This is a genomic window from Kocuria nitroreducens (assembly GCF_042879195.1).
GTDB classification, from domain to species: domain Bacteria; phylum Actinomycetota; class Actinomycetes; order Actinomycetales; family Micrococcaceae; genus Kocuria; species Kocuria nitroreducens.
Genome location: NZ_JBHZTC010000001.1, coordinates 56,507 through 169,863, shown reverse-complemented (window position 1 = coordinate 169,863; position 113,357 = coordinate 56,507). Strand labels below are relative to the sequence as shown.

The window sequence follows — 113,357 nt, the reverse complement described above, 5'->3', positions numbered from 1 at the left end:
CGTGGTGCTCCTCATGTGCCTGACGCGCCCGGCGGGGGTCCCCTTCGCCGCGGCCCTCGGGATCACCTGGCTCGTGCGTTCGGTGCGCCGGCACCGGGCCGGGGAGCTGCGCCGTGCGGTGGACGCCGCCGACGGGCTGCTCGCCCTCGCGGTCTTCTCCTGCGGCGCCGCCCTCGCCTGGCCGGCGGTCGCGTGGGCCGTCACGGGCGAGCCGACCGCGTACACGGACACCGAGACGGCGTGGCGGGGCGGTGGTGGGCTGGAACCCGTCGTGCCGTGGTTCGACGCCGCCGCCGGGCTGTTCGGGCCCGTGCTGGGGCCGGCGGCGCCCGTGCCGCTGGTCGCGGGGGGGACGGTGCTGCTGCGCGCCCGCGTGGTGCGGGACCGGTTGGATCTGCTCACACGAGTGTGGCTGGCGAGCTACGCCGTCTACCTGCTCCTCTTCCTCCATCCCCAGAGCAGCACCTTCCGGCTGCTGCTGCCGCTGTTCCCGCTCGCCCTGCCGCTGGCCGCGGTCTCGGACGCGCGCGCCTACCGGGTGGCCTGCGTGGTGTTCGGCGCGGTGCTCCAGCTCGTCTGGGTCGGCTGGCTGTGGCACTGGAAGCAGCTGCCCGGGGGCGGGGACTACCCGCCCTGACCCCGCGCCGGCCACGCCGACGTGTCCCCCGGGCGCCCGGGTGGTCCGGGTCCACGGCGGCGGCTCGGATAGGATGGGCTTCACACCAATCGAGGAAGAGGAGTTCCCACATGGCGGCCATGAAGCCGAGAACCGGTGACGGACCGATGGAGGTCACCAAGGAGGGGCGCAGCCTCATCATGCGGGTGCCGCTCGAGGGCGGCGGACGGCTGGTGGTCGAGCTGAAGCCGGCCGAGGCCGTGGAGCTCAAGGAGTGCCTGGCCGGCGTCACCGAGTGACCCCCGGCGCGGACGACGAGGGGCCTGGCACCACGAGGTGCCGGGCCCCTCGCCGTGCGCGGGACCCGCCTCCGGCGCCGGAGGGCGGCGGACCCCGCGCGGGAGGCGGCCGCTCAGCGGCGGACGGCCAGCAGCAGGCCCGAGCCGGTCGTCAGCAGGGCGGTGCTGAAGCGCTCGTCCTCCCGGAACAGCCGGTGCACGGCCCGCATGGTCCGGGTGTTCTCCTCGCGGTTGGCCGGCTGCGCCACCTTGTCCTGGGACAGGGCGTCGTTGACCACGAGCAGCCCGCCCGGGCGCAGCAGCCGGACCGCCTCCTCCGCGTAGTCGAGGGTTCCCTCGGCGTCGGCGTCGAGGAACACGAGGTCGTAGGCGCCGGCGCTCAGCCGGGGCATCACGAGGGACGCGCGGCCGGGGATGGTGCGGGTCCGGCTCGTCGGGATCCCGGCCTCGCGGAACGTGTCGCGGGCGGCCCGCAGCGCCCGGATGTCGGTGTCGATCGTCGTCAGCACGGACGTGCCGGGCAGCCCGCGCAGCAGGGCGAGACCGGACACCCCGGCGCCCGTGCCCACCTCGACCACCGTCCCGGGCCGCGCCGCCGCGGCGAGCACGGTCAGGGCGGCGGCCGTCCCCGGGGTCACCGGGGGGATGCGCAGGGCCAGGGAGCGCTCCCGGGCGCGGTAGGCGAGCTCGTCCTCGGCGGCGAACGCCTCGGCGTACGACCAGCTCGTCGTCTTGTCCGCGCCCATGGTCCGCCCTTCGTCGCTGTAGTGGATGCGCGCCATCCTACCGGCTGGGCTCCTGCGCCCGGCCACCGTCCAGTCGGCATCCAGCTTGCCGGTCGATCATGAAGACGTTCACCACGTCTTCCATGGACCCGTTCATGGAGCCGGCCGCGGCGCGGGACCGACCACGGACCCGGCCGGACCGTCCTGCCCGAACCGCCGCACGAGGAGGACCGATGCCCCGCCCGGACCGCACCGCGCCGGCCCGCCGCAGCAGCGCGGTCCCCGTGGCCGCGGCCACCGTGAGCGCGGTGCTCACCCTGGTCCTGGGCTCCGGCTACGCGGTCGGGCGCACGGTCGTGGCGCAGTCCGCGCACAGCGCCGAGGAGAGGGTGCCGGTCTCGGCGTGGCACGGCACCGACGGGGTGCTGCACGCGGACGAGGTGTCCGCGGCCGGGCTGCGCGCGGAGGGCTGGACCGTGCCCACCCTGGCGTCGGACGGATTCCGGGTGGTCTCGATGACCCGGGGCACCCTGTCCGGGCACCCGGTCGTGGCCGTCCGGCTCCTCCGCGGCGACGACGAGGTGGTCGTGGTCGAGCAGCGCGGTCGGGTGGACCGGAGGAACCCGATGGACGGGCTCTCCGGGCTGCCCGTGAGCGCCGAGGGCCTCGAGCCCGTGGCCGTGGAGGGCGTGCCCCTGTGGGTGGACGCCGGGCCGCCGTGGCGCGCGGTCCTCGTGGGGGACGAGGTCGTCTACACGGTCTCGGGGGACTCCGGCCCGTCCTCGATGGCCCGCACGGTGGGTCTCGTCGTGGCCGACGAGCGCGGGCGCGTCGTGGAACCGACCGCGGGGGACCCCGGAGTCGTCGAGACGGTGCTCGTCGGACTGGGCGAGATCTTCGGCTGACCGGTCCGCGGGCCCCGGACTGGTAAAATCTCGTCCTGTGCTCGGCATCAACGGCGGCGAAGCGATCATCCTGGTGCTCCTGGCCCTGTTCATCATCGGGCCGGAGCGGTTGCCGGAGTACGCGGAGAAGCTCAAGGACCTGGTCAAGACCGCCAAGCGCTACGCGACCGGCGCCACCGAGGAGCTCAAGGAGACCCTCGGGCCGGAGATCGCCGACGTCGACTGGCGCAAGCTCGACCCCCGCCAGTACGACCCCCGCACCATCGTGCGCCAGGCCCTGCTCGAGGACGACGAGCCGGCGGAGCCCGCCGCGACGCGGCCTCGCCCCGGGCCGGTGCTGACCCGGCTGGCTCCCGGCGAACGGGCGCCCTTCGACGTCGAGGCCACCTGAGCCGACCCCTGCGCCCGGGAGCGCGGGGCCGGCAGGACGTCAGCGCGGCCCCAGTCCCAGCGGCCGCCCGGCGAGTCCGCGCGGGCGGGCGCCCAGCGCGTCGGCGACCGAGCGCAGGGCGACCGCGGCGGGCGAGCCCGGTGCGGACCACACGACCGGGCGGCCCGCGTCCCCGCCCTTGCGCAGGGCGACGTCGAGGGGCACGGCGCCGAGCAGCGGCACCTCGTAGCCGAGCCGGCGGGTGAGGGAGTTCGAGATGCGGGTACCCCCTCCGGCGCCGAAGAGCTCGAGCACGCTGCCGTCCGGCATCGGCATGCCCGCCATGTTCTCGACCACCCCGGCCACCTTCTGGCCGGTCTGCACCGCGAGGGCCCCGGAGCGCTCGGCGACCTCGACGGCCGCCTGCTGGGGCGTGGAGACCACGAGCACCTCCGCCGAGGGCAGCAGCTGAGCCACGGAGATCGCGATGTCGCCCGTTCCCGGCGGGAGGTCGAGGAACAGGTGGTCCAGGTCCCCGAAGTGCACGTCCGTGAGGAACTGCTCCACGGCGCGGTGCAGCATGGGCCCCCGCCAGGCCACCGGCTGGTCCGGGTCCACGAACATCCCGATCGAGATGACCTTGAGCACCCCGGCGCGCCCGGAGTCCTCCCGTGCCCCCTCGGGGACGTCCACGACGGGGGGCAGGATCATGTCCCCGACCTGCGTGGGTGCCCGGTCGATGCCGAGCAGCCCCGGGACGGAGAACCCGTGGACGTCGGCGTCCACGATGCCCACCGACCGGCCCCGCGCCGCGAGCGCGGCGGCGAGGTTCACGGTGACCGTCGACTTGCCGACACCGCCTTTGCCGCTGGTCACGGCGTGCACCCGCGTCAGGGAGGACGGGTCGTTGAAGGGGACGGTCCGGGTGTGGCCCACCCGCTCCTTGAGGGCGGTCCGCTGCTCGGGGGTCATCACCCCGATCTCGACGTCCACGGAGCGCACACCGGCCACGGTTTTCACGGCGTCCCGGACGTCCCGCTCGATGGTCGAGCGGAGGGGGCAGCCGCTGATGGTCAGCAGCACGTGCACGACGGCGTGGCCGGCGTCGTCGAGGGCGGCGGAGCGGATCATCCCCAGCTCGGTCACGGGCCGGCGCAGCTCCGGGTCGAGCACGCGGTCGAGCGCCGCGCGCAGCGCGGGGTCGAGGGCCTCGGGGGCCAGGACGTCGTCGGGGCGGGGCTCAGGCACGGGGGATCCCTCGGGTCTCGGGGGCGGTGGGGCGGTCGGGGTTCCGGCTCCTGCGGCGCGCGGCCCTCCTCGGCGGCGTCCCCGGCTCGTCGGCGTCCGGGGCGTCGTCCTGGGACTCCAGGATCTCCTCGAGCACCGAGCGCAGCTCCGAGCGCACGAAGTCGCGGGTGGCGACGTCGCGCAGCGCGATCCGCAGCGAGGCGATCTCCCGGGTCAGGTACTCGGTGTCGGCGAGGTTCTGCTGCGCGCGGCGGCGGTCCTCCTCCTGGGTCACCCGGTCCCGGTCGTCCTGCCGGTTCTGCGCCAGCAGCAGCAGGGGCGCCGCGTAGGAGGCCTGCAGCGAGAGCATCAGCGTGAGCAGCGTGAAGTTCAGGTCCTTCGAGTCGAACTGCAGCTCTCGGGGGGCGATGGTGTTCCAGCCCAGCCACAGGGCCACGAACACCGTCATCCACAGCAGGAACTGGGGCGTGCCCATGAAACGGGCGAATCCCTCGGTCATCCGGCCGAAGGCGTCGGGGTTCGGCCGGAACCGGTCCAGCAGCCCGGGCCGGTGCTCGCGCGGCTGGTCGAGGGCGTTGCCGCGGGGGCTGACGCGGGGGCGCCGGGGCTCGCGCTCACTCATACCGCTTGCCCACCTTCCGGATCGGGGTCCCGTCGTCGGCGGTGCGCCAGTCGTCGGGGAGCAGGGCGTCGAGGACGTCGTCGATCGTGATCGCCCCGACCACCCGGTCGTGGTCGTTCACCACCGGGATGATGGTGAGGTCGTAGGTCGCGAGCTCGCGGGCGACCTCCTGCAGGGAGGCGAGGTCGGAGACCGGCTCGAACGAGCGGTCGATGAGGTTGCCCACGGCCTCGGGCGGGGGATAGCGCAGGAGCTTCTGGGTGTGCACCATCCCCAGGTACTTGCCGGTGGGGGTCTCCAGCGGCGGGCGGGAGACGATCACGGCCGCCGCGACCGCGGGGCTGAGCTCCTCCTGGCGGATGTGCGCGAGCGCCTCCGCCACCGTGGCCTCCGGCGGCAGGATGATCGGCACGGGGGTCATGAGCGAGCCGGCCGTGCCCTCCTCGTACTCCAGCAGGCGCCGGACGTCCTCGGCGTCCTCGGGCTCCATGAGCGCGAGCAGCTCCTCGGCCTGGGCCTCGGGCAGCTCGTTGAGCAGGTCGGCGGCGTCGTCGGGCTCCATCTCCTCGAGCACCGTGGCCGCGCGGTCAGGCTCCATGTTGGTGAGGATGTAGACCTGGTCCTCCTCCGGGAGCTCCTCGAGGACGTCGGCGAGCCGGTCGTCCTGGAGCTCGTGGGCGATCTCGAGCATGCGCTTGGCCGACATGTCGTGGAGCTCGTCGGCGAGGTCGGCCGGCTGCTGCTCCTCGTGGGAGGCGACCCACTGGGTGGCCGGCTGGTGGCCCGCGGCGGAGGGGTCGCCCGCGTCCTCCCAGTCGATGATGAGGGTCTCGTTGCGCCGGCGCATCAGGCCCCCGCCCGCGCCGGTGCGGCGGACGAAGAGCTGGGTGATCAGCCAGTCCCCGGTGTTGCGCTTGCGCTCCATCGCCATGTCCTCGACCGTGGCCGAGCCGGAGCCGTCGCGCAGCACCACGGTGCGGTCGAAGACCTCGCCCACGGCGAGGGTCTCCGCTCCGCGCTGCTCGAAGCGGCGAAGGTTCACAAGGCCCGTGCTGATGATCTTCTCCGCATCGATGCTGGTCACGCGGGTCATCGGCACGAACACCCGCTTCTTGCCGAGGACCTCCACCACGAGGCCGACCACGAGGGGCCGCCGGGAGGAGCGGCCGTACCGGGAACTGCCGCGCATGAGCACCACGACGTCGCGCAGCCGCCCCAGACGGTCCCCCAGGGGGTCGAACACGTCCAGGCCGATCAGGCGCGCGATGAAGATCTTGTCGATGCTGCTGCTCACCGTACAAGACTACCCACCGGCAACCCGGGGCCCGTCGCGGGGCGGGGCGCGGGGTCGGGCGCGCGACCGGGGCGGGGCGCGGGGTCGGGCGCGCGACCGGGGCGGGGCGCGGCGGGGAGGGTGGATGAGGGAGAATGGGGGCATGAGCTCGCCACGGTCCCTGCCCCCCGCCAGTCCCGCCGTCCGCGGTCTGCCCCGCGGGGAGGTGATCGGGCGCTACGGCACATACGCCGACGCGCAGAAGGCCGTGGACCACCTCGCGGACGAGCAGTTCGAGGTGGACCGGATCGCGATCGTCGGCAACGACCTCAAGTCCGTGGAGCAGGTGACCGGCCGGCTCAGCTACCCGAAGGTCGCGGGCCAGGGCGCGCTCAACGGCATGGTCTTCGGGGCCTTCCTGGGGATGATCCTGTCGCTGCTGGGCGGGGAGCAGTGGCTGTCCACGCTGCTCGTGTCGGTGCTGATGGGCGGAGCCTTCTGGATGCTGCTCGCCACCATCACCTACGCCACGCAGCGCGGGAAGCGGGACTTCACCTCGACCAACCAGATCGTGGCCACGTCCTACGACGTCGTGGCCGCCCCCGAGGTGGCCCAGCGCGCCCAGCAGGTGCTGCAGGGACTGCGGGGGCTGCAGAGCCTGCCCCGGACGGCTCCCGCACCGCGGCCCGCCCCGCCGCAGGGACCGCCGCAGGGGGCGCGACAGGACCCCGCCCAGGCCGGGACCCTGGGGCGGCCCGCGGCGGGGGCCCCGTGGCAGCGGCCCTCCCACGGTGCTCCCGCGGAGCCGGCCCGCGGTCCTGCGGGTCCCGCGCCGGCGGCTACGGCGGAGGGCCAGGACGAGCAGGCCGCTGCGCCCGGCCGCTCCGCGATGTTCCAAGACCTCCCCGACGGCCGGCCCCAGTACGGCATCAGGCTCCCCGCCGGAGAGCCTGCAGAGGACACCGCCGCCCGGGACGCCGTGGGGCAGGACGCGTCCGGGCAGGGCGCCGCAGGGCAGGACAGCGCGGGGCGGGACGCCGCAGGGAGGGACACCGGCGGGCAGGGACCGGGAGCCGACGGGGCGGAGCCGCCGGCCGGCGGGAGCACGTCCACCGGCGCCTCCCGCTGAACGGTCGCCGGCTCAGCTGGGGTCGACGCCCTCCCGGGCGTGCCACAGCCCGGTCATCCACGCCTCGACCTCGTCCGGGGTGCGAGGCAGCCCGGACGAGAGGTTGACGTTGCCGTCCTCGGTGATCAGGACGTCGTCCTCGATCCGCACGCCGATCCCGCGGTACTCCTCCGGCACCGCGAGGTCCTCCGCCTTGAAGTACAGGCCGGGCTCGATGGTGAACACCATGCCGGGCTCGATGACGCCGTCCACGTAGAGCTCCCGCTTGGCCTGCGCGCAGTCGTGCACGTCGAGGCCCAGGTGGTGGCTCGTGCCGTGCGGCATCCACCGCCGGTGGTGCTGGCCCTCCGCGGAGAGCGAGACCTCTGCGGGCACGGGCAGCAGCCCCCAGCTCTCCAGCCGCCGCGCCAGGACCTCCATGGCCGCGGTGTGCACGTCCCGGAACCGGTTGCCGGGCACCGCGGCGTCGAACGCGGCGTCGGCGGCGTCGAGGACCGCCTGGTAGATCCGCCGCTGGACCTCCGTGTAGCGCCCGTTCACCGGCAGAGTGCGGGTGATGTCCGCGGTGTAGAGGGAGTCGGCCTCCACCCCCGCGTCCACGAGGATCAGCTCCCCGGGGATCACCCTGCCGGTGTTGCGGATCCAGTGCAGGACCGTGGCGTTGTTGCCGCACGCCGCGATGGTGTCGTAGCCGAGGTCGTTGCCGTCCGTGCGGGCGCGGGCGAAGAAGGCGCCCTCGACCATGCGCTCGCCGCGGTGGCGGTGGCCCGCGGCGGCGGGGAGCACGTGCACGATGTCGGTGAAGCCGGCGATGGTCGCGCGCACGGCCTCGCGCAGCTGCCCGACCTCGTGGGCGTCCTTGACGAGCCGCAGCTCCGAGAGCGCCTCGGCGAGCTCGCCGTCGAGGGCGTCCGAGGACTCGAGGTCCACCCCGGTGTTGATCCGGGAGGTGTCCACCAGGGCGTCGACGTTCAGGTCCACCTCGCGCACGAGCCGGATCCGCAGGCCGCCCAGCGCCGTGGGCCCGGCGTTCTTGGTGACGGCGTCCTCGAGGCCCCCGAGGTCCCGGGTGCGCAGCCCGTAGGCCGCTGCCAGCTCGTCGAGGGTGGGGCGGGGTCCGACCCAGAACTCGCCGTTCTTGGCGTCGGCGTAGAACTCCTTCGAGTCCCGGCCGGCCATGGGGTGGAAGTACAGGGTGGCCTCGTGGTGGCCCCCGTTGTCGCCCGCGCCCTCCCCGACGGGCTCGAGCACCAGCACGGCGTCGGGCTCGTGGTCCACGCCGAGACCCGTGAGGTGCGCGAACGCGGAGTGCGGCCGGAAGCGGTAGTCGGTGTCGTTGGAGCGGACCTTGAGCGGCCCGGCAGGGAGCACGAGCCGCTCGCCGGGGAACCGGTCGGAGATCCGCCTCCGCCGCTCGGCGGCGAAGTCCGCGACCGGGGCCCGGTCCACCTCGGCGGGCTCCGTCTCGGCCCACTGGGACGCCAAGAACTGCTGGAAGGCGGCGGAGTCGGGGCGCTGGGAGCGGTTCTCGACCCGGTCCGAGAGCGGTTGCGTGGCGTCCTGGGGTGTGGTGCTGTGCTCTGTCATGATTCCTTCCCTCGCGTCGTCCGTCTCATCGTGCCACGGGAGGCGGCGGGCCGTCCGGCCGGGACCGGTATCGTGGAGCGGGTGAAGATCGACCTGCACACCCACTCGTCCGACTCCGACGGCACGGAGAGCCCGGCGGACGTCGCCCGCGCGGCGCACGCGGCAGGCCTGGACGTCTTCGCCCTCACCGACCACGACACCACGTCCGGCTGGCAGGCGGCCGGGGACGCCGCCGTGGCCCTGGGAGTCGCCTTCGTCCCGGGCATGGAGATCTCCTGCACCACCGACGACGGGATCTCGGTGCACCTCCTCAGCTACCTGCACGACCCGCAGGAACCGGGGCTGCTCGCCGAGATCGAGTCCTCCCGGTGCTCCCGGCGCACCCGGGCCGAGCGGATGGTCGAGCTGCTGTCCGAGGACTACCCGATCGACTGGGACGTGGTCCAGGACCACGTGCGCGAGGGCGCGACCGTGGGCCGCCCGCACATCGCCGACGCTCTGGTCACCGTGGGGGTCGTGGAGAACCGCACCGCGGCCTTCGCCTCGGTGCTGCACAGCCGCTCCCGCTACTACGTCCCCCACTACGCCCCGGACCCGGTGCACGCGGTGCGCCTCGTGCGGGCCGCCGGCGGCGTCCCGGTGTTCGCCCACCCGCTCGCCGCGGCCCGTGGCCGGGTCGTGGGCCCGGAGGTCTTCGAGGCCATGATCGACGCCGGTCTCGGCGGGCTCGAGGTCGCGCACCGCGACAACCCCGACGACGCCCGGGCGCGGCTCGTCCGGATGGCCTCCGAGCACGACCTGGTAGTCACGGGCTCGAGCGACTACCACGGGGCCGGCAAGCCCAACCGGCTGGGGGAGAACCTGACCTCCGTCCAGTCGCTGGTGCGGATCGAGGAGCAGGCCGGCTCCGGCGTCCCCGTGCGCTATCCCTGAGCGGTCCAGGGACCGGCCTGCCCCGGCCCCTGCACGCGCGCGGGCCGGTGCCCGGCCCGGCCGGACGGCCCTGGCCCGGACCTCCGCCGTCACCGGTGGAGCCCGAGCTCAGTCCCACACGGTCGCGCCCGGCAGGCGTGACCGCATGACCTCGATCGCCTCCGGGTTGCGGTCCACGCACACGAACCGACGGTCCAGCTGCCCGGCCGCGGCGCCGAGCGTTCCGGAGCCGGCGAAGAAGTCCAGCACCCAGTCGCCGCGGGCGGAGCTCGCGGCGACCATCCGCCGCACCAGGCCCACGGGCTTCTGCGTGGGGTAGCCGGTCTTCTCGCGGCCGGTGGGGGAGACGATGGTGTGCCACCACACGTCCGTGGGCAGCTTGCCCAGCCGGACCTTCTCCGGGGTCACCAGACCGGGGGCCATGTACGGCTCCCGGTCCACCTCGGCGGTGTCGAACAGGTACCGCTCGGGGTCCTTGACGTACACCAGGACGTTGTCGTGCTTGGCGGGCCAGCGGCGGCGGGAGCGCCCGCCGTAGTCGTAGGCCCAGATGATCTCGTTGAGGAAGCACTCCCGCCCGAAGATCGCGTCCAGCATGACCTTCGCGTAGTGCACCTCCCGGTAGTCCAGGTGCAGGTACAGCGTCCCGTCGTCGGCCAGCACCCGCCACGCCTCCCGGAGGCGGGGCTCCAGGAACCCCCAGTAGTCGGCGAACGCGTCGTCGTAGCTGCGCAGGGCCCCCAGCACGGTCGTGTAGGAGCGGCCCGCGAAGCCGGTGCGGTCGCCCTCGCCGGCGGCGGCCGGGGTCACGGTGGACTCCCGCCGGCGCTGGGTGCGGCCGGTGTTGAACGGCGGGTCCACGTAGATCATGCGGAAGGCCCTGCCGGGCAGCCGCCGCAGGAGATCCAGGTTCTCCGCGGCGACCACCGCGTCGGGGCCCTCGGCGTCGAAGGCGAAGGGGCTCACTCGCCGGCGGTGCCGCTCTGCTCCTGCGGGGCCCCGCCGTTGCGGCGGCGGCGGCGGCGCCGGGTGGTGCCGTCCGAGGTCCGCTCCACCGACGTCTGCCGGGCGGTCTCGGGGGCCGTCTCCCGCGTCTTCCCCCGGGGTCCCCGGCCGTCCTCGCGCGGAGCGGCCGACGTCGCGGCGTCGTCGCGGCGGCCGCGGCCGCCGCGCCCCTCGCCATGGCCGGCACCGCGGCCCTCGCCACGGCGGGAGTCGCCGCGGTCGCGCGAGCGCCCGTCCTGGCCGTTGCCGCGCGGGCCGCCCTTGCGCCCGCCGGGCTCGCCGAGGTCCTCGAGCACCTCGGCGCCGAGCCCCTCGTGGGTGCGCTGGGAGCGGGGGAGCCGGCCCTTGGTGCCCTTCGGGATGCTCAGCTCCTCGTACAGGTGCGCGGAGGAGGAGTAGGTCTCGCGGGGCTCGGGGATGCTTAGCTCCAGGGCCTTGTCGATCAGCCGCCAGCGGGGGACGTCGTCCCAGTCCACGAACGTCACGGCCGTGCCCTTGTTGCCGGCGCGGCCGGTGCGTCCGGTGCGGTGCAAGTAGGTCTTCTCGTCCTCGGGGCACTGGAAGTTGATGACGTGCGTGACGTCCTCGACGTCGATGCCGCGGGCGGCGACGTCCGTGGCCACGAGCACGTCGACCTTGTTGTTGCGGAACGCGCGCAGCGCCTGCTCGCGGGCGCCCTGGCCCAGGTCGCCGTGCAGCGGGGCGGCGGCGAAGCCGCGGGTGATCAGCTCGTCCGCGAGCTTGGCCGCGGCCCGCTTGGTCTTGGTGAACACGATCGTGCGCCCCCGGCCCTCGGCCTGCAGGATCCGGGCCACGACCTCGTCCTTGTCGAGCTGGTGCGCCCGGTAGACCACCTGTCGGATGTCCTTCTTGGTGGCACCCTCGTCCGGCGCGGCGGCCCGGATGTGCATGGGCTTGGTCATGTAGCGGCGGGCCATGGCCACCACGGGCCCGGGCATCGTCGCGGAGAACAGCATGGTCTGACGGACCTCGGGCACGGCCGAGAGCAGCTTCTCGACGTCGGGCAGGAACCCGAGGTCGAGCATCTCGTCGGCCTCGTCGAGCACCACGGCCCGCACGGCGGAGAGGTCGAGGTGGCGCTGCCGGTTGAGGTCGATGAGCCGGCCGGGGGTGCCGACGACGACCTCGACGCCCGCCTGCAGCTGCTCGATCTGGGGCTCGTAGGCGCGCCCGCCGTAGATGGTCGCCACCCGGGCGTTGCGGGTCCGCGCGGCGGTCGCCAGGTCGTGGCCGACCTGGACGGCGAGCTCGCGGGTGGGCACCACGATGAGCGCCTGCGGGGCCCCGGGCTTCTTCAGCTTGTCCCACCCCGCGTCGCCGCGGCCCACGACGCGCTGGACCACGGGGATGCCGAAGCCGAGGGTCTTGCCCGTGCCGGTCTTGGCCTGGCCGATGATGTCCTGCCCGGACAGCGCCACCGGCAGGGTCATGGCCTGGATGGGGAAGGGGTGGACGATGCCCTCGGCCGCGAGGGAGTCCACGATGTCCTGGCGCACCCCGAACTCGGCGAAGTCCTGGGGCAGCGGCTCGGGGTGCTCGGTGGTCTCGACGACCACCTCGGGGGTGCCGTCGAGGACGGTCTCGTCGCCGGGCGCGGCGTCCGGTGCGGTGTCGGTGATGTAGTCGGTCACGGTCGGGTTCCTTCGTTCGGGCACGCCCGCTGAAGGGAGGGGACCTCAGGGTCCGGCCTCGGGGCCGCCGTGCTGGCGGACGCCGGGGGCGTGCGTTGGGTGGAAGCCGATCGTGAGCGTGCGCCGCCTCGACCGGGTGGGCCACGGGAGCGTGGCGCCCGGATCCGGTCCTGCGCGAGGCCGCCGTGCGGGGCCTGTTCGCGGGGAGCGGGGGCGAGTAGGTGTCTGTCGTTCGTGGGATCGCGGGTACGACCGGTCATCCAGTGCGCTTAACAGTCTAGCCCGACGACCGCGCACGCTCCGTGCGGTCGCCGGGCCGGGTCCGCCGCGCCGGGCGGACGGGGCCTCAGCCGTCCTTGGCGAAGGGGGTGAAGCCGACCGCCCGCTTCTGCTCGGCGCCGACGGCGGCGTAGCCGATGACGCCGGCGGGGACGACCGTCACGTTGCCCTTGGTGTCCGTCAGGGTCAGGGGGGACCCGGAGGACATGGCCGCGGTGATCAGCTCCACGGCCTCCGGCGCCTCGAGCGCGGACTCGACGACGATCTCCCGGGCGACGTGCTGAACACCGATCTTGATTTCCATGGTTCCTCCTGGACAGGGCTGCGGGGTGCGTCCCGGTCAGTCTAGGAGGGCGCTACTGCCAGTCCTCGTCGATGATCGAGATTCCGCCCCAAGCTAAACGGAAGATCTGGCGCTGGGCCTCGTCCCGTCCGCCGGTGCCCGGATTGCGGATCCAGTGCACCGCGGCGGTCTGCGCCATGCCGGTGAGGGAGCGGGAGACGAGCACCGCGTGCGGGTGGCTCAGCCCCGCGTTGGGCCCGAGGACCCCGGCGATCGAGTCCGCCACGGCCAGGTGGAAGTTCTCGAAGCGCTCCGCGACCTCGGGGTCCGCCAGCAGGTCCGACTCGAAGATCAGCCGGTGGGCCTCCGGGTTGGCCTCCACGAAACCGAAGTAGACGTCCAGCATGGACTCCACCCGCTCGCGGTTCACGTCGCTGCCCTGCAGGGCCGAGACGAGCCCGGTCGAGAGCTCCAGGAGGTAGTGGTCCACGAGGGCCAGGTACAGCTCGCGCTTGCCGGGGAAGTGCTGGTAGAGGACGGGCTTGCTCACCTGGGCGGCGTCGGCGATGTCGTCCATGGACGACCCGTGGTAGCCGTTCGCGGAGAACACGGTCAGCGCCGTCTCGAGCAGCTGCCGCCGGCGGGCCTCGCGCGGGAGGCGCGCGGGGCGGCCTCTCCTGGTCTCTGTCATGAACCGTTCCTCCTCAACCGGCCGGCGGCGCCGGCCGAACGAATGCTGCCTACCCCGCGGCCTGGGAGCGGCGGGCGACCTCCGCCGGCGCCTCGTCCGCCGGCGCTGCGGTCACCTCCGCAGCGGGCTCGGGGACCTCGATCCCGTACAGCGCCGCCAGTCCGGTGATGTACTCGTCCTGCCGGCCCTGCGCGGCGAGCTCGCGCGCGCGGACGGTGGGGGTGTGCAGGAGGGAGCGGACCATGCGCCGCATCGCGAGCTCGATCTGCTCCTGCGCGGCCGTGCATCCGTGGTGGGAGGTGACCTTCTCGAGCTCGGCGTCGAGGACGGCCATGGTGTGCTTGCGCAGGGCGACGATCGCGGCGTCCATGTCGCGGGCGTCCTGGCTCGCGGCGAACTCCTGGGCGGCACGCTCGACGATCCCGCCCGCGGCGTCGACGGACTCCCGGGTCTCGTCGGGGGCGGCCACCCGCACCGACTCCAGGGTGATGAGCTCGACGCCGGCCAGGTCCGCCACGGCGGGGTCGAAGTCCCGGGTCAGGGCCAGGTCGACCACGGTGCGGGCCCCGGCGGGGAACGCAGCGGCACCCATGGGGGCGGAGCCGCCGCTGCAGCCGATCACGACGTCGGCGCGCTGCAGGGCCACGGCCAGCTCCTCGGTCCCCACCGGCGTGCCGCCGCGGTTCTCCGTGAACTGCTCGGCCCGGCCCGATGCCGAGTACACCTCGATGTCGGCGCAGCCGCGGTCGCGCAGGGCGGCCATGGTCGCCCCCGCGTAGGCGCCCGTGCCGAACACGAGGGCGCGGCGGGAGGCCCAGGTACCGGACGTGACGTCGTCGGCGAGGTCCAGGGCCACGGAGACGATGGAGCGGCCTCGCTCGCCCAGGGCGGTCTGCGTGCCCACTTTGCGGGCGGTGCGGGCGGCCGCCTCGAACAGCCGCTGGAGCTTGCCCGAGACGGTCCCGGCCTGCTGGGCGTCGTTGAGGGCGCGCCGGACCTGCCCGGTGATCTCGCGCTCGCCCACCACGGCGGACTCCAGCCCCGAGACCACGGTGAAGAGGTGGCGCGCGGCGCCGGAGTCGGTGTAGGCCCGCAGGGAGTCGGCCACGAACTCGGGGTCGAGCCCGGCGCGGGAGCCGATCTGCTCGGCGAGGTCGGCCAGGACCCGGTCCAGCGCCGCACCGGACGAGACGCCCGGGGCGACCTCGAGCTCGCCGTAGATCTCGAGCCGGTTGCACGTCGCGAGGGTCACGGCACCCCGGAGCGGTCCGTTGCGGACCATCTCCTCGGACAGCCCGAGCGCACCGGTGCTGAGACGCGCAACGGTGTTCAGATCGACGTTCTGGTGGGAGGCGACGAGTGCGAAGAGGACCACAGTGCATTCATACTAGACGGTCACCGCGGATCCGTGCCTCGGTGACGTCCGAGAGACCGCTCACGTCCGTCACCGAACCACCCGTCGGGCGGTCCGGTGACGCTGCGTCGGTAAACGACGTCGGTGTTCCTTGGCACAATGGGAGCACTATGCCTACCACCCCTGAGACGGCGAGCACGCCGGACACGTCGACCGCAGCCGTTCCCGGGCACCTCACGGGCGGCACCCACCCCTCGGCGGCGTTCCAGCGCCTGACCGGATCGCTCGGGGCGCTGCCGCAGGGGCACCCTCTGCGCTCCGCCGGCACGCTGGACGCCCCGCTGCTGCAGGCCCTCACGGGCCGTGCGCCCGACCGCCGCCCGGTGTGGTTCATGCGGCAGGCGGGCCGGTCGCTGCCGGAGTACCGGACCCTGCGCCAGGGCACCGCCATGCTCGACTCCTGCCTGGATCCGGCGATGGCCGCCGAGATCACGCTCCAGCCCGTGCGCCGGCACGGAGTCGACGCCGCCATCTTCTTCTCCGACATCGTCGTCCCGATGCGCGTGGCCGGGGTGGACGTCGAGATCGTCCCGGGCCGCGGGCCCGTGCTGGAGCGCCCCGTGCGCACGGCCGCCGACGTTGCAGCCCTGCCCGAGCTCGCCGAGGCGGCCCTCGACCCGGTCCGCGAGGCCGTCGCCCGCACCGTCGCGGACCTCGGCTCGACCCCGCTCATCGGCTTCGCCGGGGCGCCGTTCACCGTGGCCGCCTACATGGTCGAGGGCGGGCCCTCCCGGGACCATCTGCTGCCGCGCACGATGATGCACGCCGACCCGGCGGCCTGGCGGGCGCTCGCCGAGTGGGCGGCCCGGACGTCCGGGGCGTTCCTGCGCGCCCAGGTCGAGGCCGGCGCCTCCGCCGTGCAGCTCTTCGACTCCTGGGCGGGCTCCCTGTCCCTGGCCGACTACTCCGCGCACGTCCTGGAGCACTCGGCGGCCGCGCTGCGCGCCGTCGAGGACCTCGCCGTACCCCGCGTCCACTTCGGGACGGGCACGGGCGAGCTGCTCGGCGCGATGCGGGACGCCGGCGCGGACGCGGTGGGCGTGGACCACCGGATCCCGCTGGTGGAGGCGAACCGGCGGCTCGGGGGGTCCACCGTGCTGCAGGGCAACATCGACCCTGCCCTGCTCGCCGCGCCCTGGCCCGTGCTCGCCGAGCACGTGCGCGAGGTGCTGCGCGGCGGGGACTCGGCCCCGGGGCACGTCGTCAACCTCGGCCACGGTGTCCCGCCGGGCACCGACCCGCAGGTGCTGACCGACCTCGTGTCCTTCGTCCACGACCAGCCGCTGGAGCAGACCCCGGGCGGTGGACGGCCGTGAGCGCGGCGCCGGACGGACGGTCCGCCCGACGGACCCCGCCCCGCTCCGCCCTCGTCGTGGGCGGCGGCGTCTCCGGGCTCGTGGCCGCCCGCGACCTGGCCGCCCGCGGGCTGCGTGTCACGCTGGTCGAGGCCGAGGACCAGCTCGGCGGAGCCGTCGGCGCCCACCAGGTGGCCGGCCTCGTCCTGGACTCCGGCGCCGAGTCCTTCGCGACCCGCTCCCGGGCGGTCCCCGACCTGCTGGACGAGCTCGGCCTCGGCGAGCGCGTGGTGCACCCCAACCGTTCCGGCTCGTGGCTCTTCCTGCCGGAGGGCGCCGTGCCCGCCCCCGACTCCGGGATCCTGGGCATCCCCGCCGACCCGACCGCCCCCCGGCTGCGGGCGGCCATCGGCCGGGCCGGCATGCTGCGCGCCGGCCTCGACCGCAGGCTGCCGGCGTTCGTCGGCATGACCGAGCGCTCCCTCGGAGGCCTCGTCCGGGCCCGGATGGGGGACCGGGTGCTCGACCGGCTCGTCGCGCCGTTCGCCATGGGCGTGCACTCCGCCCACCCCGACGACCTCGACGTCGACGCCGTGGCCCCGGGCCTGCGCCGGGCGCTGCGCGAGCACGGCTCCCTCGGCGCCGCGGCGGGCGCCCTGCGCCGCGCCGCGCCCGCGGGGGCGAACGTGGCCGGGCTGCGCGGTGGCATGAACGCCCTGTCCGAGGCCCTCGTGCACGATCTCGAGCGGGCGGGCGTGAAGCTCGTCACCGGCTACGACGTCATCGCCCTCGACCGCGACCCCCGGCGCGAGGGCTGGATGGTCATCCAGCGCCAGCCGCGCTTCGGCCACAAGACCGCCGTGGCGCGCGGGGAGCTGCTCGTGATGGCCGCCGACGGCACGGCCGCCGTCCGGCTCCTGGCCAGCCACGAGGAGGAGCTCCAGCGGTTCGCCCCGGAGGCCGGACCCCAGGTGGCCCTGGCCACGCTCGTGGTCGACGAGCCGCGCCTCGACGGAGCCCCCCGGGGCACCGGCCTGCTCGTGAGCGAGGACGCCCGCGGCGTGCGCGCCAAGGCCCTCACCCACGCGAGCGCCAAGTGGGACTGGGTGCGGCAGGCCGCAGGCCCCGGCCGGCACGTGCTGCGGCTCTCCTACGGCCGTGCCCAGCCCGACGCCTCCGCCGTGCCCCCGGAGGTGGCCCTGCCCGACGACCAGCTCGTCCGCCTGGCCCTCTCCGACGCCTCGACCCTCCTGGGCATGCCCCTGCGACCCGCCCAGCTCGTCGGCGCGGACATCGTGCGCTGGCGCTCCGCGCTGCCCCGCGCCGGCGTCGGGCACGCCCGGCGGGTCGCCGACTTCCGGCGGGCGCTGGCGGAGCTGCCCGACGCCGTCGCGGTGGGCGGGTGGCTCGCGGGAACGGGCCTCGCCTCCGTCGTCGCCGACACCCGGGCCCAGGTCCGCCTCCTGCTCGCCGAGGCGGGCGTCCCGGACGACGCGCCGGCCGCCGATCCGGCGCGGACCCCACCGACCAGCACCCCAGGAAAGGACTGAGCCTTGTCCCACGACACCAGCCCCCTCGAGCACGGCGGCCGCCCCGCCGCCCGGCCCGAGCCGACGCAGGACGGCGGCGCGGAGCGTCTGCACTGGGCCGTCTGGTCGGTGTTCGCCCGCCCCGCCGGCGGCGCCGAGGCCCGCACGGCCGGCGACGACGCCTCAGCGGCCGCCGCGTTCGACGGCGTCGTCGAGCAACTGGCGGCCGAGGGCGTGACGCTGCGCGGCGCCTACGACGTCTCGGGGATGCGTGAGGACGCCGACGTCCTCACGTGGCTGCACGGCGACGACCCCCAGGCGCTCCAGTCGGCGGTCCGCCGGTTGCGCCGCACGGAGCTCCTGGCCGGCACCGCGCAGGCCTGGAACGCGATGGGGGTCCACCGGGACGCCGAGTTCACCCGGAACCACTCGCCGTCCTTCGCCCGCGGTGTCGCCCCGGAGAACTGGGTCTGCGTCTACCCGTTCGTGCGCTCCTACGAGTGGTACTACATGAACGCCCAGCGCCGCGCCGAGATGCTGCGCAACCACGGCATGGCGGCGCGCGACTACCCGCAGGTCCTCGCGAACACCATCGCGTGCTTCGGGCTCAACGACTTCGAGTGGCTGCTCGCGCTGGAGGCACCCGAGCTGGTGGACCTCGTCGACGTGATGCGGGCCTTCCGCAACACGGAGGCCCGGCTGCACGTGCGCGAGGAGACACCGTTCTACACGGGTCGCCGCCTTCGCACCGAGGAGCTCGCGGAGGTGCTCCGGTGAGCGCCGAGAACGCCCTGTCGCGGGCCCGCGCGCACGCGCCCGAGGACTACGACGCCGTCGTCCTCTCGTCCTTCGGCGGGCCGGAGGGGCAGGACGACGTCCTGCCGTTCCTGCGCAACGTCACGAAGGGCCGCGGCATCCCCGACGAGCGGCTCGAGGAGGTCGCCACCCACTACCGGGCCAACGGCGGCGTGAGCCCCATCAACGCCCAGAACCGCGCGCTGCGCTCCGCCCTCGAGGCCGAGCTGCTCGGCCGGGGCCTGAGCGTGCCCGTGCTGTGGGCCAACCGCAACTGGGCGCCCTACGTGACGGACGTCGTGCGGGAGTGCCACGCGCGCGGCCTGCGCAAGCTCCTGGTGCTCGCCACCAGCGCCTACTCCAGCTACTCGGGCTGCCGCCAGTACCGCGAGGACTACGGGGTGGCGCTCGAGGAGCTCGACCTCACGGCAGGGATGCAGGTCGACAAGGTCCGCCAGTACTACGACTCCGAGGGCTTCGTGCAGCCCTTCGTCGAAGGCCTCCAGGAGGGCCTCGCGCAGGTGCGCGATCGGCTCGGTGCCGACGGCGGCAGGATCGCGATCCTGTTCTGCACCCACTCCATCCCCACGACCGACGCCGAGGCCTCGGGCCCGGCGCGGATGGACTTCGAAGAAGGCTCCGCCTACGTCGCCCAGCACCTGGCGGTGGCGCGGACCGTGCTGGAGCGCGTGGGGCCGGAGGAGCTCGGGGACCACACCTGGGACCTCGTCTACCAGTCCCGCTCCGGGCCCCCGCAGGTGCCGTGGCTCGAGCCGGACGTGAACGACGCCCTCGAGGAGCTCGCCGAGCGCGGTGTCGCCGGCGTGATCCTCGTGCCGCTGGGCTTCGTCTCCGACCACATGGAGGTCAAGTGGGACCTCGACACCGAGGCCCTGGAGACCTGCGAGCGGCTCGGCCTCCCAGCCGTGCGCACCCCCACCGCGGGCACGCACCCGGCGTTCGTGGCCGGGCTCGCGGATCTCGTGGAGCAGCGCGTCGCCGGGCGCACGGCCCCGCCGCGGGTCTCCGCGTGCGCCCGGGGCACGTGGTTCGACGACTGCGCCCCGGACTGCTGCGTCAAGGTGCTGCGCGGCGCCGCGGGGCCCCGTCCGACCATCGCGCAGCGCCCCCAGGGCGAGCCCGTCCCGGTCGACCTCGACGAGGCCGGGGAGGTGCGGTGGGCGTGACGGCCGCGGCGCAGGAGCGTCCGGCGTTCCGGGTGGGGACCCGCGGCTCCCGGCTCGCGCTCACCCAGACCACCACGGCGGCCCGCGCCGTCGCGGCGGCCGGCGGGCTGGAGCCGGAGCTCGTCACGATCCGCACCGAGGGCGACGTCCTGACGGGACCCCTGTCCCAGATGGGCGGCACCGGGGTCTTCGCCACTGCCCTGCGGGCCGCGCTGCTGGCCGGCTCCGTGGACCTGGCGGTGCACTCCCTCAAGGACCTGCCCACGGCTCCCGTGCCGGGCCTCGAGGTCGCCGCGGTGCCGGAGCGGGAGGACCCCCGCGACGCCCTGTGCGCCCGCGACGGGCTGACCCTCACCGGCCTGCCCCCGGGGGCGAAGGTCGGCACCGGCTCGCCGCGCCGCGCGGCGCAGGTGCGCGCGGCGCGTCCGGACCTGGAGATCGTCGACATCCGGGGCAACGTGGGCACCCGGCTGGGGCGGGTGGCCCCCGGTGACCTCGACGCCGTGGTGCTGGCCGCCTCCGGGCTGCGGCGCCTCGGACTCGAGGACGCGATCACCGAGCTGATCGAGCCCTCCGTCATGCTCCCCGCCCCCGGACAGGGCGCCCTCGCCCTGGAGTGCCGCACGGAGGACGCCTCCGGCGACACCCCGCTCGCCGCCGGCCTCGCCGCGGTGGACCACCTGGGGACCCGTCTGGCGGTGACCGCCGAGCGGGCGCTGCTGACCCGGCTCGAGGCGGGGTGCGCGGCCCCCGTGGGCACCTTCGGGCGGATCGAGGGCGGCGAGCTCGTGCTCGACGTCCTCGTGGCCGACCCGGACGGCAGCCGGCTCATGCGCCGCAGCGGCCGCACCGCGGAGCGTGGCGTCGACGACGCCCGCGCCCTCGGCATCCGGCTGGGCGACGAGCTTCTCGCCGACGGCGCCGGCCGGCTGGCCCGGTTGACGCTCTGAGACCCGTGCCGCACCCCGGTCCCGCCGACCGCTCCGCCGACCCCGCCGCAGACCTCCGCGGCGCCAGGGTCGTCGTCACCCGCTCCGCCGACCGGGCCCGGGAGCTCGTGGAGCTGCTGCGCGGGCACGGGTCCCGGGTCCGCCTCGCTCCGCTGCTGGAGGCCACCCTGCCCCGGGACACCGGTCCCGTGGCCGCCCTGCTCGACCGTGCGGCGGACCCGGGTTCCGCGGCGCGGACCTGGCTGGTGGTGACCTCGGTCAACGCGGTCCGGGCGCTGTGCGCGGTCGCCGGGGACCCGGCCGGCCCCGACCTGGGCGACCGGTTGGCGGCGGCACGGCGGGCCGGTCTGCGCGTGGCCGCCGTGGGGGACGCCACGGCCACGGCCCTCACGGCGGCAGGGCTGCCGCCGGTCCTCGTGCCCGGCACGGTGCACTCGGCCGCCGGGCTGCTCGCCGACTGGCCGCCGGAGCCCGCTCCCGGCACGGTCCTGCTGCCGCTCTCCGCCCGGGCCCGGCCCGTCCTCAAGAGCGGCCTGACCGCGCGGGGGTACCGGGTCCTGACGGCCACGGCCTACGAGACCGTGCCCTGGCCGGCCGCCGCGCCGCTCGTGCGGCCGACCCCGGCCGACGACGTGGACGACGTGGACGAGCTCCACCGGTCGGACCTGCTGGCGGTCCTGGCCGCGGGCCAGGTGGACGCCGTGGTGCTCACCGCGCCGTCCCACCTCGCCGAGCTCGTGGGCGACGACCCCGCCGTCCTGGCGGGTACCGTCCTCGTGGCCATCGGCGAGCCGACGCGCCGCGCCGCCGCCGACCGCGGCCTGCCGTCCGTGGCCGCGTCCCTGCCCACCCCGGAAGGGATCCGCGACGCCCTCGCCCGGGCCCTCGTGGCCCCGGAGCCGGCCGCCCGCGCCGATCCGGGGGCCCCCGCACCGACCCCGACGGCGGGGATCCCGGCCCCGGCCGCACCGACGACACCGACCCCGACGACCGAGGAGACGAACTCCGTGACCCACCGAACCCCGCGCTACGACCTGGTGTCCCGCCCCCGCCGCCTGCGCACCACCCCGGCCGTGCGCCGTCTCGCCGCGCAGACCAGGGTCCATCCGTCCGACCTCATCCTTCCCGTGTTCGTCCGGGAGGGCCTCGCCGAGCCCGTCCCGCTCGGCTCCATGCCGGGGGTCGTCCAGCACTCCATGGACTCGCTCCGGCGCGCCGCCGCCGAGGCGGCCGCCAAGGGCCTCGGCGGATTCATGGTCTTCGGCGTGCCGGCCGCGCGGGACCCCGAGGGCAGCGCGGGGTGCGACCCCGAGGGCATCCTGAACCGGGCGCTGCGCGCCGTCCGCGCCGAGGTCGGCGACGACCTCGTGATCATGGCGGACCTGTGCCTGGACGAGTTCACCGACCACGGCCACTGCGGCGTCCTGGCCGAGGACGGGACGGTGGACAACGACGCGACCCTGGAGATCTACGGCCGGATGGCCGTGGCCCAGGCCGAGGCGGGCGCCCACGTGCTCGGCCCGTCCGGCATGATGGACGGCCAGGTCGGCGTGATCCGCGCCGCCCTGGACGAGGCCGGTCGCCCCGACGTCGCCGTCCTGGCCTACTCCGCGAAGTACTCCTCCGCGTTCTACGGCCCGTTCCGCGAGGCCGTGGACTCCCAGCTCCAGGGGGACCGCCGCACCTACCAGATGGACCCCGCCAACCGCCGGGAGGCCCTGCACGAGCTGCAGCTGGACCTGGACGAGGGCGCCGACATGGTCATGGTGAAACCCGCCATGAGCTATCTGGACATCCTCCGTGACGTGGCCGAGGTCTCCCCGGTGCCCGTCTCCGCGTACCAGATCTCCGGCGAGTACGCCATGATCGAGGCCGCGGCCGCCAACGGCTGGATCGACCGGCGGGCCGCGGTCCAGGAGTCCGTGCTGTCCATCCGCCGCGCGGGCGCCGACTCTGTGCTCACCTACTTCGCCGTCGAGCTCGCGGACTGGTTCCGCGACGAGAACGGCCTCTCCTGAACCCGACCGTCCCCCGAGCCGGCATCCCCGGCGAAAGGAAGCAGACAGAACCCATGAGCGTTTCCCAGGAACTCTTCGACCGCGCGCGCAAGGTCATGCCCGGCGGGGTCAACTCCCCGGTGCGGGCCTTCGCGTCCGTGGGCGGCACCCCTCCCTTCATCACTGCGGCCAAGGGCCCGTACCTCACCGACGTCGACGGCCGCGAGTACGTGGACCTCGTGAGCTCGTGGGGGCCCGCTCTCGTCGGGCACTCCCACCCGGCCGTCATCGAGGCCGTGCACGAGGCCGTGGAGCGCGGCCTGTCCTTCGGGGCGACGACGCGCGGCGAGACCGAGCTGGCAGAGCTCGTGGTCGAGCGGATCGGCGCGATCGACGAGCTGCGCATGGTCTCGACCGGCACCGAGGCGGCCATGACCGCGATCCGGCTGGCGCGCGGCGTGACCGGCCGGGACCTGGTCGTGAAGTTCGCCGGGTGCTACCACGGGCACGTGGACTCCCTGCTGTCCGAGGCGGGCTCCGGTGTCGCGACCCTCGCCCTGCCCGGCTCCGCCGGGGTCACCGCGGCCACCGCGGCCGAGACCCTGGTGCTGCCCTACAACGACCTCGCCGCCGTGGAGGAGGCCTTCGCCGCCCACCCCGGCCGGATCGCCGCCGTCATCACGGAGGGCGCCCCCGCCAACATGGGCGTGGTCGCCCCCGGCGAGGGCTTCAACGCGGGCCTGCGCCGGATCACCCGGGAGCACGGGGCGCTGATGATCTTCGACGAGGTGCTCACCGGGTTCCGCGTGCACGAGGCGGGCTACTGGGGCCTCACCGCGGCCGGGGGGGACGGCTGGGAGCCCGACCTGTTCATGTTCGGCAAGGTCATCGGCGGCGGTCTGCCCGTGGCCGGCGTGGGCGGCCGCGCCGGGGTGATGAACCACCTCGCGCCCGTGGGCCCCGTCTACCAGGCCGGGACCCTGTCCGGGAACCCGGTGGCGATGGCCGCGGGCGCGGCGACCCTGCGCACCGCGGACCGGATCGCCTACCAGACCGTCGACCGGCGCTCGGCGCAGCTGCAGGAGGCCGTGCGCGCGGCGCTGACGGAGGCCGGGGTCGACCACTCGATCCAGTCGGCCGGCAACCTGTTCTCGGTGGCCTTCGGGACCTCCGCCACCGGTGTGCACGACTACGCGCAGGCCAAGGCGCAGGAGACCTTCCGCTACCCGGCGTTCTTCCACGCGATGCTCGACCAGGGCGTCTACCTGCCCCCGTCGGTGTTCGAGGCCTGGTTCCTCTCCGCCGCGCACGACGACGCCGCGATGGACCGGATCGTCTCCGCCCTGCCGGCCGCGGCCCGGGCGGCCGCCGAGGCGCGGCCGGCCGCCTGACTCCGGCCCCGACCCGGGCCGCCGGGTCGGGGCCGGGCCGCCGTCCCCGGGGAGCGCTCAGACGTCCTCGGGGCGGCGGAGCGGCCAGGCGCCGTCGACCACCGCGTCCGGGCGGGTCCGGCGGAAGTACTCCTGCAGCCCGGCGGCCTGCTCGGCCGCCCACCCGACCTGGTCGGCGTGGAGCGCGTCCGCGGGGCGCACCAGCTCGGGGAAGCGGCGGGCCATCAGCACCGCCAGCCGCTCCGTGGCGACCGAGTCCGCCGCCGAGGTGTGCGCCGCGGTGAGCTGGACCCCGTACTCCTCGCACAGCGCCCCGAGGGTGCGCTTGCCGCGCCGGTACCGGTGCACCTGCTTGTTGAGGACGTAGGGGTCCAGCACCGGGAAGGGCTGCGGCACCTCGACCCCGTGGCGCCGGCCCTCGTGGGCGAGGACCGTGAAGTCGTACGAGGCGTTGAACACCAGCACGGGCGTGCCCGCGGCGAAGAGGGCGTCCAGGACGCCGGCGATCTCAGCGACCACCGCCGCGGCGGGCCGTCCCTCGGCGCGGGCCCGCTCGGTGCTCACCCCGTGCACGGCGGCCGCCTCCTCGGGGATCTCCACCCCCGGGTCCGCCAGCCACTCCCACTCGTCCGTCACGGCGCCCGCGGCGTCGGTGCGCACCACGGACGCCGTGACGATGCGGGCCGTGTGCGGGTCGCGGCCCGTCGTCTCCAGATCGAAGGCGGCACGCGGACCCTCGGTCCACGCGGGTGCCGTGCCCGGGGCGCGGGGAACCCCCTCGAGGTCGAAAAGCACCTCCTGCTCCGCGGCGTCGTCCGGCGCGGGTGGAGCGGGGCTCGGCGCGCGCAGCGGGGCGGCGTCGAACAGGGGCAGCTGGTCGGTGGGGCCGGCGGGGCCTGTGGGCGAGGACATGGCTCCCACCGTACCGGCCGCCTCCGACCCGTCACGCCCGTCCGCCGGAGACGGAGCGCGGATCTCGATGCCGTGCCGGGCGGCCGCGGCCTGCAGCGCGGCGGGGTCCACCGGTCCTGGTGCGGGCAGCTCCCGTTGCGGGGCAGGCTCGCCCGCCTCGGCGGTGGACTCCTCGAAGCCGGCCGGGACGGTCAGCTGCAGCGTCCGCAACGGCTCGTCGCCCCGCACCCCGAAACTGTGCGCCGATCCGGCGGGCAGCAGGACGACGTCACCCTCGTGGGCCTCGAAGGTCTCGTCGTCGCACCGGGACCGGGCGGCCCCGGGATCACGTGGAAGCACTCGTCCTCCACGAGGTGCCGGTGCAGCGGTGGCACGAAACCGGGAGGACTGCGGAACTCGAGCACCGTCGACCGGCCTCGGGTCCGGGCACCGGTGACCTCGGCGGTGACCGGGCTCCCCAGGAGCCGGTTCGCGGTGCCCGCCTCGGGGCGCAGGACCGACCCCGTGGTCAGCGGTTGCTCCTCCAAGGCCGCACCTCGACGGTTCGCCACGGGTGCTCCGTCGGGGCAATCGACGCCGACTCGGACGAAGCACGGGAACCGTACGTGGACGCCCTGTGGGTCCACGACGACCCCGCTCTCTGCCGGTCGCTCGTGCTCACCTGCGGGTGGGGGAGGCGGAGTGCGCACGGCGGCCGGCCCGTCGGATGAGGGCCTCGCTGGAGCGCCCGCCGAGGGACCCCTGACGGGCGCGGAGTGCACCGGCGGGTCACCGCACGGGTGGCAACGAGCTGTTAGACCGTCGGTGCTCCGTGATGGGATGAGACCCATGCGCCACTCCGAGGACTGCATCCACGCCCCGAGCCACGTCGCGCCCGGGGCGGGTCCGGTGCGCTGGAGCCTGGTGCCCCCGCACGGCTCGGAGCCGCAACGCACCCCGTGGCGCCCGTGCGACCAGCAGGAGGAGATCGCCGGTCTCCCCGCCGGGTGCGGACCGCGGCTCGTGCTGGGTGGGCCCGGGACCGGGCGGACCCGGGTCCTCGTGGAGCTGGCGGCGCGCCGGATCGGCGACGGCCTGGACCCGGACCGGCTGCTCGTGCTCACGCCGTCCCGGCTCTCGGCCTCCCGGCTGCGGGACGACCTCACGGCCGCGGTCTCGGCCACCATGAGTTCCCCGCCCGTGCGGGCATGGCAGGCCTACGCCTTCGACCTGCTCCGGCGGGGCCAGAACCAGGGGTTGCTCCCGGGCGTCGCGCACGGTCCCAAGCTGCTGTCCGGCCCGGAGCAGGACGTGCTCATCGGCGAGCTCATGGCCGGGCACGCCGCCGGGTTCGGTGCCTCCGTCGTGTGGCCTCCGGACCTCCGGGAGGCACTGGCCACCCGCGGCTTCCGCCAGCAGGTGCGCGAGCTCTTCGACCGCATGTCCGAGTACGACCTCGCCCCCGACGACCTCCGGCGCCTCGCCCGGCGACTCGGGCGCCCGGACTGGGCGGCGGCCGCCACGATGCAGGCCGAGTACCAGGCCGTGCGCCGGCTGCGGATGCCGGAGTCCTACGACCCCGCCGCCCTCGTGACCGAGGCCGCACGGGTCCTCGAGGAGCAGCCGGAGTTCCTGCGGGCCGAGCAGGAGCGCCTCGACCTCGTCCTGGTGGACGACCTGCACGAGGCGACGCCCTCGATCCACCGGCTGCTCGCCGTACTGTGCCGGGGACGGGACACCGTCATGACGGCCTGCACGGACACCGTGGTCCAAGGCTTCCGCGGGGCCCGGCCGGACCTGCTGCGCACCCTCGAGGACCGGCTCGCCGAGCCCGCACGCCCCCTCCGGCGGCATCACCTGGGCACGAGCCGTCGGATGCCCGGGGCCGTCGCGGAGGTGTGGCAGCGCGTGGCCGAGCGGATCCCCGCCGTCGCGGGCGCCCGACACCCCCGCGTCCTCCGGCCCGCCGACGGCACCGGGGACGCCCGGGTCAGCGCGGACGCCGCGTCCGCGCAGGGTGAGGTCACCACGGTGGTGCTCTCGTCGCCGCTGCACGAGGCACGCTGGATCGCGCACCAGGTCCTGGAGCGCCACCTGGTGCACGGGGTCCCGCTGGCGGACATGGCCGTGGTCGTGCGCAACGGCCGCTACCTGGAGGGCCTCGAGCGACAGCTCTCCGCCCTCGGCGTGCCCGTCAGCACCTCCGCCGCGGAGACGCCGGTGCGCGACGAGCCCGCGGTGCGCCCGCTGCTGGGGGCCCTGCGCATCGTGACCGAGGCGGCCGCCGCGGCCGCGGGCCGCGAGGAGGACGCGCACTTCGGCGCCCTCACCGTCCAGGCGGCCGTCGACCTGCTGTCCTCGCGGATCGGCAACGCCTCCCCGATGGACGTCCGCCGGCTCCGTCAGCGGCTCCGGGCGGAGGAGCTCGCCGCGGGTGGTCTGCGCACCAGCGACGACCTGCTCGTGGAGGCCCTCGTGGCCCCCGGGGCGCTCGACGCCGCCGGCGTGCGCTCCGTGCCGGCCCGCAGGATCGCCCGGATGCTCACGGCCGGAACCCGCGCACTCCAGGAGGAGGGTGCCACGGCCGAGACCGTGCTGTGGGCGCTGTGGGAGGCCGCCGGGGTCGCCGAGTCCTGGCGGCGCCGCGCGCTGGAGGGCGGCCCGGCGGGAGAGCGGGCCGACCGCGACCTCGACGCCGTGGTGGGGCTGTTCGAGTCGGCCGAGCGCTACGTCGACCACCTTCCGGGGGCCGGCCCCGCACAGTTCCTGGACTACATCGACAACCAGGAGCTGCCCATGGACACCTTGGCCGCCCGCGCCCCGACCGACGAGACGGTCGAGATCATGACGCCCGCCACCGCCGCGGGCCGGCACTGGCCCGTGGTCTTCGTCGCCGGGGTGCAGGAGGGCGTGTGGCCCAACACCCGCCTGCGCGGGCAGCTGCTCGGCGCGGACCTGCTCACCGACGCGCTCGACCTCGGCGTCGACCCGGCCGCGCGGGTCACCCCCGTGACGCGGATGCGGGAGGTCCGCCACGACGAGCTGCGCTCCTTCTCCGCCGCGGTCTCCCGCAGCAGCGGCACGCTCGTGGTCACGGCGGCCTCCGGCGAGGACGAGCAGCCCTCGGAGTTCCTGGACCTGGTCGACCCGCCGGGGTCACGCCCCGGGGACGGCGCCCGGGCCGTGGTGGACGCCCCCCGGCCCATGACGCTGCGCGCCCTCGTGGCCGAGCTGCGGCAGTGGGTCCAGCTGCACGAGGAGGACCCGGTGCGCTCGGAGGCCGCGGCCCGGCTGCTCCACCGCATCGCCTCCTCCCCGCGCCCGGTGCCCGGCGCCCATCCCGACACCTGGTGGGGCGCCGCGGAGCTCTCGAGCACGGCGCCCGTCTTCGACGACGGGGTCCCCGTGCCCGTCTCCCCGTCCCGGATCGAGACCATCCACCGGTCCCCCCTCGACTGGTTCGTGGCCGCCTCGCGGGCCGAGGCCGCGACCGACCTGAGCCGCAGCCTCGGCTCGCTCGTGCACGCCGTCGCCGAGGAGCTGCCGGAGGCGTCGGGCGCCGAGCTCGTCGCCGAGCTCGAGCGCCGCTGGCCCACGCTGGGACTGCCGGACACCTGGGAGTCCGCGGTCCAGCTCGAGCGCGCCCGGCAGATGCTGCGCAAGTTCGCCCAGTACGTCCTGGATGCCCGCAGCAAGCACGGCCGCCGGCTGGCCTCCGTGGAGGGGGCGTTCAGCGTGCTCGTCCAGGGGCGGGCGCGCGACGCCCTGCTCCGGGGCCGCGTCGATCGACTCGAGCTCGACGAGCAGGGCCGCTACGTCGTCGTCGACCTCAAGACCGGCCGGAACCAGCCGGCCGGGGCGAAGATCGCCGAGCACCCGCAGCTCGCGGCCTACCAGGTGGCGCTCACGGCGGGTGCGGGCACGGCCATGGTCGCCGGCGAGGACGAGGCCGTCCTCGAGCTGCCCGACGGCACCGTGACGGAGCTCTCCGGCGGCGCCCTGCTCGTCCAGCTCGGCACCCGGGCGAAGTCCCCCTCCGTGCAGCAGCAGGACCCCCTCGACCCGGACGCCACGTGGGCGCGGGAGCTGATCACCCGGGCCGCGGAGCTCGTGGCCGGTGAACGGTTCACCGCCCGCCACGACCAGGCCGAGGGCACCTTCAGCGGGCACGGGTGCAAGCTGCCGCAGATCTGCCCGCTGTGCGCCGAGGGGCGGCAGGTGAGCGAACCGTGAGGACGGCCCCCAAACCCGTACCACCCGGACAGCAGGAGACGACAGCGCCCATGACCGATGCCTCCGGCACCACCGACGACGGCACCCGGCCCGACGCCGCCGAGCACCCCTACGGCGGCGTGGAGCCCCGGTACAGCCCCGAGGAGCTCGCCGATCTGCTCGGCGGCAACCTTCCCACGGCCCAGCAGTCCGCGGTGATCTCGGCCCCGCTCACCCCCCGGCTGGTCGTCGCGGGCGCGGGCTCGGGCAAGACCGCCACCATGGTCGACCGGGTGGTCTGGCTCGTGGCCAACGGCGTCGTCGCCCCGGACCAGGTCCTCGGCGTGACCTTCACCCGCAAGGCCGCCGGGGAGCTGGGGGAGCGCATGCGTTCCCGGCTCGCCCGGCTGCGCGCCCAGGGGCTCGTCGCGCCCGCCGGCGACGAGGCTGAGGACCTCCCGGCCGCTCCCCAGGACCCCACGGTCAGCACCTATCACTCCTACGCCAACACCCTCGTGCGCAACCACGGTCTGCGGATCGGGATCGAGCCGGACACCACGCTGCTCGGCCAGGCCCGCACGTGGCAGATCGCCGCGCAGACCGTGGAGGCCTGGACCGGGGAGCTGCTCGAGACCATGCCCGCGAAGTCGACCATGGTCGCCGCGGTCCTGGACCTCGCTTCCGCGTGCGCGGAGCACCTCGTGGACCCGGCGGACGTGGAGCGCTTCGCCGCCCGGCTGCTCGGCGCGCTGGCCACGACACCCCCGGGGCGCCGGAAGAAGACCCTGGGCGCCCAGCTGAAGAAGGTCGAGGACAACCAGCGCACCGCGTGGGTCCTCGCCGAGCTCGTGGCCGACTTCTCCCGGCGCAAGCACGAGGCCCAGGCCATGGACTTCGGTGACCTGCTCTCCGCCGCCGCCCGGCTGGCGGAGCAGGACCCGGCCGCCCGCCGGACCGAGCGCGGACGGCACCGGGTGGTGCTGCTCGACGAGTTCCAGGACACCTCGCACGCCCAGCTGCGGCTCTTCGCCGCCCTCTTCGGGCACGGGCACTCGGTGATGGCCGTGGGCGACCCCCAGCAGTCGATCTACGGCTTCCGCGGGGCCTCGTCCGGGCAGCTGTTCGGCTTCTACGACTCCTTCCCGGTCCCACCGGGCCAGGACGGGGAGCCCAGCTTCCTCACCACGGCGTGGCGCAACGACGCGCGCATCCTCGACGTCGCCAACACCGTCGCCGCACCGCTGCGGACCCTGCCGGCGTGGGCGCGCAGCACGTCCACCCTCGCCGTCCCCGAGCTCACTCCCCGGCCCGGCGCGGGCACCGGCCGGGTGCGGATCAGCCGGTACGCGACCGACGTCGAGGAGGCCGTCGCGGTCGCGGAGCGCGTCCGGGGCCGCCGGGAGCAGCACCGGGGCGACCCGGAGGAGCAGATGCCCACCATGGCGGTGCTCTGCCGCAAGCGCTCCCAGATCGAGCCGGTGCGCCGGGAGCTCGCCGCCCGGGGCATCCCCTACGAGGTCGTGGGCCTGGGCGGGCTGCTCAGTACGCCGGAGGTCTCCGACGTCGTCGCGACCCTCCGGGTGCTGGACGACCCCGGTCGCTCCGACGCCCTCGTGCGGCTGCTGGCGGGCGCCCGGTGGCGGATCGGGACCCGGGACCTCATGGCCCTCGCCGACTGGGCGTCGCACCTGGAACGCCGCCGCACGGAGGCCGCGCAGGCGGGCCGGGCCGAGGACCTGGAGAGCCCGGTGACCGCGGAGGAGGCCCAGGAGGAGGCCCTCGTCGAGCCCGATCTCTCCGACCACGCGTCCTTGATCGAGGCCCTCGAGACCCTCCCGTGGCCCGGCTGGACCTCCGCGCACGCCCGTACCCTGTCCGGGACCGCGCGGGAGCGCCTGACCAGGCTGCGGGCCGAGCTCGACCACCTCCACTCCTTCCTCTCCGACGACCTGCCGAGCCTGCTGCACGAGGTCGAGACGGTCCTGGGGCTCGACGTCGAGGTCGCTGCGCACCCGCACCGTCCCGTCCACCAGGCGCGGCGCAACCTGGACGCCTTCCACGAGGCCGCGCAGTCCTTCACCGCGTTCTCCGCGACCAGCGACGTCTCGGCCTTCCTCGCGTGGCTCGACGTCACCCTCGCCGAGGAGAACGGGCTCGAGCCCGGTCCCGACCGCACGCGGCACGACGCCGTGCAGCTCGTCACGGTCCACGCCTCCAAGGGACTCGAGTGGGACCACGTCTACGTCCCGGGCCTCAACGCCGGGAACTTCCCGACCGACAGGCCCTCCCGCTGGACGCTCGACACCGGCGCCCTGGCCTGGCCGCTGCGCGGTGACGCCCGGTTCCTGCCGCAGTGGGCCGTGGACACGACCGACCTCAAGGCCCTCGAGGAGTCCCACGCGGAGTTCCTGGAGCTCGCCGCCCAGCACGCCCAGGACGAGGAGCGTCGCCTCGCCTACGTGGCCGTGACCCGGGCCCGGGAAGTCCTGGAGCTGTCCTGCACGGTGTTCCGGGGCACGGCCGCGAAGGGACAGGAGCCCTCCGTGTTCGTCGCGGAGCTGGCGCCGCTGACCGAGGGCCCCGAGCCGCCCGTCCGCCCCGGCCCCTGGGCGGAGGCGCCGGCGGGGGCGCGCAACCCGGCCGCGTCCACCGTGTTGAGCGCGCCGTGGCCGTACGACCCGCTGGAGGGCCCCGAGGTCACCGAGACCGTGACGGACGAGAGCGGGCAGAGCGCCGTGCGCGTGAGCCCGCCCCTGCACCTCGGCCGCCGGGTCCTGCTCGAGCGGGCCGCCCGCGCGGTCCGCGAGCGCGGGTTCGAGGACACCGCGGACCTCGACGTCGAGGACCTGCTCGGCGTCGCGGAGCGGGACGGGCTCGCCCCCGACCCGCGCCGGTGGTCCGAGGAGGCGAAGATCCTGCTCGCCCGGCACGAGGACGGCCGGACCGAGCGGACCGTCCCCATGCCGTCCCACGTCTCGGCGTCGACCCTCGTGGCGCTGGCGCGCGACCCGCTCGAGGTCGTGTCGGGCCTGCGCCGGCCCATGCCGCGCCGGCCCGGCACGGCGGCGCGGCGGGGCACCACCTTCCACGCCTGGATCGAGCAGTACTACGGCAGCTCCGCGATCTTCGACGTCGGGGAGCTGCCCGGGACCGCCGACGACCACGTCGACGCGGCCTACGACCTCCCCGAGCTCGCCGCGACGTTCCGGTCGAGCCCGTGGGCGGACCGCCAGCCGTACGCCGTGGAGCTCCCCCTCGAGACCCCGATCGCCGGGGTCACGGTCCGCGGCCGGGTGGACGCCGTCTTCCGCAACGGCGACGGCACGTGGGAGCTGGTCGACTGGAAGACGGGGCGGGCACCGACCGGCCGGGAGCTGCGGGAGCGGTCGGCGCAGCTGGCCGTGTACCGGCTCGCGTGGTCCCGGCTGAGGGCCGTCCCGCTCGAGGAGGTCACCGCCGCCTTCTACTACGTGGCCGAGGACCGGGTCGTCCGCCCGCACGACCTGTCCGGGGTCGAGGAGCTCGAGGCGGTGGTCCGGGAGGCCTACGACGTGGTGCTGCGCCCCTAGCCGGACCCGGCGGGCCCCGCCTGCGGCGTCCCGCCGGAGGAGGCCCCGGGCGTCCCGGGCGAGGGAGTGCCCTCGGGCGTGCCGGCCGGGACGGGACCCCCGGGCGAGCGGTCAGCGACCGTGTCCTCGGGAGCGCCGTCCCGCACGGGGGCGCCCGGCACGCCCTCGGGGACGGCCGCGCCCGGTGCCGTGTCGGGGCGCCGGGCGACGTCCTGCTCGAGCGTGGCGAGCATCTGCTCCGCGTCGGCCACCAGGTCCTGCGCGCCGCGGTCCACGCCGCGCACGAGCCACTGCGCGAGGGCGAGCTCGGCGTTCAGCCGGGCCCGGTCCAGCAGGTGCGGGTCCGGTGCGCCGTCGGGCGCCTGGAAGGACGTCCGGCGGCACGCCGCCGCGTAGGCCTCCAGCACTCCCTCGGCGAGTCGGGCGTCGCGCGCCGCGAGGAGCCAGGCGAAGTCCTCGGCGGGATCTCCCACGTGCAGATCGGTCCACCCGGTCACCCCGCGCACCCGCCCGAGGGAGATCACGAGGTCGTCCTCCTGCAGGTCGCCGTGGACCACGCGCGGCCGGAACCGCCACACGGCACGGTCCTCCAGGACCCGCTCCCAGCGGCGCAGCAGCGCGGACGGCACGCGCTGCGTGTCAGCGGCCCGGCGCAGCTCCGCGAGGCGCCGCTGCCGGCACAGCTCGGCGGTGTAACCGGGCAGATCGGCGTCCAGGACCAGGGCGGTCGGCAGTGCGTGGATCGCGGCCAGCAGCCGCCCGAGCTGCACGGCGAGCGTGGGAGGCGGTTCGGCGCTCGGCACGTGCCGGTGGTGCGCGGGGTCCGGCTCGGCGGCCATGCGGGCGAGCGCGTCGATGTCCAGCGGGGCGCCCTCGATGTGGGAGTGCACGAAGGCGTGCAGGTCCCCGTGCGCGACGGAGCCCGCGGCGGTGGGGACCAGGAACGGGAGACGGGACCGTACGGCGGGGGTGAAGGAGCGGAGCACGAGGTGCTCGGTCTCCAGGCGCACGCTCGCCTCCGGGCTCAGCGGGCAACGCACCCGCCAGCGCCGGCCGGAGGCGTCGAGGACCACGGCGGAGCGGAAGTCGGCGTCGTCGTCGGGGGAGGGGCCCACGGCCACGGGCGCGAGTCCGGGGACGCCTGCGGCGGCGACGGCGGCCAGGTGCTCGAGGGACGTGCTCACGGCGTCCACCCTACAAGAGGCGAGGCCAGGGGCAGCGCCGCCGTCCCGTCCCCACCCGCCCGGGCCTGCGGTCCGCCCGGGTCGCTACAGTGGGGGACGTGCCCGCCTCCACCCCTCCCGAGCCCGTCCCCGGCTCCCGCCCCGTGCCCGCCCCCGAGCGGCTCTCGCCGGCCCGCATGCCGTTCGCGGCGGCAGCCTTCGACCGGGACGCCGTCGACCGCGAGCTCCAGGACGTGCGCGTGCTCGCCGCGCAGGACCCCACCACGCTCGTCCTCGTGCTCGCGGGCGGTCTCGCCCCCGTGGCCGGCGACACCCTGGTCCTGGTGCCCGCGGCCGAGCTCCCGGCCGTGCCCCACGACCCGCGCCGGCCGGAGGTCTACCTGGGCCGGTTGCCCGGCGCCGACGGAGCCCGCGGCCCCCGGGTCCTGCTGCGCGCCGTCGCCGCCCCCGAGCCCGGGAGCGAGGACGCCGGCGCGGAGCCCTTCGCGGTGCCCGAGCCCCTCGTGGCGGCGGTCACCGCGTTCGCCGCCGCCCGGGGCGGGGAAGAGCTGCGCTGGGCGGGCCTGCGGGAGCTCGGCCCGGTGCTGCCGACCGGGGACACCTCGCTGCTCGTCACCGCCCAGTCGGTGGGCCTGTGGCACCGTGACCACCCCCGGTGCCCGCAGTGCGGGGAGCCCACCGAGGTGATCCGCTCCGGGTGGGCCCGGCAGTGCCGCAACGACGACTCCCTGCACTTCCCGCGCACCGACCCCGCGATCATCGTGGCGGTCAGCGACGGCGACCCCGATCCCGCCCGGGAGCGGCTGCTGCTGGGCCGCTCCGCGCTCTGGAAGGGCAACCGGTTCTCGACCCTCGCCGGGTTCGTGGAACCGGGGGAGTCCCTGGAGCAGGCCGTGGTGCGGGAGGTCGCCGAGGAGGCGGGTCTGACCGTGGGGGACGTGCAGTACCTGGGCTCCCAGCCCTGGCCGTTCCCGCGCTCCCTCATGCTCGGCTGCCGGGCCGTGGTGCACTCCGGCGCGGCCGTCCCGGACGGCCAGGAGATTCTGGAGCTGCGCTGGTTCACGCGGGCGCAGCTGCAGGAGGCGGCACGCACGGGGTCGGTGACCCTCCCCGGACGGGTCTCCATCGCGCACGCGCTCATCGCGCACTGGCTCGGCGAGGACCTCCCGGAGACCGCGTGGTGACCGGGGACGAGACCGCCACGGACGAGGAGTCGACGCTCGAGGAGCGCATCCTCGCCGGCCTGGACCCCGAGCAGCGGGAGGTCGCGACGACGCTGCGCGGACCCGTGTGCGTGCTCGCGGGCGCCGGCACGGGCAAGACCCGGGCCATCACGCACCGGATTGCCTACGGCATCGCCACGGGCGTCTACACCCCGCAGAAGGTCCTGGCCCTGACGTTCACGGCCCGGGCCGCCAACGAGATGCGCAACCGGCTGCGCGGGCTCGGGGCCGCCGGGGTGCAGACGCGCACGTTCCACGCCGCGGCCCTGCGCCAGCTGCAGTACTTCTGGCCCCAGGCCGTGGGCGGGCCCCTGCCCGGGCTCGTGGAGCACAAGGCGCGGCTCATCACCGAGGCCGCCCAGAACATGCGCCTGTCCACGGACCGTGCGGCCGTGCGGGACCTCGCCGCCGAGATCGAGTGGGCGAAGGTCTCGATGCTGACCCCCGACACCTACCCGACCCGGGCCGCCGGGCGGGAGATGCCGCTCAACTACGACGTGCGCACGGTCCAGCGCCTCTACCAGTCCTACGAGGAGCTCAAGACCGACCGGCTCCTCATCGACTTCGAGGACGTCCTGCTGCTCACGGTGGCCGTGCTCGAGGAGGACGAGCGCGTCGCCGCGACCGTGCGCGAGCAGTACCGGCACTTCGTGGTCGACGAGTACCAGGACGTCTCCCCGCTCCAGCAGCGACTCCTCGACGCCTGGCTCGGGGGCAGGGACGACGTCTGCGTGGTGGGCGACGCCTCCCAGACGATCTACTCCTTCACCGGTGCCACCTCCCAGCACCTGCTCGAGTTCCCGGCCCGCCACCCGCAGGCGCGGGTGATCGAGCTCGTGCGCGACTACCGCTCCACCCCGCAGGTCGTGGAGACCGCCAACCGCCTGCTCGCCGCCCGCCGGCCGGCGCCGGGGTCGACCCCCGGCGGCTGGGCCACGCCGCTGCGCCTCGTGGCGCAGCGCCCGGACGGTCCGCCCCCGTCCTGGAACGAGTACGCGGACGACGAGGCCGAGGCGGCCGGAACAGCAGCGCGCATCCGGGACCTGATCGACGACGGCGTGCCCGCGGCCGAGATCGCCGTCCTCTTCCGCACCAACGGCCAGTCCCAGGCCTTCGAGACCGCGCTCGCGGAGGCGGGCATCGGCTTCCAGCTGCGCGGCACGGAACGGTTCTTCAACCGGACCGAGGTCAAGCAGGCCGTGGTGCAGCTGCGCACGGCGGCGCGGGCGGCCGAGGCCTCGGACGAGCCCACGCGCCTGGTGCGCGACATCCTCTCCTCCCTGGGCTACTCCGACCGGGCGCCGCGCTCCACGGGCGCGGTGCGCGAGCGCTGGGAGTCGCTGGCCGCGCTCGTCTCCCTCGCGGACCGGATGGCGGCGGAGGCGGGGGCCCGCGAGGAGCCGTTCGTGCTCCCCGACTTCGCAGCGGAGCTCGAGCGGCGCATGGCCCAGCAGGACGCCCCCGTGATGAACGGGGTGACCCTGGCGTCCCTGCACTCGGCCAAGGGCCTGGAGTGGGACGCCGTGTTCCTGGCCGGCCTGAGCGAGGGCCTGATGCCGATCGGCTTCGCCGAGACCGCGGACGAGATCGACGAGGAGCGCCGGCTGCTGTACGTGGGCATCACCCGGGCCCGTGAGCACCTGGTGCTCTCCTGGACCCTGTCTCGCACTCCGGGCGGCCGGCCCACGCGCAAGCCCTCACGGTTCCTCGACGCCCTGCGCGAGACGGACGGGCCACGCCCGCCCCGGCGCCGTGCCCGCCCGCGGGACGTCCGCGCTCACTCCTGATCGAGCCCGCACAGGCACCGGCTCCGGTCGAGCTCCGGCCAGGACACCGCGTCCGGCCACGGCGGGGTGTAGAGGGCGGCGTGTCGAGCACCGGTCTGCTCCCGGGCCTCGGACCCCTGCCCCCGGCCGTCGGCGGCGCACAGCGAGTCCAGGGCCACCGCGAGCACCTCGACGGCCAGGCGGACCGCGACGGCCTCCGCGTGGGCCGGCGCAGCCCACGCCGCGAGGACGGCGGCGGGACCGTGCGGGACCGCGCCGGGCTCCCGGCCGTCGAGCGTCGCTCGCACGCAGTCCGGGCACGGCCGGTGCGCCCACGGGACGGTGGGCCAGCGCAGCAGCACGCCGTCGGCGTGGTGCAGCGACACCAGAGGGTGCCGGGGATCGATCCCCGGCCACGCGTCCGGTGCCACTGCTCCGGGCCGGAGCCGGCCGTCCGGTGCAGGGTGCCCGGCGCTGTGCACGACGACGGTGCCCGGCAGCAGCGCACCGGGGAACAGCTCCGGCGCGCTGACGGGAGCACACCGGGGGTCGAGCTCGCGCAGCCTCTGCCGCAGGGCCGCCTCCCGGCTCCGGCCGACGTCGGCGGGCCGGTACGCGCCGGTCCCCAGGTCGGAGGTCGTCACGGGCCCGGGGTCGCTGACGTTGAGCCCGAGCACGCCGCAGCGCAGCAGACGCACGGCCAGCGCCGCCGCGAGGCCGTCCAGGCCCAGGAGCAGGACGTGCACCTCCTCCGGGCGGGGACGCTCGAGGCAGGACAGGCGCAGCTCCGGGCCGTGGTGGGGAGCCTGATGAGAGCCGGGGAACGGGGTGGTGGGCACGGGACGCCTTCCGGGACGCGCGGGCGGGACGCCGTCACTCTCGCCCGGACCGTGACCGCTGCGCGCCCGCCGGCGGGTCCTGCACAGTCCACGTCGCCGGACCGTGCACACGGGCGCCGGTCGACGTTTCGCGGCCCGTGCCCGCGGCGTGTTCAATGGCCCCATGCCCGTACCGTCGCAGCCCGAGGTCGTCGTGCGCCGCTCCGCCCGCCGCCGCAAGACCGTGTCCGCCCACTGGAGCGAGGACACGGTGGTGCTCTCGGTCCCGCAGACGGCCACCCGGCGGGAGATCGAGCACTGGACCCGGGAGCTGGTGCCCCGGGTCGTGGAGCGCCGGCGCCGCGAGGCGGCCAGGGGCGCCGACCGGCGCTCCGACGACCGCCTCCTGCGGCGCGCCCAGGAGCTGTCGCGGCGTCACCTCGACGACCGCGCCCACCCCTCGGACGTGCGGTGGTCCGGGCGGCAGCACACCCGCTGGGGCTCCGCGACGCCAGCCACCGGCGTCATCCGGATCTCGGCGCAGCTCCAGGAGGCCCCGGAGTGGGTGCTCGACTTCGTGCTGGTGCACGAGCTCGCGCACCTGCTCGAGGCCGACCACAGCCCCCGGTTCCGGGCGCTCGAGGCCCGGTACCCCCTCGCCGAGAAGGCCCAGGCGTTCCTCGACGGCGCCGCGTGGGCGCACCGGCACGCGGGACGCGCCGCAGCGGATCAGCGGGAGTCGTCCCCGTCCTGAGGCCCGTCGCCCTCCGGCCGGCCGGAACCGCCGTCCGTGCCGGGCCCCTCGTAGCCGCCCGAGAGCAGCCGCTGGAGCGCGGCGTCGACCTCGTCCTCGGACGCCGTGAGCAGCCCGCGGCGCTCGGTGAATCCCGCGGGGTCGTCAAGGTCCTCGTCGGTGGGCAGCAGCTCCGCGGCGTCCCACAGGCCGTCCCGGTCCTGCACGCCGCGTCGTTCGCCGACGTACTGCCAGAACTGCGCGGCCTCGCGCAGCCGTCGCGGACGCAGCTCCAGCCCCACGAGGGAGCCGAACGCGTGCTCGGCGGGCCCGCCGGACGCGCGACGCCGCCGGACGGTCTCGGACAGGGCGTCCGCGGAGGGCAGGTTGACGGTCGAGGCGACGGTCACCACGTGCACCCAGCCCTCCACGAGGGCGAGCACCGTCTCGAGCTGCTTGAGGGTGACCACCTGGTCCGGGGTCTGCTGCGGGGCGAAGATCCCGGAGGACAGGGCCTCCTGCATGCTCGACGGGTCCATCGGGTCGATGTCCCGGGCGGCCTCCTCGATGCGGGACATGTCGATGTGGATCCCCGCGGAGAAGCGCTTGACGAGGTCCAGGATGTGCTGGCGCAGCCACGGGTTCGCCGCGAACAGGCGGACGTGGGCGGCCTCGCGCACGGCGACGTACAGCATGATCTCCTGTGCCGGGATGTCCAGTCCCTCGCCGAACGACCTGATGCTGGCCGGCAGCAGCCCGGAGCGGCCCTCCGCGAGTGGCAGGCCGATGTCGGTCGAGCACAGCACCTCGCGGGACAGGCCGCCGATGGCCTGGCCCAGCTGGATCCCGAACAGCATCCCGCCCGCGCCGGCGAGCATGCCGGAGGCCCCGCCCATCATGGCGGACAGCTCGGGGGGCAGCTGCTGGGCGAGGGCGTCGGTGAGCGCCTTCGTCACGGACTCCGCGACCGGGCCCGTCATGTCCTTCCAGGTCTCCTGGGTGGCCTCGATCCACTCCGCGCGGGACCACGCCTGGGGCCGGATCGAGGTCTGGCCGAACTCGGTGTGGTCGGCCAGCCACAGCTCGGCCAGGCGCATCGCGTCCTCGACCGCGCCGCGCTGGGCGGGGGTCACGGACGGGTCGCCGTCGGCCGCGGCGATCTGTCGGGCGTGGTCGTGGGCGAGCTTCCAGTTGACCGGTCCCTCGGACGCCCCGGCGCCCATCATGGACTGGATCTGCTGGAACATCATGGACATCGCCTGGGGGTCCACCGGCACACCGGCGCGCTGGAGGTCCTCGGGGCTCATTCCGCTCTGCCCCATGAGGCGCTCGAGCATCTCCTGGAAGGGGTCCTTGCGGCCGTCGCCGGAGTCGTCCCCCGGGGTGTTCCCGGGTCGGTCGTTGGGAGGCTGGGGAGTCATGGGTCCACCGTTCTTGAATCGGGTCGAAGGATCGGGCGGCACGGGCGCGCCCGACGTCTCTGCTCCCAGCGTAGCGAGCACGGGACGGGGCCGACCATGAGCCAACTCCCAGTTCGCTGGAAGCTCAGGAAGGGGTCCTGCACGATAAGCTGGACCGTCCGGACCGGGCGGCCCCACGGCCCCCGGTCCTCCCGACGACGACGCCGAGGACCGCCCGTGACCGCATCCGCCCGCCCGCGCCGTGCCCTTCGCCGCCGCGGTCTCGAGTCCTGGGCGCTGCTGGGCTCCGCCGGGCTGCTGCTGGCCGGGACGGTGCTGCCCGCGCCGTTCGTGATCGAGGCGCCCGGGCCCACGTTCAACACGGTGGGGGAGCACGACGGCCGGCAGCTGCTGGGGGTCTCCGGGGCCCCGACCTATCCGAGCGAGTCCGTCCTGGACCTGACCACGGTCTACGTCACCGGGGGGCCCAGCAAGAACGTCAACGTGCTCACCGTCCTCGGGTCCTGGCTGGACCCGTCCGCCTCCGTCGTGCCGGCCGAGACCCTCTATCCGCGGGACGTCTCCGACGAGGAGGCAGCTCAGCACAGCATGCTCGCCATGAGCACCTCGCAGGAGGACTCGGTCGCCGCGGCGCTGACGCACCTGGGCGAGGACTTCGACACACGGCTGTCGGTGCAGGACACCGTCCCGGGCGGCCCCGCGGAGGGGGTGCTCGAGCACGGCGACGTCCTGCGCGGCGTGGACGGGGAGCCCGTCCGGTCGCTGCCGTCCCTCAAGTCGGCCCTCGACGCCGCGGGGGAGCGGGGCGTCACCCTGCAGGTCGAACGCTCCGGGACGCCGCGCGACGTCGCAGTGGACACCGTGCGCGACGAGGCGTCGGGGAACTGGCAGCTCGGCGTGCTCCTGCTGGCCGCCTACGACTTCCCCATCGACGTGGCCTTCGAGCTCGATGAGGTCGGCGGGCCGAGCGCCGGACTCATGCTCGCCCTGGGGATCGTCGACGAGCTGACCCCGGGCTCGATCGCCGCGGACCGGCACGTGGCCGGCACCGGCACCATCACCCCGGAGGGGGAGGTGGGGCCCATCGGCGGCATCCGGCAGAAGCTCGAGGGGGCCGCGGTGGCAGGGGCGGAGGTCTTCCTCATACCGGAGGGCAACTGCGCCGAGGCGCAGGGACACGTACCCGAGGGGCTGACGGTCGTGTCCGTGCGCACCCTCGACGACGCCGTGGCCGCCGCGGAGGCGGTGGGGGCCGGTGGGGACCTCTCGGCGCTTCCGGGGTGCTCCGCCCGATGACGGGCGCCGTGTGCACGATTGCACCCCTGAGAAGCCCGCGGGCAGAATGGACGGGGTGTCCCGGCGACCCGCCGGCGGCGCTCCTCCCCGACGCAGGCCACACCCCACGACTTCACGCACCACACCTGACGAACGACCCCGATTGCAGAGGTAACCAGTGACCGCCGGACCCACAGCCCCCCGACCACCGAGGCAGCAGCCCGCAGGACAGCGGCGGAAACGGGGTGCGCTGTGGCCGACAGTCGTGGTCGTCCTGGTCCTCGTGGCCGCCTTCGTGGGACTGACGCAGCTCTACACGGACGTCCTGTGGTACGACCAGCTGGGATACCTCAGCGTGTTCGTCACCGAGAACGTCACGAAGATCATCATCTTCGTGGTCGCAGCCGTGCTCGTGGCTGCGCTGATGTTCGCCAGCCTCTTCCTCGCCTACCGGAGCCGGCCGATCACGGCCGAGTCCATCGTGGACGACAATCTGCGCCGCTACCAGGAGGCCCTGGAGCCGGTGCGCAAGATCGTCATGGTGGTCGTGCCCGTGCTCTTCGGGCTCTTCGCGGCGAGCACGGCGATGACCCAGTGGGACACCGTGCTGCTGTTCCTCAACCAGGAGCCGTTCGGCCAGGAGGACCCGCAGTTCGGCCTCGACATCGGCTTCTACGTCTTCACCCTCCCGTTCCTGCGCTTCCTGATCGGCTTCCTCGTCTCGGCGATCCTGCTGGCCGGCGTGGCGGGCATCCTGATGCACTACGTCTACGGCGGCATCCGGATCACCGAGCGGGGACTCAGCACCACCCGGGCGTCGCGCGTGCACCTGGGGGTGCTGGCCGCGCTGTTCCTGCTGCTCCAGGCCGCGAACTTCTGGCTGGACCGGTATTCCACGCTGCAGTCCACGTCCGGGACGTGGACGGGCGCCCTGTACACCGACGTCAACGCCGTGATCCCCACCAAGGCGATCCTCGCGGCGGCCGCGCTGATCGTCGCGATCCTGTTCGTCGTCGCGTCCTTCATCGGCCGCTGGCGGCTGCCGGTCATCGGCACCGCCATGCTGCTCGTGGTGGCCGTGGTGGCCGGCGGGATCTACCCGTGGATCGTCCAGCGCTTCCAGGTCACGCCCACCGAGCAGGCCCTGGAGAACCAGTACATCCAGCGCAACATCGACCTCACCCGCTCGGCCTACGGGCTGGACGCGGCCGAGGTCATGCCGTACGACGCCACCACGGAGACCGAGCAGGGCGCCCTGCGCCAGGACACCGAGACGACGTCGAACATCCGCCTGCTGGACCCCAACGTGGTCTCGGCCGCGTTCTCCCAGCTGCAGCAGTTCCGCCCCTACTACCAGTTCCCGGACACCCTCAACGTCGACCGCTACGAGATCGACGGCGAGGTCCAGGACACCGTCATCGCCACCCGTGAGCTCAACCCCGACCAGAACCAGGGGTGGTTCAACCAGCACGTGGTCTACACCCACGGCTACGGCGTGGTCGCCGCCTACGGCAACCGGGTCGAGGTGGACGGCAAGCCGCAGTTCATGCAGGCCGGGATCCCCTCCCGGGGTGTGATCTCGGACGACTACGAGCCGCGCGTCTACTTCGGGGAGAACTCCCCGTTGTACTCGATCGTCGGCGGTGCGGAGGGCGACGAGCCCCTCGAGCTGGACCGCCCGCAGACGGCCGGCGACGAGGCGGGTGACGCCAAAACGACGTTCGCCGGCAACGGCGGGCCCAGCATCGGCAACTTCTTCAACCGCCTGGCCTACTCGATCAAGTTCCAGTCCTCGGACATGCTGCTCTCGGACGCCGTGCGCCCGGAGTCGCAGATCCTCTACGACCGGGACCCGCGCGAGCGCATCGAGAAGGTCGCCCCGTACCTGACGGTCGACGGCGCCCCGTACCCGGCCATCATCGACGGCCAGGTCCAGTGGATCGTGGACGCCTACACCACCTCGGACGCCTTCCCGTACTCGACGCCGTCCGTGCTGCAGGAGGCGACGCAGGACACGCAGACCGCCCAGGGCGCCGCCGCGGCCCTGCCGCCGGAGCGGGTCAACTACATCCGCAACTCGGTCAAGGCCACGGTCAACGCCTTCGACGGCACGGTGAACCTGTACGCGTGGGACGACCAGGACCCTGTGCTGAAGGCGTGGCAGAACGTCTTCCCGAACACGCTCCAGCCCTACTCCGAGATGTCGGCGGAGCTGATGGCGCACGTGCGCTACCCGCAGGACATGTTCAAGGTCCAGCGGGAGCTGCTCAACCGCTACCACGTCACCGACGCGAACAGCTTCTACGCCAACGACGACGTCTGGTCCGTGCCCAACGACCCGACGCAGGACTCCGACGTGGCGCTGCCCCCGTACTACCTGTCGATGCGGATGCCCGGTGAGGAGGAGGCCAACTTCTCCCTCACCACGTCCTTCATCCCGCAGCAGTCCGAGACGGGCAACACCCGCAACGTGATGTACGGGTACCTGTCCGCCAACTCCGACGCCGGGACGGGCGAGGACGGGGTCAAGAGCGACGAGTACGGCACGCTGCGCCTCCTCGAGCTGCCGCGCTCCTCCGTGGTGCCCGGCCCCGGCCAGGCGCAGAACCTGTTCAACTCGGACACGGACGTCTCGACGGAGCTGAACCTGCTCCGCCAGGGCGCCTCCGAGGTCATCAACGGCAACCTGCTCACCCTGCCCGCGGGCGGCGGCATGCTCTACGTCCAGCCCGTCTACGTCCAGTCCTCGGGCGACGCCGCCTACCCGACGCTGCGGCGCGTGCTCGTCGGCTTCGGCGAGGAGGTGGGCTTCGCGCCCACCCTCGAGGAGGCCCTCGACGAGGTCTTCGAGGGCGACTCCGGCGCCCAGACGTCGTCGGGTGCGGGCGTCGACGACGCCGAGGCCGGGACCCCGGACGGGGCCGGCGACGACGGTGCGGAGTCCCCGGCCGGCGGCGCGAGCCTCGAGGACGCCCTCAGCGACGCCAACCAGGCGATCCAGGAGTCCGAGGAGGCCCTGCAGCAGGGTGACTGGACCTCCTACGGCGAGGCCCAGCAGCGGTTGCAGGACGCCATCGAGCGCGCGCTCGAGGCGGACGGCGTCGTCGCCCCCGAGGCGGAGGGCGCGCCGGCCCCCGAGGAGCCCGCCGAGCAGCCCGCCGGATAGCCGATTTGCGGGCCCACCCCGCGGCACGTATAGTCGTACCTGTCGCCGCGGGGTGGAGCAGTTCGGTAGCTCGCTGGGCTCATAACCCAGAGGTCGCAAGTTCAAATCTTGCCCCCGCAACCACGGAAGGCCCCCGGACCGTCACGGTCCGGGGGCCTTCGCCATGCCCCGGGTCCGGCCGGGAAAGAGCCCCCACGGTCGCGGCCGTGGGGGCTCCAGGGTGCTCGGGGGAGGGGAGCGGGTCAGACCTCTTCGGAGGAGACGATCTTCTCGGCGTTCCGGGACTTCAGCGCGGCGAGCCGCGCCTCGATCTCCGACTGCTGTCCCAGGGACTCGAGGGACTCGAACTGCGCGTCCAGGGAGGACGCGGCGAGCTCCTGCTGGCCCAGGACGCGAGCCTCCTCGCGGCGGATCTTGTCCTCGAAGCGGGACACCTCGCTCGTCGGGTCCAGCACGTCGAAGGCCTTGAGCGCGTCCTGGACCTGCGACTGCGCCTGCGCCGTCTTCTGCCGGGCGTTGAGCTCGTCCCGCTTGTTGGACAGCTCCTGGAGCTTGCCCCGCATCTTGTTGAGCCCGTCCTTGAGCTTGTTCACGACCTCGGTCTGGGACTGGATCTGCGGCTCGGCGCCCCGCGCCTCCGTCTCGTACTGGATCTGGCGCTGGAGGGCGACCTTGGCGAGATTGTCGAACTTCTCGGCCTCGGAGGCCTTGCCGGCCCCCCGGTACTCCTCGGCCTTGTTCGAGGCGGCGAGGGCCTTGTTGCCCCACTCCTGGGACTCGCGCACGTCCTCAGCGTGGTCCTGCTCGAGCAGGCGCAGGCTGCCGATGGTCTGCGCGACGGCGGCCTCGGCCTCCCGGATGTTCTCGGTGTAGTCGCGCACCATCTGGTCCAGCATGAGCTGCGGGTCCTCGGCCGCGTCGATCATGGCGTTGATGTTGGCCTTCGCGAGCTGGGCGATGCGGCCGAAGATGGACTGCTTGATCATGGTTCCTTCTCTCCTCTGGTGCTTCCCGGGAAAAGCTCCCGGGATCATGGGTCGGTCAGGGATCGTGGGTCGGTCAGGGATCGTGGGGCGGACGGGGTCGCGGGGCGGACAGGGCGGTGGGTGGCCGGGGGCCGTCCGGCGGCGGCGGGCGCCCGGCGACCGGGCTCAGAAGCTGCCCCCGATGCCGCCGCCGAAGCCTCCGCCGCCGAACCCTCCGCCGAAGCTGCCGCCGAAGCCGCCTCCGCCGCCGCCGAAGCCTCCGCCGCTGTTGAGGATCGAGCCGAGGAGGATGCCGCCGAGCATCGCGCCGCCCAGACCGCTGTTGGAGCGGCCCCGGTGGCCGCCCATTCCCACGGGCGCTCCGAAGCCGCCGTAGGAGAAGGAGTCGACGTCCTGCTGCGCGATGTACTGGGCCTCACCGGCGAGGCGGACGGCCTCGTTGGCGTAGGTCAGCGCCTCGGAGGGGTCCGACTTCCGGGCCTGCTGGGCGGCCTCGAGGTAGCGCTCGGCCTCCGCGAGGCGCGTGCGCGCCTCGGGGCCGACACCGCCGCGGCGGGCCCAGATGTACTCGCTCGCCGAGCTCAGCTGGGCCTGCGCGGAGACGAGGGTGTGGGCGAGGGTCTCCCGCGCGGAGCGGTCCCGTTCGTTCTGGGAGCGCACCGAGGCGAGCCCCTTGTCGAGCTCGTCCTTGGCCACGGCCAGGCGCCGGCTCAGGCCGAGCGGATCGATCCGGCCCGCGCCCATCTGCTCCTCGACGGTGCGCAGCACGGCACTGACGCCGGCGACCGCGCCCTCGAGCTCCGGGTTGGAGCCGCGCCGGACGAGGGCGTCGGCCTCGGCGACGTCCCGCTGGGCGATGGTCACGGCGTCCTTGAGGGACTCCTCGGCGTGGGCGAGCTCGGTGGCCGCGTGTTCCACGGCGTCGAGCAGGCCCCCGGCCTGCCCCACGCCCTCCTCGGCGGCACGGATGTCGAGCACGGCGTCGCTCGTGCGCTCGGCGGCGAGGTCGGTGCGGGCCTCCTCCACAGCGGTGTCCACGAAGTCGAGTCGGTCCCGGGCCTGGTCGATGTTGTCCTTGACGGGGGCGAGCGCGGTCGCGTTGTAGTGGGCGGTCAGCTCCCGCAGCCGGTGGTCGGCCGTGGCGAAGCGGGGGCGCACGGCCTCGGCCTGGCGCCGGACGTCCTCGAGGGCCTCCGGAGCCCGGGACTCCAGCCGGCGCAGCGAGCTGAAGGCCTCCTGGTGCTGCTGGAGCGGGCGCTGGGCGTCCTGGGACCGGGCGATGATCTCGCCGAGCCAGGCCCGCTGCTGCTGCTCGGTGTCGGGGATGTGGTCCTCGAGCTGCTGCTGGAGGGCGAAGGAGGCCTGCATGTGCTTCTTGGCGTCCTGGATGGCGCGGCGGAACGGCTCGACCTGCTCGTCCCCGTACTGCAGCTGCGCGAAGGCGAGCTCCTGCTCGGAGTGCTGGATGGCGTTGTCGGTGGACACGAGCAGCTCCCCGGCCCGCTTGCGCAGCTCCGGCACCGGGACGTCCTGGTAGGGGCCGCCGGGACGCTGCGGAGCGCCGCGGCCGCCGGGCCCGCCGTGCGGGGCGGGCCCCTGCTGCCGGCGCTTCTTGTTGCGGGAGGCCATGCCGTAGACCGCGAGCCCGCCCAGACCGAGCGCCCCGAGACCGAGCACACCGAACCCCGCGCCGCCCCCGTCGGCGCTGTCCTGGGTCCCGACGGGGGCGCCGGAGAGCTCGGTCTCGATGCCCTCGACCGCGCCCGCGACCGCGCCGTCCCAGTCGCCGGCCGCGAGCGCCGGCGTGATGTACTGCCGGTTGATGCGCTCCTGCTGCTGGGTGCTGAGGGGCCCGGTGGAGTAGGCGGAGAAGCGCTGCTGCCGGTCCTCCGTGGCGACGACCAGCACCGCGTCCGAGCTGCCGAGACCGTTGAGCGCGGCGAACTCCTGCAGCCACGCGTCGGGATCCGACGGATCGGTGAAGGAGTCGACGAAGACCGCGGTGAGAGTGATGCCCTCCTGGGTGGCGAGCTCTCGGACGTCCGTGGCCAGCGCCGAGGGGTCGTCCAGGACGCCGGCCTCGTCCACGATCCGCTCACCCGGGGGCACGTCGACGGGCGGCTGGGCGACGGCCGCTCCCGCGGGTACGAACAGGGCGAGCGTCAGGCCGCAACCGGCGGCGGTCCGGCGGGCAATGGGGCGCCAGTGCATGATCTCCCTCACGTGGTCGGTGCTCCCGATTCTAGGACGGGGGCACCACGGCGTGGCCATCGGCACCGGACCTACGCGCAGGGCGAAATCGCAAGGCGGCTGATGACCTGCCGGTGGGCTGTCGGGGGATCCACCGCCGCCGTCCGGGCAGCACCCTGAGTGCGGCCAGGACTCTCAGCGTCGTCTCAGTGCTGAAGTGGATACTTGGGGCAGAGCCGCCCGCGCCGCCCCGCCCGCACGGGAGTGTGCCGGGCCCGTCCGTTCCCAGGAGGAGACCCCCATGTCCGAACCCCGCGACCCCGGTTACGGCGCCGATCCGCAGCTCACGCAGCCCCTCCCGTCCGTCGACGGCCGCCCGGCCCACGACCCGTGGGCGTCCGGCGCCCAGCAGGACGCGCGCCCCGTCTACGGGGCGCGGCAGGGCGGCGATCAGCACCCGAGCCCCTACCCGGGTGCGTGGCTGGGCGGCGGGGACCCCGCCGCCCAGCACGCCTGGAGAAGCGGCACCGGAGGCCGCAGGGAGCGGCGGCGCTTCTCGGGGGGCTCTCTCCTGACGGGCATGGTCCTGGCCGCACTGGTCGGGGCGGGGGCGGCCGTGGGGACGGACGCCCTGCTGGACGGCGGCGGCGTGGCACCGGCGGCGGGCGGAGCGGCGTCCAGCTCGGTCATCGTCAACGACCAGGACGAGGTGAACGCGGTCACCGCGGCGGCCGTGAAGGCGTCCCCGTCCGTGGTGACGATCTCCGCGTCCGGCGGCGGCCAGAACGGCTCCGGCTCGGGGGTGATCATCGACGACGAGGGCCACATCCTCACCAACACGCACGTGGTGACCCTCGACGGCACCACGAGCAGCCCCTCCCTCGAGGTGCAGCTCGACGACGGCAGGGTGCTCCCGGCCGAGGTGGTCGGCACCGACCCGCTGTCCGACCTCGCGGTGCTGAAGGTCGACGCCCAGGGGCTGACCCCGGCCACCCTCGGCTCCCTGGACGACGTGAACGTGGGCGACACGGCGATCGCCATCGGTGCGCCGCTGGGCCTCGCGGGCACGGTGACCGACGGGATCGTCTCCACCCTCAACCGCACCATCACAGTGGCCTCCTCCGCCGCGCCGAGCACGCCGTCGGAGGGCGAGAGCGACGAGCGGGGCAACGGCAACGACTTCTTCTTCAACTTCCCCGACGAGGACGGCGGCTCCGGCGGCCGCTCCCAGGGCTCCTCGTCCTCGGTGTTCCTCAACGTGATCCAGACCGATGCCGCCATCAACCCCGGCAACTCGGGCGGCCCGCTGATCGACACGGACGGCGAGGTGATCGGGATCAACGTGGCCATCGCCTCGGCCGGCTCCACCACGGAGGCCGGCAACATCGGCGTGGGCTTCTCGATCCCGGTCGACACCGCGAAGCGGGTGGCCGAGGAGATCATCGACAACGGCCGGGCCACGCACGGCTACCTCGGCACGAGCGTGAGCGCCGCTCCGGGCGCGGACGGCCGGAGCCGGGCCTTCTCCGACGGCGCCGCGGTGGAGGAGGTCGTGCCCGGCTCGCCGGCCGACGACGCGGAGCTGGAGGAGGGCGACGTCATCACGGAGTTCAACGGCCACCGCATCCAGGACGCGAGCTCGCTGACGGCGGCCGTGCGCGAACTGCCCGCCGGAGGCACGGGGACGATGACGGTCGTGCGGAACGGCGAGGAGCGCACCGTGGAGGTGACGGTCGGCGACGCCGACGAGCAGCGGTGAGCAGGGGGCGGTGAGCGGCCGGGCGACGGGCCCGCTCTCCGGCGCTAGCCCCCTGCGCCCGCGAAGCCCAGCTGCCGCCAGGCCTCGTAGACGGCGATCGACGCCGAGTTCGCGAGGTTCAACGATCGGCGGGCCGGCAGCATGGGGATGCGGACCCGCGCGGTGACGTGCGGGTCCGCCTTGACCTCGGGAGGCAGCCCCACGGACTCCCGGCCGAAGAGCAGGACGTCCCCGGGGCGGTAGGCCACGTCCGTGTGCGCGAGCTCCCCGTCCGTGGTGAAGGCGAAGACCCGCTCCGGGGCGAGGGCGGCCCACGCCGACTCCAGGTCCGGGTGCACGGTCAGCACGGCGAGGTCGTGGTAGTCGAGGCCGGCCCGGCGCAGGTGCGCGGAGCCGAAGTCAAAGCCCAGCGGCTCCACGAGGTGCAGCTCGGCCCCGGTGACCGCGGCGAGACGGATGGCGTTGCCGGTGTTGCCCGGGATCTCGGGGGTGTGGAAGAGGATGCGGAGCATGCCGCCAGTCTACGGACGCCCGGCGGGCACCCGGTCCGGGGATCTAGACTGTCGGGCGTGCCGCACCGTCCCGTCTACCTCGACCATGCCGCCACCGCGCCCCTCCGGCCCTCCGCGCTCGCCGCGCTCGCCGAGCAGCTGGCGCGCGGCGGCAACCCGTCCTCCCTGCACCGGCCCGGCCGCGCGGCGCGCGCCGTCGTCGAGCAGGCCCGCGACGACGTGGCGGCGGCGCTGGGCGCGGAGCCCGTCGAGGTGGTCTTCACGTCCGGGGGCACCGAGGCCGACAACCTGGCCGTCCAGGGACTGTACCGGCACCGGCGTGACCAGGACCCCCGCCGCCGGCGGGTCCTCGTCTCCGCCGTGGAGCACGCCGCGGTGGCCGACACCGTCGAGTGGCTGGCCGCCCACGAGGGCGCCGAGGCCGTCTGGCTGCCCGTCGACGCCGAGGGCCGGGTGGAGCCGGACGCGGTCCGGGCGGAGCTGGCCCGGGATACCGGGTCCGTCGCGCTGCTCACGGTGATGTGGGCGAACAACGAGGTGGGCACCGTCCAGCCCGTGGCGGAGCTCGCCGCGCTCGCGGAGGAGTTCGGCGTCCCCTTCCACTGCGACGCCGTGCAGGCCTTCGGCGCCCTGCCCGTCGACGCGCGCCTGCCCGGACTGACCACTATGGCCGTCTCGGCGCACAAGGTCGGCGGGCCCGTGGGGGCGGGAGCCTTGGTGGCCGGGCGCACGGTCGAGCTCGCCCCCGTCCAGCACGGCGGCGGGCAGGAACGCCGGGTCCGCTCCGGGACCCTGGACGCCGCCGCGCTGGCCGGTTTCGGCGTGGCGGCACGGGAGGCCGCCACGGAGCGGGAGGCCGAGGCGCAGCGGCTCGCCGGGCTGCGCGACCGGCTGGTGGAGGGCGTGCGCCGGATCGTGCCGGACGCCGTTCTGCGCGGGCCGGAGGACCGGGAGCACACGGGCGCCCGGCTGCCCGGCAACGCCCACTTCACCTTCCCCGGGTGCGAGGGGGACTCCCTGCTGTTCCTGCTCGACGGCGCCGGGATCGCCTCCTCGACCGGATCGGCCTGCCACGCCGGGGTGCCCCGTGCGTCCTCCGTGCTGCTGGCCATGGGCCTGGACGAGGCCACGGCCCGCGGCGCCCAGCGCTTCAGCCTGGGCCGCACGAGCACCGAGGCCGACGTCGACGCCCTGCTCGCCGCGCTGCCCGAGGTCCACGGACGGGCCCTGCGCGCCGGGCTGTCCGGTGCCGCGCCGCACTGACGGGGCGAGCCCCGCACCGGGAATAGCGACCCGGTGCACCCCGTTGAAGACACGGACGACCCGATCCCACCCACCTGCGACCCCTGGAGACGATCTCACCGTGCGAGTACTGGCAGCCATGAGCGGCGGCGTCGACTCGGCCGTGGCGGCGGCCCGCGCCGTCGACGCCGGCCACGACGTCACGGGCGTCCACCTCGCGCTCTCCCGGACCCCCGGCACCCTGCGCACCGGCTCCCGCGGCTGCTGCACGATCGAGGACTCGCGGGACGCGTGGCGAGCCGCGGACGTGCTCGGCATCCCCTACTACGTGTGGGACTTCTCCGAGCGCTTCCAGGCCGACGTCGTGGACGACTTCGTCGCCGAGTACGCCGCGGGGCGCACCCCCAACCCGTGCCTGCGGTGCAACGAGAAGATCAAGTTCGCCGCCCTGCTCGAGAAGGCCCTCGCCCTGGGCTTCGACGCCGTGTGCACCGGCCACTACGCCAAGGTCGTCGAGGACTCCGAGGGCCGCCGGCAGCTGCACCGGGCCGCCGACTGGGCGAAGGACCAGTCCTACGTGCTGGGGGTGCTCACGGCCGAGCAGCTCGAGCACGTGCTGCTCCCGCTGGCGGAGACCCCCTCCAAGGCGGAGGTGCGGGCCGAGGCCGCCCGCCGCGGACTGTCCGTGGCGCAGAAGCCCGACTCCCACGACATCTGCTTCATCCCCGACGGCGACACCCGGGGCTGGCTCGCGGAGCGCATCGAGATGGCCGAGGGTGCGATCCGCGACGTCGAGGGCAACGTCGTGGGCACCCACCCCGGGGCGAACGCGTTCACCGTCGGCCAGCGCAAGGGCCTGCGGATCGGCACCCCCGCCCCCGACGGCAAGCCGCGCTTCGTGCTCGAGATCCGGCCGAGAACCAACGAGGTCGTCGTCGGCCCGGAGGCGATGCTCGCCGTCGACGAGCTGCGCGGGATCCGCCCCTCGTGGGCGGGGGTGCCCGTGCCCGAGGCGGCGCCGCTGCTGCGGCACGGTGCCACGGCCGGGGCGGCCTCGTCGTCGTTCCCGGTCATGGCCCAGGTCCGCGCGCACGGGGACCCCGTCCCCGCGCGGGCGCACCTCGAGCTCGTCGAGGGAGCCGGCGGCGCCCCGGAGCCCGAACTGGTGGTCCGGCTCGAGGAGCCGATGCGCGGCGTCGCCCCCGGACAGTCCGTCGTGCTCTACCAGAGCACCCGGGTGCTCGGGCAGGCCACCGTCGACCGTGCGCACTCGCTGGCCCGCCCCGACCTCACCGGTGGCGCGGGCGAGCACGGCGGCGGCCGATAGACTGGCGGGCATGAGCGCACCGCACCCCCACGCCTCCGCCGACGTCCGGGCCCACCACGACTTCGACCCGTCGGCGTCCTCGCTGCAGGGCGAGGCGGAGCCGGGGGTGCTCGCCGAGCTGCGGTCCATCCGCGGCACCATCGACAACATCGACGCGGCCCTGGTGCACCTGCTCGCCGAACGGTTCAAGGCCACCCAGCGCGTCGGCGTCCTCAAGGCCGCCCACGGCCTGCCCGCCGGGGACCCGGACCGCGAGTCGGCCCAGATCGGCCGGCTGCGCGCGCTCGCCGCCTCCGCCCAGCTCGACCCCGAGTTCGCGGAGAAGTTCCTGAACTTCATCATCAGCGAGGTCATCCGCCACCACGTGGCCATCTCCGAGGACCACCGGCGGCAGGACCCCGACGAGTCGTGACGCGCGCTCCCGATCCTCGCCGCACCGACCCCGACGTCCCGCGCGTCCTGGGCACGGCCCTCGGCGCGATGCCCGGCACCGACGTCGTCGAGGCGGTCACCCTGCTGCGCGGCGAGCTCGGCGACCCGCACATCTCGTTCCTGCCCTCCCTGCCCGCCCGCGGGCCGGCCGCCGATGCGGTGGCGCGCACCGCCGCGGTGCTCGACGAGCTCCACGCGGACCGTCAGCCCCACGGACTGCGCGTCTCGGGGGTGCCCGGCAAGGACTCCCGGGCCGCCCGGACCCTGCTGGCCGGTGACGTCAACGTGCTCGCCGACGTGATCGGCGCCGAGAGCGGGCCCGACGACGCCCCGGTCAAGACGCAGCTGCTCGGTCCCCTCACCCTCGCAGCCCGGCTGCACCTGCACGCCGGGGAGCGCGCCCTCAAGGACCACGGGGCCCGCCGTGACCTCCGGGACTCCCTGGCCTCCGGCGTCACCGCGCACGTGCGGGCCGTGCGTGCCGCGGCGGCCGGCCGTGACGTCCTCGTCCAGCTGGACGAGACGGACCTGGAGCGCGTGCTCGCGGGCAGCCTGCCCACGATGAGCGGCTACCGGACCCTGCGGGCGGTGCCCGTGGCGGAGGTCCGGACGTCCCTGCGCACCGTGGTCGAGGCCTGCCGGGAGGCCGGTGCCGCCGCCGTCGCCCTGCGGCTGCCGCCCGGGGTCGACCCCCGGCTGGCCGCGGAGGCGGGTGCCGACGCCGTGCAGCTGACGGCGCCCGAGGGCTCCGCCCGCGCCTGGGAACCCCTCGCCGCGCTGGTGGAGGAGGGCACCGAGCTCTGGCTCGGCGTCGTCCCCGTGCCCCGTGGACACGCCCGTGCCCTCGCCGCGGGCGTGTGGTCCGTCTGGCGGGACCTCGGTCTGCCGGCCGCAGCCCTCGACCGGGTCCGGATCACACCGCGCGAGGAGCTCGACGCCCTGGGCCCCGCCGAGCTGCGCGACGTGCTCGCGCGGGTCACCGAGACCGCCTCCGCGCTGGCCCGGACCGCCGCCGAGGCCTGAGCCCGTCCCACTGGGTGGACAGACACACTCCGCGCCGAGGTGCGGGGCGGGCCGCAATCGGCCACAATGCAGGTGGACCCCGGTCCACCACGACGCCCCGGACGCCCCGGGCCACGGCGGTGCCCGCCCCGGCGGGTCCGCCCCACACCACCGGAGAGGCGATGAACGCGCGAATACTGGTCGTCGACGACGACGCCGCCCTGTCGGAGATGATCGGGATCGTCCTGACCGCGGAGGGCTTCGAGCCCGTCTTCTGCTACGACGGTGCCACCGCCGTGGACACCTTCCGGGCCGTGCGCCCGGACCTGCTGCTGCTCGACCTGATGCTCCCGGGCAAGGACGGCATCCAGGTCTGCCGCGAGATCCGCACGATCTCCGACGTGCCGGTCGTCATGCTCACGGCCAAGTCGGACACCGTCGACGTGGTCCGTGGGCTGGAGGCCGGGGCCGACGACTACGTGCCCAAGCCGTTCAAGCCCGCCGAGCTCGTGGCCCGGGTCAAGGCCCGGTTGCGCCCCGTCGAGCGCGCCAACTCGCAGGAGCTGCGGATCGGCGACCTGACCATCGACGTGAGCGGGCACAGCGTGCACCGCGGGGACCACGAAATCGGCCTCACCCCTCTGGAGTTCGACCTGCTCACCGCCCTGGCGCGCGCACCGCACCAGGTGTTCTCGCGGGAGATGCTGCTCCGCGACGTGTGGGGGTATCAGCACGCCGCGGACACGCGGCTCGTCAACGTCCACGTGCAGCGGTTGCGCTCCAAGATCGAGCGGGACCCCGAGAGCCCGGAGATCGTGGTCACCGTGCGCGGCGTCGGCTACAAGGCGGGCACGTCCGTCCGATGACCCCGCCGGACGCCGCCGCCTCCCCCCGGCGTCGCGGTCCGGCCGGGGCCGCGACCCGACGGCTGCGACTGGGGCGGCTCCTGCTGGCCCGCCGGTGGCGGCAGTCGCTGCAGTTCCGGGCCATCGCCGTGTCCCTGTCCCTCACCGCGCTGGCCTTCTTCGTCACCGGCAGCTTCCTGTCGCACCAGATCGCGGACCGGCTCTTCAACGAACGGCTGGACCAGGTCCTCGCCTCGGCCACCGCGGACTTCGAGCAGGTGCAGGCCAGCTTCGACGCCTCGGACGCCTCCGACCGCGACGAGCTGCAGGCGCTCGTGGCCTCGACCCTCGGCTCGCTCTCGGTCGACGGCGCGGAGACGGAGCGCTGGATCCTGCTCCCGATGGATTTCACGAGCGGGCAGACTCTCATCCCGGCGCAGAGCCAGAGCCCCTGGATGACCTCGAGCACGGTGCCGCCGGAGCTGCAGGAGCGGCTCGCGGAGCAGGACGGCGTGTTCTGGCAGCCCGCCTCGGTCCGGATGACGGAGAACGGGGAGGAGGCCCCCGTCATCGTCGTCGGCACCGTGGTGGACCTCTACCAGAACAGCCGCTACGGGCTCTACCTCGTCTACGACTTCTCCGAGCCGCAGCGCACTCTCGACGCGATGCACGCGGTGCTGCTCCTGTCGGTCGTCGTCCTGCTCCTGCTCGTGGGCGCGATCGTCTGGTACGTCACCCGCGAGGTCGTCCGCCCCGTGTCCAGCACCGCCCGCGTGGCCGAGCAGCTCGCGGACGGCGACCTGGGCGTGCGGATGCCCGTCAGCGGCTCGCACGAGGTCGCCCGTCTCGCCCGGTCGTTCAACCGCATGGCGGACAGCCTGCAGGAGCAGATCACCCAGCTCGAACAGCTCTCCTCGATGCAGCAGACCTTCGTCTCGGACGTCTCCCACGAGTTGCGCACCCCGCTGACCACGGTGCGGATGGCGGCCGAGGTGCTCTTCAACGCCCGCGAGGACTTCGACCCCGTGAACCGGCGCTCCGCCGAGCTGCTCTACCACCAGGTGGACCGCTTCGACTCCCTGCTGGCCGACCTGCTGGAGATCTCCCGCTTCGACGCGGGCGCGGCTCGGCTCGAGGTGGCCAGCGTGGAGCTGTTCTCGGTCGTGCACGACGTCGTGGAGGCCGCCGCCCCGCTCGCCGTCTCCTCCGGCTCCACGGTGCGGGTGCGCTCGGAGCTGTCCCGGTGCACCGTCCAGGGGGACCAGCGACGGATCGAGCGGATCCTGCGCAACCTCGTGGTCAACGCCCTCGAGCACGGTGAGGGCGGCCCCATCGACGTCGTCGTCGGGGCCTCCGACGTGGCCGCGGCCGTGGCCGTGCGCGACCACGGCATCGGGATGACCGAGGAGGAGGCTGCCAAGGTCTTCAACCGCTTCTGGCGTGCGGACCCGGCCCGGGCCCGCACGACCGGCGGAACGGGGCTCGGCCTCGCGATCGCCACCGAGGACACGCGGCTGCACGGGGGCAGGCTCGACGTCTGGGGCGCCCCGGGGGAGGGCGCCTGCTTCCGACTCACCCTGCCCCGGACCCGCGGACGGCGGCTCCTGCCCGACGACGAGAGCCCGCTCGGCCTGCCGCCCGACGCCGATGCGTACCCGGAGACGGCGGTGGTGACGAGGACGGGGACCCTGGCTCTGGCGCCCCCGGCCGCGGGGGCGCAGCCGACCGACGTCGAGGAGGACGGGTCATGAGCGGCATCCGGCGGCTGACCCGCACGGCCGCACTCGTGCTGGCCGCGGCCGTGGCCATCGGCGGCTGCGGCGCCATTCCCCGGACGGGGCCCGTGCACCGGCACGCCGAGCCGACCCGGTCGGCGGTCCAGCCCAGCTACGACGTCGCGCCGGCCGGCCCCCGCGAGGGGGCGACCCCCGAGCAGATCGTGCGGGGCTTCCTCGCGGCGGGGACGGGTGTGGCCGACGACTACTCCGTGGCCCGGGAGTACCTCACCCCGGAGCTGGCGGGCACCTGGCACCCCGACGCGCGCACTCTCGTGCACCGCGGCGACGCCGCGCCCGTGCCACGGCTCGAGGACAACGAGTACCGGGTGAACCTCGAGGTGGACAGCGTGGTGGACGGCACCGGCGTGATCGAGCGCAAGCCGGCCGGCGCCACCGAGGTGCTCGACTTCGACGTGGTCCAGGTGGACGGACAGTGGCGGATCTCCGACGCCCCCGACGCGACAGCGCTCACCCCGGCCGACTTCGAGGACATCTTCGAGCCCCACCACCTCTACTTCGCGGACGAGGACCTGTCCAACGTGGTGGTCGACCCCCGGTGGTTCCCGGACCGGATGCCCGTCTCGACGTCGATCGTGCGGGCCCTGCTCGGCGGCCCCGCGCCCTACCTCCGGGGAGCCGTGACCTCGGCGTTCCCGGCGGGGACCACGCTCGCGCGCTCGGCGGTGCCCGTGCGGGACGGCATCGCCACGGTGGAGCTGAGCGTGCCCGATTTCGACCCCGCGAACATCGAGATCAACCGCCGGATGCACGACCAGCTCTCGCTGAGCCTCAGGTCCCTCACGGCGGTGCACGACGTGGAGCTGCTCGTCGAGGGGGCACCCGTGGAGCTGGGCGCGGGGTGGACGGACACCGCACCGGTGCAGGACGTCACCGTCCCGTCCCGTCAGGTGGGGCTGCGCGACGGCGAGCTCGTGTTCTACCAGGGCGGCCAGACGGAGAGCGTGGACGGGATCCCGCCGCTGGACGACCACCACCCGTCCAGTCCCGCGATGGACGCCGCCGCCGAGCACTTCGCGTTCGTAGACACGAGCACGGGCTCGCTGGTGACCGTGGCACGGGACGAGCCGCCCGTGGAGCGCTTCAGCGGGACCGGCCTGACCCGCCCGAGCTTCGACGAGCACGGTTGGGTGTGGACCGGGGACTCCGCCGGGACCGCCCGGGCCGTGGGCACCGGCCCGGGCGCCGGAGACCCGGTGCGCGTCGAGGCCTCGTGGCTGGCGGCGCGGACCGTGACCTCCCTGCGGATCTCGCGCGGGGGCACGCGCGCGCTCGTCGTCACCGAGGACGACGGGGTCGCCCAGATCTGGCTGGCCGGCGTGGTGCGCGAGCCCGACGGGACGCCGCGCCGGCTCAACGAGCCGTTCCGGGTGGCCGCGGACGTCGACGTGGACGCGGCCCTGTGGCTCAGCGACCGGGAGTTCGTCGCGGCCCCGCTCGGCGGCACCGACTCCGTCCGGCCCCGCGTCTACGACGTGTCCGGCCGATTCCGCGAGCTGCCCGGCATCGAGGGCCTCACCGGGCTCAGCGGGGGCAACGGCCCGTCCTCCGTCTACGCCGTGGCCGGCGGCACCCTGCACATGCTCACCGGCAACGCCTGGGCGCCGCAGAGCGAGGACGTGCTGGACACGGCGTTCGCCGGCTGACGACCCGCCGGACCCGGCCACGGTCCACAGCCCCGGCAGTCCGGACCGAAAGCGGCGCCCGTCCGGGCCTGCGGGCACGGGCCAGGATGGGCCCATGTCCGCGACCCCGTCCACCGCCCGCGCGCTCGACCGGACGGCCGCACGCGCCCTCGGCCGTCTGGCCGAGGCCGCGGAGGTCCTCCTCCCCGTGGAGTGCGCCGTGTGCCGTGCCCCGGGTGCAGCCCTGTGCCGTGCCTGCCGCCTGGTGCTGCGCCGGTCCTGCGCCCGTCCCTTCGAGGCGTCCTCGGCCGCGCCGCTGCTGGACCCGCCGCTGCCGGTCGTCGCCGCCGGGCGCTACGCCCACGGACTCGCCACGTGCCTGCTCGCGCTCAAGGGCACCGGGCGCACCGACCTGGTCCCCGTGCTCGCCGCCTGCCTGGCCACGGCCCTGCACGCGGCCGCGCCGGACTGGCCGCCCGGACCCGTGCTGCTCGTCCCGGTGCCGACCAGTCCCGCGGCACTGCGGCGCCGCTGGTTCGACCCCGTGCGCCTGCTGCTGGAGGACTGCGCGCGCCGCGGCGTGCTCCCCGCCGGCACGGTCGTGAGCCGTGGGCTGCGGCACCGCGCGACCGGGACCCTGCTGACCGGGCCGGCGCAGAAGCGACTGGGCGCCGCGGGACGGCGGGCCCGGCCCTCCGGGTCCCTGCGGTGCACCGCGGCCCCCGGCGCCCGGTGCGTCGTCGTCGACGACGTGCTGACCACCGGCGCGACCCTCGCGGAGGCGGCCCGCGCCCTGCGGGCAGGTGGGGCGGAGGTGGCCGGTGCCGTGGTGCTCGCCGCCGTGCGCCCTCCGGTGGTTCCGCTCACCGCTGATTCAGGACCGGCCCGGCGGGGGCCTGGTGTACATCCCGTGTGATTCAACTAACGTTGAGTCACGGGACGCAACAATCCTCCCGGGTGGGCGGCCCCGTCCGCCCACGTCACCCCCGAGATTTGGAGGGCATCATGGAACTGAACGTCATGGGACGCAACGTCGCCGTACCGGAGCGGTTCAAGGAGTACGCCGCCGAGAAGGTCGTCAAGTTCGAAGAGCTGGGCGAGAAGGTCCAGCGCATTGATGTCAAGGTCACCAAGGACCACGCACTGCCCGGCCACCAGGGCATGGGCGTGGAGATCACGGTCTCCGGCCGCGGCCCCGTCCTGCGGGCCGAGGCCCGCGGCGACGACAAGTTCGCCGCCTTCGACGAGGCCTACAGCAAGCTCCTCGAACGCCTGCGCCGGGCGCGCGACCGCCGCAAGGTGCACCGCGGCGCCCACCGTCCCACGGCCGTTCACGAGGCCACCGGCACCCTGCCCGTGGTCCCGAGTTCCGGACCCATCTACACGACCGCCGCGGAGCTGGCAACCGCCGAGCAGGAGGCCTTCGACCAGAGCGTGAGTCTCACCGACGCGGTCACCCCCGTCGAGATCCGGCGCAAGCGGTTCCCGGCCTCCGAGCTGAGCGTCGACGAGGCCGTCGACCACATGGAGCTCGTCGGCCACGACTTCTACCTGTTCGTCGACCGGGAGACCGGCGAGCCCTCCGCCGTCTACCGTCGCAAGGGCTGGAGCTACGGCGTCATCAGCCTCAGCGAGAACGGCGAGGAGTCCGAGGAGAGCGTCCGGGCGTACCAGACCGAGCCCGCCTCCTGACCGCACCCCCGCGACCACGGGTCCGTCCGGCTGGGTGCCGGCCGGGCCCCGCCCCGGAAGAGCCCGGTGGTTGCGGCCACCGGGCTCCTCCGCGCCCGGAGACCGGCACCGGCTCCCGTAGACTGGAGAAGGTGCCGGATACCCCCCATCAGTCCCAGCACGGCAGTCGAACACGAGGAGCGTGTGCACGTGGCGTCATTCCTGGAGAAAGTCCTCAGGACCGGAGACAAGAAGGTCCTGACGAGGCTGCGGTCCTACACGACCGCCATCAACAGCCTCGAGGACGGCTTCCGGGAGCTCAGCGACGCGGAGCTCCGAGCCGAGACGGACGCGTTCCGCGCCCGTGTCGCCGACGGCGAGTCCCTGGACCGGCTGCTGCCCGAGGCCTTCGCCGTGGTCCGGGAGGCCGCGTCCCGCACCCTGGGCCAGCGCCACTACGACGTCCAGCTGATGGGCGGCGCCGCCCTGCACCTCGGGAACATCGCCGAAATGAAGACCGGCGAGGGCAAGACCCTCGTCGCCACGGCCCCCGCCTACCTCAACGCCCTCTCCGGCCAGGGCGTCCACGTCGTCACCGTGAACGACTACCTGGCCGAGTACCAGGCCAACCTCATGGGGCGCGTCTACCGTTTCCTGGGCATGGAGACCGGCGTGGTGCTGGCCAACCAGGACCCGGCGTCCCGGCGCCGGCAGTACGTCGCCGACATCACGTACGGCACGAACAACGAGTTCGGCTTCGACTACCTCCGCGACAACATGGCGTGGAGCCCCGACGAGCTCGTGCAACGGGGCCACAGCTTCGCGATCGTCGACGAGGTGGACTCCATCCTGATCGACGAGGCCCGCACCCCGCTCATCATCTCCGGGCCCGCCTCCGGCGAGGCCAACCGCTGGTACACCGAGTTCGGCCGCCTCGTCCAGCGGCTCGACGCGGGCACGGACTACGAGGTGGACGAGAAGAAGCGCACCGTCGGCGTGCTCGAGTCCGGGATCGAGAAGGTCGAGGACTGGCTCGGCATCGACAACCTCTACGAGGCCCAGAACACGCCGCTCATCGGGTTCCTCAACAACGCCATCAAGGCCAAGGAGCTCTTCCGCGCCAACAAGGACTACGTGGTGCTCAAGGGCGAGGTCATGATCGTCGACGAGCACACCGGACGCATCCTCGCCGGCCGCCGCTACAACGAGGGCATGCACCAGGCCATCGAGGCGAAGGAGGGCGTCGAGATCAAGGCGGAGAACCAGACCCTCGCCACGGTCACCCTGCAGAACTACTTCCGCCTCTACGACAAGCTCTCGGGCATGACCGGCACCGCCGAGACCGAGGCCGCCGAGTTCATGAACACCTACGGGCTGGGCGTCGTGTCCATCGAGACCCACCGTCCCCTCGTCCGCATCGACCGCTCCGACCTGGTCTACAAGAACGAGGTCGCGAAGTTCGCCGCGGTGGTCAAGGACATCGAGGAGCGGCACGCGGAGGGCCAGCCGGTCCTCGTGGGCACCGTGTCGGTCGAGAAGAGCGAGTACCTCTCGAAGCTGCTCGCCCAGCGCGGCGTCCGCCACGAGGTGCTCAACGCGAAGAACCACGCCCGGGAGGCAGCGATCGTCGCGCAGGCCGGCCGCAAGGGAGCGGTGACCGTGGCCACCAACATGGCCGGCCGCGGCACCGACATCATGCTCGGCGGCAACGCCGAGTTCAACGCCGTGGACCGGATGCGGGAGAAGGGTCTGGACCCGCAGCGGGACGCGGAGGAGTACGAGCGCCTGTGGCCGGACGTGGTGGCCGCCTGCGAGGAGGAGACCCGCGCCGAGCACCAGGAGGTGGTCTCCGTCGGCGGTCTTTACGTCCTGGGCACCGAGCGCCACGAGTCGCGGCGCATCGACAACCAGCTGCGCGGACGCTCCGGGCGTCAGGGGGATCCGGGCGAGTCCCGGTTCTACCTCTCCCTCGCGGACGACCTCATGCGGCTGTTCAACGCCGGTGCCGCCCAGCGGCTCATGGCGGGGGCGCCGGACGACACCGCTCTCGAGCACAAGATCGTCTCCCGCGCCATCGCCTCGGCACAGAGCCAGGTCGAGGGGCGCAACGCCGAGCAGCGCAAGAACGTCCTCAAGTACGACGACGTCCTCAATCGCCAGCGCGAGGCGGTCTACCGCGACCGCCGCCGGGTCCTCGAGGGCGACGACCTCCAGGGGCAGATCGCCCAGTTCGTCGACGAGGTCGTCACCTCCACGGTCGTGGACCGCACGGCGGTCGGCCACCCCGAGGACTGGGACCTGGACGGCCTGTGGGAGGCCCTGCGCACCATCTACCCCGTGACCCTGTCGGTCGACGAGGTCGTGGAGGAGGCCGGGGGGCGCACGCGGCTCACGGCGGAGTTCCTGCGCGAGCAGATCCTCTCCGATGCCCGTCTCGTCTACGACCAGCGGGAGGAGGAGGTCGGCGCGGAGGCCATGCGCAACCTGGAGCGGCGCGTGCTGCTGTCGGTCATCGGGCGCAAGTGGCCCGAGCACCTGTACGAGATGGACTACCTCAAGGAGGGCATCGGCCTGCGCGCCATGGCCCAGCGCGATCCGCTCGTGGAGTACCAGCGCGAGGGCTACGCGATGTTCCAGGAGATGATGGGCGCGATCCGCGAGGAGACCGTCTCGACCCTGTACCGGATGGAGATCCGCCGCCAGCGCGTGGGCGCCGACGGCGGACCCGTCGACCTGCAGATCCCGCGTCAGCCCAGCTTCCTCCAGTACACCGCACCCGCGGAGACCGGCGGCACGCAGACCCGCACGGAGCCCACTGCGGCGGCTCGCGGGGCGGACGAGGCGGACGTCGCCGAGGCCACTCCCAACCGGTCCGGGCGCCGGGCCCGCGCCCGGGCCGGCACCGCCGACTCCTCCGAGGGCTGAGCCCGCCCGGACGGGTCGACGGCGGGCTGCTCAGCCGACCTCGAGCTGCGTGACGCTCCAGCCCCGGCCCAGGCGCTCCACGCGCATGGCCACGGCCCGGTTGCGCCGAGGTTCGACCACCACCAGGGCCACCTCGTAGACCCCGCGGTCCACCCGGCAGACCCGGCACCTGCGCACGTGCGGATTGCGGTGCAGCTCCTGCAGTGCGGCCTTGCCCTCGAACTGCTCCTGCAGCAGCCGGAGCATGTCGGCGCGCTGCTGGAAGCGCTCCACGACCTCCGGCGTGGTCCAGCGGCTCAGCTGCGCCGCCGGACGGCTGCCGCCCAGCACCTCCACGGCCGCCTGGCCGATGGACCGGGCCAGCGCCGTGACCCGGCCCAGCTCGTCCTCGGCGTCGTGGCTCAGCACGCGCGTGGCGCCCCACGTGTAGCCGCCCGGGGCCGTGGGCGGGGCCGGCCGCCCACGGCGGACCGGGGGACCTGCTGCCGGGCGTCCGCGCTCGGGCGCGAGCGGACGGGCAACCGGGTCGGGACCGGCGGCGGGTGCGTTCATGACGGGCCTCCTGGGAAGGGTGCTGCGGTGGGTCGCGGATCGGGTGCTTCGGAGCCGGGACGGGGGCGGGTCAGAGGCCTCGGAGCTCGGGCGCCTGCAGCCGCTGGCCCGGCAGAAGCTGATGCGGCCCGTCCGCGAGCACGTGCCGGTTCAGCTCGTACCAGCCGGGCCACGCGCGGGCGACCTGCTCGTCGGAGGCCTCCGGCCCCAGGTGGGCGGCGGCCAGGGACCACAGGGTGTCCCCGCGCACGACCGTTACGGCGCCGTCCACCGTGCGCTCCGCCGTCGACGACCCGGTCCGTTGGAGGCACGGCTCCGTCGCCGCGTGGGGTGCAGGAGCGAGTACCCCGTCCGGACCGGGTCCGAGGTCGGACCCGGACCCGGGGCCGGAGGCCGGCTCGGGCGCCGGGTCCGGCGCCCCCGGAGCGGGAGGAGGCGCGTCCGGGGCCGAGGTCGCAGCCTCCTGGGCGGACGCCCCGGCGCCCCAGAACGGGGAGGGCGTGTCGTCGGCGACCGCCCCCGGGGCCGCGAGAAGCTGCAGGCCCAGGGCCGTGGCCGCCGCGCGGCGCAGCAGGGCGGGAGAGCACCGACCGCAGATCCGCGCCAGGCGCTCCCGGCGGTGGTGACGGGCCAGCACCGCGAGCATCGCGAGGACGGCGGCGAGGACCCAGACCACCACCACGGCGCAGCCGGTCGCGGCCGCCACCAGTCCGATCAGCGCCCCGGTGCCCGAGCTCCCGGCGAGGCCGCCGCCGCCAGCGCCGGCCAGGGCGGCGCCGCAGGCCCCGGTGGCCGCACCCAGGGCGGGGACCAGGAGCACCGACCACAGCGGAGCGGCGGCGAGGCGCGAGGATTCCGAGGTGCCGGTCATGTCTCCTCCTCATCCGTGAAATGTGATGTCGTTTGATAGTTTTTGATGTCGTTTGATTCCTTTGGGCAGTCTTAGCACCGCCGCACGGCCGTTGTAAAGGACTCCGCTCCCGGCGGTGGACATGACCTTCCTTGACGGCCATGAGCCGGACGCCTACGTTGAGGCCCTGCGCGACCGGACGGCCCGGGAGCCGGAAGGGGAGGCCTTGCAGTGCGCTGGGAGCAGCTGTTCGCGGACCTGGAGGCGCAGTTGGCCTCCGCCCACCAGCAGGGTGTGGAGGAGGAGGCCGCGGAGCAGGCCCGTGCGGAGTACTCGCGGGTGCGCCTGGCGGACCGGCTGCGCCTCCGGCAGGGTGAACCCGTCCGGGGCCTGCTGGCGGGGTCCGTGCCGGTCGAGGGCCGGGTGCGCACGGTGGGCGCAGGCTGGGTCGCCCTCGAGGACCGGGGCATCGAGCACCTGGTCCCCCTGGGGGCCGTCCTGTGGTGGGAGTCCCTCGGCCGGGGGTGGGTGCCCGGTGACGACCCGGTCGCCCTGAAGCTCGGCCTGGGACACGCGCTGCGCGCCCTGGCCCGCGCCAGGGCCGGAGTGCGGATCCGGCTCGCCGGGGGAGGGCCGCTGGGCGAGCTCGACGGGACGGTCGACCAGGTGGGCGCCGACTTCTTCGATCTGGCCCTGCATCCCGACGACGACTACCGCAGGCGGAGCAGCGTGACCGCGCTGCGCGCCGTGCCGTTCCCCGCTCTGGTCTGCGTCTCCTCGCTCGCAGCGGGATGAGATGGTCGTCGGCGCCGTCCCGGTGCCTCAGTCGAGTGCGCCCGAGCGCACCGCCTCCGCCGTTCGCTCGTACCCGCGGGCGATGTACTCCTCCAGCTTGGCGGTCTCGACGCGCCACTGGCCGCGTCCGCCCACCTGGATGGCGGGCAGCTCCCCGCTGCGCACGAGAGCCCTCGCCTGCGTCGCCGAGATGTTGAGGATCTCTGCGACGTCCGCCAAGGTCAGGAAGCGCTGCTGCGCCATCCTCCGCCTCCTTGCTCGTGGTTGCACTCCCGTTCCAGTCTGCCACCGAACGGGCGCAGCGGCTCCCCGTCCACAGGCGTCGACGGCACCGCCCGGCAGGGTCGGGCACCGGGGCCGAATCGGAGATCCTGTCCCCAGTTGTGCACCGACCGGTTCCCGGGCACCGCACCCGCGGGCAGAATGTGGGCGACGAGCGCGGTCCCGACGGCCGTGCCGACCAACGAGAGAGGCGGTCGCCGATGAGCGGCACGGTCAGGGGCACGGACGCTCCGTCGGCCCGGTTCCGAAGACCGACCTGGCGGGACCCGAGGCTGCTCACCGGGCTGCTGCTCGTGCTGCTCTCCGTCGCCGGGGTGACCGCCGTGGTCACCGCCACGAACCGGACGGACCCCTACTTGGCGGCCGCCCGGGACATCGAGGTCGGGCAGGACGTGACCGCGGAGGACGTCGTGGCCGTCGACGTCCGGTTGCAGGACGCGGCGGACCAGTACGTACCGGCGGACGCCGCGCCCGGACCGGGTACGGTCGCGACCCAGCGGATCCCGGCGGGCCAGCTGCTGCCGGGGACCGCGCTGGGCACCGCGGACCGTCTGGACCGCAAGCCGGTCGCCGTCCCCGTGGACCATCCGCTGCCCCTGGACGCCGGGGCGGGGTCCCGCGTGGACGTCTGGGTCGCCGCGCAGAAGCCCTCCGGCCGCGGCCACGAGCCCGCGCGTCTGCTGCTTCCCGCCGCCGAGATCGCGGGCGTGCAGGCCGAGGAGACCGCCCTCGGCGCGGGCCGCGGCACCGTGGTGCACGTGTTGGTCGAGGACGATCCCATGGAGGACCTCGTGGACGCGCTCGGCAACGACGCCCGCGTCACGCTCGTGTGGAATCCCGCGGGCGGCCGGTGATGGTTCTCCCGGTCATGGCCCTCGGGGTCTCGACGTGGCCCCTCGTCGACGGGATCGAACGGCTGCACGGACCCGTCACGGTGGTCCGACGCTGCCTCGACCTCACGGAGCTGCTGGCCGCGGCGCGCGCCGGACTGGGCCGGGCCGCCCTCGTCGCGGAGGGAGCCGAGGACCTCACGGCGAGCCTGCTGGAGCAGATCCGGCTCGGCGGCGCGGCGCTGCTGGTGCTGGAGGGCCACGACCACCGCCGCCTCGCCGGTCTGGGTGCTGTGGTCGTCCCGGAGCGCGCGGCGCCCGAGGACGCCGCGCGCCTCGTCGAGGAGGCCGTCGCCTCCGCGGCCGGGGCCCCGAGCGCTGTGGGCTACGCCGACGTCACCACGGCGGGCCGTGCGGACCGGGCGGTCGCCGCGGACACCTCGGCCCCGGCGGCCGACGCGGACCCGCGGGACGGGGTGGGGCCCGGCGGCGCCGAGCCACCGGAGCGCCGGGGGACCGGGCGGATCGTGGCCGTCTGGGGGCCCACAGGGGCGCCGGGCCGGACCACGGTCGCGGTCAACCTCGCCGCCGAGCTCGCGCTCCTCGGGCAGGACACGGCCCTCGTCGACGCGGACACCTACGGCCCCTCGGTGGCCGCGGCCCTCGGGATGCTGGACGAGGCCGCGGGCCTGGCACAGGCGTGCCGTCTCGCCGACCAGGGGCGCCTCGACGGCGCAGCCCTGCGGCGGACGGCCGCCGACGTGGCCGTCGCCGGGCGCACCGTCCGGGTGCTCACGGGGCTGACCCGTCAGGACCGCTGGCCGGAGCTGCGCTCGAGCGCCGTGGCGGCGGTGCTCGAACACTCGGTGCAGGAGTTCGGGACGACGGTGGTGGACTGCGGCTTCGCGCTGGAGGCCGACGAGGAGCTCACCGTCGACAGCATGGCCCCCCGCCGGCACGCGGCGGCCCTCACGGTCCTGGAGCACGCCGACGTGGTGGTGGCCGTGGGCGCCGCCGACACCATCGGCGTGCCGAGACTCGTCAAGGGCCTGCCGGACGTCGCCGCGGCCGCGCCCGGAGCCCGGCTCGTCGTCGCCGTCAACAAACTGCGCCGCTCGGCGGCGGGACGCTCCCCGGAACTGGGGATCCGAGAGGCGTGGGCGCGGTTCGGCGCCGGCACAGCGGTCGAGCTGTTCGTGCCGTGGGACCCGGAGACCTGCGACGAGGCGCTCCTGGCAGGGGCCGTCCTCGCGGAGACCGCGGCGGGGTCGTCCGTGCGGGCCGCGCTCCTGGCGCTGGCCGGTCGGGTGCTCGCCGATCCGGGAGAGCCGGCGGAGGACGGGGAGCCGCTTGTGCACGGTACTAGGCTGGGCGGCAGGATCGGGGCCTGGCTGCGGCGCTGATCGCGGGGGCGCCGTCCGGGCCGTCCATACCTGCGACCACCGGAGGCGACGTGGCGTTCACAGAACCGCTCAGGGACACCGACGACTTCGGGCCCGGGGACTACGAGTGGCTCCACCTGCTCGTGGGGGACTGGCAGCTCATCTCCGACCTCGCCTTCGGTGATCTGATCCTCAGTTTCCCGGCCGACTACATCCCCGCCGCGGGCAGCGGCAACGGCCGCGGCATGCCGGTCCCCGGCAGCTCGTTCCGGGTGCTCGCCCACGTGCGGCCCGCGACAGGCCCCACAGTCTTCCACAAGGACATGGTGGGCGAGCTGCTGCCCGACGAGCTGAGCGGCTTCCTGCGGGCCGCCTGGGTCGGCCGGCGGATCGAGCGGGTGCGCCCGGCCGGCGAGGGTGCCGGGTCCCGGGGGCCGGTCAAGGTGGTGCCGCTCGTGCGCCAGGGGCGGACGCTCGCCCTGCTGACCCTGCACGCCGGGCGGGCCGCGGGGCAGGTGGTCTCCCGGCAGGAGATCGTCTACCGCGAGGCCGCCGACGCGCTCCTGCGGATGGCCAACGAGGGTCTGTGGCCGGACTTCTCCGCCCCGACGGGATCGCGCCGCGGCGCGCCGCGCGTCGGGGACGGCGCGATCAGGCTCGACGCCGAGGACCGCGTGACGTACGTCTCGCCCAACGCGGAGTCGGCGCTGCGCCGGCTGGGGATCGACGGTGAGCTGCTCGGGGAGAAGCTCATGGACCTCGTCCCTCCCGTGCTGGGGCCCGGGGCGGACACGGACGAGACCCTCGCCCCCGTGCTCAGCGGGCGGACGGCGTGGCGCACCGAGGTGGCGGGCACGCGCGTCAGCGTCAACTTCCGCTCCGTCCCCCTGCGGGACCGGTCCGGCCGGCTCGGCGCGGTGCTGCTCTGCCGTGACGTCACCGAGCTGCGCCGCCGGGACCTGGAACTCGTCTCGAAGGACGCGACCGTGCGGGAGATCCACCACCGCGTCAAGAACAATCTGCAGACGGTCTCCGCGCTGCTGCGCCTGCAGGCCCGTCGGATGACGACGGACGAGGCGCGGCACGGGCTCGAGCAGGCCATGCGCCGTGTCGCGACCATCGCGATGGTGCACGAGACGCTCTCGCAGGGGTTCACGCAGAACGTGGACTTCGACGAGCTCATCGCCCGGCAGTTCCGGCTCGCGGCGGAGGTGGCCGCGCCCGAGCAGACGGTGCACACCCGGATGATCGGCGAGTTCGGCGAGCTGCCGACCCGTCTGGCCACCCCGCTGGCGCTGGTGATCAACGAGCTCGTCACGAACGCGGTCGAGCACGGCCTCACCGGGCGGACCGGCACGGTCGCGCTGGAGGCGTCCCGGGTGCAGGCCGAGGACGGCATCGGTCAGCTGCTCGAGGTCGTGGTGAGCGACGACGGCGCCGGAATGGGCGACGTCGTCATCGAGGAGTCCGGGGCCCGTGCCTTCCGCAGGGCGGGCAGCGGCGAGGGACTCGGGATGCAGATCGTGCGCACGCTCGTGGCGGGCGAGCTCGGGGGCTGGATCCGCTGGGAGCCGCGGCAGGGCGGGGGCACCGAGGTGACGGTGTGCGCCCGGCTCGACGACTAGCCCGAGGACGGCCCGGGAAACGGTGAGGACCGGGACCCCGTGGGGTTCCCGGTCCTCGGCGCGAGTGGATCGCTCAGGAGGCGCGGCGGGCGCGGGCGGCGCGTCGCTTGAGGGCGCGGCGCTCGTCCTCGCTCATTCCGCCCCAGACGCCCGCGTCCTGGCCGGACTCGAGGGCCCACTGGAGACAGGTGTCCATCACCGGGCAGCTGCGGCACACGGCCTTGGCCTCCTCGATCTGCAGGAGAGCAGGTCCGGTGTTGCCCACGGGGAAGAACAGCTCGGGATCCTTCTCCAGGCATGCTGCGCGGCTACGCCAATCCATGGTCAGCGATCGCTCCTTTCAAGGGCGGGTCCCGTCGGCGCAGGGCAGAACGATGCTGCTGCGGAGGCGTCCGGGACAAGAGAAAAGGCCCATGCACACGGGCCTTGTGAGGAACTGTCGTCAACCTTCCCACGCCGGAGGGGTGTGAACAAGAGCTTTGGGGGGCGCGTCACGCCCGCGGCGGTGAGGCGTTGCTCACAGGCCGCCGGGGGGCGGGCGGCTCCGGGTTCCGCACAGCAGCCCGCACCCGGGGCCGGGGGACTAGGGTGGCGGGGAGCGCCGGGGCCCGCGCCCGCCGCCCGGCCGGAAGGAGAGCCCCCATGCCCACCCCCTCCCGGGACGCCCGGCCGCGCGAGGTCGTGGTCCTGAGCGGCGTGGTGCTGCTCGAGGGCCTGGTGCTCGCCGGGGCCGCGCTGCGGCTGGTCTGGTCCCTCCTGTTCGAGGAGCCCCTGACGGTGGGCGGAACCGTCTTCCTCGCGGCGGTGTTCCTCGGGGGCGCCCTGTGGCTGCTGCACGTGGGCCGGGGTCTCTGGCGCGGCTACCGGTGGCCGCGCGCGGCCGCGCTCGTGGTCCAGCTCTTCCTCCTGGTGCTCGCCCTCCCGCTGCTCCGGTCGGGGCAGTGGGGGCCCGGGCTCGCGCCGGCGGTGCCGGCCGTCGTCGTGCTCGTCCTGCTCTTCCGGCCGGGTGTGCTCGCGTGGACGAGCCGCACCGTCCGGTAGCGGCCCCGTCCGGCCTGTCCGCGGCGGCCCCGGGGCGCGCCAGGCCAGGACGGACGGCCCGGACCAGTACAGTTGAACCGCCCGTGCCCGCCGACGTCGTGCCCGGCTCCGTCCGTTCCGTCCCCTCCCGTCGAGCAGCTCCGAACAGGTGGTCCCGTGACTCCCCGCCGCATCGTCATCGTCAGCCGCATCTTCGCCCCCGAGCCGGCCGCCGCGTCCTTCCGGCTGCGGGCCCTGGCCCGTGGCCTGGCCGAGGCGGGGGCGCAGGTCACGGTCCTCACCACGCGCCCGCCCGCCGGGGCCGTGATCGAGCCGGAGCCCTACCCGGTGCGACGGTGGCCCGTCCTGCGCGACCGGTTCGACTACGTTCGCGGGATCGTCCAGTACCTCAGCTTCGACGTCCCCGTCCTCTTCCGGCTGCTGGCCACCCGGGCCGACCTCGTGGTCAGCGAGCCGCCCCCCACCACCGGGATGGCCGTGCTCGTGTCCTCGTGGCTCCGGGGCCGGCCCTACATCTGGTACGCCCCGGACATCTGGACCACCGCCGCCGAGAAGATGGAGGTCTCCGCGCCGGTGAAGCGGGCCATGCGCGTCATGGAGACCCTCGCGGCCCGGCGGGCGGCGGGGGTGCTCACCGTGTCCGAGGCCATGGGCCGGGAGCTGCAGTCCGTCACCGGCGTGGCGTGGGGGAAGGTGCTCGTGGCGGAGAACGGCATCGACACCGACGTCTTCCGCCCCGACGGACCCGTGGCCGACCCCGGCGCCCCCTACTTCGTCTACGCCGGGTCGATGTCCGAGTGGCAGGGCGCCGACGTCTTCGTCCGCGCCATGACCCGCGTCCTCGAGGCCCACCCCGACGCCCGGTTGCGCTTCTTCGGCCGCGGCTCCGACATCGACCGGGTCCAGGAGGTCGCCGAGCGGCTCGCCCCCGGCAGCGTGCTGTTCGAGGGACTGCGTCCTGCCGCCGAGACCGCCGAGTGGACTCGGGGCGCCGTCGCAGCCCTGGGCGCGGTGCTCCCGGGCATCGGCTACGACTTCACCAAGCCCACCAAGATCTACGCCGCCGCGGCGTGCGGAACGCCGGTCGTCTACGCAGGGGCCGGGGTCGCCGCAGAACTCGTGCAGGACAACGATCTGGGCGCGGCCGTCGACCACGACGCCGGCGCGGTGGCCGAGGCCATGATCGCTGCCCTCGACCGCCGGCTCGACCCGGCGCTGGCCGAGGACAACGACCGGGAGCGCCGCCGGCGGGCCGCGTGGGCGGCCGAGAACGCCTCCCTGGCGGCCTCCGGCCGCCTCGCCGCCGAGTGGGTGCTCCAGGGCTTCCCCGACTGATCAGGTACTTTGGTACGCAGCGCACGCCCGGTGCGCCCGTGCCGCCCCCTCACCGGCCGGACGCCGGCCGGGCCGACCAGGACCTCAACCCCAGGAGTTAGCCCGTGAACGCAGATCTCGTCGTCGTAGGGTCCGGCCTGTTCGGCCTGACCGTGGCCGAGAGGGCCGCCAACGAGCTCGGCCTCGACGTGGCCATCATCGACCGGCGCTCCCACATCGGTGGCAACGCCTACACGGAGAAGGAGCCCCGGACCGGGATCGAGGTGCACCGCTACGGCGCCCACCTGTTCCACACCTCCAACGAGCGGGTCTGGGACTACGTGAACCGGTTCACCGACTTCACGGACTACGTGCACCGCGTCTACACGCGGCACCACGACGAGGTCTTCCCCATGCCGATCAACCTCGGCACGATCAACCAGTTCTTCCGCGCCGCGTACTCGCCGGCCGAGGCCCGGGCCCTGATCCAGGAGCAGGCCGGGGAGCTCGCGGGGACGGACCCGCAGAACCTCAACGACAAGGGCATCCAGCTCATCGGCCGGCCGCTCTACGAGGCGTTCATCAAGCACTACACCGGCAAGCAGTGGCAGACGGAGCCCAAGGACCTGCCCGCCTCGATCATCAACCGGCTCCCCGTCCGCTACACCTACGACAACCGGTACTTCAACGACAAGTACGAGGGCCTGCCGGTGGACGGCTACACCGCGTGGCTCGAGCGCATGGCGGACAACCCCAGGATCGACGTCCGGTTGGACACCGACTTCTTCGACGAGGGCCACGACCACTCCCGCGCCGCCGTCTCGGGGCAGGTCCCGGTCGTCTACACAGGACCCGTGGACCGGTACTTCGACTACGCCGAGGGCGACCTGTCGTGGCGGACCATCGACCTGGAGCAGGAGGTCCTGCCGATCGAGGACTTCCAGGGCGCCCCGGTGATCAACTACCCGGATCCGGACGTCCCTTTCACCCGCATCCTGGAGTTCCGCCACTTCTACCCGCAGCGCGACTACACCACGGACGCCACGGTGATCATGCGCGAGTTCTCCCGCTTCGCGGAGAAGGGCGACGAGCCGTACTACCCGGTCAACACCTCGGTGGACCGCGAGAAGCTGCTGAAGTACCGCGACCTCGCCCGTGGCGAGGACAAAGTCCTGTTCGGCGGCCGCCTCGGCACCTACAAGTACCTGGACATGCACATGGCCATCGGGGCCGCGCTGTCCATGGTCGACAACAAGCTCAAGCCCCACTTCACCGGCGGGGCCACCATCGAGAGCGGGGGAGTGGACGCGTGACCGCGACGACCCAGGACACCGAACGGACCGGCACCGAGGGCACCTCCTACCGGGTGCTGCAGGAGCTCGTCTTCCCCGCCAGAGACCGCTTCCCGACCCAGCCGCTCTACCTGGACTCCCGGGCGGACACGGGCACCGCCGCCCAGCAGGAGGACACGAAGGAGCAGCGACCCCAGATCGTCGTCAACGTGGCCTCCGACGCCGGGGCCGCCAGCGATGTGGCGATCCTCGGCCGCACGTCCGTGCGCGTGCCGGCCCGCAGCACCGTGTCCTTCGCCACGTACTTCAACGCGTTCCCGGCCAGCTACTGGCGGCACAACACCCACCTGCGCGAGGTCGTGCTGCGGGTGCGCACCACGGGCCGCGGCTCGGTGAACGTGCACAGCTCCAACGCGCGCGGCGAGTCCGTGCCCGTGTCGGTGCACGAGGTCTCCGGCGCCGACCGGCTGACCGAGGTCGTGTTGCCGCTCACGGCCTTCGCCGACGGCGGGTGGTACTGGTTCGACGCCACCGCTGGGGAGCAGGAGCTCGAGCTGCTGGGCGCCCAGTGGCTGGGCGACGGCACGGGCACCACGGAGGGGTCCGTCACCCTCCAGATCACGACCATGAACAAGCCCTCCTACTGCCTCACCAACGCCCGCCTACTGGACGAGCAGCGGGACAACCTGCCGCAGGTCGCGCAGGTCGTGATCGTGGACCAGGGCAACCAGAAGGTTGTCGACGAACCCGGCTTCGCCGAGGTCCAGGCGCGCTTCGGCGACCGCCTGCGGGTGATCGACCAGGGCAACCTGGGTGGGGCCGGCGGCTTCGCCCGCGGCATGTACGAGGCCGTCCGCGCCGACAGCACCTACGTGCTGCTCATGGACGACGACGTCGAGATCGAGCCGGAGGCCGTGCGCCGGATCAGCGTGTTCGGCGACTTCTGCAAGCGGCCCACGCTGGTCGGCGGGCACATGATCGACCTGCTCAACCCGACGAAGATCCACAACTTCGGCGAGGCCATGGACCCGTACAGCTTCCAGTACGGCCCCGCCGGCGAGGGCGTGGAGGTGGGCCACGACTTCCGGCGCAGCAACCTGCGCAGCACGGCGTGGATGCACCGCCGCATCGAGGTGGACTACAACGCCTGGTGGATGTGCCTGATCCCCACCCGGGTGGTCCGCGAGATCGGCCTGGCGCTGCCCGTGTTCATCAAGTGGGACGACGTCGAGTACGGCATCCGCGCCAAGGCCGCCGGCTACCGCACCGTGTCGCTGCCCGGCGTGGCCGTGTGGCACCTGGCCTGGGCGGACAAGGACGACACCATCAGCTGGCAGGCGTACTTCCACAAGCGCAACCAGCTCGTGGCCGCCCTGCTGCACTCCCCGTTCGATCGCGGCGGCGAGGTGCTCGGGCGCAACGGCATCAAGGACCTGCGGCACCTGCTGTCCATGCAGTACTTCGCGGAGGAGGCCCGGGTCCTGGCCCTGCGGGACGTCCTGGAAGGACCGGAGACCCTGCACGAGCTGTTGCCCCAGCGGATCCGCGACGTGCGCCGGATGATGACCCAGCACTCCGACGCCGTCTACCAGCCGGATCTGGACGCGTACCCGGTGGTCGCGTCGGCCAAGCCCCTCCGGACGCGGCGGCTCTCCGCTCCGCACGGGCTGAAGGTGCTCACCTCCGCGACCACCGCCGTGGTGCGACACCTCGCCGTGCGCCCGCAGGAGCAGGCCGAGCAGCACCCGCAGGTGCACCTTCCCTACCAGGACGCCCGGTGGTGGCGGCTCGCCCGCTACGACAGCGCCCTGATCTCCGCCTCGGACGGCACCGGCTACACCTGGTACAAGCGCTCGCCGCGGGAGGCCCGCGCCCTGATGGCGGAGTCCCTGCGACTGCACGCCCAGCTGGCCCTGCGCTGGCCGGAGCTGTCCCGCCGCTACCGCGCCGCGCTGCCGGAGGTCACCTCCATGGAGGCCTGGGAGGCGACCTTCCGCGAGCACTCGGAGATCGGCGCCTGATGCCGGTCGCCACAGTCGTCCGGAGGCCGTCCCCCGGGACGGGACTGCCGGCCGTGTTCCGCCAGCGCTACCTGCTGAAGCTGCTGGTCGACAAGGAGCTGCAGATCCGCTACCGCGGTACGGTCCTCGGGCTGCTGTGGTCCTACGTCAAGCCGGGGATCCAGTTCGTCGTCTTCTACGTGGCCCTGGGCATCTTCCTGGGCCTGGAGCGGGGGATGGAGAACTATGCCGTGTACCTGTTCTCCGGGATCATCCTGATCAACTTCTTCTCGGAGTCCTTCGGCAACGCGGCGCGCTCGATCGTGGCCAATGCGAGCCTCATCAAGAAGATCTACCTGCCCCGGCAGATGTTCCCGGTGGCGTCCGTGTGGGTCGCCGGCGTGCACCTGATGCCGCAGCTGGTGGTCATGCTCCTGGCCGGGCTGATCGTGGGCTGGTCGCCCACGTGGATCTCCCTGCTGGCCGTGCCCGCGGCGCTGCTGATCGTGGGCCTCCTGGGGGCGGGGCTGGGCATGCTCTTCGGCGCGGCGAACGTGTTCTTCCGCGACGCCGAGAACTTCGTGGACCTGATCGTGATGGTCAGCACGTGGTCCGCCCCGGTCCTCTACGCGTGGACGATGGTGCGCGACGTGCTGGGCCCGGTGTGGTTCGCCGGGTTCATGCTCAATCCCCTGACCGTGGCCGTCGAGCTCTCGCACGCGGCGTTCTGGCTGCCGACCACCACCCCCGGCGCCCACGAGGTGCCGCCCCACCTGTTCTCCCTCTGGACGCCGGTGGCGCTGGTCGTGGTCACGGTCATCATGTTCCTGGGCGACCTGATGTTCCGTCGCCTCGAGGGCCGATTCGCGCAGGAGCTGTGACCATGAGCACCGACCGCACCGTCCCGGCGCCCGAGCCCGCCGTGGTGGCCCAGCACCTGGCCAAGGAGTTCTCGCTCCGCCACGCCCGCTCCCTGAAGGAGACGGTGATGTGGCTCGCGCGGGGCCGGCGCCAGGACATCTCCAACCGCTTCCGCGCCCTCGAGGACCTCAGCCTCAGCATCCGGCCGGGCGAGAGCGTTGCGCTCGTGGGCCTCAACGGTTCCGGGAAGTCCACGTTCCTCAAGCTGGTCTCCGGGGTGATGAGCCCCGACGGGGGCTCGCTCGTGGTCAACGGGCGCGTGGCAGGGCTGATCGAGGTCGGCGCGGGCTTCCACCCGGACCTCACCGGCCGCGACAACGTGTACCTCAACGGTGCGATCCTCGGCATGTCCAAGGAGGACATCGACCGGAAGTTCGACCGGATCGTGGCGTTCTCCGAGATCGAGCAGTTCATCGACACCGAGGTGAAGTTCTACTCGTCGGGCATGTACCTGCGCCTGGCCTTCGCCGTGGCGGTGTTCACCGACCCGGACATCTTCATCATCGACGAGATCCTCTCGGTGGGCGACGAGCCCTTCCAGCGCAAGAGCCTGGGCCGGGTCAAGGAGCTCTCGGCGGAGGGCAAGACGCTGCTGGTCGTCAGCCACGACTTCGACGTGGTCCGCAAGGTCTGCGACCGCGGGGTGTGGATCGAGCACGGCCGGGTCCGCAGCGACGGGCCCATCGACGAGGTGATTGAGCAGTTCCGCGCCGCGGAGAACGCCGGCTGACGCCTCCGCGGACGACGACGGGCCGCACAGCTCCACCGGGAGCCGGGCGACCCGTCGTCCGTCCGGACCGGGGCCGGCCGCGGGATCGGCGTCCCGCCGCGGCATCGAGCGCCCGCCGTGGAATCAGGGGCCGTCGCAGCCGACGACCTCGTAGAGTGCCGCCTCCCCGTTGCGTTCGACCAGCGCCAGGTTCACGTCGACGGCCGGTTCCACGGCGTTGACCCCGGTGTAGGCGAGCGCGGCCGGGTCGTCCGGGATGATGAACTGGGTGCCGAAGTCCAGGACGTAACGGACATCGAGCTCCTCCGCGACCTCGCACGCGGGACTGCCGGGGACTGCGGTGTCGATGCCCGTGACGATCTCCCGCACCTGCGGATCGGGCGTGCCCACGTGGTACTGGGTCACGGGCCGCTCGGCGACCGCGAACGCCAGGGAGCCGCCGTTCCACGGGTTGACGGCGATGACGTCCCCGGGGTCCGTGAGCCCGTCGAGATCCTCCAGGAGCTCGTACTCGTCCCGGGTCAGCACGTTCTCGGGGCCCTCCCACGCGTAGTACTGCTTGCCCCACCTCGTGGCCTGGGTGAGGGACTCGACCTGGGAGTACGGCACCGCGAGCGCCAGCACCACGACCGCCGCGGCGGGGTAGGCGGCGCGGCCGGTCCGGGGCCGGCCGGCGAACGAGGCGAGGGCCGCGGCGCCGCCGGCCACACCTGCCACCAGGTGCGCGGCGCCGAGGGCGGCGAGGGGGACGGCGGTCAGCGGGAGGGTGGCCGCCAGACGGTAGGAGTCCACGTACCATCCCCCGGTCAGCCACTCCCGCCAGGGGCCCTCCTCGCCACCGGCGGAGACCGCGTACAGGAGCACGAGGGACAGGTGTCCCAGCACGAGCCAGCGCAGTCGGCGGCGGGCGATCGCGGCGTAGACCCCCGCCGCGGTCAGCACCACGAGCACCCAGGGGATGTCGTCGCGGCCGTTCGCCGTGAACGTGACGGCTTCGCCCACGCCCCGGCCGAAGGACGTGAAGGGGTCCCACGCGCGGTCCGTGGTCAGGACGTTCCACAGGAGCAGCCAGGCGACGACCACGACGACCGCCACCGCCACGAGGCCGAGGGCGGGACCACGGCGCCGGGCGCCCGCGGCCGCGCGCAGGCCGAGCCACCACGCCGTGGCCGCCAGGGGGACCGCGACCACGAGCAGGGCCAGGAACGCGTTGGGCTGGGAGACGAACAAGGCGCCCAGGGTGACCACCAGGCTGGCCGCCAGTCGGACCCGGCCGGCCGCGTCCGGGGTGCGGGCCGTCCGGTCCGCGCTCACCCCGGGGCCGAGCAGCCGCACGAGCAGGCCGAGGGACACGGGGGCGATCGCCAGGGCAAGGATGTTGGGGAAGAGCGGCCCCCAGGCCATCAGGCCGAGCGGGAAGACGCTGAAGCCGGCGGCGGCCGTGCCGGCGACCACGGCCGCCACGGGGGACGGACCGACGAGGCAGCGGACCAGGAAGATGCACGAGGCGGGCCAGACGAGCCCGGCCACGGCGAGCAGCGTCAGGTTGTGGGCCACGAGCACGCTGTCCCCGGTCAGGGGCACCGCGAGGGACGCCAGCTGGTGCCACGCCGCGGGGTACAGGGCGATGGTGCTGTCCGGGCTCACCATCCGGTTGAGGGTCAGCGTCGAGCCGTTGCCGGTCTCCACGACGTAGCGGATGGCGTTGAGGTGGAAGATGTTGTCCCAGCGCTGGGCCATCGCCTCCGGGTGTCCGATCACGGACGCCATCCGGCGCACCAGGAGCACCGCCCCGATGGCGAGACCGGCGGCCGCGCCCACCGGGTACAGCCAGCGGCGCCCGTCGCCGAAGCGCTCCTCCGGGTCTCCCGTGTCCGCCCCCACGGCGTGCGAGCCGGGCACGTGGCCGCCCCGGGGGATCAGCCGGCCGACCAGCCACGCCAGTGCCGTCAGCACCACGGCGGCGGCCACCTGGGCGAGCGCGCCGTAGGGGATCCCGAGCAGCTCCAGAACCACACCCGTGAGCCCGACGACGGCGACGCTGAACACCGGCGCCGTCAGCAGGATCCGGCCCCCGCGCTGCCCGAAGGCCCACAGCAGGGCCAGCCCGGGCAGCCACAGGAAGGCCAGCAGCACCAGGAACGCGGGCAGATGAGGTCCCCAGTCCGTCAGCACGTCGGTCCTGCGGGGCTCGGCGTGGCAGCGGGCACAGTGTCGTCCTCACGGTGGGGGGAAGGGTCGGGTCGATTATAGGGGCCGACCCGGCCCCGGCCCCCGACCTGACAGGCGGTTCCGGCGCGCTGTGCGAGAATGTGCGGGTGAGTCGTTCGTGGATCGTCATGCCCGTGTACAACGAGGCGGCCGTCGTGGGAGAGGTGCTGAAGGAGCTCCGGAGGACCTTCCCGCACGTCGTCTGCGTCGACGACGGATCCTCCGACGACTCCGCCCGGATCTGCGCCGAGGCCGGCGCCGTCGTCGTCCAGCACCCGATCAACCTGGGGCAGGGCGCCGCGCTGCAGACCGGCTTCGAGTACGCCCTGCAGGACCCCGGGATGGACTGTGTGGTGACCTTCGACTCCGACGGCCAGCACCGTGTGGTGGACGCGTGGGACATGGTCGAGCGGATCCGGTCGGGCGAGGCGGAGGTCGTGCTCGGCTCCCGTTTCCTCGACCGGCGCACCCGGATCTCCGTGCTCAAGCGGATCGTGCTGCGCACCGCCGCGTTCTTCTCCAAGCTGTCCACCGGCATGGACCTGTCCGACGCCCACAACGGGCTGCGCGCCCTCGACCGGGACACCCTGTCCCGGATCCGGCTCACCCAGAACCGGATGGCGCACGCCTCGGAGATCGTCAACCAGCTCGCCGACATCCGGCCCCGCTGGGTCGAGCACCCGGTCGAGATCATCTACACGGACTATTCGAAGTCCAAGGGGCAGTCGCTGCTCAACGGCGTGAACATCCTCGCCGAGCTGTTCGTCAAGTAGTCCCCACCCAGTACGCGTCCAGTACGCACCGTCGAAGGGAAGAGCCGTCCGATGATCTACGCCGTCCAGATCCTGCTGGTCCTGGCCGTGGGCTACGGCGCGCTCGCCCTGATCCGCGGCGGGGCCAACGCCAAGCACCAGGCGATCCGCCGGGTGGTGGCCCTGGCCTTCTTCGTCTTCGCGGCGCTGTCCATCTTCTTCCCCGACCTGCTCACAGGCGTCGCCCACTTCTTCGGGATCGGGCGCGGCACGGACCTCGTCCTGTACGGCTTCGTGGTGATCTTCATGATCACCCAGGCCACCTCCGCGCTGCGCAACCGCCAGCAGGAGGTCAACGTGACCCGGCTGGCCCGGCACATCGCCGTCGCCGAGGCGGAGCGGCCCTGGGCGCCGGCCCCGGCCCACGCCGAGCGGGCCTCGGTCCGGCACTTCGCGGAGACCTCGCCGGCGGAGCGCCCCGCGGGCTGACCGCCCCCGGCGCGGGTCAGGTCCCCCGGACCACCCGGGACAGCAGGTCCGGCCGGTCGGTCATGACGCCGTCCACGCCCCACTCCAGCAGGCGGCGCATGTCGTCCTCCCGGTCGATCGTCCACACGTCGACCCGGAGCCCCGCCTGCTGGGCGCTCCGCACGAGCCCGGGCGTGAGAACGCGCAGACCCAGGAGGGAGTCCGGCGGCTGCAGGCCCTCGAACGGGAGGGCGTGATGGTCGTGCCGGCCCAGCAGGCACAGCAGCCGGAAGGCCGCGAACTCCGTCACGGAGGCCGCCGTGGGGACCGCTCCGCCGGAGACCTGGCGGAACCGCCGGATCGAGGCGGTGCGGTTCGTGGCGACGAGGGTGCGCCCCTGGGCGCCCGCCGCCCGGATGGTCCGCCAGACGATCTCCTCGGCGCCGGGACGGTTGCCCTTGAGCTCGATCGCCACGCGGTGCTCGGGGAAGGCCTCGTAGACCTCCGCGAGCGCGGGGACGTGCACCCCGCGCCCCCGCCAGGGGAAGGTCCTGCCGTCGCGGGTGAACCCGTGCCCGGCGTCCAGGCGCTGCAGCTCCGCGGTGGACATCAGCGCGACGGCTCCGGTCCCGTCCGTCGTGCGGTCCACCGTGAGGTCGTGCATCAGGACGGCCGTGCCGTCGGCGGAGGCCTGCACGTCGAGTTCCAGGACGACGTCCCCCAGGGCAACGGCTGCCCGGAACGCCTCGAGGGTGTTCTCCGGGGCGACCTCGGCGCCGCCGCGGTGGGCGAAGGTGGCCGGCCAGTCCCGCGGCGCGGCGGCCCTCGGAGCCGGTGACGGAGCCACCAGGTGCCGGCCGAGAGCCGCGCCGACTCCGCTCGTGAGCAGGTTCCCGGTGAACGGGACGGCCGCGCGGAGCAGCGCCCGGGCCCGGGCTGCGACATCGGGTCGGGTGCGGTCCTGCTCGGTGGTCACGTGGGTCATGGCAGTCCTTGTGATCGGCGGCGGCGTCCGCACCACAGGTGCCGTGGTGCGGACGCCCGGTGCGGAGCGTGTTCGCCCGCCTACACTACGGCCCGGCGGTACGCCGCGCATGCCGGCGAGGGCGGGACGGAGCCGTGCCGTCCAGGGCAGGTTTCATGCGCGCGCATCCTGTGACAGTTCTTGTGTTTTCGGACGGGAACAACGTCGCAGGTCAGCGACGGCTGTCCACAGCAGGCCGGAACGGGGTTGTGGGGGCGACGACGGATCGGCCTATGTTCCTGTGCATGCGCTCCGCAGGGGAGCCGCCGGCACGGATCACACGCCGGGCAACGTGCAGGGGGACGGATGACGGCACTGCTCTCCGAGGACGCCCTCGGGCTGGTCGAGGCCGAGGTGCGGGAGCTGATCCGTCGCCGGGGGCTGGACCCGGTGCTGGAGCTGGAGCGGACCCGGGAGCTGGTGGACGCCGCGGTGCGCGACTACGACCAGCGCTCGGCGCGCGGGGTGCTGCCGGCCCTGGCGGACCTGGACGCCGCCCGCCGGGTGCTGCTGGACCTCGTCGCCGGGTTCGGCCCGCTGCAGCCGCTGCTCGACGACCCGCGGATCGAGGAGATCTGGATCAACGGTCCGGCGGAGGTCTACGCCGCCCGCGGCGGGGAGTCCGAGCTGACCAGCCTGGTGCTGACCGAGGCCCAGATCCGCAACCTGGTGGAGCGCATGCTCAAGTCCTCGGGCCGCCGCCTGGACCTGTCCTCCCCGTTCGTGGACGCGGCCCTGCCGGACGGCTCCCGGCTTCACGTGGTCATACCGGACGTGACGCGCCGGCACTGGGCCGTGAACATCCGCAAGTTCGTGGCCCGGGCACGGCGGCTGGACGACCTCGTGGAGCTGGGATCGCTGCCGCCACGCGCGGCGCGCTTCCTCGACGCGGCGGTGGCCAGCGGGCTCAACGTCCTCGTCTCCGGCGCCACGCAGGCAGGCAAGACGACGCTCCTGAACTGTCTGTGCGCCTCCATCGGGCCACGGGAGCGGGTGGTGACGGTGGAGGAGATCTTCGAGCTGCAGGTGCCCCTGCGCGACGTCGTGGGGATGCAGTGCCGCCAGCCCAACCTCGAGGGTACGGGCGAGATCCCCCTGCGCCGGCTCGTGAAGGAGGCCCTGCGGATGCGCCCGGACCGGCTCGTGGTCGGGGAGGTCCGGGAGGCGGAGAGTCTGGACATGCTCATCGCGCTGAACAGCGGACTGCCGGGGATGTGCAGCCTGCACGCCAATTCCGCCCGGGACGCCGTGACCAAGATCTGCACCCTGCCGCTGCTGGCCGGCGAGAACATCAGCTCCGGGTTCGTGGTGCCCACGGTGGCCTCGTGCTTCGACCTCGTGGTGCACTGCCACCGCGACCGGCACGGGCGGCGCCGGGTGAGTGAGATCCTCGCGATCGGCAACCGGGTCGAGAACGGCGTGATCGAGACGTACCCGGTGTTCGCCGAGGTGGACGGCACCCTGCTCGCGGTGGCCGCCGAGGCGCCGGCGGCGTGGAAGTTCGAGCGGGCCGGGCACCGGGTGAGCGACCTGCTGGCGGACGACGGCCGGGTCGGAGCGGTGCGGTGAGTGCGGCACTGGGCGTGCTGCTGGGAGCGGGGGTGTTCCTGCTCTGGTGGTCCTGCTGGGCCGAGGAGGCGCCGCGCCCGGTCGGCTCGCGCAGGCCCGGTCGGTTGCGCGAGCTACTGCTGCGAGCGGACCTGGCCCGGGTGGGACCGGCGGGACTGCTCGCCGCCTGCGCCGCGGTCGGGGCGCTGGGCGGGCTGCTCGTCGCCGCCGTCACCGGCGCGGCCGTCCTCGGCCTGTGCGCCGCCGTCCTGGGCGGCTGGGTTCCCCTGGCCGTGGTCCAGCACCGGGCTCGGCGCCGGGCGGCGGCTCTGCGCGAGGTGTGGCCCGACGTCGTCGACCACCTGCGCTCGGCGATCCGGGCCGGGATGTCCCTGCCCGAGGCGCTGATGCAGCTGCAGTACCGCGGACCCGAGCCGGTGCGCCCGGCCTTCGCCCGGTTCGCCGCCGACTACCGGGCCTCGGGGCAGCTGCACGGCGCGCTCACCCTGCTCAAGGACAGGCTGGCCGATCCCGTGGCCGACAACATCGTCGAGGCTCTGCGGGTGACCCGGGAGGTGGGCGGAACCGACCTCGGCCGGCTTCTCGGGACGCTGTCGGAGTTCCTGCGGGAGAACGCCCGCACCCGCGGAGAGCTGGAGGCCCGCCAGTCCTGGACGGTCAACGCCGCGCGCCTGGCGGTGGCCGCACCGTGGATCGTCCTGGCGCTGATGGCCACCCAGCCCGCCGCGATCCGAGCCTATGACACCCCGGCCGGCGCCCTCGTGCTGATCGGCGGACTGCTGGTGTCCGCCACCGCTTATCGCCTCATGCTGCGCATCGGGGCGCTGCCCGAGCCCGAGCGGGTGCTGCGGTGAGTGCTTCCCCCGCCCTGCTGATGCTCCTCGGCCTGGTGCACGCCGCCGGGCTGTGGCTGGTGCTCACCGGTGCCCGGGTTACCGGCGGGCCGTCCTTCGCGACCCGGATCTCTCCGCAGCTGCGCTCGGTGGAGGTCGAGTCGGCGCTGCTCGCCCGCCCCGGGCACCCTTCGGCGCGGGCGCACGACCGGGCCGCGGTGGGTCTGGACCCGCTGGTGCGCGCTCTGGCCGACCGCGTGTTCCGGCACGCCGCCCCGTCGGCTGCCCTGGAGAGACGGCTGGTCCGGGCGGGCGTCACCACCACGGTGGCGGACTTCCGCGCCGAGCAGCTCCTGTTCGCGACCGGGGGCCTGTTGCTCGGCGTCCTGCTCGGCGTGGCCGCCGTGGCTCGCTGGGGCACGGGCCCCGGCGGGGTGCTGCTGGCGGTGGGCGCGGCCACGGCCGCCGGGCACCTGCTGCGCGGGCACCTGCTGAGCCGGCGGATCCGAGTCCGTGAGGCCCGGATGCTGTCCGAGTTCCCTGCCGTGGCCGAGCTGATGGCGCTGTCGGTCGGGGCGGGGGAGAGCGCGGTGGGTTCGCTCGAGCGGGTGTGCCGCGTCGCCGAGGGAGAGCTCACCGCCGAGTTCCGCGCGGTGCTCGCCCAGACCCGGTCCGGCGCCGGACTCGTGCACGCCCTCCAGGACTTCTCCGGCCGCACCCCCGTGGCACCGATCGGGCGGTTCGTGGACGGCATCGTCGTGGCCATCGAACGCGGCACGCCCCTGGCGGACGTGCTGAGGGCGCAGGCCCAGGACGTGCGGGACAACGACAAGCGCGAGCTGATGGAGGCGGCCGGGCGCAAGGAGATCGCCATGATGGTTCCCTTGGTGTTCTTCGTGCTGCCGCTGACCGTCGTGTTCGCCGTGTACCCCGGGCTGGCCGTTCTCGAGCTCGGCTTCTGACCTCTCATCCGGGCGGCCCGGGACGGGCCGCCCCCTAGGAAAGGACACACCCCATGTCACATCTCCACCGGCTCGTCACCCTGCTCGGTGTCGTCGCCCTGGCACTGTCCGCGCTGCGCGACCGGCTCGCCGCTGATGATCCCGATCGCGGCGACGTCCCCGGCTGGGTGATGCTGACCCTGATGTCCGCGGTGCTCGTGGCCGGCCTGCTGCTGGTGGCGCAGCCGGCCCTGGAGGGGCTCTTCCAGGACGCCATGGCCCGCGTGAGCCAGAACTGAGGATGGCCGGGAACCGCGCCCGGCCGGGTGCCGAGCCGCAGGAGACGGAGCGGGGCAGCGCGGTGGTCGAGTACCTGATGGTGGCCGGTCTGGTGGCGATGATCTTCGCGGCCACCCTGCAGCTCGCCCTGGCTCTGCACGTGCGCAACACGCTGATCGACGCCGCCGCGGCCGGCGCCCGGTACGGCACCCTGGCTGACCGCTCGCCCGAGGACGGGGTCGAGCGGACCCGCCGGATCGTCTCCGGTGCCCTGGGGCCCCGGTACGCGCAGGACATCGTCGCGACCCCCGTGACGGTGGGCGAGCTGCGGACCCTGGAGGTCACGGTGGTGTCGCCGCTGCCGGTGGTGGCGCTGTTCGGCCCGCCCGACTCCCTGGAGGTGCGCGGCCATGCCGTCCTCGGCGACTGAGGCGCCCGGAGCGCTCGACGGGCGTGCGGACGGTGACGAGGGCAGCGCGGTCGTGGAGTTCGTCGCGATGGGCACGCTGCTGCTCGTTCCCGTGGTGTACTTCGTGCTCGCGGTGGCCCAGGTCCAGGCCGGGGCCTTCGCTGTCGTGGCCGCTGCGCAGCAGGCCTCCCAGGTGCTGGCCCGGGCCGAGCCCGGGGAGCTCTCGGACGCAGGGCTGACCGCGGCCGCGCAGCTGGCGGCCGCGGACCAGAACTTCGCCCCCGACCGGCTGGCGATCCGGCTGGAGTGCTCCGACGGCGCCTGCGCGGCGCCCGGTGCGGTGGCCACGGTGCACGCGACCCTGGAAGTCCCGCTGCCGCTGGTGCCCGGCTTCACGGACCTGGACGTCGCCGTGCTGACGTCCTCGGCGACGGTCGTGGTCGGACGCTACGGATGACCGGGCGGCACCCCGGCCCGGACGGGCGTCGAGACGACGGCCGGGACGACCGGGACGACGGCCCTGACGACCGGGACGACGGCCAGGTCACGATCCTGGTCATCGGCTTCGCGGTCGTGCTGCTCCTGCTGACGGTCGTGGTCATGGGCGTCACCGCGGTCTACGTGGGGGAGCGCAAGCTGCAGGTGCTGGCCGACAACGCCGCGCTCGCCGCGGCCGACACGTTCGTGGCGCTGGACCCGGGCGAGGGCGGCGCCCCGCCCGCCACGGTCCTGGACGACGCCGCCGTGGCGGGGGCCGCCGCCGCGTACCTCGACACCGTCCGGGCCTGGTCCGGCACCCCCGGGCTGGCCCTGGCCGCGCCCACCGGGAGCCCGGACGGGCGGACAGCGGAGGTGACGCTGTCCGCCGTCGTGCACCCGCCGGTGGTCAACCTGCTGGTGCCCGACGGCATCCCGATCACCGCCACGAGCGAGGCCCGCGCACTGCTGGGGCGATGACGTCTCCGGTGCCTGCGACTCGCTCGTGAGCACTCCCAGGGACAACGCCGGCGGCACGGCCCCTGCCCAGGCATCAGGGCCGTCCCCGGGCGACGCGACGGGGACCATCACCATTCGGGCGCTGGTCGGCGCGAACTCATTGACCGGTCGACTCCGGGGGCGCACGCTGGTGTCGAAGAACGTTCCTCCGGGCCGATCCTCATGATCCCTTCGGCCCTTCCGGGGAAGGAGTCGTCGCGACAGCATCCGGTGCGGCCGCACGGCACGTACCGAAGTGAGCGGGACGCGGACCACGGGAGCAACCCGCTGCGTGCGGTCCCGCCCGACACCGCATCGAGGTTTCGACATGAGTGCTTTTCGCGCGTGGGGGCGGCGAAGCGCGCCAGTGCGCTGCCTGCTGGCGCTGCTGTTCGTACTGGCACTGGGCAGCGCCGGGATTCCGTCGTCGGCCGCCCTGGAAGAGCGGGGGGACGTCATCCGGACCGCGCCCCGCCCGAATTCCTACGACGACACGGTCAGACAGGACAAACCCGCCGCGTACTGGGCCATGAGCAGTCCTGGCGCAGGCACGGAGAAGGACCTGGTGGGGAAGCTCCACGGCAGGTACCACGGCAAGCCGAAGCGGACGACCCTGCCCAACGGCGACACGGCCGCGGACTTCGACGGCACCCGCCAGTACCTCCAGGTGCGGGACGCCGCCGCCCTCAGCGCCGCCACGCGCGGAGTGCTCACGATCGAGGCGTGGATGCGCCCCGACACGCTCGATTTCCGGTCCCAGGAGAGTTCGGGATACGTGCACTGGATGGGCAAGGGCGAGCCGAGGAACCACGAGTACGTCGCGCGGATGTACTCGGCGCGCAACTCCGAGGACCGGCCCAACCGCATCTCCGGCTATGCGTTCAACCCCTCCGGGGGAGAAGGACCGGGGTCCTACTTCCAGCAGCCCGTGCGCAAGGGGGACTGGATCCACTACGTGCTCGTCATCAATGCCAACGAGAAGGGCGGGAAGTATCCGCACGGCTACACGAAGATCTACCGGAACGGGAAGCGCATGGACCAGGACGATCTGGAGCACGACGGCACGGTCGTCGTGCCCCGGCGTGGCAGTGCGCCGTTCCGCGTGGGCACCCGTGACCTGAGGTCGTTCTTCGACGGAGCCGTCGGCAAGGTGGCGATCTACACCAGGGAGCTGCCCGCGGAGCGGATCGAGCAGCACTATCAGGTGATGACCGGGAGGTGATGACCGGGGAGCACCCCGAGCCGAGAAGGGGACGGTGTCCCGGAGACGGCGGGAGCGCAAGTGCCCGGACCTGCTCGAACCGCAGCCCGATCGTCCCGCCCACCAGCGGCTCGCCCCGGGCGTGACCCGTACAGGCCCGGGCGTGATCCGTACGGGAGTGCTCAGAGACCGCGCGGGAGGGTCGCGCCGCGGTCGAACTCCTCCGTGGTGCGCACCGTGCCGTCCTCGCCGATGAGCGTCACGCCCCGGTCGGAGCCGCGGCGGCCGTCACCGGCGACGTCGGCGCCCGCGTCGGCCACGACGTTCTCGAGGGTCACCCCGGCGCCCACCCGCACGTCGTCCAGCAGCACCGAGCCGCGCACCGTGGCGCCTTCCTCGACGACGACACCGGGGCCGAGCACCGAGTGCTCCACGGCGCCGCGCACGATCGCGCCCGCCGCGACCATCGACCCGCGCAGCTCGGCGCTGCCCGCGATCCGGGCAGGCACCCGCTGCGGCTGGGCCGAGAGGATCGGCCAGGAGGGGTCGTCCAGGGTGACGCCGTCGCCGTCGAGCATCTGCATGTGGGCGGTCCAGTAGGACTGCAGGGTGCCCATGTCCATCCAGTACCCGTCCAGGCGGTGCTCCGCCACCGTGCGGTGCGCCACGAACCACGGGACCAGGTCGTTGCCGTAGTCCTCGAGCCGGCCCTCCTGCTCGTGCAGGACGTCCAGGGCCTCCAGCAGCCGGTCCGCGTCGTAGAGGAACATCTCGCCGGCGACCAGCCGTCCGCGGGGCTCGTCCGGCTTGTAGTCGAAGCCGGTGACGCGGCCGTCGTCGTCGGCCTGCACCACGCCGTAGCGGGAGGGCTCCTCGTCGACGAGCGTGGTGACCACGGTCAGGTCGGCGCCCCGCGCGAGGTGGGTGTCGATCACGTCGAGGAAGTTCAGCGTGTAGAGGTGGTCGGCGCTGAGCACGAGGACCAGGTCCGGGGCGAAGTCGCGGATCAGGTCCTTCTGCCGGTAGATCGAGTCCGCGTTGCCCTCGGCGAAGCCTTCGTCCTCGGTCCCCTGGTACGGGGGCAGGACCTGGAGGCCGCCGTGGGTGCGGTCGAGGTCCCAGGGGCGCCCGTTGGCCAGGTGCTGGTTGAGGCTGTGCGGGAGGAACTGCTCGACGACCCACACGTCCGAGATGTGGGAGTGCACGAGGTTGGACAGGGCGACGTCGATGAGCCGGTAGGTGCCCGCCACGGGCAGGGCGGGCTTGACCTTCTTCTCGGTCAGGGCGCCGAGGCGGGAGCCCTTCCCGCCGGCGAGGACCAGGGCCAGCGTGCGGGGAATGCGCATCGTGCTTCCTTCCTGTCGGCACCATCCTGCCAGAGCGTGGGCGGGCGGCACCGGGCGGGACCGGGGTGATTTGCCCCCATGGGATAATCTTGGCTTCCATGGCCTCCCTTGACTTCCCGGCAGAGATCTCCGCCCTCCGTTCCACGTTCGCGTCCATCGAGGCCGTGAGCGACGTCGACGCCATCAAGCGGGACATCGCCGAGCTCTCGCAGCAGGCGACCGCCCCGGACCTCTGGGACGACCAGGCCGCGGCGCAGAAGATCACCTCCAAGCTCTCCCACAAGCAGTCCGACCTCGAGCGGCTCGAGGAGCTGGGCGGGCGCATCGACGACATCGAGGTCATGGTGCAGCTGGCCGCCGAGGAGGACGACGCCGAGACTCTGGAGCTCGCCGTGGAGGAGCTCGCCGCGGTCAAGAAGGCGCTCTCCCGGCTGGAGGTCCAGACCCTGCTCTCGGGCGAGTACGACGAGCGCGAGGCCGTGGTGACCATCCGCTCCGGCGCCGGTGGCGTGGACGCCGCCGACTTCGCCGAGATGCTCATGCGCATGTACCTGCGCTGGGCTGAGCGCCACGGCTACCCGACCACCGTCCTGGACACCTCCTACGCGGAGGAAGCGGGCCTGAAGTCCGCGACCTTCGAGGTCAAGGCGCCCTACGCCTTCGGCACCCTGTCCGTGGAGGCCGGCACCCACCGGCTCGTGCGCATCTCCCCGTTCGACAACCAGGGCCGGCGCCAGACCTCGTTCGCGGCCGTGGAGGTCATCCCGCTCATCGAGCAGGACGACTCGATCGAGATCCCCGAGTCCGAGATCAAGGTGGACGTCTTCCGCTCCTCGGGCCCCGGCGGTCAGTCCGTGAACACCACGGACTCCGCGGTGCGGATGACCCACCTCCCCACCGGCATCGTCGTGTCCATGCAGAACGAGAAGTCCCAGCTCCAGAACCGCGCCGCCGCGCTGCGCGTGCTCCAGTCCCGGCTCCTCCTCCAGCGCCAGGAGGAGGAGAGCGCCAAGAAGAAGGAGCTGGCCGGGGACGTCAAGGCGTCCTGGGGCGACCAGATGCGCTCCTACGTCCTGAACCCGTACCAGATGGTCAAGGACCTGCGGACCAGTCACGAGGAGGGCAACCCCTCCGCGATCTTCGACGGCGCGATCGACGGCTTCGTCGACGCCGGGATCCGCTGGCGCGCCGACCAGCGCCACGCCCCGGCCGACGCCTGAGCTTTCGCGAGGGAGCCGTCCGGGCCCCGGCCGGTCCCGTGTCCGGCCGGGGCCCCGTGCTCAGCGGCGCAGGAAGCGCGCCACGGTCCGCCCCGGCAGGGTGCGGGACTCCGGTGCAGCGGGGCTGTCCTCGAGGGCCGCGGCGGCCGGGTACAGCTCCTGAGCCTCCCGCAGCTTGGTGCGGTGCAGCCGCGCGGCCGTGGCCGGGAAGGAGTGCGACCGGGTGGGCGCAGCCGGTTCCGTGCTGCCGGTCGGCGTGACGGACCACCCTGTTCCGGCCTCGACCAGGGACTGGTGCTTGACGCGGTAGTAGTCGGGGCTGACCTCCAGCGCGGTGCCCTCCGCGCCGCAGGCGGCGGCGAGCAGGTGGAAGTGGAACCGCGAGGTGAGCCAGGTCTGGCCCGGCCGGGCCGGGAGGCCCTCCTGCCAGAGGCGCGTGAAGGGCACGAAGTGCTCCTCGGGGACGAGATCGGCGAGCCGGTCGAAGGCCGCGCGGTCCGCGCCGGGGATAGCCTCGAGGTAGCGCACGGTGCGGCCGGCCAGCGCCGGGCCGGTCAGTGCGGCCCGCACGGCCGCGACGGCGTCGTCGAGCACCCCCGGCTCGGACATGTCGCTCTGCAGGCACACCCACACGTCGCCGTCGGCCGCTCCCTCGGCCGGAGCGCCGGTGAAGCCCGGGAGGCCGGGCAGGCCGAGGAAGGCGTCGTCGGGGGCGCGGTCGGCCCGGGAGAGCTGGGCGCTCGGCGCGTCGCGGACCGTGGCGTGGTCGAAGGCGCCGAGCGCGGCCCGCAGGCCCTCGGCGTCGGCGGCGGGGGCCAGGCCCAGGCCGGTGGCGACGAGCCGCGCGCCGGAGACCTCGCGCAGCCGCAGGGCCGCGCGCAACAGGCGCGCGTGGTGCGGCCAGAGGGAGTTCAGGTAGCCGCCCCCGAGGAAGTGCACCGTGCCGGCGCGGCGGGCGCCGAGCAGGCCGAGGTCGTAGCGCGGGGACCCCAGGTGCGTCACCACCCGGTCCACGTGGGCGTCCGCCGCGACCGGGTCCATCGCCGTCGCCTCGAAGGCGAGCCGCCACAGGGTGTCGGTGGTCCGCAGCCCCGGGTGCAGGCCCTCGAACAGGTGGGACGCCAGCCCCGGGTTCGGGCAGTCGAGCCACACCTCGGCGCCGGGCCGGGCGCGGGCGAGGAAGCGCAGCCACGAGGCGGCGATGAACTCGTCACCGAAGTTCGGGTGACCGCTCGTGCCGACGAGGTACAGGACGTCCGCGGCGGGCGGGCGCTCGATGGGGGCTGGGTCCAGCATCCGCCCAGCTTAGCGGGTGCCAGGTGGTGACCTGGGACAACGCTCCTGCGCCGGGGTCCCCCGGGTCCGGTCGCCACGCATCGGTCCCGAGCGATCGCCGTGGCGTAGGATGGGGGACCTGCCGCGTGCCCCGGTGCACGGCAGATCCCCGTCCGCACCGTCCCCAGGGAGGAGGCCCATGGCCAAGAAGGACACCGGTCGCCAGGTCATCGCCAACAACAAGAAGGCCCGGCACGACTACCACATCCTCGACACCTACGAGGCGGGTCTCGCGCTCATGGGCACCGAGGTGAAGTCCCTGCGCATGGGGCGCGCCTCCCTCGTGGACGGGTTCTGCCAGTTCACCGACGGCGAGCTGTGGCTCGAGGGCGTCCACATCCCCGAGTACCTGCAGGGCTCGTGGACCAACCACTCCGCCCGCCGCCGCCGGAAGCTGCTCCTGCACCGCGGCGAGATGGACAAGATCCAGCAGAAGACCCGGGAGTCCGGCTTCACGATCGTGCCGCTGTCCCTCTACTTCGTGGACGGGAAGAAGGCCAAGGTGGAGATCGCCGTGGCCAAGGGCAAGCGGGAGTACGACAAGCGCCAGACCCTCCGGGAGCAGCAGGACAACCGCGAGGCCCAGCGGGCCATGCGCTACAAGAACCTGGGCTGAGCGGCCAGCCCGATGCTTGCGGACGACGCGTACCGCGCGGTAGACTGGGAAGTCCCGCTGCGGCGGGATGCTTGACAAGAGAATATGGGGATGATCGGTTTCGACGATGTGAGTTGAGACAGGGGAAGCGGGTCGAGGACGCAGAGTTATCTCGTAAACGCTCTCTGTAAAACAATAGTTGCCAATTCTAACGGTAACGTCGCCAAGTCTCAGGATGCTTACGCCCTCGCGGTGTAAGCACAACCAGACTACTTAGGTGACTGTCAGCCCGGGTTCGCTTTCGACCCGGGGCCTGGCATCAGCTAGAAGGCCAATGCTCCAGACGGGTGTCGCGGACGTCTGGGGAACATCAATTCGTGACTGAGTCCGTCGGCCACGTGTCTGCACGAGGGCCGGGACTGAGAAAACGCAACGCAGACTGCACCCGGAGAAGCCCTGACAATGCTGCATCGGACGGGGGTTCAATTCCCCCCATCTCCACGACATTCCTGACCGGGGAGCGCCGCGAGGCGCTCCCCGGTTTTTCGTGCCGCGGTTCCTCCGTACGCCTGTCGCCACCGGGATTCTCCCACGTGTCGGGTGGCAGGACTCCGTGCCCTGTCGGGGCGTGCCCGGCGGGGAAAAGGCACGTCCCGGAGGGCCGTGTGACAAGCTGGTGCCGTACCGCAGACGACCGAAAGGACATCGCCATGAGCCACAACGACAACACGCCAGACCAGAGCGGCACCGGTGCCGGCGGGTCGTCGAGCTCCGGCCGCCGAGACCTGCCCGAGTACGGCCAGCGCGTCGAGGGAGCTCCCCCCGGTCCCTCCTACGAGCCGCGCTACGGCCAGGGAGCCGGCGACCAGTACTCCACGCCGCAGTACGGCCAGGGGCAGCAGGGCTACCAGGGCCAGCAGAACCAGGGCCAGTACGGCCAGGACGGCTACAACCAGGGTCAGTACGGCCAGGACGGCTACAACCAGAGCCAGTACGGCGGCCAGAGCTACCAGGGCCAGGACTCCTACGGTCAGGGTCAGTACAACCAGGGCCAGTACGGCGGTCAGGGCTACCAGGGGCAGTACGACATGAACCAGTACGGTGCGAGCCCGAGACCCGCCGGCACGGGTCTGGGCATCGCCTCCCTGGTGCTGGGCATCGTGGCGCTGCTGACGTGCTGGTTCGTGCTCGGCATCGTCCCGGGCCTCGTGGGCCTGGTGCTGGGCATCGTGGCGCTGCGCAAGCTGGGCAGGACGCCGGGAGCGTCCAAGGCCCTGCCGATCGTCGGCATCGTGCTCAGCGTCCTGGCCATCCTGGCCAGCATCCTCTTCCTCGTGCTCTTCGGGGCGCTGTTCGGGGAGTTCGGACCGGCCATGGAGGCCTGCTCGCAGTTCTCCTCGGACCAGGCGGCGTTCCAGCAGTGCATCGAGCGGGAGATGGGACTCACCGGCCAGGACCTCTGACTCCTGCCGGCGACTGACGACGACTGACGACGACTGACGACGACGGGGGCCCGCACCGGCCGGTGCGGGCCCCCGTCGTCGTGGGGGCGGTTCAGGAGCCGGTGGCGAGCATCCCCAGCACCTCGTCGTGGAGCAGCCCGTTGCTGGCCAGCGCGTTGCCGCCGAAGGGGCCGGGCTCGCCCTCGAGGGACGTGAACCGCCCGCCGGCCTCCTCGACGACGGGCACGAGCGCGGCCATGTCGTGCAGACTGAGCTCGGGCTCGCAGGCGATGTCCACGGCGCCCTCGGCGAGGAGGCAGTAGGACCAGAAGTCGCCGTAGGCCCGGGTCCGCCAGACCTCGTCGGTGAGCTCCAGGAAGCGGTCGCGCACACCACGGTCCCGCCACCCGGTGAGCGAGGAGTAGGACAGCGAGGCGTCGGAGAGCCGCCCGACCTGGGAGACGTGGATGCGCTGGGCGTTGGCCAGGGACTTGCCGGTGAAGGCACCCGTCCCGGCCGCCGCCCACCAGCGGCGGCCGAGCGCCGGCGCGGAGACCACGCCGACCACCGGCCGGCCCTCGTCGACGAGGGCGATGAGGGTGGCCCACACCGGTACGCCGCGCACGAAGTTCTTGGTGCCGTCGATGGGGTCCACGACCCACTGCCGGGCACCGCTGCCGGTGGTGCCGTACTCCTCGCCGATCACGGCGTCCCGGTTGCGCGTGCGCCCCAGCTGGGCGCGGATGAGCTGCTCGGCCTCGCGGTCGGCGTCCGTCACGGGAGTGAGGTCGGGCTTGGTCTCCACCGCGAGGTCCTGGGCCTTGAACCGGCGCATGGTCAAGCGGTCCACGGCGTCGGCCAGGATGTGGGCGAGGCGGAGGTCGTCGGTGTAGTTGCTGGGGCTGCGCATTGGACCAACCTACCCCGAACCGCGGTCCCGAGCCTGGTCGGACGGGGGTGGGTGCCACGCCGTCCGGCGGGTCACTGGACGCCGAGCTCCTTGTCCTCGCGGGACTCCCCGGGACGCTCTCCGGCCCCGAGCAGACGGCGCAGGGAGACCAGCCGGGACTCGCCCGCGTCCCCGGCGCGGCCCTGCTCCACCCAGGCGTCCAGGGCGCAGCCGGGGGAGGTGCCCGTGTGCCGGCAGCCCTTGGGGCACTCGGCGATCGCCTCGGCGAGCTCGTCGAAGGACTCCACGATCCGGTCGTGGTCCACGTGGGCCAGGCCGAACGAACGGATGCCGGGGGTGTCGATGATCCAGGACCCGGGGGAGGCGTCCTCGATCTTGAGGGCGAGGGCCGACGACGACGTGTGCCGTCCCCGACCGGTCACCGCGTTCACCCCGCCGGTGGCCCGGTCGGCGCCCGTGAGGGCGTTGACGAGGGTGGACTTGCCCACACCGGAGTGCCCCAGCAGCACCGAGACGTGGCCGTCGAGGCGCTCGCGCAGGGCCTCGATGAGCGCGCGGTCGAGGGGCAGCGTGGTTCCGTCGTCGTCGGCCGGGACGTCCTGGGCGGGTCCGGAGACGAGCACGGGCAGCTCGAGCGCGGTGTAGTGGGAGATCAGCTCGGCGGGGTCCCGCAGGTCGGTCTTGGTGATGCACAGCAGCGGCTCGATGCCGGCGTCGTAGGCGGCCACGAGGGAGCGGTCGATGAATCCGGTGCGGGGCTCGGGGTTGGCGGCGGCCACGACGACCACGAGCTGGTCGGCGTTGGCGACCACGACCCGCTCGACCGGGTCTGTGTCGTCCGCGCTGCGCCGCAGGACGGTGGAGCGCTGCTCGATCCGCACGAGGCGGGCCAGGGTGTCCGGGGCGCCGCTGACGTCCCCGACGAGGCCCACGTGGTCGCCGGCGACCACGGGCTGACGGCGCAGCTCCCTCGCTCGCACCGCCACGACCAGCCGCTCCCCGGGGGTGTCCTCCTCGAGGATCGCGGTGTAGCGGCCGCGGTCCACGGTGACGATGCGGCCGGTGACCGCGTCCTCGTGCGCCGGCCGCTCCTTGGTGCGCGGGCGGGAGCCGGTCTTGCTGGGACGCACGCGCACGTCCGACTCGTCCCAGTCGCGCCGGACGGAGTCCCTACGCGTCACGGCTCGTGCCCGTGAGCTCGGTCCACAGCCGCGGGAACTCGGGCAGGGTCTTGGCGGTGGTCGCGATGTTCTCGACCCGCACGTCCGGGACCACGAGGCCGATCACGGCGCCGGCGGTGGCCATGCGGTGGTCCTCGTAGCTGTGGAACGTCCCCCCGTGCAGGGGTGCCGGCCGGATCACCAGCCCGTCCGCGGTCTCCTCGGCGTCGCCGCCGAGCCGGTTGATCTCGGTGACGAGCGCCGCCAGCCGGTCGGTCTCGTGGCCGCGCAGGTGGGCGATGCCGCGCAGCCGCGAGGGCGTGCCGGCGAGCGCGCACACGGCCGCGACGGTGGGCGCGAGCTCCCCGGCCTCGCCGAGGTCGAGGTCGACCCCGGTCACCGCGGCCGGTCCCGTGACGGAGAAGGTCCCGTCCGTGAGCTCCACCGCCGCGCCGAAGGCCGGGAGGATGTGCTTCCAGTGGTCGCCGCCCTGGGTGGTGCGGGCGGGCCAGCGGGGCACCGAGACCCGCCCGCCGGTCACCACGGCGGCGGCGAGGAAGGGTCCGGCGTTGGAGAGGTCCTGCTCGATGGTCACATCGAAGGCCCGCACCGGCCCGGGGGCCACCCGCCACTCGTCGGGCACGGAGTCGTCCACGGAGACCCCGAGGCCGCGCAGCACCTCGACCGTCATCTCCACGTGCGGCATGGACGGCACGCCGCGGCCCGAGCCGTCGGCGCTGCGGTGGCGCAGCACGAGCCCGTCGTCGAAGCGGGCGCCCGCGAGCAGCACTGCGGAGACGAACTGGCTCGAGCCGGTGGCGTCGATCACCAGGTCTCCGCCGCGCGCGCCGCCGGTGCCGTGCACGGTGAAGGGCAGCCGTCCCCGGCCGTCGTCCTCGACGCGCAGGCCGAGCCCGCGCAGGGCGTCGATCGCCGGTCCCATGGGGCGCACGCGGGCGCCCGGGTCGCCGTCGAACGTGACGGATCGCCGGGCGAGGGCGGCCACGGGCGGCACGAAGCGCATCACGGTCCCGGCCAGCCCGCACTCGACCGTGACCGGCTCCGTGGCCTCCCACGGTGCGGGCTCGACGAGCAGGTCGGGACCGAAGCCGCCGTTCCCCGGCACCTCCTCGACGCGGGCCCCCAGGGCGCGCAGGGCATCGACCATGAGCCGGGAGTCCCTGGAGTGCAGGGGCGAGCGCAGCCGGCACGGACCGTCCGCGAGGGCGGCGAGCAGCAGGTACCGGTTGGTGAGGGACTTCGAGCCCGGCACCGTCAGCTCGGCGACGACTGGGCGTCCGTCCACGAACGGAGCCGGCCACAGCGCGTGCTGCTGGGCCGGCTCCGGCGCGTCGGGACGAGGTGCGGGCCCGGGGGCCTCCGACGGGTTCACGACGGCGGGACCGCGGCTCAGCTGCGCTTGCTGGAGTGCTGGAGCGCCTTCTCGGCCTTGGCGACCTGCTTCTGGGTGTCCTTGCCGAGCTTGGAGGCGCTCTTGCGGACGTCACCGGCGAGGTGCTCGGCGCGCCACAGCAGGGACGGATTGCCCTCCGTGTCCACGGCGGCGAGCATGACGGCGCCCACGAGGGAGGAGTTCTTGAAGGCGGTGCTGCGCCGCGCGGCCTTCTCATCCGAGGTGGTCGCCTCCGCCGCGCGGTAGTCGGCGTAGGCGTTGAGAGCGGTCGTGCTGACGAGCACGCCGGCCGAGAGGCGGGGCAGCTTGCCCAGCCCGAAGAGCACGGCTGCGCCGACCTGGGCCGCGGCCAGCCCCTGGGCCACCACGGCGTGGTTCTGCAGCGCGGGGCCGACCTGGGGGAAGGCCTTCGTGGCGGCGGAGATCGCGGGGGACAGGTGCTGGGCGGCGCGGGACGAGTTGCGGAAGCTCTCCACCCCGTTGGCGACGTAACCGGTGGCCAGCAGCGGGCGGGCGATGCGACGGACGATGCTCATGGGTTCCTCCTCAGCGGCAGACGGTACCGCGGGGCTGTGTCGGTCAGGTGTGGTTCGGCGGACGGCGCCGCTCGTCCCATCCTAGCCACGGGGACCGCGCATGGGTGGGCGCGCGGGCCCACGACGGGGAACAGTCGGGGAATACGCGTGGCGGTGTCTCCCGTTGTGCAGGACAGCGGTCGGCCCGTCAGGGGCGGGCCACCACCACAGTCCAGCGAGCGGACCTGCACGGCCGGGGAGAGGAGCAGCCATCACCGCCCCCACGAGCGTCCTCGAGCCGGCCCCGGCCCCCGCGCGCGTCCCCGTAGACTGGTCCGTGATGAACGAGCAGAACCAGCAGGGGGCCGCCCCCCAGCGCACCGAGCCGCCCGTCGACGTCGAGACCGAGACCCCCGAGGACCGGAAGGCGCGCTTCGAGCAGGACGCCATGGAGTACGTGGACCAGCTCTACGCCGCCGCCCTGCGCATGGCTCGCAACCCGGCCGACGCCGAGGACCTCGTCCAGGAGGCCTACACGAAGGCGTTCTCCGCGTTCCACCAGTACAAGCCCGGCACGAACCTCAAGGCGTGGCTGTACCGCATCCTCACGAACACGTACATCAACCTCTACCGCAAGCGCCAGCGAGAGCCGCTGCAGGCGAACACCGACACGGTGGAGGACTGGCAGCTGCACCGCGCCGAGTCCCACACGTCCTCGGGGTTGCGCTCCGCGGAGGTCGAGGCGCTGGACCACCTGCCGGACAGCGACGTCAAGCGCGCCCTGCAGGAGCTGCCCGAGGAGTTCCGGCTGGCGGTGTACTTCTCCGACGTGGAGGGCTTCGCCTACAAGGAGATCTCCGAGATCATGGACACGCCGATCGGGACGGTGATGTCCCGCCTGCACCGCGGCCGGAAGCTGCTGCGCGAGAAGCTCGCCGACTACGCCGCCGAGCGCGGCTTCGACACGTCCAGGGTGACCGGCGACAAGAAGAAGGAAAAGGACAAGTAGACATGGCCGACTGCGAGAGCCTCGGATGCTGCACGGACGAGAGGATCCGCCTGATCTACGAGTACCTCGACGGGGTGCTCCCGGCGGATGACCTCGACGAGATCCACGGCCACCTCCTCGAGTGCCGGGAGTGCGCCCGCGAGTACGACCTGGAGTGCGTGATCCGCTCCGTGGTCCGGCGTTCTTGCGCGGAGACCGCGCCCGCGGACCTGAGGGTCTCCATCCTCGCCCGGCTGCACGGGGCGCGTCAGGACCCGCCGGCCGCCTGAGCGGGCCGCTCCTGGCTCCGGCCGCCGGGCGCGGTGCCCCCCAGGCTCCAGAGCACGGTAGACCCCGGACACACGGAAGGGCCCCGGACCGCGTCAGCGGTCCGGGGCCCTTCCGTCACGGCGTCACCGGGGTCCGGGACGGACCTCAGGCGTTGGGGCGCTTGCCGTGGTTGGCGCCGCCCTTGCGGCGGTCCTTGCGCTTGCGTCCGCGCTTGCTCATACGAGCCTCCTGTCTGTCCGCGGTCGCCCGCGGCGGATCGTGGGTGTCGGCGTCCGTTCCCGTGTGGTCTGGTGATGTCAGCGGCGGCCGGACGGGGCACTGCCCGCCATTCTCTCACACGCGGGACGGGCGGGGCTCACTGGGGCTCGGGCAGGTCCAGCCAGTTGTACCAGCCCCGGTGCAGCACGAGCCAGGCCATCAGCCCGTAGCCGGCCTGGCCGGGGTGGCCGTGGTTGGCCGCGAGGTCCTTGCGCCACTGCTCGTGGTGCTGCAGCGGGTTGAACGTGTCCACGTAGACGTGGTTGCGCCGGGTCGTCACGTCCGCGTAGGCGGCCGAGAGGTCTGCGATCCGGCGGTTGCGCTCGGTGTCCATCGTGGGCGGGGGCCCGACGACGAGGACCCGCACGTTGTGCTGGGAGGCGGTGTCGATGATGTTGGCCATGTTCAGCCGGGACCGCGCGCTCGTGATGGACAGGTCGATGTCCAGGGTGGAGGGCGCGATGACCAGGCGGTTGTCGTGGCCGGGGGAGAAGCGGCGGGCCGCCTCCTCGAACCAGCGCTCGTTGAGGGACTCGCTGCCCTCGCCGGGCGCCGCCAGGTTGTAGGCGGACACGGGGACCACGTGGTGCGGGGTCCGGGCCATGACCCGCCCGAACCAGCCGAGGCCCCGGGGGTCGCCCTCGCCGGCCAGCAGCTCGTCACCGACTGCGACAATTCTGATCCTTCGTTGCTCCACTTCGTACCTTCTGATCGGGGGTGCGGGATGTCTGGGGGGACGAGCGGCGCCGGCCCGTGGGCACGGGCCGGCGCCGGACTCGCTGGGGACGTGCGGGAGGGCGGGGGCACGGGCCCCCGCCCTCCCGGGACGGGCTCAGTCGCGCTCGAACGCCGTCTGCACCAGCGTCTCGAGCTCGGCCGCGTGGCGCTTGGCCGACCCGTTGGCCGGGGACGCGGACGCGGGGCGGGACGCGAGCCGGACCGGCCGGTCGAGCTGCGGCACGAGGTTGACCGCCATGAACGGCCAGGCGCCCTGGTTGGCGGGCTCGTCCTGCGCCCAGGTGAGCCGGGCCTCGGGGTACTTGCCGATCTCCTCCCGGAGCTCGGCGAGGGGCAGCGGGTACAGCTGCTCCACGCGCACGATGGCCGTCCTCCGGTCCTTGCGCTCCTCGCGGGCCGAGGCGAGGTCGTAGTAGAGCCGGCCGGAGACCAGCACCACGTTCGTGACCTCGGATGCCTCGAGCCCCGTTTCGTCGCCGATCACCGGGCGGAACCGGCCGGACGTGAACTCCTCGATCGGGGAGGCCGCCGCCTTGAGCCGCAGCAGCTGCTTCGGTGTGGCCACCACCAGCGGCTTGCGCGGGCGGCTGTAGGCCTGCCGGCGCAGCAGGTGGAAGTGGTTCGACGGCGTCGAGGGGTTGGCCACGACCATGTTCTTCTCGGCGCACAGCGTCAGGAAGCGTTCGATGCGGGCCGAGGAGTGGTCCGGCCCCTGCCCCTCGAAGCCGTGCGGCAGGAGCATGACCAGCGACGAGCGCTGGCCCCACTTCTGCTCGGCGGAGGAGATGAACTCGTCCACGACGATCTGGGCGCCGTTGACGAAGTCGCCGAACTGCGCCTCCCACATGGTCAGGGCGTCGGGCCGCTCCACGGAGTAGCCGTACTCGAAGCCCAGCACGCCGTACTCGGACAGCAGCGAGTTGTAGATCGCCAGCTGCGCCTGGTTCCCGGAGAGGTGGTTGAGCGGTGTCCACTCCGCGCCGGTGCCGGAGTCGTAGAACACGGCGTGGCGCTGGGTGAACGTGCCGCGCCGGACGTCCTGGCCGGACATCCGCACCGGGATGCCCTCCATCATGAGGGACCCCAACGCCATGAGCTCGCCCATGCCCCAGTCCACCCCGCCCTCGCGGGTCATCTCCTCGCGGCGCTCGAGCAGCTTGCGCAGCTTCTTGTGCACGGCGAAGTCCTCGGGGACCTCCACGTGCACCGCGCCGATCCGTGCGGCGGCCTCGGCGGAGATCGCCGTGGTGCGGGGGATCGAGACCCCGGAGTCCGCCTGCTGGGCGGAGGGCCGCTCGATGTTCGAGATCGCGGCGGAGTCCCCGGTGACCAGCGGGATCGAGGAGGTCTGCGCCTCGTGGGTCTCGGCGAAGACCCGCTCCAGCCGCTCCTGGTAGTCCTTCAGCGCCCGGTCGGCCTCCTCCTGGGTGATGTCGCCGCGGCCCACGAGGTTCTCGGTGTAGATCTTGCGGGTCGAGCGCTTCTCCTCGATGAGGTTGTACATCAGCGGCTGGGTCATCGAGGGGTCGTCCCCCTCGTTGTGCCCGCGGCGCCGGTAGCACACGAGGTCGATGATGACGTCCTTGTGGAAGGTCTGCCGGTACGCGAACGCCATCTGGCCCACGTGGGTGACAGCCTCGGGGTCGTCGGCGTTGACGTGGAAGATCGGCGCCTGGAGGCCCTTGGCGATGTCCGTCGCGTAGGTGGTGGACCGGGCCGCCGCGGGCGCGGTGGTGAAGCCCACCTGGTTGTTCACCACGACGTGGACGGTGCCGCCCACGTTGTAGCCGGGCAGCAGCGCCATCTGCAGGACCTCGGCCACGACGCCCTGGCCCGCGAAGGCCGCGTCGCCGTGCACCTGGATCGGCAGCACCGGGAACGTGCCGTCGCCCTCGGGCCCGGCGCCCAGGACGTCCGTCTTGGCCCGGGCGATGCCCTCGACGACCGGGTCGGCGGCCTCGAGGTGGGACGGGTTCGCGGCGAGGTAGACCTGGGTCTCGTTGCCGTTGTCGGAGGTGAAGGAGCCCTCCGTGCCGAGGTGGTACTTCACGTCGCCGGAGCCCTCGGTGGTGCGCGGGTCCTGGCTGCCCTCGAACTCGCGGAAGACCTGCGCGTAGGACTTGCCGGCGATGTTGGTGAGCACGTTGAGCCGACCGCGGTGGGCCATCGCGATGCCCACGCCCGCGAGCCCGGCGTCGGCGGCGTCGGAGATGATCTCGTCCAGCAGCGGGATCAGGGACTCGCCGCCCTCCAGGGAGAAGCGCTTCTGGCCCACGTACTTGGTCTGCAGGAACGTCTCGAACGCCTCGGCGGCGTTGAGCCGGCCGAGGATGCGGAACTGCTCCTCGCGGCTGGGCTTCTGGTACCCGTGCTCGAGCTGGTCCTGGAACCACTCGCGCTCCTCGGGCTCCTGCAGGTGCATGTACTCCACGCCGAGGGTGCGGCAGTAGGCGTCCCGCAGCCGGCCCAGGATGGTGCGCAGGCTCAGGACGTCCGCGCCGCCGAAGCCCCCGGTGGGCCACTCGCGCTCCAGGTCCCACAGGGACAGCCCGTAGGTGCGGATGTCGAGGTCCGGGTGCTTGCGCATCACGTACTCGAGCGGGTTGGTGTCCGCCATGAGGTGACCGCGGACCCGGTACGCGTGGATGAGCTGCTGGATCCGGGCGACCTTGTTGACCTGGATCTCGGGGTTGACCTGGTTGTCCACGGCCCAGCGCACGGGCTCGTAGGGGATCCGCAGGGCCTCGAAGATCTGGTCGTAGAAGTCGTCCGCGCCCAGCAGATAGGACTCGATCAGGCGCAGGAACTCGCCGGAGCCCGCCCCCTGGATGACGCGGTGGTCATAGGTCGAGGTCAGGGTGATGATCTTCGAGACCGCGTGGCGCGCGATGGTCTTGGGGGAGGAGCCCCGGTACTCGGCGGGGTGGTCGAGCGCGCCCACTCCGACGATGCACGCCTGCCCCTTCGACAGCCGCGGCACGGAGTGGACCGTGCCGATGCCGCCCGGGTTGGTCAGGGACACCGTGGTGCCCTGGTAGTCCTCCATGGTCAGCTCGTTGCCGCGCGCGCGGCGGACGACGTCCTCGTACGCCGTCCAGAACTGCATGAAGGACATGGCCTCGGCGCCCTTGATGTTCGGCACCACGAGGTTGCGGGAACCGTCCTTGTTGGGGATGTCGATGGCGATGCCGAAGTTGACGTGGGCGGGGTGCACCGCGACGGGCTTGCCGTCCTGCTCGTCGTAGACGACGTTCTGGGACGGGTAGTTGGCCAGCGCCTTGATCACGGCGTAGCCGATCAGGTGCGTGAAGGACACCTTGCCGCCGCGGTTTCGGGCCAGGTGGCTGTTGATCACGATCCGGTTGTCGATCAGCAGCTTCGCCGGGACGGCGCGGACCGTGGTGGCGGTGGGCACGGTGAGGGACGCGTCCATGTTGGCCGCCACGGCCTTCGCGGGCCCGCGCAGCTTGACGACCTTGTCCTCGGCCGGCGCGTCGTGGTTGGGGGCCGTGGCGCGGGCGCGGGCGGGCTGGGCCGGGATGGGCTTCTTCGCCTCAGCGGCCTCGGCCTCACCGTGGTCGGTCTCGGGACGGCCCTCCGCCTTGGCGCCGGACTTGGTGGGCGCGGGCGCCGCCGCGGCCTTCGCCGTGGGGGTGGACGAGGTCCGGGCACCGGTTCCGGAGGCGGCCTTCTGGGCGGCGGGGGCCTGGGGGACGGCGGCCGCCTTGGGCGGGGCGGCGGCCTTGGGCGGGGCGGCGGCCTTGGGCGGGGCGGGGGCCGCCGCCTTCGGGGTGGGGGCCTGGGCGGCCTTCGGGGCCGGTGCCTTCGCGGCGACCGGCTGCTCCGCGGCGGCACCGTTGTCCGCGCTCATCGACTCGAAGATGGGCCACCACTTCTCGTCCACCGAGTTCTTGTCCGTCCGGTACTTCTCGAACAGTTCGTCGACGAGCCACTCGTTACCTGCGAATTCTTCAGGGATGGGATGCTGTGGCTGATGTGGCACGGGGAATACGCCTCTTCCATGGTTGATCGCGTGGAGGCCGTCTGCCCGGTCTCCACAGTGTCGGTCCCAGCAGCGCCCGGACCCGCCGCCGGTGTTCGTCGCCGGCCGTCTCCCGTGACAGCCGGCGGCGTCCGCCACCGGAAGCTGCCGGACGGTCGTCGACCGGGCTCGGCCGTACCTCCGGCGAGTCTAGTGATCCGCGCCGCGGCATGGCTAGTCCGCCACCCCGGCCGGGGGCGCGTGTCGCGGGCCCCCGGCTAGACTGGCTCGCGTGCGATTCCTCAACACCCCCACGTCCGACCTGACCTACAGCGACGTCTTCCTCGTCCCCTCGAGCTCCCGGGTCACGTCCCGGTTCGACGTCGACCTCACCCCGCGCGACGGCACGGGCTCCACCGTGCCCCTGGTGGCCGCGAACATGACGGCGGTCACCGGGCGCCGGATGGTCGAGACGCTCGCCCGCCGCGGCGGGCTGGGCATCCTGCCGCAGGACATCCCGCTCGACGTCATCGCGGACGTGACGTCCTGGGTCAAGGACCGCTCGCCGCGCTTCGAGACGCCGGTGGTCCTCGACGCCGAGGACACCGTCCACGACGCCCTGGGCATCATGCACAAGCGCCCCCACGGCGCCGTGGTGGTGTGCGGTCCGGAGCGGTCCTACCGCGGGGTGGTGCTCGCGGCCGACTGCGCCGAGGTGGACCGCTTCACCCAGCTCGGCTCGATCATGCGCACCGACGCCCCGGTGTTCTCGCTGGAGGAGGTCCGCGCCGGGTCCGGCGACGACGTCCTCGCCGCCGCCTACGACCGGCTCGCCCAGACCCGGGCCCACGTGGCGCCGGTGCTCGACGGGGACACGGTCGTGGGCGTGCTGACCCGCAAGGGCACGGTCCGCTCGACGATCTACACCCCCGCGCTGGACGGCGCGGGGCGGCTCCGGGTGGGCGCCGCCGTGGGGATCAACGGGGACGTCCGGGGCAAGGCCCGGGCACTGCTCGACGCCGGGGTGGACGTGCTCGTCGTGGACACCGCCCACGGCCACCAGCGCAAGATGGTCGAGGCCCTCGAGCAGGTCCGCGCGGCGGCCCCCGACGTGCCCGTGGTGGCGGGGAACGTGGTCACCGCCGACGGCGTCCAGGACCTCGTCGACGCCGGCGCGGACATCGTGAAGGTCGGCGTGGGCCCCGGCGCGATGTGCACCACCCGGATGATGACCGCCGTGGGCCGGCCCCAGTTCTCCGCCGTGCTCGAGTGCGCCGAGGCCGCCGCCGGGCTCGGCAGGCACGTCTGGGCGGACGGCGGCGTGAAGCACCCCCGGGACGTGGCGCTCGCGCTCGCGGCCGGGGCCAGCCAGGTGATGGTGGGCTCCTGGTTCGCCGGCACCCACGAGGGCCCGGGCGAACTGAACGTGGACGCCGACGGCCGCATGTACAAGGAGAGCTTCGGCATGGCCTCGACCCGCGCGGTGCGCGAGCGCACCCGTGGGGAGGGCGCCTTCGCCCGGGCCCGCAAGGGCCTGTTCGAGGAGGGCATCTCGAGCTCCAAGATGTACCTGGACCCCGAGCGTCCCGGCGTGGAGGACCTCGTGGACCAGATCACCGCGGGCGTGCGCAGCTCCATGACCTACGCGGGTGCCACGACCCTCGAGCAGTTCGCGGCCCGGGCCGTGGTCGGCATCCAGTCCGCCTCCGGCTACGAGGAGGGCAGGGCGCGCCCCGTCAGCTGGTCGTGAGCCACGCGCCGGGCGGGTTCCGCTCCGGTACGCTGGAGCTCTCATGGACTCGTACAGTAGTTGCCGGCCCGGCCTCGGCGTCCCCCGCCGCGGCCCTCGTGCCGGCTCACCCACCGTCCCGCTCTCCGCCCCCGGCCGCCCGGTCCCCGCACGGCCGACCGCCACGGGAGGCCGCTCCTGATGGAATGGCTGCTCCTGGCGGCGGGCCTGCTCCTCATCCTCGGCACGGGCTTCTTCGTGGCCGTGGAGTTCTCCCTCGTGGCCCTCGACCAGACCACGGTGCGCCGGGCGATCGCCGAGGGCGACCGCGCGGCGGAACCGCTGCTCAAGTGCCTCAAGTCCCTGTCCACGCAGCTTTCCAGCTGCCAGCTGGGGATCACCCTGACCACCCTGCTCACCGGCTACACCCTGGACCTGGCGCTCCAGTCCTTCCTGAGGGAGCCGATCGCCGAGCTCACCGGCCTGTCCGTGGCCGCAGCGGGGGGCGCCACCCTGGCGCTGTCGATGCTCATCTCCACGCTGCTGTCCATGCTGCTGGGCGAGCTCGTGCCCAAGAACTGGGCCATCGCGGAGGCGTTCCGGGTGGGCCGGCTGGTCGCCCGCCCCCAGCTCGTGTTCACCGCGGTGTTCAAGCCGTTCGTCGTCACCCTCAACGGCGTGGCCAACCGCGTCCTGCACCTGTTCGGGATGGAGGCCAAGGAGGAGCTCTCGGGCGCGCGCTCGCCGGAGGAGCTGTCCTCGATGGTCCGCCGCTCCGCGAAGATGGGCACCCTGGACGCCGGCACCGCCGCGTTCGTCGCCAAGACCCTCACGTTCGCCGAGCGCACGGCCGCGGACGTCATGACGCCCAGGATCCGCGTGCAGATGCTCGACTCCCACGAGTCCGTCGCGGACGTCGTGGCCGTCGCCTCCCGCACCGGGCACTCCCGCTTCCCCGTGATGGACGACTCCCCGGACGACGTCCGCGGCGTGGTCCACATCAAGAAGGCCGTGGCCGTGCCGTCGGAGCGCCGCGCCGCCCTGGAGTGCGGGGCGATCATGGAGGACGTCCTGCGCGTGCCCGAGACAGTCCACCTGGACTCCCTGCTCGTGCAGCTGCGCTCCGGCGGGCTCCAGATGGCCGTCGTCGTCGACGAGTGGGGCGGCACCGCCGGCGTCGTCACCCTCGAGGACCTCGTGGAGGAGGTCGTCGGAGAGGTCTCCGACGAGCACGACCGGCTCAGCCTCGGCGCCCTGCAGTCCGCGGCGGGCGAGTGGTACTTCCCCGGTCTGATGCGTCCCGACGAGGTGTCCGAGCAGATCACCGAGCTCGACATCGAGGACGGTCCCGCCTACGAGACCATGGGCGGGTTCATGATGGACCGGCTCGGGCAGATCCCGAAGCCCGGGGACGTGGTGCCCGTCCAGGGCGGGGTGCTCGAGGTCGCCCGGATGGAGGGGCGCCGCGTGGACCGCATCCGATTCGTCCCCGCCCCGGCCGAGCCCGAGGACGCCCCGGCAGGGGCCCGCGAGAGCGGCGCACGAGAGGAGGACGCACGATGAGCGACTGGGCAGGCCTGGCGTGGCTCGTGGTGCTCCTGGCGGGCAACGCCTTCTTCGTGGGCGGCGAGTTCGCCGTCATGTCCGCGCGGCGCAGCCAAATCGAGCCCCTGGCCGAGGACGGCAACAAGCGGGCCCGGACGGCGCTGTACGCGATGGAGCACGTGTCCCTCATGCTGGCCTGCTGCCAGCTGGGCATCACCGTGTGCTCGCTGCTGATCCTCAACATCTCCGAGCCGGCGCTGCACCACATCGTCTCCGGGCCGCTGGGGCACCTGGGCGTGCCGGCCGAGGTCGCCGACGTCAGCGGGTTCCTCACCGCCCTGCTCGTGGTCACCTTCCTGCACGTGGTGTTCGGGGAGATGGTGCCGAAGAACATGTCGGTGTCCGCCGCGGACCGCGCGGTGCTGCTGCTGGCCCCGCCGCTCGTCTTCGTCTCCCGCATGGTCAAGCCGGTCATCGCCACGCTGAACTGGTCGGCCAACCACGTCCTGAAGCTCATGGGCATCGAGCCGAAGGACGAGGTCTCCTCGACCTTCACCCTCGACGAGCTCCAGTCCATCGTGGCGGAGTCCACGAAGGAGGGCACCGTGGCGGACCAGACGGGCCTGCTGTCCGGCGCGCTCGAGTTCTCGTCCAAGCGCACCGCCGACGTCATGGTCCCCCTGCACCAGCTCGTGACGCTGCCCGAGGACGCCTCCGCCGCGGAGGTCGAGAAGGCGGTGGCCCGCACGGGCTACTCGCGCTTCGCCCTCACGGAGGACGACGGCGAGCTCAACGGCTACCTGCACATCAAGGACGTGCTCTCGATCCCGGAGGGCCGCTACAACGAGCCGGTGCCGGTGACGCGCGTGCGCTCGCTGGCGAACCTGCGCCCCGGCATCGAGATCGACGACGCGCTGGCGGCGATGCAGCGCACGGGCTCGCACCTGGCGCGCGTGGTCGACGCCGGCGGGCGGACCCTGGGGGTGCTGTTCCTCGAGGACGTCATCGAGGAGCTGGTGGGGGAGATCCGGGACACCACCCAGGACCGGCGGCAGCGCCGCGGGGACCGGGTGGACACCTCGGAACCACCGCGCTGAGCGGCCGGTGCCCGCGGCGGGCGCCGGCCGGTGCCGCGGGCCGGGCTCCGCCACCGGGCCCCGGCCCGGCTCAGGCCAGGACGCGGACCGCGGCGGGGAGCACGTCCACGCGCACGGGCAGGGGCCCGAGGCGTTCCCCGTCCGCGTAGACGGTGACGTCCGGGGCGTCCACGGCCACGGAGCGCACCTGTTCGATCCGCACGCTCTCCAGGGCCACGTGCCGGCCCGAGAACAGCCGGGGGAACAGGAACAGGAACCGGGCCCGGCCCAGGGGCGCCACGGTGAAGAGCTCCAGCAGCCCGTCGTCGTGCCGGGCGCCGGGCACGATCCGCAGGCCGCCCCCGATCGACGACGTGTTGGCGACGTTCAGCAGGACCCCCTCCCGGCGCTCCGTGCGGCGCCGGCCGCCGGCGTCCTCGATCTCGATCCGGTAGTGGACGGTGCGCAGCCGCGCGATCTCCACCAGGACGGCCAGCAGGTACTTGGTGGACCCGGTCAGGCGCAGCCACCGGTTGGCGCGCTCGTTGACCACGGCGTCGAAGCCGGCGCACAGGGCGGTCGCGAAGCAGGACGTGCGCCCGTCCGCGAAGCGCACCCGGCCGACGTCGAGGCGCCGGGCACCGGGGTCGTCGAGCCGGCGCAGGATGCGGCCCGCCGCGGCGACCGGGTCCCGCAGCGGGACGCGCAGGTGGCGGGCGAGGTCGTTGCCGGTCCCGCACGGCACGACGCCCAGCGGGATGTCGACGCCCAGCGCGGCGAGCTCCACGAGCACCTCGAGACCGGCCTGGACCATCCCGTCCCCGCCCACGACCACGAGCGCCCGCGTGATGAGGGCCTGCGCCCGCAGCCGGTCGCGCACCAGTGCCACCAGGGCGCCGAGGTCCCCGGCGGAGAGCACCACGGCCTCGTCGCCGCCGGTGCGCAGCAGCTCCGCGGCCCGGTGGGCGTCCTCCAGGGCACGCCCGCGGCCGGCACGGGGATTGACCGCCAGGACGAAGACGCCGCGGGGCGGACCCGGCTCAGCCATCGGCCCGCCGCACCCCGCAGGCGGCGCACAGGCCCGTGATCTCCACCGTGTGGTCCACCTCCGTGAAGCCGTGGGCGGCGGCGGTGCGCCCGGCCCACTCCTCGACCGCGGGGGCCTCGAGCTCCACGGCGGCGCCGCAGCGGCGGCACACCAGGTGGTGGTGGTGGTGCTCGGCCGCGCAGCGGCGGTAGATCGCCTCGCCGTCGTCGCTGCGCAGGACGTCCAGCTCCCCGAGCTCGGACATCGACTGCAGGATCCGGTAGGTCGTGGCCAGGGAGACGGAGTCGCCGCGCTCCCGCAGCAGGGCGTGCAGGTCCTGCGTGGAGATGAAGTCCTCCAGGGACGCGAGCGCCCGCGCGACGGCACGGCGCTGCCGGGTGTTGCGGACCTCCCCGGCGCTCCCACCGCTGGTTCTCACGCTCACGCCTCGTCCTCTCGTCGCTGGTGCCCGGGCAGGCCACCAGCTTAACAAGGGCCGCCCGACACGTGCCCCGCGGACCTGTGGGACCCGGGAGGGCCCGGGGATAGGGTGGGCCCATGGATCTGATCAAGTACACCCACTCGTGCGTGCGGCTCGAGAACGAGGGCCGGGTCATGGTGATCGACCCGGGGAAGTTCTCCGGGCGGGAGGAGCTGGCGGAGGCCCTCGACGGGGCCGACGTCCTGCTCGTCACGCACGAGCACGCGGACCACCTCGACCCCGAGCCCGTGCACGCGCATCTCCGGGCGCACCCGGAGCTCCAGGTGTACGCCCCGGCCCCCGTGGCCGCCGGGCTCCGGGAGGCTGTCGGGGAGGGCCACGCGATCCACGACGCCGAGCCCGAGGCCGTGCTGGAGCTCGACGGCTTCACCGTGCGGACGTTCGGCGGCCAGCACGCGCTGATCCACCCGCTCATCCGCACCGTGGACAACATCGGCTACCTGGTCGACGACACGGTCTACCACCCCGGCGACTCGCTGGTGGTCCCCCACGGGCTCGCCGCCCCCGTGCTGCTGGCCCCGATCCACGCGCCGTGGAACAAGCTGGCGGAGGTCGTCGACTTCGTGGTGGCCGTGCGCCCCGAGCGGGTCTTCCAGATCCACGACGGCCTGCTCTCCGCCGACGGCCTCGGCGTGATCGAAGGCCAGCTGACCTCGTTCGCCGCGAAGTACGGTACCGAGTACCGCCACCTGGCCACCGGCGAGCGCGTCGCCCTGTAGCCGCGGACCCGCCAGGACCGCACCCGACCCACCACCGAAAGGGAGCACCTGTGAGCACCGTCTTCACGAAGATCATCGAGGGGGAGATCCCCGGCCGCTTCGTCTGGCAGGACGAGCGCTGCGTCGGCTTCCTGTCGATCGACCCGCTCGCGCAGGGCCACACCCTCGTGGTCCCGCGCGAGGAGCACGACCACTGGATCGACCTGCCCGAGGACCTGGCGGCGCACCTGATGGTGGTCTCCCAGCGGATCGGGCGGGCCGTCGACGCCATCTGGCGGCCGGCGCGGGTCGGCCAGATGATCCAGGGCTTCGAGGTCCCGCACACCCACGTGCACGTGTGGCCGGCGAACTCGGTGGAGCAGTTCCAGTTCGCCAACGTGATCCGCGACCCGGACCCCGCCTGGATGGACGAAGCCGCGGAGCGGATCCGCGCCGCCCTCGTCGAGGCAGGGCACGGGCCCGCCGTGCCGCGGGCCTGAGCCGCAGGGCCTGACCGGCAGGCCTGACTCTCCGGCCCGGCCCACAGGACGGGTCCGCGGAGGGCCGCCGGCAGGTCAGGCCCGGGCGGCCCCGAGGGCGTCCTTGAGGGCCTTCCGGATCCGCTTCTCCGAGACGGTGTGGGCGGTGCCGAGCTCCTGGGCGAACAGCGAGACCCGCAGCTCCTCGATCATCCAGGCCACCCGGCGCAGCTCGTCCGGGACGGGGGCGTGCGGCGGCAGGGAGTCCAGCGCGGCGTCGTAGTCGTCCTCGAGCTTCTGCACGGCGAGCATGGCGACCGTGTCCCGCTGCAGGTGGCCGGCGAGCTTCTCGAGCCGCACCTCCATCGCCCGCACGTAGCGGGGCAGGTGCTGGAGCTGGTCGTAGCCGGTCGCGGCGACGAAGCCCGGGTGCACGAGGTGCTCGAGCTGGGCCTTGACGTCGTTGAGCGAGTTCACCGCGGCGAGCGAGGACGACCGCTTGAGCTGCTTGCGGATCCGCGCGGCCCCGGAGAGCACCTGCTCCACGAGCGCGGTGACCTGGAAGACCGTGTCGATGAGCTCGGCGCGCACGTGCTCGTGGAGGGCGTCGAACGCGGCGCGGGTGTACGGGGGCTCGGGCGGCGTGAGCTTGTCGATCGCGGCGACCGTGCAGTCCGCGATGAGCTCGGTCACCGACCCGTGCGGGTTCTGCGTGAAGACCAGCTTCTCCCGGTTGTTGAGGTGCTCCAGCACGTACCGCTCGGGGGAGGGGATGCGCAGTTGCAGCAGGGTGATCACCCCGCGGCGCTGCGCGGCCCGCTGCTCGGCGGCCGAGGGAAGGATGCGCACGGCCACCGTGGCCTCCCGGCCGGGCGGCTGCTTCGCCGCGGCCCGGGGGCGCTTGGGGACGAGCGCCGGCCACCCGGTGATCCGCTGGCCCGCCACCGTCGTCTCGACGCTGCGCGGCAGGTCCTCCTCGGGCCAGGCCGTCAGCCCCGAGCGCTCGAGCGCCGGCGGGGCCGGGGCCGCGTCCGGGGGCCCGGGTGCGGGGGAGCGCGGGCCCTTCCGGTCGGGTCCGCCGGACGGGGCCCCGGGGGGTGCACCGGGCACCGCCCCGAGGGACTCGGCCAGGGCGGTGCTGATCTCGGCGTGCAGCTCCGACCGGAGCGCCTCGAGGTCCTCGCCCTCGCCCAGCACCCGGTTGCGGCGGTCCCGCACCTCGAAGCGCATCCGCAGGTGGGCCGGGACGGCGTCCCTGTTCCAGGACCCCGGCGGGACCACGTGGCCCTTGAGCCGGCGCAGGACCAGCTCCAGGGACGGTTCGAGGGCGTCGACGGCCGGGTCGAAGTCGGCGTCGAGCATCGCCACCGCCTGACGGGCGACGTCGGGGGCCGGCACGAAGTTGCGGCGCACCGCCTTCGGCAGGGACTTGATGAGCGCCGTGACGAGCTCGGCGCGGAACCCGGGGATCTGCCAGCGGAACTGCTCGGGGTCCAGCTGGTTGAGGAACAGGACGGGCACCCGCACGGTCACGCCGTCCGCCTGGTCGGAGCCCGGGGCGAACTCGTAGGCGAGGTCGAGCACCAGCTCCCCGTCCCGGGTGCGCCGGACCCACTGGCGCGGGTAGAGCGACTCGTCGTAGCCGCCGGCCTCCTCCGCGATCAGGTCCTCGGGGTCCAGGTCCAGGAGGTGCTCGTCCTGCTGCCGGGCCTTCTTCCACCACGCGTCGAAGTGCCGTGCCGAGACCACGGACTCCGGGATCCGGGCGTCGTAGAACTCGAACAGGGCCTCGTCGTCGACCCGCAGGTCCTTGCGGCGCAGCCGGTTCTCGAGCTCCTCGACCTCGGCCAGGCGCTTGCGGTTGCGCGCCCAGAACCGGTGCCGGGTCTGCCAGTCGCCCTCCACGAGGGCGTGGCGCAGGAACAGCTCCCGCGCCAGGGCCGGGTCCACCCGCCAGAAGTTGATCCGGCGCTGCGCGACCACGGGCAGGCCGTAGAGGGTGACCTTCTCGTAGGCCATCACCGAGCCCTGGGCGCGGGACCAGTGCGGCTCCGACACGTTGTGCTTGACCAGGTGCGGGGCCAGCTCCTCCGCCCACAGGGGATCGATCGCGGCGTTGACGCGGGCCCACAGCCGGGAGGTCTCCACGAGTTCCGCGGACATGATCCAGTCCGGGGACTTCTTGAACAGGTTGGAGCCCGGGAAGACGGCGAACCGCGAGCCGCGGGCCCCCTGGTACTCGCGCTTGCGCTCGTCCTTGAGCCCGATGTGGCTGAGCAGCCCCGCCAGCAGCGAGACGTGGATCTCCCGCTCCTTCCCGGCGGGGTCCACGTCGCGGCCCTTGCCGACCCGGATGCCGACCTGCTGGCCCATCTGCCGCAGCTGGGCGTAGAGGTCCTGCCACTCGCGGATCCGCAGGAAGTTCAGGTGCTCGCGCCGGCACAGCTTCCGGAACTGCGTCGAGGAGAGCTCCTCCTGCTGCTCCTGGACGTGGCGCCACAGCAGCAACCAGCTCGTGAAGTCGGAGTTCTCGTCGAAGAACCGCTTGTGCAGCTCGTCGGCTTGCTGGCGCTTCTCCAGGGGGCGCTCCCGGGGGTCCTGGACGGTCAGCGCCGCCGCGAGGACCATGACCTCCCGGGCGCAGCCCCGCCGGTCCGCCTCCACGATCATCCGGCCCAGCCGCGGGTCCACCGGCAGCTGCGCCAGCTGCCGGCCCACAGGGGTCAGGGGCCCCCCGGCGGTTCCGCCGCTGTCCCGCCGGCCCCGCGGGGACGCGCCGCCCGGTTCCCTGAGGGCGCCCAGCTCGCGGAGCAGCGCCACACCGTCCTTGACGGCCCGGGACTCCGGCGGCTCCACGAACGGGAAGCGCTCGATGTCCCCGGGCTCCTTCACGACCCCCACCGAGGTCATCTGCAGGATCACGGACGCGAGGCTGGTGCGCAGGATCTCGGGGTCGGTGAACTCCGGGCGGGAGAGGTAGTCCTCCTCCGAGTAGAGCCGGATGCAGATGCCGTCCGAGACGCGCCCGCAGCGCCCGGCGCGCTGGTTCGCCGAGGCCTGCGAGACGCGCTCGATCGGCAGGCGCT

The 113,357-nt window shown here is 73.7% G+C and carries 96 protein-coding genes, 1 tRNA gene, 1 other RNA gene and 2 pseudogenes (2 of these 100 running past the window's edge); 64 read left to right on the top strand and 36 right to left on the bottom strand.

Features of this window, described 5'->3' with window-relative positions; translation table 11 throughout:
• Together ACFYE1_RS00770 and ACFYE1_RS00765 are read left to right on the top strand one after the other, a co-directional pair.
• Positions 1–637 carry the 3' portion of a hypothetical protein gene (locus tag ACFYE1_RS00770; RefSeq protein ID WP_387738912.1) on the top strand. 569 nt of this gene lie to the left of the window's left edge, so the window shows 637 of its 1,206 coding nt (coding positions 570–1,206); its start codon lies beyond the left edge, outside the window; its stop codon occupies positions 635–637.
• A 110-nt stretch (positions 638–747) separates the two neighbouring features.
• Positions 748–915, top strand: a complete 168-nt coding sequence (locus ACFYE1_RS00765; RefSeq protein WP_387738910.1) for a DUF3117 domain-containing protein — start codon at positions 748–750, stop codon at positions 913–915.
• Positions 916–1,028: 113 nt separating this feature from the next.
• On the opposite strand, the gene ACFYE1_RS00760 is transcribed toward ACFYE1_RS00765, so the two are convergent.
• On the bottom strand, positions 1,029–1,661 hold the full coding sequence (locus tag ACFYE1_RS00760) for an O-methyltransferase (RefSeq protein WP_387739075.1): 633 nt from the start codon (positions 1,659–1,661) through the stop codon (positions 1,029–1,031).
• A gap of 212 nt (positions 1,662–1,873) precedes the next feature.
• On the opposite strand from ACFYE1_RS00760, the gene ACFYE1_RS00755 reads away from it, so the two are divergent.
• Positions 1,874–2,545 (top strand): hypothetical protein, encoded by a 672-nt coding sequence (locus tag ACFYE1_RS00755; RefSeq protein WP_387738907.1) that lies wholly within the window; start codon positions 1,874–1,876, stop codon positions 2,543–2,545.
• A gap of 37 nt (positions 2,546–2,582) precedes the next feature.
• The gene (locus ACFYE1_RS00750; protein WP_387738904.1) at positions 2,583–2,936 is read left to right on the top strand and encodes a Sec-independent protein translocase TatB; all 354 of its coding nucleotides are present in this window, start codon (positions 2,583–2,585) and stop codon (positions 2,934–2,936) included.
• 39 nt (positions 2,937–2,975) lie between these two features.
• On the opposite strand, the gene ACFYE1_RS00745 is transcribed toward ACFYE1_RS00750, so the two are convergent.
• From ACFYE1_RS00745 to ACFYE1_RS00735, 3 genes are read right to left on the bottom strand one after another with little or no spacing between them, the layout of a single operon-like run.
• Positions 2,976–4,163 carry an Mrp/NBP35 family ATP-binding protein gene (locus ACFYE1_RS00745; RefSeq protein ID WP_387738901.1) on the bottom strand — a complete coding sequence of 396 codons (1,188 nt, stop codon included), beginning with the start codon at positions 4,161–4,163 and terminating at the stop codon, positions 2,976–2,978.
• Positions 4,156–4,785: a DUF1003 domain-containing protein gene (locus ACFYE1_RS00740; RefSeq protein ID WP_387738899.1), complete on the bottom strand. Its 630-nt coding sequence runs from the start codon at positions 4,783–4,785 to the stop codon at positions 4,156–4,158. Before ACFYE1_RS00740 ends, ACFYE1_RS00745 begins: the two co-directional genes overlap by 8 nt.
• Complete coding sequence (locus tag ACFYE1_RS00735; protein WP_387738896.1) at positions 4,778–6,079, bottom strand: magnesium transporter MgtE N-terminal domain-containing protein; 1,302 nt, start codon at positions 6,077–6,079, stop codon at positions 4,778–4,780. Before ACFYE1_RS00735 ends, ACFYE1_RS00740 begins: the two co-directional genes overlap by 8 nt.
• 142 nt (positions 6,080–6,221) lie before the next feature.
• Here ACFYE1_RS00735 and ACFYE1_RS00730 point away from each other — a divergent pair, with 142 nt between their 5' ends.
• Complete coding sequence (locus ACFYE1_RS00730; RefSeq protein ID WP_387738894.1) at positions 6,222–7,187, top strand: general stress protein; 966 nt, start codon at positions 6,222–6,224, stop codon at positions 7,185–7,187.
• 12 nt (positions 7,188–7,199) lie between these two features.
• Here ACFYE1_RS00730 and ACFYE1_RS00725 read toward each other — a convergent pair whose 3' ends face one another.
• On the bottom strand, positions 7,200–8,774 hold the full coding sequence (locus ACFYE1_RS00725; RefSeq protein ID WP_387738892.1) for an aminopeptidase P family protein: 1,575 nt from the start codon (positions 8,772–8,774) through the stop codon (positions 7,200–7,202).
• Positions 8,775–8,855: 81 nt separating this feature from the next.
• Between ACFYE1_RS00725 and ACFYE1_RS00720 the strand changes: the two genes are divergently transcribed.
• On the top strand, positions 8,856–9,707 hold the full coding sequence (locus tag ACFYE1_RS00720; protein ID WP_387738889.1) for a PHP domain-containing protein: 852 nt from the start codon (positions 8,856–8,858) through the stop codon (positions 9,705–9,707).
• A 108-nt stretch (positions 9,708–9,815) separates the two neighbouring features.
• Here ACFYE1_RS00720 and ACFYE1_RS00715 read toward each other — a convergent pair whose 3' ends face one another.
• From ACFYE1_RS00715 to ACFYE1_RS00695, 5 genes are all read right to left on the bottom strand, one after another.
• Positions 9,816–10,673 carry a DNA-methyltransferase gene (locus ACFYE1_RS00715; protein ID WP_387738886.1) on the bottom strand — a complete coding sequence of 286 codons (858 nt, stop codon included), beginning with the start codon at positions 10,671–10,673 and terminating at the stop codon, positions 9,816–9,818.
• Complete coding sequence (locus ACFYE1_RS00710; protein WP_387738884.1) at positions 10,670–12,364, bottom strand: DEAD/DEAH box helicase; 1,695 nt, start codon at positions 12,362–12,364, stop codon at positions 10,670–10,672. The genes ACFYE1_RS00715 and ACFYE1_RS00710 overlap by 4 nt, the downstream gene beginning before the upstream one ends.
• 346 nt (positions 12,365–12,710) lie before the next feature.
• Positions 12,711–12,947 (bottom strand): DUF3107 domain-containing protein, encoded by a 237-nt coding sequence (locus ACFYE1_RS00705; RefSeq protein ID WP_387738882.1) that lies wholly within the window; start codon positions 12,945–12,947, stop codon positions 12,711–12,713.
• A 52-nt stretch (positions 12,948–12,999) separates the two neighbouring features.
• Positions 13,000–13,617, bottom strand: coding sequence for a TetR/AcrR family transcriptional regulator (locus ACFYE1_RS00700; protein WP_387738880.1), 618 nt, complete (start codon positions 13,615–13,617; stop codon positions 13,000–13,002).
• Between the two features lie 49 nt (positions 13,618–13,666).
• Positions 13,667–14,992: a glutamyl-tRNA reductase gene (locus tag ACFYE1_RS00695; RefSeq protein WP_387738878.1), complete on the bottom strand. Its 1,326-nt coding sequence runs from the start codon at positions 14,990–14,992 to the stop codon at positions 13,667–13,669.
• Positions 14,993–15,141: 149 nt separating this feature from the next.
• On the opposite strand from ACFYE1_RS00695, the gene hemE reads away from it, so the two are divergent.
• From hemE to hemL, 8 genes and pseudogenes are all read left to right on the top strand, one after another.
• Positions 15,142–16,347 carry a uroporphyrinogen decarboxylase gene (hemE, locus tag ACFYE1_RS00690; RefSeq protein WP_387738875.1) on the top strand — a complete coding sequence of 402 codons (1,206 nt, stop codon included), beginning with the start codon at positions 15,142–15,144 and terminating at the stop codon, positions 16,345–16,347.
• Positions 16,344–17,876: a protoporphyrinogen oxidase gene (gene hemG, locus ACFYE1_RS00685; protein ID WP_387738873.1), complete on the top strand. Its 1,533-nt coding sequence runs from the start codon at positions 16,344–16,346 to the stop codon at positions 17,874–17,876. The genes hemE and hemG overlap by 4 nt, the downstream gene beginning before the upstream one ends.
• 3 nt (positions 17,877–17,879) lie before the next feature.
• Positions 17,880–18,632, top strand: coding sequence for a hydrogen peroxide-dependent heme synthase (gene hemQ / locus ACFYE1_RS00680; protein ID WP_387738871.1), 753 nt, complete (start codon positions 17,880–17,882; stop codon positions 18,630–18,632).
• Positions 18,629–19,837, top strand: coding sequence for a ferrochelatase (locus tag ACFYE1_RS00675; protein ID WP_387738868.1), 1,209 nt, complete (start codon positions 18,629–18,631; stop codon positions 19,835–19,837). The genes hemQ and ACFYE1_RS00675 overlap by 4 nt, the downstream gene beginning before the upstream one ends.
• Positions 19,828–20,787 (top strand): hydroxymethylbilane synthase, encoded by a 960-nt coding sequence (gene hemC, locus ACFYE1_RS00670; protein ID WP_387738866.1) that lies wholly within the window; start codon positions 19,828–19,830, stop codon positions 20,785–20,787. The genes ACFYE1_RS00675 and hemC overlap by 10 nt, the downstream gene beginning before the upstream one ends.
• A 5-nt stretch (positions 20,788–20,792) precedes the next feature.
• Positions 20,793–21,638: pseudogene (locus ACFYE1_RS00665) on the top strand (uroporphyrinogen-III synthase); the annotation flags it as partial.
• A 156-nt stretch (positions 21,639–21,794) separates the two neighbouring features.
• Positions 21,795–22,805 (top strand): porphobilinogen synthase, encoded by a 1,011-nt coding sequence (gene hemB / locus ACFYE1_RS00660; protein WP_387739073.1) that lies wholly within the window; start codon positions 21,795–21,797, stop codon positions 22,803–22,805.
• Positions 22,806–22,858: 53 nt separating this feature from the next.
• Positions 22,859–24,175 carry a glutamate-1-semialdehyde 2,1-aminomutase gene (hemL, locus tag ACFYE1_RS00655; protein ID WP_387738863.1) on the top strand — a complete coding sequence of 439 codons (1,317 nt, stop codon included), beginning with the start codon at positions 22,859–22,861 and terminating at the stop codon, positions 24,173–24,175.
• Between the two features lie 57 nt (positions 24,176–24,232).
• Here the strand turns inward: hemL and ACFYE1_RS00650 are convergent, their stop codons facing one another.
• Complete coding sequence (locus ACFYE1_RS00650; RefSeq protein ID WP_387739071.1) at positions 24,233–25,087, bottom strand: 3'-5' exonuclease; 855 nt, start codon at positions 25,085–25,087, stop codon at positions 24,233–24,235.
• A gap of 99 nt (positions 25,088–25,186) precedes the next feature.
• Positions 25,187–25,426 (bottom strand): annotated as a pseudogene (locus tag ACFYE1_RS00645) (cupin domain-containing protein); the annotation flags it as partial.
• A 489-nt stretch (positions 25,427–25,915) separates the two neighbouring features.
• Between ACFYE1_RS00645 and ACFYE1_RS00640 the strand changes: the two are divergent.
• Together ACFYE1_RS00640 and ACFYE1_RS00635 are read left to right on the top strand one after the other, a co-directional pair.
• Positions 25,916–29,299 (top strand): ATP-dependent helicase, encoded by a 3,384-nt coding sequence (locus tag ACFYE1_RS00640; RefSeq protein ID WP_387738861.1) that lies wholly within the window; start codon positions 25,916–25,918, stop codon positions 29,297–29,299.
• A gap of 50 nt (positions 29,300–29,349) precedes the next feature.
• Complete coding sequence (locus tag ACFYE1_RS00635) at positions 29,350–32,847, top strand: ATP-dependent helicase (RefSeq protein ID WP_387738859.1); 3,498 nt, start codon at positions 29,350–29,352, stop codon at positions 32,845–32,847.
• On the opposite strand, the gene ACFYE1_RS00630 is transcribed toward ACFYE1_RS00635, so the two are convergent.
• Positions 32,844–34,031 (bottom strand): phosphotransferase, encoded by a 1,188-nt coding sequence (locus ACFYE1_RS00630; RefSeq protein WP_387738857.1) that lies wholly within the window; start codon positions 34,029–34,031, stop codon positions 32,844–32,846. The two genes, ACFYE1_RS00635 and ACFYE1_RS00630, sit on opposite strands and share 4 nt — an antisense overlap.
• 98 nt (positions 34,032–34,129) lie before the next feature.
• Here ACFYE1_RS00630 and nudC point away from each other — a divergent pair, with 98 nt between their 5' ends.
• Positions 34,130–35,215 (top strand): NAD(+) diphosphatase, encoded by a 1,086-nt coding sequence (gene nudC, locus ACFYE1_RS00625; RefSeq protein ID WP_387738855.1) that lies wholly within the window; start codon positions 34,130–34,132, stop codon positions 35,213–35,215.
• Entirely contained in the window at positions 35,209–37,041 is a 1,833-nt protein-coding gene (locus ACFYE1_RS00620; protein WP_387738853.1) for an ATP-dependent helicase, read from the top strand. The genes nudC and ACFYE1_RS00620 overlap by 7 nt, the downstream gene beginning before the upstream one ends.
• On the opposite strand, the gene ACFYE1_RS00615 is transcribed toward ACFYE1_RS00620, so the two are convergent.
• On the bottom strand, positions 37,032–37,859 hold the full coding sequence (locus ACFYE1_RS00615; protein ID WP_387738851.1) for a ThiF family adenylyltransferase: 828 nt from the start codon (positions 37,857–37,859) through the stop codon (positions 37,032–37,034). The two genes, ACFYE1_RS00620 and ACFYE1_RS00615, sit on opposite strands and share 10 nt — an antisense overlap.
• A 163-nt stretch (positions 37,860–38,022) precedes the next feature.
• Here ACFYE1_RS00615 and ACFYE1_RS00610 point away from each other — a divergent pair, with 163 nt between their 5' ends.
• Positions 38,023–38,592 (top strand): M48 metallopeptidase family protein, encoded by a 570-nt coding sequence (locus ACFYE1_RS00610; RefSeq protein ID WP_387738849.1) that lies wholly within the window; start codon positions 38,023–38,025, stop codon positions 38,590–38,592.
• On the opposite strand, the gene ACFYE1_RS00605 is transcribed toward ACFYE1_RS00610, so the two are convergent.
• Positions 38,568–39,992 (bottom strand): zinc-dependent metalloprotease, encoded by a 1,425-nt coding sequence (locus ACFYE1_RS00605; protein ID WP_387738847.1) that lies wholly within the window; start codon positions 39,990–39,992, stop codon positions 38,568–38,570. The two genes, ACFYE1_RS00610 and ACFYE1_RS00605, sit on opposite strands and share 25 nt — an antisense overlap.
• A gap of 216 nt (positions 39,993–40,208) precedes the next feature.
• Here ACFYE1_RS00605 and ACFYE1_RS00600 point away from each other — a divergent pair, with 216 nt between their 5' ends.
• From ACFYE1_RS00600 to ACFYE1_RS00590, 3 genes are all read left to right on the top strand, one after another.
• A complete protein-coding gene (locus ACFYE1_RS00600) occupies positions 40,209–41,288 on the top strand; it encodes a YlbL family protein (protein WP_387738846.1) in 1,080 nt (359 codons plus the stop codon).
• A gap of 157 nt (positions 41,289–41,445) precedes the next feature.
• On the top strand, positions 41,446–44,433 hold the full coding sequence (locus ACFYE1_RS00595) for a UPF0182 family membrane protein (RefSeq protein WP_387738844.1): 2,988 nt from the start codon (positions 41,446–41,448) through the stop codon (positions 44,431–44,433).
• Between the two features lie 46 nt (positions 44,434–44,479).
• Positions 44,480–44,556, top strand: a tRNA-Met gene (locus ACFYE1_RS00590).
• 119 nt (positions 44,557–44,675) lie between these two features.
• On the opposite strand, the gene ACFYE1_RS00585 is transcribed toward ACFYE1_RS00590, so the two are convergent.
• Both ACFYE1_RS00585 and ACFYE1_RS00580 read right to left on the bottom strand, forming a co-directional pair.
• The gene (locus ACFYE1_RS00585) at positions 44,676–45,419 is read right to left on the bottom strand and encodes a PspA/IM30 family protein (protein ID WP_387738842.1); all 744 of its coding nucleotides are present in this window, start codon (positions 45,417–45,419) and stop codon (positions 44,676–44,678) included.
• A 165-nt stretch (positions 45,420–45,584) separates the two neighbouring features.
• Entirely contained in the window at positions 45,585–47,630 is a 2,046-nt protein-coding gene (locus tag ACFYE1_RS00580; protein ID WP_387738840.1) for a TPM domain-containing protein, read from the bottom strand.
• A 280-nt stretch (positions 47,631–47,910) separates the two neighbouring features.
• Between ACFYE1_RS00580 and ACFYE1_RS00575 the strand changes: the two genes are divergently transcribed.
• A complete protein-coding gene (locus ACFYE1_RS00575) occupies positions 47,911–49,368 on the top strand; it encodes a S1C family serine protease (protein WP_387738838.1) in 1,458 nt (485 codons plus the stop codon).
• 44 nt (positions 49,369–49,412) lie between these two features.
• Here the strand turns inward: ACFYE1_RS00575 and ACFYE1_RS00570 are convergent, their stop codons facing one another.
• Positions 49,413–49,880: a tRNA (cytidine(34)-2'-O)-methyltransferase gene (locus ACFYE1_RS00570; RefSeq protein ID WP_387738836.1), complete on the bottom strand. Its 468-nt coding sequence runs from the start codon at positions 49,878–49,880 to the stop codon at positions 49,413–49,415.
• A gap of 57 nt (positions 49,881–49,937) precedes the next feature.
• Between ACFYE1_RS00570 and ACFYE1_RS00565 the strand changes: the two genes are divergently transcribed.
• From ACFYE1_RS00565 to secA, 10 genes are all read left to right on the top strand, one after another.
• The gene (locus ACFYE1_RS00565) at positions 49,938–51,143 is read left to right on the top strand and encodes a cysteine desulfurase family protein (RefSeq protein WP_387738834.1); all 1,206 of its coding nucleotides are present in this window, start codon (positions 49,938–49,940) and stop codon (positions 51,141–51,143) included.
• A 100-nt stretch (positions 51,144–51,243) separates the two neighbouring features.
• The gene (gene mnmA / locus ACFYE1_RS00560) at positions 51,244–52,449 is read left to right on the top strand and encodes a tRNA 2-thiouridine(34) synthase MnmA (RefSeq protein ID WP_387738832.1); all 1,206 of its coding nucleotides are present in this window, start codon (positions 51,244–51,246) and stop codon (positions 52,447–52,449) included.
• 10 nt (positions 52,450–52,459) lie between these two features.
• Entirely contained in the window at positions 52,460–52,861 is a 402-nt protein-coding gene (locus ACFYE1_RS00555) for a chorismate mutase (RefSeq protein WP_387738830.1), read from the top strand.
• Positions 52,858–53,904, top strand: coding sequence for a hypothetical protein (locus ACFYE1_RS00550; RefSeq protein ID WP_387738827.1), 1,047 nt, complete (start codon positions 52,858–52,860; stop codon positions 53,902–53,904). The genes ACFYE1_RS00555 and ACFYE1_RS00550 overlap by 4 nt, the downstream gene beginning before the upstream one ends.
• Positions 53,905–54,065: 161 nt before the next feature.
• Positions 54,066–54,749 carry an MtrAB system response regulator MtrA gene (gene mtrA / locus ACFYE1_RS00545; protein ID WP_380214666.1) on the top strand — a complete coding sequence of 228 codons (684 nt, stop codon included), beginning with the start codon at positions 54,066–54,068 and terminating at the stop codon, positions 54,747–54,749.
• A complete protein-coding gene (mtrB, locus tag ACFYE1_RS00540; protein WP_387738823.1) occupies positions 54,746–56,479 on the top strand; it encodes an MtrAB system histidine kinase MtrB in 1,734 nt (577 codons plus the stop codon). The genes mtrA and mtrB overlap by 4 nt, the downstream gene beginning before the upstream one ends.
• Entirely contained in the window at positions 56,476–58,170 is a 1,695-nt protein-coding gene (locus ACFYE1_RS00535; protein WP_387738821.1) for an LpqB family beta-propeller domain-containing protein, read from the top strand. The genes mtrB and ACFYE1_RS00535 overlap by 4 nt, the downstream gene beginning before the upstream one ends.
• Positions 58,171–58,264: 94 nt before the next feature.
• Complete coding sequence (locus ACFYE1_RS00530) at positions 58,265–59,065, top strand: ComF family protein (RefSeq protein ID WP_387738819.1); 801 nt, start codon at positions 58,265–58,267, stop codon at positions 59,063–59,065.
• A gap of 89 nt (positions 59,066–59,154) precedes the next feature.
• A complete protein-coding gene (gene hpf, locus ACFYE1_RS00525) occupies positions 59,155–59,841 on the top strand; it encodes a ribosome hibernation-promoting factor, HPF/YfiA family (protein WP_387738817.1) in 687 nt (228 codons plus the stop codon).
• Between the two features lie 189 nt (positions 59,842–60,030).
• Positions 60,031–62,745 (top strand): preprotein translocase subunit SecA, encoded by a 2,715-nt coding sequence (gene secA, locus ACFYE1_RS00520; RefSeq protein ID WP_387738815.1) that lies wholly within the window; start codon positions 60,031–60,033, stop codon positions 62,743–62,745.
• Positions 62,746–62,775: 30 nt separating this feature from the next.
• Here the strand turns inward: secA and ACFYE1_RS00515 are convergent, their stop codons facing one another.
• Both ACFYE1_RS00515 and ACFYE1_RS00510 read right to left on the bottom strand, forming a co-directional pair.
• Entirely contained in the window at positions 62,776–63,297 is a 522-nt protein-coding gene (locus ACFYE1_RS00515; protein WP_387738813.1) for an Rv3235 family protein, read from the bottom strand.
• 70 nt (positions 63,298–63,367) lie between these two features.
• Positions 63,368–64,168 (bottom strand): LysM peptidoglycan-binding domain-containing protein, encoded by an 801-nt coding sequence (locus ACFYE1_RS00510; protein ID WP_387738811.1) that lies wholly within the window; start codon positions 64,166–64,168, stop codon positions 63,368–63,370.
• Between the two features lie 210 nt (positions 64,169–64,378).
• On the opposite strand from ACFYE1_RS00510, the gene ACFYE1_RS00505 reads away from it, so the two are divergent.
• The gene (locus ACFYE1_RS00505) at positions 64,379–64,942 is read left to right on the top strand and encodes a hypothetical protein (protein WP_387738809.1); all 564 of its coding nucleotides are present in this window, start codon (positions 64,379–64,381) and stop codon (positions 64,940–64,942) included.
• Positions 64,943–64,969: 27 nt separating this feature from the next.
• On the opposite strand, the gene ACFYE1_RS00500 is transcribed toward ACFYE1_RS00505, so the two are convergent.
• Positions 64,970–65,185, bottom strand: coding sequence for a helix-turn-helix domain-containing protein (locus tag ACFYE1_RS00500; RefSeq protein WP_017833632.1), 216 nt, complete (start codon positions 65,183–65,185; stop codon positions 64,970–64,972).
• 239 nt (positions 65,186–65,424) lie between these two features.
• Here ACFYE1_RS00500 and ACFYE1_RS00495 point away from each other — a divergent pair, with 239 nt between their 5' ends.
• Genes ACFYE1_RS00495 through ACFYE1_RS00485 form a run of 3 tightly spaced genes read left to right on the top strand, consistent with a single transcriptional unit; the run spans position 65,425 to position 69,061 of the window.
• Positions 65,425–66,078: an SAF domain-containing protein gene (locus ACFYE1_RS00495; protein WP_387738807.1), complete on the top strand. Its 654-nt coding sequence runs from the start codon at positions 65,425–65,427 to the stop codon at positions 66,076–66,078.
• 14 nt (positions 66,079–66,092) lie between these two features.
• Positions 66,093–67,457, top strand: a complete 1,365-nt coding sequence (locus ACFYE1_RS00490) for an AAA family ATPase (protein WP_387738805.1) — start codon at positions 66,093–66,095, stop codon at positions 67,455–67,457.
• A gap of 50 nt (positions 67,458–67,507) precedes the next feature.
• Positions 67,508–69,061, top strand: a complete 1,554-nt coding sequence (locus ACFYE1_RS00485; RefSeq protein WP_387738803.1) for a sensor histidine kinase — start codon at positions 67,508–67,510, stop codon at positions 69,059–69,061.
• Between the two features lie 73 nt (positions 69,062–69,134).
• Here ACFYE1_RS00485 and ACFYE1_RS00480 read toward each other — a convergent pair whose 3' ends face one another.
• Entirely contained in the window at positions 69,135–69,383 is a 249-nt protein-coding gene (locus tag ACFYE1_RS00480) for a WhiB family transcriptional regulator (RefSeq protein ID WP_017833636.1), read from the bottom strand.
• A gap of 320 nt (positions 69,384–69,703) precedes the next feature.
• Here ACFYE1_RS00480 and ACFYE1_RS00475 point away from each other — a divergent pair, with 320 nt between their 5' ends.
• The 6 genes from ACFYE1_RS00475 (at position 69,704) to ACFYE1_RS00450 (ending at position 76,359) form a co-directional block, all read left to right on the top strand.
• Positions 69,704–70,102, top strand: a complete 399-nt coding sequence (locus ACFYE1_RS00475) for a hypothetical protein (protein ID WP_387738801.1) — start codon at positions 69,704–69,706, stop codon at positions 70,100–70,102.
• A gap of 156 nt (positions 70,103–70,258) precedes the next feature.
• The gene (locus ACFYE1_RS00470; protein ID WP_387738799.1) at positions 70,259–71,437 is read left to right on the top strand and encodes a glycosyltransferase family 4 protein; all 1,179 of its coding nucleotides are present in this window, start codon (positions 70,259–70,261) and stop codon (positions 71,435–71,437) included.
• Between the two features lie 104 nt (positions 71,438–71,541).
• Entirely contained in the window at positions 71,542–72,729 is a 1,188-nt protein-coding gene (gene glf, locus ACFYE1_RS00465) for a UDP-galactopyranose mutase (protein WP_387738798.1), read from the top strand.
• On the top strand, positions 72,726–74,729 hold the full coding sequence (locus ACFYE1_RS00460) for a glycosyltransferase (protein WP_387738797.1): 2,004 nt from the start codon (positions 72,726–72,728) through the stop codon (positions 74,727–74,729). Before glf ends, ACFYE1_RS00460 begins: the two co-directional genes overlap by 4 nt.
• Positions 74,729–75,589: an ABC transporter permease gene (locus ACFYE1_RS00455; protein ID WP_387738795.1), complete on the top strand. Its 861-nt coding sequence runs from the start codon at positions 74,729–74,731 to the stop codon at positions 75,587–75,589. The genes ACFYE1_RS00460 and ACFYE1_RS00455 overlap by 1 nt, the downstream gene beginning before the upstream one ends.
• 2 nt (positions 75,590–75,591) lie before the next feature.
• Positions 75,592–76,359: an ABC transporter ATP-binding protein gene (locus ACFYE1_RS00450; protein ID WP_387738792.1), complete on the top strand. Its 768-nt coding sequence runs from the start codon at positions 75,592–75,594 to the stop codon at positions 76,357–76,359.
• Positions 76,360–76,482: 123 nt separating this feature from the next.
• Here ACFYE1_RS00450 and ACFYE1_RS00445 read toward each other — a convergent pair whose 3' ends face one another.
• On the bottom strand, positions 76,483–78,534 hold the full coding sequence (locus ACFYE1_RS00445) for a DUF6541 family protein (protein ID WP_387738790.1): 2,052 nt from the start codon (positions 78,532–78,534) through the stop codon (positions 76,483–76,485).
• A 164-nt stretch (positions 78,535–78,698) separates the two neighbouring features.
• Here ACFYE1_RS00445 and ACFYE1_RS00440 point away from each other — a divergent pair, with 164 nt between their 5' ends.
• Both ACFYE1_RS00440 and ACFYE1_RS00435 read left to right on the top strand, forming a co-directional pair.
• On the top strand, positions 78,699–79,343 hold the full coding sequence (locus ACFYE1_RS00440) for a glycosyltransferase family 2 protein (protein ID WP_387738788.1): 645 nt from the start codon (positions 78,699–78,701) through the stop codon (positions 79,341–79,343).
• A gap of 51 nt (positions 79,344–79,394) precedes the next feature.
• Positions 79,395–79,811 carry a DUF2304 domain-containing protein gene (locus ACFYE1_RS00435; RefSeq protein WP_387738785.1) on the top strand — a complete coding sequence of 139 codons (417 nt, stop codon included), beginning with the start codon at positions 79,395–79,397 and terminating at the stop codon, positions 79,809–79,811.
• A gap of 16 nt (positions 79,812–79,827) precedes the next feature.
• Here the strand turns inward: ACFYE1_RS00435 and ACFYE1_RS00430 are convergent, their stop codons facing one another.
• The gene (locus ACFYE1_RS00430; RefSeq protein WP_387738783.1) at positions 79,828–80,775 is read right to left on the bottom strand and encodes a glycerophosphodiester phosphodiesterase; all 948 of its coding nucleotides are present in this window, start codon (positions 80,773–80,775) and stop codon (positions 79,828–79,830) included.
• A 345-nt stretch (positions 80,776–81,120) separates the two neighbouring features.
• Here ACFYE1_RS00430 and ACFYE1_RS00425 point away from each other — a divergent pair, with 345 nt between their 5' ends.
• From ACFYE1_RS00425 to ACFYE1_RS00390, 8 genes are all read left to right on the top strand, one after another.
• Positions 81,121–82,383: a CpaF family protein gene (locus ACFYE1_RS00425; protein ID WP_387738781.1), complete on the top strand. Its 1,263-nt coding sequence runs from the start codon at positions 81,121–81,123 to the stop codon at positions 82,381–82,383.
• Positions 82,380–83,237, top strand: a complete 858-nt coding sequence (locus tag ACFYE1_RS00420) for a type II secretion system F family protein (protein ID WP_387738779.1) — start codon at positions 82,380–82,382, stop codon at positions 83,235–83,237. The genes ACFYE1_RS00425 and ACFYE1_RS00420 overlap by 4 nt, the downstream gene beginning before the upstream one ends.
• Positions 83,234–84,178 (top strand): type II secretion system F family protein, encoded by a 945-nt coding sequence (locus ACFYE1_RS00415; RefSeq protein ID WP_387738776.1) that lies wholly within the window; start codon positions 83,234–83,236, stop codon positions 84,176–84,178. Before ACFYE1_RS00420 ends, ACFYE1_RS00415 begins: the two co-directional genes overlap by 4 nt.
• A gap of 53 nt (positions 84,179–84,231) precedes the next feature.
• Positions 84,232–84,456, top strand: coding sequence for a hypothetical protein (locus ACFYE1_RS00410; RefSeq protein ID WP_387738774.1), 225 nt, complete (start codon positions 84,232–84,234; stop codon positions 84,454–84,456).
• Positions 84,457–84,458: 2 nt separating this feature from the next.
• Entirely contained in the window at positions 84,459–84,866 is a 408-nt protein-coding gene (locus tag ACFYE1_RS00405) for a TadE/TadG family type IV pilus assembly protein (protein WP_387738772.1), read from the top strand.
• Positions 84,847–85,302 carry a hypothetical protein gene (locus ACFYE1_RS00400; protein WP_387738769.1) on the top strand — a complete coding sequence of 152 codons (456 nt, stop codon included), beginning with the start codon at positions 84,847–84,849 and terminating at the stop codon, positions 85,300–85,302. The genes ACFYE1_RS00405 and ACFYE1_RS00400 overlap by 20 nt, the downstream gene beginning before the upstream one ends.
• The gene (locus ACFYE1_RS00395; RefSeq protein WP_387738767.1) at positions 85,299–85,802 is read left to right on the top strand and encodes a pilus assembly protein TadG-related protein; all 504 of its coding nucleotides are present in this window, start codon (positions 85,299–85,301) and stop codon (positions 85,800–85,802) included. The genes ACFYE1_RS00400 and ACFYE1_RS00395 overlap by 4 nt, the downstream gene beginning before the upstream one ends.
• Positions 85,803–86,148: 346 nt before the next feature.
• A complete protein-coding gene (locus ACFYE1_RS00390; RefSeq protein ID WP_387738765.1) occupies positions 86,149–87,042 on the top strand; it encodes a LamG-like jellyroll fold domain-containing protein in 894 nt (297 codons plus the stop codon).
• Positions 87,043–87,203: 161 nt separating this feature from the next.
• Here ACFYE1_RS00390 and ACFYE1_RS00385 read toward each other — a convergent pair whose 3' ends face one another.
• Complete coding sequence (locus ACFYE1_RS00385; protein ID WP_387738761.1) at positions 87,204–88,367, bottom strand: glucose-1-phosphate adenylyltransferase family protein; 1,164 nt, start codon at positions 88,365–88,367, stop codon at positions 87,204–87,206.
• Positions 88,368–88,465: 98 nt separating this feature from the next.
• Here ACFYE1_RS00385 and prfB point away from each other — a divergent pair, with 98 nt between their 5' ends.
• Complete coding sequence (prfB, locus tag ACFYE1_RS00380) at positions 88,466–89,587, top strand: peptide chain release factor 2 (protein ID WP_387738759.1); 1,122 nt, start codon at positions 88,466–88,468, stop codon at positions 89,585–89,587.
• Positions 89,588–89,647: 60 nt separating this feature from the next.
• Here the strand turns inward: prfB and ACFYE1_RS00375 are convergent, their stop codons facing one another.
• Positions 89,648–90,883: a polysaccharide pyruvyl transferase family protein gene (locus ACFYE1_RS00375; protein WP_387738757.1), complete on the bottom strand. Its 1,236-nt coding sequence runs from the start codon at positions 90,881–90,883 to the stop codon at positions 89,648–89,650.
• A 178-nt stretch (positions 90,884–91,061) separates the two neighbouring features.
• Between ACFYE1_RS00375 and smpB the strand changes: the two genes are divergently transcribed.
• From smpB to ACFYE1_RS00360, 3 genes are all read left to right on the top strand, one after another.
• Entirely contained in the window at positions 91,062–91,538 is a 477-nt protein-coding gene (gene smpB, locus ACFYE1_RS00370; RefSeq protein WP_387738755.1) for an SsrA-binding protein SmpB, read from the top strand.
• Positions 91,539–91,624: 86 nt separating this feature from the next.
• Positions 91,625–92,021: a transfer-messenger RNA gene (gene ssrA, locus ACFYE1_RS00365) on the top strand.
• A gap of 206 nt (positions 92,022–92,227) precedes the next feature.
• Entirely contained in the window at positions 92,228–92,980 is a 753-nt protein-coding gene (locus ACFYE1_RS00360; RefSeq protein ID WP_387738753.1) for a DUF4190 domain-containing protein, read from the top strand.
• 91 nt (positions 92,981–93,071) lie between these two features.
• Here ACFYE1_RS00360 and hisN read toward each other — a convergent pair whose 3' ends face one another.
• The 4 genes from hisN to ACFYE1_RS00340 form a co-directional block, all read right to left on the bottom strand.
• Positions 93,072–93,869 carry a histidinol-phosphatase gene (gene hisN / locus ACFYE1_RS00355; protein ID WP_387738751.1) on the bottom strand — a complete coding sequence of 266 codons (798 nt, stop codon included), beginning with the start codon at positions 93,867–93,869 and terminating at the stop codon, positions 93,072–93,074.
• Between the two features lie 71 nt (positions 93,870–93,940).
• The gene (rsgA, locus tag ACFYE1_RS00350) at positions 93,941–95,050 is read right to left on the bottom strand and encodes a ribosome small subunit-dependent GTPase A (RefSeq protein ID WP_387738748.1); all 1,110 of its coding nucleotides are present in this window, start codon (positions 95,048–95,050) and stop codon (positions 93,941–93,943) included.
• Positions 95,040–96,422: a 3-phosphoshikimate 1-carboxyvinyltransferase gene (gene aroA, locus ACFYE1_RS00345; protein ID WP_387738746.1), complete on the bottom strand. Its 1,383-nt coding sequence runs from the start codon at positions 96,420–96,422 to the stop codon at positions 95,040–95,042. The genes rsgA and aroA overlap by 11 nt, the downstream gene beginning before the upstream one ends.
• 17 nt (positions 96,423–96,439) lie before the next feature.
• Positions 96,440–96,979 (bottom strand): DoxX family membrane protein, encoded by a 540-nt coding sequence (locus ACFYE1_RS00340; protein WP_387738744.1) that lies wholly within the window; start codon positions 96,977–96,979, stop codon positions 96,440–96,442.
• A gap of 319 nt (positions 96,980–97,298) precedes the next feature.
• Between ACFYE1_RS00340 and ACFYE1_RS00335 the strand changes: the two genes are divergently transcribed.
• Entirely contained in the window at positions 97,299–97,967 is a 669-nt protein-coding gene (locus ACFYE1_RS00335; protein WP_368831518.1) for a sigma-70 family RNA polymerase sigma factor, read from the top strand.
• Positions 97,968–97,969: 2 nt separating this feature from the next.
• Entirely contained in the window at positions 97,970–98,236 is a 267-nt protein-coding gene (rsrA, locus tag ACFYE1_RS00330) for a mycothiol system anti-sigma-R factor (RefSeq protein WP_387738742.1), read from the top strand.
• Positions 98,237–98,381: 145 nt separating this feature from the next.
• Here rsrA and ACFYE1_RS00325 read toward each other — a convergent pair whose 3' ends face one another.
• The 3 genes from ACFYE1_RS00325 to ACFYE1_RS00315 all read right to left on the bottom strand — a co-directional run bounded on the left by ACFYE1_RS00325 (position 98,382) and on the right by ACFYE1_RS00315 (position 103,236).
• On the bottom strand, positions 98,382–98,456 hold the full coding sequence (locus tag ACFYE1_RS00325) for a 50S ribosomal protein bL37 (RefSeq protein ID WP_095343185.1): 75 nt from the start codon (positions 98,454–98,456) through the stop codon (positions 98,382–98,384).
• A gap of 136 nt (positions 98,457–98,592) precedes the next feature.
• On the bottom strand, positions 98,593–99,192 hold the full coding sequence (locus ACFYE1_RS00320; protein ID WP_387738739.1) for a GDSL-type esterase/lipase family protein: 600 nt from the start codon (positions 99,190–99,192) through the stop codon (positions 98,593–98,595).
• A gap of 135 nt (positions 99,193–99,327) precedes the next feature.
• Positions 99,328–103,236, bottom strand: a complete 3,909-nt coding sequence (locus ACFYE1_RS00315; RefSeq protein WP_387738737.1) for a multifunctional oxoglutarate decarboxylase/oxoglutarate dehydrogenase thiamine pyrophosphate-binding subunit/dihydrolipoyllysine-residue succinyltransferase subunit — start codon at positions 103,234–103,236, stop codon at positions 99,328–99,330.
• Between the two features lie 271 nt (positions 103,237–103,507).
• Here ACFYE1_RS00315 and guaB1 point away from each other — a divergent pair, with 271 nt between their 5' ends.
• The 3 genes from guaB1 (at position 103,508) to ACFYE1_RS00300 (ending at position 107,586) form a co-directional block, all read left to right on the top strand.
• Positions 103,508–104,965 carry a GMP reductase gene (gene guaB1, locus ACFYE1_RS00310; protein WP_387738735.1) on the top strand — a complete coding sequence of 486 codons (1,458 nt, stop codon included), beginning with the start codon at positions 103,508–103,510 and terminating at the stop codon, positions 104,963–104,965.
• A 180-nt stretch (positions 104,966–105,145) separates the two neighbouring features.
• The gene (locus ACFYE1_RS00305) at positions 105,146–106,507 is read left to right on the top strand and encodes a hemolysin family protein (RefSeq protein ID WP_387738733.1); all 1,362 of its coding nucleotides are present in this window, start codon (positions 105,146–105,148) and stop codon (positions 106,505–106,507) included.
• Complete coding sequence (locus ACFYE1_RS00300) at positions 106,504–107,586, top strand: hemolysin family protein (protein ID WP_387738731.1); 1,083 nt, start codon at positions 106,504–106,506, stop codon at positions 107,584–107,586. The genes ACFYE1_RS00305 and ACFYE1_RS00300 overlap by 4 nt, the downstream gene beginning before the upstream one ends.
• A 70-nt stretch (positions 107,587–107,656) precedes the next feature.
• Here the strand turns inward: ACFYE1_RS00300 and ACFYE1_RS00295 are convergent, their stop codons facing one another.
• Together ACFYE1_RS00295 and ACFYE1_RS00290 are read right to left on the bottom strand one after the other, a co-directional pair.
• Complete coding sequence (locus tag ACFYE1_RS00295; RefSeq protein WP_387738729.1) at positions 107,657–108,613, bottom strand: diacylglycerol kinase family protein; 957 nt, start codon at positions 108,611–108,613, stop codon at positions 107,657–107,659.
• Complete coding sequence (locus ACFYE1_RS00290) at positions 108,606–109,037, bottom strand: Fur family transcriptional regulator (RefSeq protein WP_387738727.1); 432 nt, start codon at positions 109,035–109,037, stop codon at positions 108,606–108,608. Before ACFYE1_RS00290 ends, ACFYE1_RS00295 begins: the two co-directional genes overlap by 8 nt.
• Positions 109,038–109,150: 113 nt before the next feature.
• Here ACFYE1_RS00290 and ACFYE1_RS00285 point away from each other — a divergent pair, with 113 nt between their 5' ends.
• Positions 109,151–109,813: an MBL fold metallo-hydrolase gene (locus ACFYE1_RS00285; protein WP_387738725.1), complete on the top strand. Its 663-nt coding sequence runs from the start codon at positions 109,151–109,153 to the stop codon at positions 109,811–109,813.
• A 50-nt stretch (positions 109,814–109,863) separates the two neighbouring features.
• Complete coding sequence (locus ACFYE1_RS00280; protein WP_387738723.1) at positions 109,864–110,292, top strand: HIT family protein; 429 nt, start codon at positions 109,864–109,866, stop codon at positions 110,290–110,292.
• A gap of 75 nt (positions 110,293–110,367) precedes the next feature.
• Here the strand turns inward: ACFYE1_RS00280 and hrpA are convergent, their stop codons facing one another.
• On the bottom strand, positions 110,368–113,357 hold the 3' portion of the coding sequence (hrpA, locus tag ACFYE1_RS00275) for an ATP-dependent RNA helicase HrpA (RefSeq protein ID WP_387738722.1). 1,069 nt of this gene lie beyond the right edge of the window; the window shows 2,990 of its 4,059 coding nt (coding positions 1,070–4,059); its start codon lies off the right edge, out of view — the gene reads right to left on this strand; the stop codon is at positions 110,368–110,370.

Bases quoted from the DNA above. Each gene is read 5' to 3' on its own strand.
- ACFYE1_RS00650 (WP_387739071.1), bottom strand. From the start codon at position 25,087: ATGTCCTCGCCCACAGGCCCCGCCGGCCCCACCGACCAGCTGCCCCTG.
- ACFYE1_RS00535 (WP_387738821.1), top strand. From the start codon at position 56,476: ATGAGCGGCATCCGGCGGCTGACCCGCACGGCCGCACTCGTGCTGGCC.
- ACFYE1_RS00340 (WP_387738744.1), bottom strand. From the start codon at position 96,979: ATGAGCATCGTCCGTCGCATCGCCCGCCCGCTGCTGGCCACCGGTTAC.
- smpB (WP_387738755.1), top strand. From the start codon at position 91,062: ATGGCCAAGAAGGACACCGGTCGCCAGGTCATCGCCAACAACAAGAAG.
- ACFYE1_RS00515 (WP_387738813.1), bottom strand. From the start codon at position 63,297: ATGAACGCACCCGCCGCCGGTCCCGACCCGGTTGCCCGTCCGCTCGCG.
- ACFYE1_RS00475 (WP_387738801.1), top strand. From the start codon at position 69,704: ATGCCCACCCCCTCCCGGGACGCCCGGCCGCGCGAGGTCGTGGTCCTG.
- ACFYE1_RS00510 (WP_387738811.1), bottom strand. From the start codon at position 64,168: ATGACCGGCACCTCGGAATCCTCGCGCCTCGCCGCCGCTCCGCTGTGG.
- ACFYE1_RS00385 (WP_387738761.1), bottom strand. From the start codon at position 88,367: ATGCGCATTCCCCGCACGCTGGCCCTGGTCCTCGCCGGCGGGAAGGGC.
- ACFYE1_RS00570 (WP_387738836.1), bottom strand. From the start codon at position 49,880: ATGCTCCGCATCCTCTTCCACACCCCCGAGATCCCGGGCAACACCGGC.
- ACFYE1_RS00755 (WP_387738907.1), top strand. From the start codon at position 1,874: ATGCCCCGCCCGGACCGCACCGCGCCGGCCCGCCGCAGCAGCGCGGTC.
- ACFYE1_RS00430 (WP_387738783.1), bottom strand. From the start codon at position 80,775: ATGACCCACGTGACCACCGAGCAGGACCGCACCCGACCCGATGTCGCA.
- ACFYE1_RS00440 (WP_387738788.1), top strand. From the start codon at position 78,699: ATGCCCGTGTACAACGAGGCGGCCGTCGTGGGAGAGGTGCTGAAGGAG.
- ACFYE1_RS00760 (WP_387739075.1), bottom strand. From the start codon at position 1,661: ATGGGCGCGGACAAGACGACGAGCTGGTCGTACGCCGAGGCGTTCGCC.
- ACFYE1_RS00765 (WP_387738910.1), top strand. From the start codon at position 748: ATGGCGGCCATGAAGCCGAGAACCGGTGACGGACCGATGGAGGTCACC.
- ACFYE1_RS00700 (WP_387738880.1), bottom strand. From the start codon at position 13,617: ATGACAGAGACCAGGAGAGGCCGCCCCGCGCGCCTCCCGCGCGAGGCC.
- ACFYE1_RS00305 (WP_387738733.1), top strand. From the start codon at position 105,146: ATGGAATGGCTGCTCCTGGCGGCGGGCCTGCTCCTCATCCTCGGCACG.
- ACFYE1_RS00610 (WP_387738849.1), top strand. From the start codon at position 38,023: ATGCCCGTACCGTCGCAGCCCGAGGTCGTCGTGCGCCGCTCCGCCCGC.
- ACFYE1_RS00455 (WP_387738795.1), top strand. From the start codon at position 74,729: ATGCCGGTCGCCACAGTCGTCCGGAGGCCGTCCCCCGGGACGGGACTG.
- ACFYE1_RS00705 (WP_387738882.1), bottom strand. From the start codon at position 12,947: ATGGAAATCAAGATCGGTGTTCAGCACGTCGCCCGGGAGATCGTCGTC.
- prfB (WP_387738759.1), top strand. From the start codon at position 88,466: ATGGCCTCCCTTGACTTCCCGGCAGAGATCTCCGCCCTCCGTTCCACG.
- ACFYE1_RS00295 (WP_387738729.1), bottom strand. From the start codon at position 108,613: ATGGCTGAGCCGGGTCCGCCCCGCGGCGTCTTCGTCCTGGCGGTCAAT.
- ACFYE1_RS00405 (WP_387738772.1), top strand. From the start codon at position 84,459: ATGGCCGGGAACCGCGCCCGGCCGGGTGCCGAGCCGCAGGAGACGGAG.
- ACFYE1_RS00635 (WP_387738859.1), top strand. From the start codon at position 29,350: ATGACCGATGCCTCCGGCACCACCGACGACGGCACCCGGCCCGACGCC.
- ACFYE1_RS00605 (WP_387738847.1), bottom strand. From the start codon at position 39,992: ATGACTCCCCAGCCTCCCAACGACCGACCCGGGAACACCCCGGGGGAC.
- ACFYE1_RS00410 (WP_387738774.1), top strand. From the start codon at position 84,232: ATGTCACATCTCCACCGGCTCGTCACCCTGCTCGGTGTCGTCGCCCTG.
- ACFYE1_RS00360 (WP_387738753.1), top strand. From the start codon at position 92,228: ATGAGCCACAACGACAACACGCCAGACCAGAGCGGCACCGGTGCCGGC.
- ACFYE1_RS00585 (WP_387738842.1), bottom strand. From the start codon at position 45,419: ATGATCAAGCAGTCCATCTTCGGCCGCATCGCCCAGCTCGCGAAGGCC.
- ACFYE1_RS00450 (WP_387738792.1), top strand. From the start codon at position 75,592: ATGAGCACCGACCGCACCGTCCCGGCGCCCGAGCCCGCCGTGGTGGCC.
- ACFYE1_RS00400 (WP_387738769.1), top strand. From the start codon at position 84,847: ATGCCGTCCTCGGCGACTGAGGCGCCCGGAGCGCTCGACGGGCGTGCG.
- ACFYE1_RS00390 (WP_387738765.1), top strand. From the start codon at position 86,149: ATGAGTGCTTTTCGCGCGTGGGGGCGGCGAAGCGCGCCAGTGCGCTGC.
- ACFYE1_RS00285 (WP_387738725.1), top strand. From the start codon at position 109,151: ATGGATCTGATCAAGTACACCCACTCGTGCGTGCGGCTCGAGAACGAG.
- ACFYE1_RS00300 (WP_387738731.1), top strand. From the start codon at position 106,504: ATGAGCGACTGGGCAGGCCTGGCGTGGCTCGTGGTGCTCCTGGCGGGC.
- ACFYE1_RS00500 (WP_017833632.1), bottom strand. From the start codon at position 65,185: ATGGCGCAGCAGCGCTTCCTGACCTTGGCGGACGTCGCAGAGATCCTC.
- hisN (WP_387738751.1), bottom strand. From the start codon at position 93,869: ATGCGCAGCCCCAGCAACTACACCGACGACCTCCGCCTCGCCCACATC.
- ACFYE1_RS00740 (WP_387738899.1), bottom strand. From the start codon at position 4,785: ATGAGTGAGCGCGAGCCCCGGCGCCCCCGCGTCAGCCCCCGCGGCAAC.
- ACFYE1_RS00435 (WP_387738785.1), top strand. From the start codon at position 79,395: ATGATCTACGCCGTCCAGATCCTGCTGGTCCTGGCCGTGGGCTACGGC.
- ACFYE1_RS00575 (WP_387738838.1), top strand. From the start codon at position 47,911: ATGTCCGAACCCCGCGACCCCGGTTACGGCGCCGATCCGCAGCTCACG.
- hpf (WP_387738817.1), top strand. From the start codon at position 59,155: ATGGAACTGAACGTCATGGGACGCAACGTCGCCGTACCGGAGCGGTTC.
- ACFYE1_RS00555 (WP_387738830.1), top strand. From the start codon at position 52,460: ATGAGCGCACCGCACCCCCACGCCTCCGCCGACGTCCGGGCCCACCAC.
- mtrA (WP_380214666.1), top strand. From the start codon at position 54,066: ATGAACGCGCGAATACTGGTCGTCGACGACGACGCCGCCCTGTCGGAG.
- ACFYE1_RS00335 (WP_368831518.1), top strand. From the start codon at position 97,299: ATGAACGAGCAGAACCAGCAGGGGGCCGCCCCCCAGCGCACCGAGCCG.
- ACFYE1_RS00375 (WP_387738757.1), bottom strand. From the start codon at position 90,883: ATGCTGGACCCAGCCCCCATCGAGCGCCCGCCCGCCGCGGACGTCCTG.
- hemE (WP_387738875.1), top strand. From the start codon at position 15,142: ATGCCTACCACCCCTGAGACGGCGAGCACGCCGGACACGTCGACCGCA.
- ACFYE1_RS00480 (WP_017833636.1), bottom strand. From the start codon at position 69,383: ATGGATTGGCGTAGCCGCGCAGCATGCCTGGAGAAGGATCCCGAGCTG.
- ACFYE1_RS00725 (WP_387738892.1), bottom strand. From the start codon at position 8,774: ATGACAGAGCACAGCACCACACCCCAGGACGCCACGCAACCGCTCTCG.
- ACFYE1_RS00425 (WP_387738781.1), top strand. From the start codon at position 81,121: ATGACGGCACTGCTCTCCGAGGACGCCCTCGGGCTGGTCGAGGCCGAG.
- ACFYE1_RS00490 (WP_387738805.1), top strand. From the start codon at position 66,093: ATGGCCCTCGGGGTCTCGACGTGGCCCCTCGTCGACGGGATCGAACGG.
- hemL (WP_387738863.1), top strand. From the start codon at position 22,859: ATGAGCGTTTCCCAGGAACTCTTCGACCGCGCGCGCAAGGTCATGCCC.
- ACFYE1_RS00730 (WP_387738894.1), top strand. From the start codon at position 6,222: ATGAGCTCGCCACGGTCCCTGCCCCCCGCCAGTCCCGCCGTCCGCGGT.
- ACFYE1_RS00580 (WP_387738840.1), bottom strand. From the start codon at position 47,630: ATGCACTGGCGCCCCATTGCCCGCCGGACCGCCGCCGGTTGCGGCCTG.
- mtrB (WP_387738823.1), top strand. From the start codon at position 54,746: ATGACCCCGCCGGACGCCGCCGCCTCCCCCCGGCGTCGCGGTCCGGCC.
- ACFYE1_RS00495 (WP_387738807.1), top strand. From the start codon at position 65,425: ATGAGCGGCACGGTCAGGGGCACGGACGCTCCGTCGGCCCGGTTCCGA.
- ACFYE1_RS00530 (WP_387738819.1), top strand. From the start codon at position 58,265: ATGTCCGCGACCCCGTCCACCGCCCGCGCGCTCGACCGGACGGCCGCA.
- rsrA (WP_387738742.1), top strand. From the start codon at position 97,970: ATGGCCGACTGCGAGAGCCTCGGATGCTGCACGGACGAGAGGATCCGC.
- ACFYE1_RS00640 (WP_387738861.1), top strand. From the start codon at position 25,916: ATGCGCCACTCCGAGGACTGCATCCACGCCCCGAGCCACGTCGCGCCC.
- ACFYE1_RS00395 (WP_387738767.1), top strand. From the start codon at position 85,299: ATGACCGGGCGGCACCCCGGCCCGGACGGGCGTCGAGACGACGGCCGG.